This window comes from Paenibacillus sp. FW507-14B1B, assembly GCF_058781425.1.
Genome location: NZ_JBYSWS010000002.1, coordinates 1319239 through 1434581 on the forward strand (window position 1 = coordinate 1319239; position 115343 = coordinate 1434581).

The 115343-nt window shown below is 44.2% G+C and carries 105 protein-coding genes, 2 pseudogenes and 2 riboswitches (2 of these 109 only partly in view); of the genes and pseudogenes, 22 read left to right on the forward strand and 85 right to left on the reverse strand.

All coding sequences use genetic code 11. The annotated features are described in order from the left end of the window. The 4 genes from AC3WJJ_RS14760 to AC3WJJ_RS14775 all read right to left on the reverse strand — a co-directional run. Positions 1 to 244: the 5' end (the start) of an MFS transporter gene (locus AC3WJJ_RS14760; RefSeq protein ID WP_492541695.1), read on the reverse strand. 1055 nt of this gene lie to the left of the window's left edge; only the first 244 of its 1299 coding nucleotides appear in the window; it begins with the start codon at positions 242 to 244; its stop codon lies beyond the left edge, outside the window. Positions 245 to 268: 24 nt separating this feature from the next. Beyond that, positions 269 to 763, reverse strand: coding sequence for a helix-turn-helix domain-containing protein (locus AC3WJJ_RS14765; RefSeq protein WP_492541697.1), 495 nt, complete (start codon positions 761 to 763; stop codon positions 269 to 271). A 209-nt stretch (positions 764 to 972) separates the two neighbouring features. Further along, positions 973 to 1533, reverse strand: coding sequence for a GNAT family N-acetyltransferase (locus AC3WJJ_RS14770; protein ID WP_492541699.1), 561 nt, complete (start codon positions 1531 to 1533; stop codon positions 973 to 975). A gap of 165 nt (positions 1534 to 1698) precedes the next feature. Continuing rightward, entirely contained in the window at positions 1699 to 2265 is a 567-nt protein-coding gene (locus tag AC3WJJ_RS14775) for a GbsR/MarR family transcriptional regulator (protein ID WP_422658130.1), read from the reverse strand. 369 nt (positions 2266 to 2634) lie between these two features. On the opposite strand from AC3WJJ_RS14775, the gene AC3WJJ_RS14780 reads away from it, so the two are divergent. The 3 genes from AC3WJJ_RS14780 to AC3WJJ_RS14790 are packed head-to-tail and all read left to right on the forward strand — an operon-like array spanning position 2635 to position 5567. Beyond that, a complete protein-coding gene (locus AC3WJJ_RS14780; RefSeq protein WP_492541701.1) occupies positions 2635 to 3837 on the forward strand; it encodes a quaternary amine ABC transporter ATP-binding protein in 1203 nt (400 codons plus the stop codon). Then, positions 3830 to 4663, forward strand: coding sequence for an ABC transporter permease (locus tag AC3WJJ_RS14785; RefSeq protein ID WP_492541703.1), 834 nt, complete (start codon positions 3830 to 3832; stop codon positions 4661 to 4663). The genes AC3WJJ_RS14780 and AC3WJJ_RS14785 overlap by 8 nt, the downstream gene beginning before the upstream one ends. A gap of 1 nt (position 4664) precedes the next feature. After that, a complete protein-coding gene (locus AC3WJJ_RS14790) occupies positions 4665 to 5567 on the forward strand; it encodes a glycine betaine ABC transporter substrate-binding protein (protein WP_492541705.1) in 903 nt (300 codons plus the stop codon). 83 nt (positions 5568 to 5650) lie between these two features. Here AC3WJJ_RS14790 and AC3WJJ_RS14795 read toward each other — a convergent pair whose 3' ends face one another. The 22 genes from AC3WJJ_RS14795 to AC3WJJ_RS14900 all read right to left on the reverse strand — a co-directional run bounded on the left by AC3WJJ_RS14795 (position 5651) and on the right by AC3WJJ_RS14900 (position 34821). Further along, positions 5651 to 6379 (reverse strand): DUF6081 family protein, encoded by a 729-nt coding sequence (locus tag AC3WJJ_RS14795; protein WP_492541707.1) that lies wholly within the window; start codon positions 6377 to 6379, stop codon positions 5651 to 5653. A gap of 17 nt (positions 6380 to 6396) precedes the next feature. Continuing rightward, positions 6397 to 7323 carry a prenyltransferase gene (locus AC3WJJ_RS14800; RefSeq protein WP_492541709.1) on the reverse strand — a complete coding sequence of 309 codons (927 nt, stop codon included), beginning with the start codon at positions 7321 to 7323 and terminating at the stop codon, positions 6397 to 6399. Between the two features lie 136 nt (positions 7324 to 7459). Then, on the reverse strand, positions 7460 to 8437 hold the full coding sequence (locus tag AC3WJJ_RS14805; protein ID WP_492541711.1) for a LacI family DNA-binding transcriptional regulator: 978 nt from the start codon (positions 8435 to 8437) through the stop codon (positions 7460 to 7462). Positions 8438 to 8761: 324 nt separating this feature from the next. Next, positions 8762 to 13228 carry a collagen binding domain-containing protein gene (locus AC3WJJ_RS14810; protein WP_492541713.1) on the reverse strand — a complete coding sequence of 1489 codons (4467 nt, stop codon included), beginning with the start codon at positions 13226 to 13228 and terminating at the stop codon, positions 8762 to 8764. Between the two features lie 208 nt (positions 13229 to 13436). Continuing rightward, complete coding sequence (locus AC3WJJ_RS14815; RefSeq protein WP_492541715.1) at positions 13437 to 14102, reverse strand: class D sortase; 666 nt, start codon at positions 14100 to 14102, stop codon at positions 13437 to 13439. A 19-nt stretch (positions 14103 to 14121) separates the two neighbouring features. After that, a complete protein-coding gene (locus AC3WJJ_RS14820; protein WP_492541717.1) occupies positions 14122 to 15303 on the reverse strand; it encodes a response regulator in 1182 nt (393 codons plus the stop codon). Between the two features lie 274 nt (positions 15304 to 15577). Then, on the reverse strand, positions 15578 to 16387 hold the full coding sequence (cobS, locus tag AC3WJJ_RS14825) for an adenosylcobinamide-GDP ribazoletransferase (RefSeq protein ID WP_492541719.1): 810 nt from the start codon (positions 16385 to 16387) through the stop codon (positions 15578 to 15580). Then, positions 16384 to 16956, reverse strand: a complete 573-nt coding sequence (gene cobU / locus AC3WJJ_RS14830; RefSeq protein WP_492541721.1) for a bifunctional adenosylcobinamide kinase/adenosylcobinamide-phosphate guanylyltransferase — start codon at positions 16954 to 16956, stop codon at positions 16384 to 16386. The genes cobS and cobU overlap by 4 nt, the downstream gene beginning before the upstream one ends. Then, entirely contained in the window at positions 16953 to 18023 is a 1071-nt protein-coding gene (gene cobT / locus AC3WJJ_RS14835; protein ID WP_492541723.1) for a nicotinate-nucleotide--dimethylbenzimidazole phosphoribosyltransferase, read from the reverse strand. Before cobT ends, cobU begins: the two co-directional genes overlap by 4 nt. Before the next feature lie 69 nt (positions 18024 to 18092). Further along, complete coding sequence (locus AC3WJJ_RS14840) at positions 18093 to 19094, reverse strand: ABC transporter substrate-binding protein (protein ID WP_492541725.1); 1002 nt, start codon at positions 19092 to 19094, stop codon at positions 18093 to 18095. Between the two features lie 244 nt (positions 19095 to 19338). Then, positions 19339 to 19549: riboswitch (cobalamin riboswitch) on the reverse strand. A gap of 83 nt (positions 19550 to 19632) precedes the next feature. Then, positions 19633 to 20226, reverse strand: a complete 594-nt coding sequence (locus tag AC3WJJ_RS14845) for a histidine phosphatase family protein (protein ID WP_492541727.1) — start codon at positions 20224 to 20226, stop codon at positions 19633 to 19635. Next, the gene (gene cbiB, locus AC3WJJ_RS14850; protein ID WP_492541729.1) at positions 20217 to 21194 is read right to left on the reverse strand and encodes an adenosylcobinamide-phosphate synthase CbiB; all 978 of its coding nucleotides are present in this window, start codon (positions 21192 to 21194) and stop codon (positions 20217 to 20219) included. The genes AC3WJJ_RS14845 and cbiB overlap by 10 nt, the downstream gene beginning before the upstream one ends. Beyond that, entirely contained in the window at positions 21191 to 21913 is a 723-nt protein-coding gene (locus AC3WJJ_RS14855) for an adenosylcobinamide amidohydrolase (RefSeq protein ID WP_492541731.1), read from the reverse strand. The genes cbiB and AC3WJJ_RS14855 overlap by 4 nt, the downstream gene beginning before the upstream one ends. Positions 21914 to 21929: 16 nt before the next feature. Then, the gene (gene cobD / locus AC3WJJ_RS14860) at positions 21930 to 23021 is read right to left on the reverse strand and encodes a threonine-phosphate decarboxylase CobD (protein ID WP_492541733.1); all 1092 of its coding nucleotides are present in this window, start codon (positions 23019 to 23021) and stop codon (positions 21930 to 21932) included. Between the two features lie 193 nt (positions 23022 to 23214). Beyond that, positions 23215 to 23388: a hypothetical protein gene (locus AC3WJJ_RS14865; RefSeq protein WP_492541735.1), complete on the reverse strand. Its 174-nt coding sequence runs from the start codon at positions 23386 to 23388 to the stop codon at positions 23215 to 23217. A gap of 183 nt (positions 23389 to 23571) precedes the next feature. Then, positions 23572 to 25257: a methyl-accepting chemotaxis protein gene (locus AC3WJJ_RS14870; RefSeq protein ID WP_492541737.1), complete on the reverse strand. Its 1686-nt coding sequence runs from the start codon at positions 25255 to 25257 to the stop codon at positions 23572 to 23574. Between the two features lie 298 nt (positions 25258 to 25555). Continuing rightward, a complete protein-coding gene (locus AC3WJJ_RS14875; protein WP_492542067.1) occupies positions 25556 to 27583 on the reverse strand; it encodes a glycosyl hydrolase family 18 protein in 2028 nt (675 codons plus the stop codon). Between the two features lie 316 nt (positions 27584 to 27899). Continuing rightward, the gene (locus AC3WJJ_RS14880) at positions 27900 to 29450 is read right to left on the reverse strand and encodes a hydantoinase/oxoprolinase N-terminal domain-containing protein (protein WP_492541739.1); all 1551 of its coding nucleotides are present in this window, start codon (positions 29448 to 29450) and stop codon (positions 27900 to 27902) included. Continuing rightward, positions 29443 to 30546, reverse strand: coding sequence for an S-methyl thiohydantoin desulfurase family protein (locus AC3WJJ_RS14885; RefSeq protein WP_492541741.1), 1104 nt, complete (start codon positions 30544 to 30546; stop codon positions 29443 to 29445). Before AC3WJJ_RS14885 ends, AC3WJJ_RS14880 begins: the two co-directional genes overlap by 8 nt. After that, complete coding sequence (locus AC3WJJ_RS14890; protein ID WP_492541743.1) at positions 30543 to 31811, reverse strand: cytosine permease; 1269 nt, start codon at positions 31809 to 31811, stop codon at positions 30543 to 30545. The genes AC3WJJ_RS14885 and AC3WJJ_RS14890 overlap by 4 nt, the downstream gene beginning before the upstream one ends. Positions 31812 to 31936: 125 nt before the next feature. Continuing rightward, positions 31937 to 33523, reverse strand: coding sequence for a PucR family transcriptional regulator (locus AC3WJJ_RS14895; protein ID WP_492541745.1), 1587 nt, complete (start codon positions 33521 to 33523; stop codon positions 31937 to 31939). 176 nt (positions 33524 to 33699) lie between these two features. Next, positions 33700 to 34821, reverse strand: coding sequence for an FAD-dependent oxidoreductase (locus AC3WJJ_RS14900; protein WP_492541747.1), 1122 nt, complete (start codon positions 34819 to 34821; stop codon positions 33700 to 33702). 292 nt (positions 34822 to 35113) lie between these two features. Between AC3WJJ_RS14900 and AC3WJJ_RS14905 the strand changes: the two genes are divergently transcribed. Then, the gene (locus tag AC3WJJ_RS14905) at positions 35114 to 36088 is read left to right on the forward strand and encodes a copper amine oxidase N-terminal domain-containing protein (protein ID WP_492541749.1); all 975 of its coding nucleotides are present in this window, start codon (positions 35114 to 35116) and stop codon (positions 36086 to 36088) included. 70 nt (positions 36089 to 36158) lie between these two features. Next, entirely contained in the window at positions 36159 to 36386 is a 228-nt protein-coding gene (locus AC3WJJ_RS14910) for a hypothetical protein (RefSeq protein ID WP_422658156.1), read from the forward strand. Positions 36387 to 36451: 65 nt separating this feature from the next. Here AC3WJJ_RS14910 and AC3WJJ_RS14915 read toward each other — a convergent pair whose 3' ends face one another. Next, positions 36452 to 37432 (reverse strand): GNAT family N-acetyltransferase, encoded by a 981-nt coding sequence (locus AC3WJJ_RS14915; RefSeq protein WP_492541752.1) that lies wholly within the window; start codon positions 37430 to 37432, stop codon positions 36452 to 36454. Between the two features lie 141 nt (positions 37433 to 37573). Here AC3WJJ_RS14915 and AC3WJJ_RS14920 point away from each other — a divergent pair, with 141 nt between their 5' ends. Then, positions 37574 to 38542: a choloylglycine hydrolase family protein gene (locus tag AC3WJJ_RS14920; RefSeq protein WP_492541754.1), complete on the forward strand. Its 969-nt coding sequence runs from the start codon at positions 37574 to 37576 to the stop codon at positions 38540 to 38542. 1188 nt (positions 38543 to 39730) lie between these two features. On the opposite strand, the gene AC3WJJ_RS14925 is transcribed toward AC3WJJ_RS14920, so the two are convergent. The 9 genes from AC3WJJ_RS14925 to AC3WJJ_RS14965 all read right to left on the reverse strand — a co-directional run bounded on the left by AC3WJJ_RS14925 (position 39731) and on the right by AC3WJJ_RS14965 (position 47817). Then, positions 39731 to 40582 carry an RloB domain-containing protein gene (locus AC3WJJ_RS14925; protein WP_492541756.1) on the reverse strand — a complete coding sequence of 284 codons (852 nt, stop codon included), beginning with the start codon at positions 40580 to 40582 and terminating at the stop codon, positions 39731 to 39733. An 18-nt stretch (positions 40583 to 40600) separates the two neighbouring features. Continuing rightward, on the reverse strand, positions 40601 to 41950 hold the full coding sequence (locus AC3WJJ_RS14930; protein WP_492541758.1) for an AAA family ATPase: 1350 nt from the start codon (positions 41948 to 41950) through the stop codon (positions 40601 to 40603). Between the two features lie 550 nt (positions 41951 to 42500). Continuing rightward, complete coding sequence (gene groL / locus AC3WJJ_RS14935) at positions 42501 to 44129, reverse strand: chaperonin GroEL (RefSeq protein WP_422658159.1); 1629 nt, start codon at positions 44127 to 44129, stop codon at positions 42501 to 42503. A 60-nt stretch (positions 44130 to 44189) separates the two neighbouring features. Continuing rightward, positions 44190 to 44471: a co-chaperone GroES gene (gene groES, locus AC3WJJ_RS14940; RefSeq protein WP_054956559.1), complete on the reverse strand. Its 282-nt coding sequence runs from the start codon at positions 44469 to 44471 to the stop codon at positions 44190 to 44192. Positions 44472 to 44786: 315 nt separating this feature from the next. Continuing rightward, a complete protein-coding gene (gene tatC / locus AC3WJJ_RS14945; protein ID WP_422658160.1) occupies positions 44787 to 45557 on the reverse strand; it encodes a twin-arginine translocase subunit TatC in 771 nt (256 codons plus the stop codon). Positions 45558 to 45724: 167 nt separating this feature from the next. Next, entirely contained in the window at positions 45725 to 45952 is a 228-nt protein-coding gene (tatA, locus tag AC3WJJ_RS14950) for a twin-arginine translocase TatA/TatE family subunit (protein WP_422658161.1), read from the reverse strand. 200 nt (positions 45953 to 46152) lie between these two features. Beyond that, complete coding sequence (locus tag AC3WJJ_RS14955; protein WP_379244424.1) at positions 46153 to 46638, reverse strand: MogA/MoaB family molybdenum cofactor biosynthesis protein; 486 nt, start codon at positions 46636 to 46638, stop codon at positions 46153 to 46155. Between the two features lie 73 nt (positions 46639 to 46711). Beyond that, positions 46712 to 47188, reverse strand: a complete 477-nt coding sequence (gene moaC / locus AC3WJJ_RS14960) for a cyclic pyranopterin monophosphate synthase MoaC (protein WP_492541762.1) — start codon at positions 47186 to 47188, stop codon at positions 46712 to 46714. A 14-nt stretch (positions 47189 to 47202) separates the two neighbouring features. Further along, on the reverse strand, positions 47203 to 47817 hold the full coding sequence (locus AC3WJJ_RS14965; protein WP_492542069.1) for a 5-formyltetrahydrofolate cyclo-ligase: 615 nt from the start codon (positions 47815 to 47817) through the stop codon (positions 47203 to 47205). A 186-nt stretch (positions 47818 to 48003) separates the two neighbouring features. On the opposite strand from AC3WJJ_RS14965, the gene AC3WJJ_RS14970 reads away from it, so the two are divergent. After that, a complete protein-coding gene (locus AC3WJJ_RS14970; RefSeq protein WP_492541764.1) occupies positions 48004 to 49956 on the forward strand; it encodes an ABC-F family ATP-binding cassette domain-containing protein in 1953 nt (650 codons plus the stop codon). Between the two features lie 430 nt (positions 49957 to 50386). On the opposite strand, the gene tsaD is transcribed toward AC3WJJ_RS14970, so the two are convergent. The 6 genes from tsaD to AC3WJJ_RS15000 all read right to left on the reverse strand — a co-directional run bounded on the left by tsaD (position 50387) and on the right by AC3WJJ_RS15000 (position 53949). After that, complete coding sequence (gene tsaD, locus AC3WJJ_RS14975; protein WP_492541766.1) at positions 50387 to 51433, reverse strand: tRNA (adenosine(37)-N6)-threonylcarbamoyltransferase complex transferase subunit TsaD; 1047 nt, start codon at positions 51431 to 51433, stop codon at positions 50387 to 50389. Beyond that, entirely contained in the window at positions 51430 to 51954 is a 525-nt protein-coding gene (gene rimI / locus AC3WJJ_RS14980) for a ribosomal protein S18-alanine N-acetyltransferase (protein WP_492541768.1), read from the reverse strand. Before rimI ends, tsaD begins: the two co-directional genes overlap by 4 nt. A 19-nt stretch (positions 51955 to 51973) precedes the next feature. Then, the gene (tsaB, locus tag AC3WJJ_RS14985; RefSeq protein WP_492541770.1) at positions 51974 to 52756 is read right to left on the reverse strand and encodes a tRNA (adenosine(37)-N6)-threonylcarbamoyltransferase complex dimerization subunit type 1 TsaB; all 783 of its coding nucleotides are present in this window, start codon (positions 52754 to 52756) and stop codon (positions 51974 to 51976) included. Next, entirely contained in the window at positions 52749 to 53240 is a 492-nt protein-coding gene (gene tsaE / locus AC3WJJ_RS14990; RefSeq protein WP_492541771.1) for a tRNA (adenosine(37)-N6)-threonylcarbamoyltransferase complex ATPase subunit type 1 TsaE, read from the reverse strand. Before tsaE ends, tsaB begins: the two co-directional genes overlap by 8 nt. A 223-nt stretch (positions 53241 to 53463) precedes the next feature. Then, positions 53464 to 53646: an H-type small acid-soluble spore protein gene (locus tag AC3WJJ_RS14995; RefSeq protein WP_422658169.1), complete on the reverse strand. Its 183-nt coding sequence runs from the start codon at positions 53644 to 53646 to the stop codon at positions 53464 to 53466. Positions 53647 to 53649: 3 nt separating this feature from the next. Next, entirely contained in the window at positions 53650 to 53949 is a 300-nt protein-coding gene (locus AC3WJJ_RS15000) for a hypothetical protein (RefSeq protein ID WP_492541772.1), read from the reverse strand. 148 nt (positions 53950 to 54097) lie between these two features. Between AC3WJJ_RS15000 and ku the strand changes: the two genes are divergently transcribed. From ku to AC3WJJ_RS15020, 4 genes are all read left to right on the forward strand, one after another. Beyond that, positions 54098 to 55027, forward strand: coding sequence for a non-homologous end joining protein Ku (ku, locus tag AC3WJJ_RS15005; protein WP_422658171.1), 930 nt, complete (start codon positions 54098 to 54100; stop codon positions 55025 to 55027). A 2-nt stretch (positions 55028 to 55029) separates the two neighbouring features. After that, a complete protein-coding gene (locus tag AC3WJJ_RS15010; RefSeq protein WP_492541773.1) occupies positions 55030 to 55941 on the forward strand; it encodes an ATP-dependent DNA ligase in 912 nt (303 codons plus the stop codon). Then, entirely contained in the window at positions 55941 to 56840 is a 900-nt protein-coding gene (gene ligD, locus AC3WJJ_RS15015; RefSeq protein WP_492541775.1) for a non-homologous end-joining DNA ligase, read from the forward strand. The genes AC3WJJ_RS15010 and ligD overlap by 1 nt, the downstream gene beginning before the upstream one ends. A 466-nt stretch (positions 56841 to 57306) precedes the next feature. Continuing rightward, complete coding sequence (locus AC3WJJ_RS15020; RefSeq protein ID WP_492541777.1) at positions 57307 to 58203, forward strand: DUF2167 domain-containing protein; 897 nt, start codon at positions 57307 to 57309, stop codon at positions 58201 to 58203. Between the two features lie 91 nt (positions 58204 to 58294). Here AC3WJJ_RS15020 and AC3WJJ_RS15025 read toward each other — a convergent pair whose 3' ends face one another. Together AC3WJJ_RS15025 and cls are read right to left on the reverse strand one after the other, a co-directional pair. After that, positions 58295 to 59185 carry a YitT family protein gene (locus tag AC3WJJ_RS15025; protein WP_422661533.1) on the reverse strand — a complete coding sequence of 297 codons (891 nt, stop codon included), beginning with the start codon at positions 59183 to 59185 and terminating at the stop codon, positions 58295 to 58297. A gap of 161 nt (positions 59186 to 59346) precedes the next feature. Then, positions 59347 to 60777: a cardiolipin synthase gene (gene cls / locus AC3WJJ_RS15030; protein WP_492541779.1), complete on the reverse strand. Its 1431-nt coding sequence runs from the start codon at positions 60775 to 60777 to the stop codon at positions 59347 to 59349. 223 nt (positions 60778 to 61000) lie between these two features. Between cls and AC3WJJ_RS15035 the strand changes: the two genes are divergently transcribed. Beyond that, entirely contained in the window at positions 61001 to 61972 is a 972-nt protein-coding gene (locus AC3WJJ_RS15035; RefSeq protein WP_492541781.1) for a M23 family metallopeptidase, read from the forward strand. A gap of 26 nt (positions 61973 to 61998) precedes the next feature. Continuing rightward, a complete protein-coding gene (locus tag AC3WJJ_RS15040) occupies positions 61999 to 62418 on the forward strand; it encodes a bactofilin family protein (protein WP_492541783.1) in 420 nt (139 codons plus the stop codon). Positions 62419 to 62578: 160 nt separating this feature from the next. Here AC3WJJ_RS15040 and AC3WJJ_RS15045 read toward each other — a convergent pair whose 3' ends face one another. After that, positions 62579 to 63352: an ABC transporter permease gene (locus tag AC3WJJ_RS15045; protein WP_492541785.1), complete on the reverse strand. Its 774-nt coding sequence runs from the start codon at positions 63350 to 63352 to the stop codon at positions 62579 to 62581. Then, positions 63345 to 64256, reverse strand: a complete 912-nt coding sequence (locus AC3WJJ_RS15050; protein WP_492541787.1) for an ABC transporter ATP-binding protein — start codon at positions 64254 to 64256, stop codon at positions 63345 to 63347. The genes AC3WJJ_RS15045 and AC3WJJ_RS15050 overlap by 8 nt, the downstream gene beginning before the upstream one ends. A gap of 562 nt (positions 64257 to 64818) precedes the next feature. On the opposite strand from AC3WJJ_RS15050, the pseudogene AC3WJJ_RS15055 reads away from it, so the two are divergent. Further along, positions 64819 to 65013, forward strand: a pseudogene (locus tag AC3WJJ_RS15055) (helix-turn-helix domain-containing protein); the annotation flags it as partial. Positions 65014 to 65172: 159 nt separating this feature from the next. Here the strand turns inward: AC3WJJ_RS15055 and AC3WJJ_RS15060 are convergent. Both AC3WJJ_RS15060 and AC3WJJ_RS15065 read right to left on the reverse strand, forming a co-directional pair. Beyond that, on the reverse strand, positions 65173 to 66102 hold the full coding sequence (locus tag AC3WJJ_RS15060; protein ID WP_492541789.1) for an LCP family glycopolymer transferase: 930 nt from the start codon (positions 66100 to 66102) through the stop codon (positions 65173 to 65175). Positions 66103 to 66344: 242 nt separating this feature from the next. After that, a complete protein-coding gene (locus AC3WJJ_RS15065) occupies positions 66345 to 66770 on the reverse strand; it encodes a hypothetical protein (RefSeq protein WP_492541791.1) in 426 nt (141 codons plus the stop codon). 208 nt (positions 66771 to 66978) lie between these two features. Here AC3WJJ_RS15065 and AC3WJJ_RS15070 point away from each other — a divergent pair, with 208 nt between their 5' ends. Beyond that, the gene (locus tag AC3WJJ_RS15070; protein WP_422658181.1) at positions 66979 to 67347 is read left to right on the forward strand and encodes a helix-turn-helix domain-containing protein; all 369 of its coding nucleotides are present in this window, start codon (positions 66979 to 66981) and stop codon (positions 67345 to 67347) included. 497 nt (positions 67348 to 67844) lie between these two features. On the opposite strand, the gene gltB is transcribed toward AC3WJJ_RS15070, so the two are convergent. From gltB to AC3WJJ_RS15085, 3 genes are all read right to left on the reverse strand, one after another. Next, positions 67845 to 72446 (reverse strand): glutamate synthase large subunit, encoded by a 4602-nt coding sequence (gene gltB, locus AC3WJJ_RS15075; RefSeq protein WP_492541793.1) that lies wholly within the window; start codon positions 72444 to 72446, stop codon positions 67845 to 67847. Positions 72447 to 72784: 338 nt separating this feature from the next. Continuing rightward, positions 72785 to 75052 (reverse strand): YhgE/Pip family protein, encoded by a 2268-nt coding sequence (locus AC3WJJ_RS15080; RefSeq protein ID WP_492541795.1) that lies wholly within the window; start codon positions 75050 to 75052, stop codon positions 72785 to 72787. A gap of 288 nt (positions 75053 to 75340) precedes the next feature. After that, positions 75341 to 75940 (reverse strand): TetR/AcrR family transcriptional regulator, encoded by a 600-nt coding sequence (locus AC3WJJ_RS15085; protein WP_492541797.1) that lies wholly within the window; start codon positions 75938 to 75940, stop codon positions 75341 to 75343. A 393-nt stretch (positions 75941 to 76333) separates the two neighbouring features. Here AC3WJJ_RS15085 and AC3WJJ_RS15090 point away from each other — a divergent pair, with 393 nt between their 5' ends. Next, positions 76334 to 77500, forward strand: coding sequence for an MGDG synthase family glycosyltransferase (locus AC3WJJ_RS15090; protein WP_492542071.1), 1167 nt, complete (start codon positions 76334 to 76336; stop codon positions 77498 to 77500). A 122-nt stretch (positions 77501 to 77622) separates the two neighbouring features. On the opposite strand, the gene AC3WJJ_RS15095 is transcribed toward AC3WJJ_RS15090, so the two are convergent. The 3 genes from AC3WJJ_RS15095 to thpR all read right to left on the reverse strand — a co-directional run bounded on the left by AC3WJJ_RS15095 (position 77623) and on the right by thpR (position 79908). Continuing rightward, positions 77623 to 78306: a metal-dependent hydrolase gene (locus tag AC3WJJ_RS15095; protein WP_492541799.1), complete on the reverse strand. Its 684-nt coding sequence runs from the start codon at positions 78304 to 78306 to the stop codon at positions 77623 to 77625. 43 nt (positions 78307 to 78349) lie between these two features. Beyond that, positions 78350 to 79240, reverse strand: a complete 891-nt coding sequence (locus AC3WJJ_RS15100; RefSeq protein WP_492541801.1) for a cell wall hydrolase — start codon at positions 79238 to 79240, stop codon at positions 78350 to 78352. 95 nt (positions 79241 to 79335) lie between these two features. Beyond that, positions 79336 to 79908, reverse strand: a complete 573-nt coding sequence (thpR, locus tag AC3WJJ_RS15105) for an RNA 2',3'-cyclic phosphodiesterase (protein WP_492541803.1) — start codon at positions 79906 to 79908, stop codon at positions 79336 to 79338. A 333-nt stretch (positions 79909 to 80241) separates the two neighbouring features. Between thpR and AC3WJJ_RS15110 the strand changes: the two genes are divergently transcribed. After that, a complete protein-coding gene (locus AC3WJJ_RS15110) occupies positions 80242 to 81195 on the forward strand; it encodes a D-2-hydroxyacid dehydrogenase (RefSeq protein ID WP_492541805.1) in 954 nt (317 codons plus the stop codon). A gap of 74 nt (positions 81196 to 81269) precedes the next feature. Here AC3WJJ_RS15110 and AC3WJJ_RS15115 read toward each other — a convergent pair whose 3' ends face one another. The 22 genes and pseudogenes from AC3WJJ_RS15115 to AC3WJJ_RS15220 form a co-directional block, all read right to left on the reverse strand. After that, positions 81270 to 82289, reverse strand: a complete 1020-nt coding sequence (locus tag AC3WJJ_RS15115) for a TRM11 family SAM-dependent methyltransferase (RefSeq protein WP_492541807.1) — start codon at positions 82287 to 82289, stop codon at positions 81270 to 81272. A gap of 84 nt (positions 82290 to 82373) precedes the next feature. Then, positions 82374 to 83324, reverse strand: coding sequence for an LLM class flavin-dependent oxidoreductase (locus AC3WJJ_RS15120; protein ID WP_492541809.1), 951 nt, complete (start codon positions 83322 to 83324; stop codon positions 82374 to 82376). A gap of 33 nt (positions 83325 to 83357) precedes the next feature. Further along, on the reverse strand, positions 83358 to 84782 hold the full coding sequence (locus AC3WJJ_RS15125; RefSeq protein WP_422658191.1) for a deoxyguanosinetriphosphate triphosphohydrolase family protein: 1425 nt from the start codon (positions 84780 to 84782) through the stop codon (positions 83358 to 83360). Between the two features lie 117 nt (positions 84783 to 84899). Beyond that, complete coding sequence (locus tag AC3WJJ_RS15130; protein ID WP_492541811.1) at positions 84900 to 85688, reverse strand: glycoside hydrolase family 73 protein; 789 nt, start codon at positions 85686 to 85688, stop codon at positions 84900 to 84902. Then, positions 85675 to 85836, reverse strand: a pseudogene (locus tag AC3WJJ_RS15135) (phage holin family protein); the annotation flags it as partial. The pseudogene AC3WJJ_RS15135 and the gene AC3WJJ_RS15130, both read right to left, overlap by 14 nt. Before the next feature lie 18 nt (positions 85837 to 85854). Then, on the reverse strand, positions 85855 to 86112 hold the full coding sequence (locus AC3WJJ_RS15140) for a phage holin family protein (protein ID WP_492541813.1): 258 nt from the start codon (positions 86110 to 86112) through the stop codon (positions 85855 to 85857). 35 nt (positions 86113 to 86147) lie between these two features. After that, positions 86148 to 86411, reverse strand: a complete 264-nt coding sequence (locus AC3WJJ_RS15145) for a hypothetical protein (RefSeq protein WP_492541815.1) — start codon at positions 86409 to 86411, stop codon at positions 86148 to 86150. A 416-nt stretch (positions 86412 to 86827) separates the two neighbouring features. Further along, positions 86828 to 87913 (reverse strand): tail fiber protein, encoded by a 1086-nt coding sequence (locus AC3WJJ_RS15150; protein WP_492541817.1) that lies wholly within the window; start codon positions 87911 to 87913, stop codon positions 86828 to 86830. A 1-nt stretch (position 87914) separates the two neighbouring features. Beyond that, positions 87915 to 88481 (reverse strand): YmfQ family protein, encoded by a 567-nt coding sequence (locus AC3WJJ_RS15155; RefSeq protein WP_492541819.1) that lies wholly within the window; start codon positions 88479 to 88481, stop codon positions 87915 to 87917. Next, positions 88474 to 89628 (reverse strand): baseplate J/gp47 family protein, encoded by a 1155-nt coding sequence (locus tag AC3WJJ_RS15160; protein WP_492541821.1) that lies wholly within the window; start codon positions 89626 to 89628, stop codon positions 88474 to 88476. The genes AC3WJJ_RS15155 and AC3WJJ_RS15160 overlap by 8 nt, the downstream gene beginning before the upstream one ends. Then, positions 89629 to 90087 carry a DUF2634 domain-containing protein gene (locus AC3WJJ_RS15165; RefSeq protein ID WP_492541823.1) on the reverse strand — a complete coding sequence of 153 codons (459 nt, stop codon included), beginning with the start codon at positions 90085 to 90087 and terminating at the stop codon, positions 89629 to 89631. It abuts the gene before it with no gap. Further along, the gene (locus AC3WJJ_RS15170; RefSeq protein ID WP_492541825.1) at positions 90080 to 90469 is read right to left on the reverse strand and encodes a hypothetical protein; all 390 of its coding nucleotides are present in this window, start codon (positions 90467 to 90469) and stop codon (positions 90080 to 90082) included. Before AC3WJJ_RS15170 ends, AC3WJJ_RS15165 begins: the two co-directional genes overlap by 8 nt. After that, a complete protein-coding gene (locus tag AC3WJJ_RS15175; RefSeq protein ID WP_492541827.1) occupies positions 90462 to 91439 on the reverse strand; it encodes an XkdQ/YqbQ family protein in 978 nt (325 codons plus the stop codon). The genes AC3WJJ_RS15170 and AC3WJJ_RS15175 overlap by 8 nt, the downstream gene beginning before the upstream one ends. After that, positions 91436 to 92086 (reverse strand): LysM peptidoglycan-binding domain-containing protein, encoded by a 651-nt coding sequence (locus AC3WJJ_RS15180; RefSeq protein WP_492541829.1) that lies wholly within the window; start codon positions 92084 to 92086, stop codon positions 91436 to 91438. The genes AC3WJJ_RS15175 and AC3WJJ_RS15180 overlap by 4 nt, the downstream gene beginning before the upstream one ends. A 62-nt stretch (positions 92087 to 92148) precedes the next feature. Next, positions 92149 to 93882 (reverse strand): hypothetical protein, encoded by a 1734-nt coding sequence (locus AC3WJJ_RS15185; RefSeq protein WP_492541831.1) that lies wholly within the window; start codon positions 93880 to 93882, stop codon positions 92149 to 92151. Positions 93883 to 93908: 26 nt separating this feature from the next. After that, entirely contained in the window at positions 93909 to 94034 is a 126-nt protein-coding gene (locus tag AC3WJJ_RS15190; RefSeq protein ID WP_492541833.1) for a hypothetical protein, read from the reverse strand. A gap of 23 nt (positions 94035 to 94057) precedes the next feature. Continuing rightward, entirely contained in the window at positions 94058 to 94492 is a 435-nt protein-coding gene (locus AC3WJJ_RS15195) for a phage tail assembly chaperone (RefSeq protein WP_492541835.1), read from the reverse strand. 179 nt (positions 94493 to 94671) lie between these two features. Continuing rightward, positions 94672 to 95079, reverse strand: a complete 408-nt coding sequence (locus AC3WJJ_RS15200; RefSeq protein WP_492541837.1) for a phage tail tube protein — start codon at positions 95077 to 95079, stop codon at positions 94672 to 94674. Positions 95080 to 95109: 30 nt separating this feature from the next. Then, positions 95110 to 96579, reverse strand: a complete 1470-nt coding sequence (locus AC3WJJ_RS15205; protein WP_492541839.1) for a phage tail sheath family protein — start codon at positions 96577 to 96579, stop codon at positions 95110 to 95112. Positions 96580 to 96581: 2 nt separating this feature from the next. After that, a complete protein-coding gene (locus tag AC3WJJ_RS15210; RefSeq protein WP_422658207.1) occupies positions 96582 to 96791 on the reverse strand; it encodes a YqzN/YkzM domain-containing protein in 210 nt (69 codons plus the stop codon). Positions 96792 to 96801: 10 nt separating this feature from the next. Further along, positions 96802 to 97635, reverse strand: coding sequence for a hypothetical protein (locus AC3WJJ_RS15215; RefSeq protein WP_492541841.1), 834 nt, complete (start codon positions 97633 to 97635; stop codon positions 96802 to 96804). Between the two features lie 465 nt (positions 97636 to 98100). Then, on the reverse strand, positions 98101 to 98577 hold the full coding sequence (locus AC3WJJ_RS15220) for an ArpU family phage packaging/lysis transcriptional regulator (RefSeq protein WP_492541843.1): 477 nt from the start codon (positions 98575 to 98577) through the stop codon (positions 98101 to 98103). Between the two features lie 306 nt (positions 98578 to 98883). On the opposite strand from AC3WJJ_RS15220, the gene AC3WJJ_RS15225 reads away from it, so the two are divergent. Then, complete coding sequence (locus AC3WJJ_RS15225) at positions 98884 to 99315, forward strand: helix-turn-helix domain-containing protein (RefSeq protein WP_492541845.1); 432 nt, start codon at positions 98884 to 98886, stop codon at positions 99313 to 99315. Between the two features lie 62 nt (positions 99316 to 99377). Further along, positions 99378 to 99803: an ImmA/IrrE family metallo-endopeptidase gene (locus tag AC3WJJ_RS15230; protein ID WP_492541847.1), complete on the forward strand. Its 426-nt coding sequence runs from the start codon at positions 99378 to 99380 to the stop codon at positions 99801 to 99803. A 91-nt stretch (positions 99804 to 99894) separates the two neighbouring features. On the opposite strand, the gene AC3WJJ_RS15235 is transcribed toward AC3WJJ_RS15230, so the two are convergent. The 6 genes from AC3WJJ_RS15235 to AC3WJJ_RS15260 form a co-directional block, all read right to left on the reverse strand. Then, complete coding sequence (locus AC3WJJ_RS15235) at positions 99895 to 101214, reverse strand: APC family permease (protein ID WP_492541849.1); 1320 nt, start codon at positions 101212 to 101214, stop codon at positions 99895 to 99897. A gap of 187 nt (positions 101215 to 101401) precedes the next feature. Next, complete coding sequence (locus AC3WJJ_RS15240) at positions 101402 to 104734, reverse strand: DUF5704 domain-containing protein (protein WP_492541851.1); 3333 nt, start codon at positions 104732 to 104734, stop codon at positions 101402 to 101404. A gap of 10 nt (positions 104735 to 104744) precedes the next feature. Then, on the reverse strand, positions 104745 to 105968 hold the full coding sequence (locus AC3WJJ_RS15245; protein WP_492541853.1) for an S-layer homology domain-containing protein: 1224 nt from the start codon (positions 105966 to 105968) through the stop codon (positions 104745 to 104747). Between the two features lie 300 nt (positions 105969 to 106268). After that, on the reverse strand, positions 106269 to 107075 hold the full coding sequence (locus AC3WJJ_RS15250; protein WP_492541855.1) for an energy-coupling factor transporter transmembrane component T family protein: 807 nt from the start codon (positions 107073 to 107075) through the stop codon (positions 106269 to 106271). Beyond that, positions 107072 to 108745 (reverse strand): ABC transporter ATP-binding protein, encoded by a 1674-nt coding sequence (locus tag AC3WJJ_RS15255; RefSeq protein WP_492542073.1) that lies wholly within the window; start codon positions 108743 to 108745, stop codon positions 107072 to 107074. The genes AC3WJJ_RS15250 and AC3WJJ_RS15255 overlap by 4 nt, the downstream gene beginning before the upstream one ends. Before the next feature lie 40 nt (positions 108746 to 108785). Further along, a complete protein-coding gene (locus tag AC3WJJ_RS15260; protein WP_492541856.1) occupies positions 108786 to 109415 on the reverse strand; it encodes an ECF transporter S component in 630 nt (209 codons plus the stop codon). An 89-nt stretch (positions 109416 to 109504) separates the two neighbouring features. Then, a riboswitch (TPP riboswitch) is annotated at positions 109505 to 109618 on the reverse strand. A 165-nt stretch (positions 109619 to 109783) separates the two neighbouring features. Between AC3WJJ_RS15260 and asd the strand changes: the two genes are divergently transcribed. Further along, positions 109784 to 110584, forward strand: coding sequence for an archaetidylserine decarboxylase (gene asd / locus AC3WJJ_RS15265; protein ID WP_422658216.1), 801 nt, complete (start codon positions 109784 to 109786; stop codon positions 110582 to 110584). A gap of 10 nt (positions 110585 to 110594) precedes the next feature. On the opposite strand, the gene AC3WJJ_RS15270 is transcribed toward asd, so the two are convergent. From AC3WJJ_RS15270 to pdxR, 3 genes are all read right to left on the reverse strand, one after another. After that, entirely contained in the window at positions 110595 to 111452 is an 858-nt protein-coding gene (locus AC3WJJ_RS15270) for an SDR family oxidoreductase (protein ID WP_492541858.1), read from the reverse strand. A gap of 334 nt (positions 111453 to 111786) precedes the next feature. Continuing rightward, the gene (locus AC3WJJ_RS15275) at positions 111787 to 112572 is read right to left on the reverse strand and encodes a helix-turn-helix domain-containing protein (protein WP_422658218.1); all 786 of its coding nucleotides are present in this window, start codon (positions 112570 to 112572) and stop codon (positions 111787 to 111789) included. A 31-nt stretch (positions 112573 to 112603) separates the two neighbouring features. Beyond that, positions 112604 to 114142 carry a MocR-like pyridoxine biosynthesis transcription factor PdxR gene (gene pdxR / locus AC3WJJ_RS15280; protein WP_492541860.1) on the reverse strand — a complete coding sequence of 513 codons (1539 nt, stop codon included), beginning with the start codon at positions 114140 to 114142 and terminating at the stop codon, positions 112604 to 112606. Between the two features lie 116 nt (positions 114143 to 114258). Here pdxR and AC3WJJ_RS15285 point away from each other — a divergent pair, with 116 nt between their 5' ends. Further along, positions 114259 to 114873, forward strand: a complete 615-nt coding sequence (locus AC3WJJ_RS15285) for a pyridoxamine 5'-phosphate oxidase family protein (protein WP_492541862.1) — start codon at positions 114259 to 114261, stop codon at positions 114871 to 114873. A gap of 116 nt (positions 114874 to 114989) precedes the next feature. Then, a protein-coding gene (locus AC3WJJ_RS15290) for an aminotransferase class I/II-fold pyridoxal phosphate-dependent enzyme (protein WP_492541864.1) crosses the window boundary here: on the forward strand, positions 114990 to 115343 show its start. Its footprint extends 945 nt past the window's final position; only the first 354 of its 1299 coding nucleotides appear in the window; it begins with the start codon at positions 114990 to 114992; its stop codon lies beyond the right edge, outside the window.

The window sequence follows — 115343 nt, forward strand, 5'->3', positions numbered from 1 at the left end:
CTTGAAAAAGCTGTGTGTACACCAATATATTTCTGACGGGAATTCGATCAATAAGTGGACCTGACAGAAGCTGAATAATTCTCGGTATGATAGACAAAAAACCTGCCAATCCGGTATATAAGGTAGAGCCGCCTAAATCATATACAAGCCACATTGCTGCAACCGCGTAAAGACTGTCACCAATGTTAGTCAAAATACGGCCTGCAAACATAATCGAGAAGTTTTTGTTTCTGAAAATATCCATCTTCTAATCCCCTTTTTATTCGCTTTAGGAGTCAGATCTCTTCTTCGAAGATATCATCTTAAAGCCGATTGCGAATTCTTCTCCTTCTTCCTTAGAAGTGGAGGTAATGGTTACCCACTTTTCCATTAGTGATTTGAATTCTGCAGCTAATTCGTCTCTCTGGTCTGGTGTTAGATCAAGTCTGAGGCTAATTCTTGTGGCGTCTGAAGATCCATAATCATCTGATAATACAGGATCGAGACTATACTCGTCTGAGTCAAACCACTTGGCTTTGGATTTGTAATACTTCTCAACGATTCCGCCCGTAGTTCTTGTCTCAACCAGATCAATTAAGCCCCCATCATATAGCTTCTGGATATGGTAATGAGTGCTGCCCGGCGACTGTCCAAGCTCATCAGCCACTTGTTTGGACGTTTTAGCTACCTCTACAATGGCACCGATGATCTTTACACGCTGTGCACTGCCTAATAACTTGGATTGTTCCACCGAGATCGGAATGGAATTTTGTTTCTGGTTCATACCGTCATCTCCTTGATTTACATTAGATATACGATCTATTTAAATTAGTCGTTCTGTAAAATTTAGTCGATCTAAATTTTTAGATCGTTTATGTACATCATAATAATCCATCTTTTACCTTCTGTAAATAGTTATTTTTATCAAGCACAAAAAAGCCAGCTTGATCTTAATCAAGCTGGCTTCATATTTATTCTGATCTCAGCAATCTCTTAAAGATGTTTAATCATATGAAAATATACATGCTTATTAATGATAATTTCCTTATCCACCTCATACCCAGTTCTTAGATATAGCGAATAAGCTCTTTTATTATCGGTAACAACGGCTAACGCAATTTTGTTATAACCACGTTCCTTAGCCCGCTTCTCTGCAGCCTGAATAAGTGCTGATCCTATCCCTTGTCCTTTGTATAAAGAAGAAACCGATAAGGTATCAATATAGAATTCATCTTCATCCGCTTCTTTATCAAGTGTAATTGTTGGATCATTCTTGAGTTCTCTTAACCGCTCCACAATGGGACGATCCAGCTCCTTCGCTTCATCACCACCATACGTAACAATCAGTCCTGCGGGTTTACCTTCAACCTCACACACCAATGCTTGGTGGTAACTAAGACGTCCTTCCTCTTGTCCAAAATACTGCTCCAATACGGTAATCGCGTCGTCGTTGCTATCCTGCCCTGTCAATTGATGAGCAATGTCATGCAGCGCATCATAAAGCAGACGGGCTGCTGCTTGTGCATCTTCCTTTACTGCTGGTCTGATGTTCATGGCGTTTACTTAAGTCTCCTCTATGTTGAACTTTTGATTTACATAATCAAGTATAGCCTCATACGAGGCGAGGAACAAATTTGAGTGAGATCCCTTCTGTAAACAACAAAAAGACACACCTAGATTCATGGATCACAGGTGTGTCTTTCTTGAAGCAGCATATGTTTATTCATCTACAGATGGTTCTTTAGGAACCAATGTGAAAATTTCTCCACTGACTAATGTATCAATCAACCGGTCCAACCATTTGTAGTACGCGACGGCTTCCTTCATCTTAGCCTGGTCTTCCTGCAGCACGGTGGTTATCAGTTCATCGTCTTCATGCTGTTTCAACAGCTTATTGGTTTCATCAAGTGCTTTTCCTAAGATGAGAATATTGCTTTCCACCGATTTTCTCCATTTCGTATCGAAGAAATCAGCAAAAGTCTGATACCAATCATATTCCACTTCATACAAATCTTTGCGGGAACCCTTTTCCCATACCTTATTCACCATCTTATAATCCAGCAAAGTTCGCACACCCGTACTCATGCTGGTCTTGCTCATCTTCATTTCCTGACCCATCTCGTCAAGGTTCATCGGCTTGTCCGCAAAAAATAACAGACCGTATAGATGCCCCGTTGACATAGAAATGCCGTATAAATCCATATTACGTCCAATATTCTCAATAACACGTTTACGAATTTTCTGCACGGCGGCCTGCCGTTCTTCATCTAACTGGTACAAGCCCATGCTTGCAGCCTCCTCTTTCTGTAACCATCCTCGCTGTTATAGCTAATCTGCCTAATTACGCGAATTGATGTCATGCTGCTTCAGGAAAAAAACCGCCTAGGTCAATCCTTTACACATTCTCTCGTCTATTGTAGGGAAAGCTATTTTAAAAGTAAAGAACCCCGCTTAGAAGTAATACGGAGCATAAGGGAGCATAAGGAAGTATAAGTTTGTACAGTTTTTACTGTACGTTCTATACGTACAGATACAACGTTTGATACAATACGTATTATATTGTTACAATGTTTCACATGGGTTTAAACAATTGACCACTTAAGCGCTCGGAGAACAATCTTTACTTTACTTCTATATATAAAAGGAGGAATATCTTTGACCATTATGCAAGTCAACAACGTCAGCAAGCTATTCGGCCCCCATGCAGAGCAAGGACTTGAACTTCTTAAACAGGGTTGGAGCAAAGAACGTATCGCAAAAGAAAAAAATATAACTGTTGGGGTTAACCGTGCAACCTTCGATATTCGCCAAGGTGAGATTTTTGTCATCATGGGATTGTCGGGTAGTGGAAAATCCACACTAGTGCGTTTGCTAAATCGCTTGATTGAACCAACGTCTGGAGAAATTCTGATTCACGGCAAGGATCTACGAAAAATGAATAAAGAGCAGCTTCGAAATGTGCGTCGTAAAACGATAAGCATGGTATTTCAGAAATTCGCGCTGTTTCCGCACCGCACTGTTGTCGAGAATGCCGAGTACGGTCTGGAAATTCAAAAGGCTGATAAGAAAGAGCGCCGAGAAGCTGCAATAAAAGCTTTGGAACTTGTTGGTCTTAAAGGCTGGGAGAACAAGATGCCGGATCAACTCAGTGGCGGGATGCAGCAGCGTGTCGGTCTGGCTCGTGCGCTTGCCAATGACCCTGAGATCCTTCTCATGGATGAAGCCTTCAGTGCCCTTGATCCACTGATTCGCCGGGATATGCAGGACGAACTTATTGAGCTTCAAGACAAAATGAAGAAGACCATCATTTTCATAACACATGACTTGGACGAAGCACTTCGAATTGGTGACCGTATCGCGCTGATGAAAGATGGCTCCATCGTTCAGATCGGAACGCCGGAAGAAATATTAACACAGCCGGCTAACGACTATGTTGAACGGTTCGTAGAGGATGTTGATTTATCCAAAGTCTTAACAGCAGCACATGTGATGCGCCGTCCAGAGACGATTACGACGGATCGCGGCCCTCGTGTCGCTCTAGAACTTATGAGAGAGCGCGGTATATCTAACTTGTTCGTCATTGACCGAGGAAAACGTCTTCTCGGTGTCATCACGGCTGAAGATGCCAATGATGCACTTCGAAACAATCGAAAACTTGAAGACATAATTATCAAAGACGGACCACAAGTCGGACCCGATACCCTACTGAATGAATTGTTTGAAATTACAAGTTTATCGAAAGTTCCACTAGCGGTTGTAGATGATACTGGTAAATTGCTTGGTGTAATTGTCCGTGGAGCTGTTCTCGGTGCCCTCGCTGGTGAGAGCAAGAATGAGGAGGTGAAGACAAATGCCTAAGATTCCACTCGCGGATTGGATTGAATCCTTAGTTAGTTGGATGGAAGATTATTTGGCAGGCTTCTTCGATGTCATCGCGGCGGTAATTGAAGGTATAGTTGGTGCCTTTAGTGACTTGTTCCTGCTACCACACCCACTGATCTTTATCGTTATTTTCGGAATCCTCGCCTTCTTGGCAGGACGTCTTCCACTAACCCTCTTCACAGTTATCGGGTTCTTGATTATCGATAACCTGGGATATTGGACACAGACGATTGATACGCTAAGTCTGGTTCTTACTTCAGCGCTCATCTCTGTTCTGCTTGGTGTCCCAATCGGGATATGGTGTGCTTACAGTAGAACCGCTTCGCGGATTATTATTCCTCTGCTTGATTTCATGCAGACAATGCCTGCATTCGTGTACCTACTACCGGCAGTTACTTTCTTCAGTCTAGGTGTGGTACCTGGTGTTATCGCATCTGTAATCTTCGCGATTCCACCTACGATCCGTCTGACTCAGCTCGGTATTAAACAAGTATCCGAGGAACTTACGGAAGCTGCGGATGCCTTCGGTTCCACTTCCGGTCAGAAGCTGTTTAAAGTGCAGCTACCACTTGCTATGCCTACACTTATGGCAGGGGTTAACCAAACCATCATGCTCTCCCTTTCCATGGTCGTTATTGCTTCCATGATCGGTGCGCAAGGCATCGGGGCAGAGGTGTATCGTGCTGTAACTCAGCTGCAGATTGGTAAAGGTTTTGAGGCTGGTTTAGCTGTCGTTATCTTGGCGATCGTGCTTGACCGCTTTACACAAAATATTTTCAAAACGAAAAAAAGGGGTGCGTAAAATGAAGAAGACAAAATTTTGGATGATGCTTAGTCTCGCTTCTGTGCTTGTCTTGTCTGCTTGTGGAAATAGCGGAGACAAAACGAATGGTGAAGCTGCGAACAAAACGGTCGGAGAACAGGTCAACTACCAAATCATCGGTATTGATCCAGGTGCAGGGATTATGAAAGCAGCTGCAAAATCCATTGAAGACTATGGCCTGACCGATTGGAAACTCGTTGAAGGATCCGGTGCAGCCATGACCGCTACCCTTGCGAAAGCCATGAAGAAAGAAGAACCGATTATCATTACCGGCTGGACTCCACACTGGATGTTTGCTAAGTATGATCTTAAATATCTGGAGGATCCAAAGAAATCATTTGGTGAAGCGGAAGAAATCCATACACTGGCTCGTAAAGGCCTGAAGGAAGATCACCCAGAAGCATATCAATTCTTACAGAACTTCAAATGGACATCTGATGAAATGGGCGAAATCATGACTGCCATTCAGGAAGGTACATCTCCTGTAGAAGCAGCAAAAGCATGGGCTGAAAGCCACCCCGATCGTGTCGATGAATGGACAAAAGGTATTGCACCGGTTAGTGGTAAAGAAGTGAAACTTAGCTATGTTGCTTGGGATTCCGAAATTGCAAGTACTCACTTGGTCCAATATGTACTCGAGAACAAACTTGGCTATAAAGTAACTGCTCTCCAAGTAGAGGCTGGTCCAATGTGGACAGGCGTTGCTAATGGTGATGTTGATGCTACCGTTGCTGCTTGGCTTCCATTGACTCACGCAGACTACTGGGACAAGTACAAAGATAAAGTCGAAGACCTTGGTGCCAACATGGAAGGGGTTAAGACCGGACTCGTTGTCCCATCTTATATGAACATTAACTCCATTGAAGATTTGAAGACGAAGTAATTCGAAATTCGAATGAGTTTTGCAGACAAGAAAAGCCTTCCGGCTATGCCGGAAGGCTTTTTGTATAAGAAATTAGGAACTTGTTACTCTTTGATTGTTACCTTAACAGGTGAATATTCGGCAGTTACCGTTTGACCGTGAACAGATACGCTGCCTTCCGGAGACAAATCCTTCTCTGTCATAATACCAAGGGCAATCGTGAATTGATTGAACTTGATCGGTACATTTGTTTCACGCCGTATTTCTTCACCATTCAGATAGAACACAACCTCATCATTAGCACGATTGTACGTAATCTTGTATGTGTTAAACTCACGGGCCTTAAAATTAGTATCTTCTTTAAAAATGCAGAAGTATCGGGTTTTGTTCGATTCTGGAACTTCAACACCCGGGAATGGAAGCACTGCATAGACACTCGCATACTTATCATTTGAAGCAAAAAAATCGAGCGCTGCACCTGTTGTGAAGTCAAGCAGGTTCAAAGACACATAACCGTCGTACAGATCGCCTGGTACCGTTCCTTGGGTTCGTGCACGGATCTGAAGTTCGAAGCTTACCTCGCCCTCTTCAGGAACCAATACATCATCTACAGAATAATACATATGCTTCGCATTATCCAAAATCTGAACTTGGTTATTCTGACGGCTAAGCGGCGCACGCACGTATAAAATCCCGTTACGAACGATGACCACTGCATTCGGCTCACGATATTCCCAGAATGAGCCGTCCGGCATTGGGAATCCACCGATTTTCCAAACTTCACCTTCAGATAATATGGTATGAAAATCTCCAAAAATACGCTCTTGCTCCATGAATAGTACCTTCTTTCTTACATAGTTTGAATAATGCCCTGCACGATAAGCGATACAATTAATACACCGCCACAGCGTAATGCTGTCTTCGTTGACGCTCCCATGAGCGGTAAATACGCTTCGGAACGATTACTATCTTGCAAACGTCCATACACCATGTATAGAGGAATAACTGTAATGAGCGCCAGAAGCGCATAGGATGGAAGTGCTCCTGCGAACACACAGACAATTAGTGATAAGCATGCTAAGAGTAAGAGGATGCGCGAGAATCGAAGTGCTCTTTTTTCACCCCATACAACAACAAGTGTATTCTTACCCGCAAGACGGTCAGCCTGCCAATGTAAAAAATGATGGTTAAACAAAATTAACGTGGTCAGCAGCCCTATAGGCAAAGATAACAGCAAAGCTCGGATATCCATCTGGGAAGTCTGAACATAGTATGCCCCCATAACAGGCAGCACGCCAAAGGATAACAGAATCGCTAGCTCGCTATAGCCTTTACCACGATACCCGAACCGGACTGGCGGAGCAACATAGAAGTAAGCTATTAATCCACCAAGTCCACCGAATACAAATGCCCACCAGCCACTGATTAGACTAAGTATAATCCCACTTAAAGCAGCAATGCCGAATAGCGTCCAAGTGATGATCTCGAATTTCTTTAATGACCATTTACCGTTCGTTAAGAATCCGGAATTGGTTGAAATGGCATCGACATTATTCATTGCCTCATCGTCCGTCCCATTCTTATAATCCCACAGATCATTGACCATATTAGAGAATAAATGAGCTGCTCCTGACCCGATCAAGGTTAAAATAAAAAGAAGCGGATGAAACACACCTGTCCAGACATATGCACCTAGTGCGCCAAGAGCGACTGGGATCAACATGACCGGAATGACCTTCATACGCGAAGCTTTCTTGAATTGTGTCCAAGCATTCATAGGAATTCCCTCCTTTCCGTCATACTAAAGATAACGCCTGCAATAATGATTGCAGACGCGAATTGTGAATCAATGAACTTGCATATTAAGAATATCACACTTGTCGAATTTTGTAATGCATTTCTTCGTGAGAGCATTAGACAGTCGTTCGCTCAATTAATGCAAAATCAACTTCACGCTCCACTGGATTCTGACCCGGCTCTTGAATATGACTGAGTAGGATTCGGAACGCCTCTGCTCCCATATCGCTAAGACGATTATCAATCGTTGTTAAACCAAGCAATTCGCTGATAGGCTGGTTATCAAAACCGATAATCGCCAGTTGTTCCGGCACTGCAATACCAAGCTTACCTGCTTCCCACAGTAATCCTGCAGCAGCATGATCCCCCGTAACAAGCATTGCGCTTGGACGACAGGGCATCTCGGCAAGTCGCTTCATAATTGTAGCCCCGTCCTCCATATTCACACATCCATCCATAATCCATTCATGGCGAAATGGTTCTCCGAGTTCATCAAGTACCTGACGATAAGCATCCATACGTGCCCTCGTACTTGGACTATCCATACGTCCTACTGTAAAACCGATATGGCGGTGTCCTTTCGCTATAAGGCACTCCATCGCAGCTCTGAATGCACGAGATTGATCTATATAAATCGATGAAAAAGCCCGATTTCCTGCTTGTTGGCAACATACAATCGGGCCGTATCCGCAGTATTCTTCAATATGTTCTTCAGGCAGTGCCTTAGATAAAATAATAATTCCATCAATCTCTCGGTTACGCAGCATTTCCAAAACCTCACGTTCTTTATCTGCCTCATAACCCGTCTGACAAAGGATCAACCTATAATGATGATTGAGTGCTTCCCCGCCAATACCTTCCATCAACAGTGAGAAATAAGCATGGTTAATATAGGGTAGCATAATTGCTATACTCTTTGTTTTCCCTGTAATCAGATGTACCGCATTCATATTACGGGCATATTTCAATTGATCTATTGTCTCAAGAACTCGGGACCTCTTCTCCTCACTTACATAAGGATGATCGTTCAGCACACGAGATACTGTAGAGACCGAAACGCCTGCCAGCTTGGCTATCTCCTTAATGTTCGCCATATCCATATGCCTCCCTCTGCGTTTAAAGCCTTAGCTAGAATAGTAGCATGTTTCGAGATGGGATTCATCTTGAGCATGGTTTAGACAGTTCCTTATTGAAAAAGAGCTTGCTCTGGTATGCTTTTCATACTATACAATGGTTTCTGAAGGGCTGAGCCAAGGCTGGCGTTACCGTTAAGGGCGTGACAGGGTGTTCAGCTTTTTTATGTAATCATGTGGAGGAGAGCGAATCAATTACGACGATTTCGTTCAAGTTCTCTTCAAAAGGAAAAAGAAGCTTGCTGTATGTTCAGCAAGCTTCTATCTTATATAAAGTACATGGGACTATTGTTTACGGAACATCGTTTTCTTCCGCAGGATCATCAGTGCCAACCCAAACATAATAAATCCAAAACCAACTAACTGGAATGGTAAATGACTATCTTCGCCTGTCTTAGGGAGCCTGTCACCTGTTGGATTTTGAGCATTGTTTCCATTCGGTGATTGACCCTGGTTGCCATCTACTGACTCAGAACCTCCATTTGGTGTTCCACCCGTATGATCATTTCCCGATGGATCGCCTTTATCACCAGCAGCTGGCGGATTTTCATTTTCCGATGGATTTGAAGGATTTGAAGGATTTGAAGGATCAATCGGTTGACTAGGATCAACCGGTCTCCCTGGCTCCCCAGTGTCACCTGGTACTTCGGGTTCAACGGGATCTACTGGCTGTTCCGGATCAGGATCTACCGGTTCCCCTGGATTCGGAGTAACAGGTGGGAACGGAGTAGTCTCACCACCACCGCCTCCACCGCCATTGGAGTGAATATAAATATTCTCTATAGTCACGAGCGTTTCTTCTCCAATGACTATTTGAATCTCTGTTAGCTTATCCTTCAAAAGGTAGCCATATGGTGCACGAGTCTCCTCAATATAGTACTTACCTGGTCTAAGATCTGGAATTAGCAATTCACCATTCATGTCTGTAGTCAGCTCAGCTAGTTCCTTGCCATCAATATCCTTCACCGGAGCTTTGTTCGCATCCAGAACTCGGAACTGCGCTCCAGGTAACTTCACATTAGGCCGACCTTGTTCGATCTTGGTTATCTTCGCTGAGCCTGTCTTCATGGAGTTCTTAAATGTGATCGATTGTTTACTATCGTCATTGATTTCGAAGGCCAGTGGAATTTCGTTCAGTACGTAATCATCTGGCGCCTTTATCTCTATGAATTGATAGCCGCCTGCTTTGAGCTGATCGACAAACAACTTCCCATCTTGATCTGTCGTAAGTCCGCTCTTCACCACATGGCCTGCTGCATCCCAAAGCTCGAACTCTGCACCTTCAAGTGCATCTCCAGTAACCGCATCTACTTTCAACAATTCTACGGAACCGATATAAATCTCATTGGGTACAATTAGTTGTTTAGGTGCAGTTTGATCCGCATCCACAGTGAATGGAATCGGTGTTCCATTTAGCTTATAACCTTTTGGCGCCTCCGTCTCTACGAACTGATAGCTGCCTGGCTTCAAGTTAGGGAGTTGGATCTTCCCATCTGTATCGGTCGTGAATTCTGCTTGACCAGATACATCAACGAATTCAGTTCCATTATGGATCTGAAGTTTAAAGACTGCACCCGCTAGAACGTGATTCTGGTCATCTTGATCCACTTTCGTTAATTCCACATCCCAATTGCCTTTTACATTCGCTACAGTAAAATCTGTTGCATCCGTCTTAAACTTCAGGATCTTGCCTGTTTTGTACTCTGATCCAATCAAGTAACCTGCTGGAGCTTGTAGTTCTTTGAGCATGTAGTCTTTATACTTGTAGCCCTTAAATTCGGCTACGCCATTCTCATCAGTAACTAATTCTTCGAGCAGATTAACTCCTGTTTTGTCGTAGAGTCCAAAACGGGCTCCAGCTAGAGGTGTCTTGCCATCCGCGGCATCTACCTTAAGTACTTTCAGATTGCCTTTACCTGGGGAATTCGCTCCTCCACCAGCTCCTGAGAACTGTACTTTAATATTTTCTTGTTCGTTTTTATCCACAGCGCCTGAAGATTGCCCTTGGAATGTAACCTTATTATTAATAATCTCATTATGATCTGCATTGATGAAAGATTGATACTCTAACAAGAATGAGCTTTCGATCTCATTAACAAATACAAGTGTAAATGTATTTCCCTGAACATCTAAAGTATATAAAGACGGGTCTACCAAGCTGCCCTTTCTCAAATTCCCTTGTGCATCAACGATATTGTTGTACAACTTAAAGGAATCCTTCACGAGTATTTGGTTCGCTGACAATTCGTCTTTTAGTACAGCACCTTTATCAATATACGACAAGCTGCGGTTAATGTTCACTTCCCAGTATGCAAAGTCTGCGTCCGCACCTGTTCCTTGCTTCCCTTTTTTAATTACATACTCTTCAGGGAATTCCGGATTAACGGTAGCCGATTTCTTAAAGATAAATCCGTTTGTACCCTTTGCATCATGTAATGTCGCTTCATTACTATAATCTTTAATTACAGGGAGACCCTTAAGACTTGTCTTGTAGGTAATTCGATAAGCCGAATCGATTTCACCCAGCTTTAATTCAAAACCATCTTTATCATTCTCTTTCTTGGTTTCAAAGGTGTATCCTTCGAACGCTTCTCCAGACTCTACTCCATCTGAGCCCCCTGTAAGCTTCAGCTTATGCACGGTCAGTGAACCATCTACAAATTTCTGGCCACTGGTATAGAAGTCACGAACCACTGCTTCTTTAATCTTATGAAGGTTGTAGTTCACATCGATCGTCCAGGTAATCTCCTTAGTAATAGCATTGTACTCACCTATCTTACGACCATTGTCTTTCGTGTAAGTATCCGGATCCACTTCTCCTGATTTCGTGATGGATGGTTGCGGAGTACTATTCTCTTCCCAATTCAGTACAGCCTGATTATGATAGGGGTTAGGGTTAACCATTGTTGGATCAAAAGATGTCTTGTAGGTAATATCATGGCCAACCGACGTAGGGTTCTTAAACGAAAGGATGAACCCTTTGTCATAGGTTGGGTCTGGTTTTACGGTATAATCTCCTGTTCCGTCCCCATTATCTAGTTTAAGCCCACTGACATTCAATGAATCTGGAATGAACATCAGGTTTTGACCAGCAAAGCTATCCTTAATCACGATCTTATCCATCGTCTTGTTGTCTTTGTTCAGACTAATCTTCCATTCAATCGTCTTCGCTGCGTAATCCACTTGACCTGCACGCTTCGCGAAGATAACCTGACCAATGTCACGACCTGCCTCTATGTTCGTACCATTCTCAAGCTCCACTTTATTCTTCACGGGCACTTTATCACCATATACGCGATTAATTGCAGAGGTCTTATAAATGATTTCATATGCTGTGCTAATATCATTCTTGAATTGAAGTGTAAATCCATCCGTTGCCGTATTATCTATACTATAATCCGTTCCCTTTACGAGTGCTGTTCCTGTTGGTGTCGCTTTCCCATTATCATCAATCGTCATCTCGTAAACTTGGAAAGAATCCTCAGCAAGCTGTTGATGTGTCTTATCAAAAGTATCCTTGATCCAAGCTTTCGCCTGCGGAACCACTTGCTCATTATAATTGTACTGAATTGACCAGGTAATCGTCTGTGTAGATGATTCGTAACCTGTCGATTTCTTATCAAGCGGCTTACTAAACTTCACGGTTACACGATCCGAACCGACCTGACTAATCGAAGGATCTCCGGTAAGCTTTGCATTATTCGTATAAGTATCATCTGCTGTTGAAGTAATGAATGTTTTATACTTCACTCGATAAGCACTGTTGATGTTATATGTATTATCAGTATTGGGGAACTTTAGCTCGAATACGTTGTTTTCTACCTTTGACTCCAGCTCGGCAGTAGACAACTGCGCTCCCTGCTTTACACTTCCGTCCAACTGAACCTCAAGTACGAACACTTCAATCGAACTCATATCGATAGATAGCCCTGCGGGTAACACATCGGTAAATACAGCATTATTAATCTTCTGCTCACCTTTGTTCATATCAACTACCCAATGGATCTCGCTCGGATTCATTCCTTTATTAGCCGTTCCACTCTTATCGAATTCTTTATCCGATTTACTTTTAAAATGGACTGGGATCGTAATGTCAGCACCTTCGTTAAACTTAAAAATAACATCTTGATGTGTGCCTCCGGAAAATGACTTTTCATCAAATTCTCTCCACACAAAAAAGTATCCTGACAATTGTTCTTGATTGTTAATTTCCTCACTGAAGGTTAATGTAACCTGTCCAAAAGGAGTTACTTCAAATGTTCCTATACCATCCTCCAGATTATCCTGTATGACACGGTCTACCTTGAATTTATCTGGAAGTTGGAAGGTGTATGTAGAACCAGCACTATACCCGTGATTTTCAGGAAGCATCCACTCGAAGTCAATCTGTACACGGGAGCCCTGATCTGGTCGTACCGTATTAATTGGATTTCCATCTTTATCTTTCATTGTTACGGACGTAATCAATTTCTCTGTGATCACTCCTGTGTTCAGTTGCACACTGGATTGATCTTTACCCGATTCATCCACTGTTTCATCCGCAATGATTTCATTCGTGCTACTATCCTTCGTATTGCTATCGTCCGTGGTATTCTCTCCCGCTTCTTCTGAAGCATCCTCATCCACAATCTGATCCGTAGCAACCCCGCTCTCTTCACTCGTAACCGGTTGATCCAATTCATCAGCAGCTATAGCGAATGAAGACGGGATGAATAAATTAATCATGAGAGCTAGGATTAAAAATACGGACATCGACCTTCTAATTTTCTGCACTGCAACGATTCACCTCATATTTCAAATAATAGTTTGTTTGTTACTGGCTGTATCTAGTTGTAGTCGAAGTGACGTAAATCGCTTCCCCTCGGTGTTCACCTAACAATTCACTATTCTACAAAATGATGTTGAATATTTTCTGAATCTGTCGAAACATGATGAAACAACAACAAAAAAGCACCGTTCTCTAATGAGACGATGCTAAGGATGGCTCCATTATTTTTCCTTTCACGATCATTCGATGTGTTGGATTGACCATAGGATGACAAGTAATTAACGTTATTTCCTTATCTACTCCGTTCGGATTCAGCACCTGCACTTCTTCTGGCTTTACATATAACTTCTCTGTCACTGTATATTCAAAAATTTCAGTTCCATTATCCACTTGAATCTTATCGCCAATTACGATTTCATCAAGCCGATTAAAGTTTCTTCCATATGTACGATTACGATGTCCAGCCACGGCGTAGTTTCCAACTTCCCCGACCTTTCCCGTATTCTCAACACTTGCCACAGTTGTATTGAGATGACTAACGGTTGCACCGTGAAGTATAGGCTGCATGAAGTCGATCTTATCAATCATTAATAGTCCCTCAGCTGTTGGATACCCACCTAATATCGAATCTTCATGACTAGTAGAAGCTACATCCCCCTCACCTGTCAGTGTCTTCCCTTCACTCGTCTTGTTCTCCTCTAAGGCGTCTTCACCATTGTTAATATTGTAAATACTATTCTGCCATTCCTTTACGATCTGCTCCTGTTGTTTGTCATGATATTTCTCTGCTATCGTCGGATAGAAAAGAATACCGATGCCAGTGAGAATAAAGAGCAGAGCAACTATCTTTATCTTCATCTACATTCAACCTGTCCTTTTAATGAATTTGTTGCAAGGAGCCACTCCACTGCTCATACCAATTCGTGATTTCGCTACTAGGAGGTAGGTCAAAATCCTCTTTAAATTTGTTCAATAGAAGCCGGTACTGCTTCTGAACCTCAACTTGATAATTCAACATAGCATATATTTTCATTAATCCAAAGTATCCTTCTTCTATATCAGGTATCTTCTCTTTTACTTCTTGATATAGAAGAATGGCTTCGGTGTATTGGCGCTGTATTAGGTAATAATCAGCAATACGCTTCACATGATCCAGCCAGAGCAGACGAATCCTTTCTTGCTCGCACATTGCCCAGGTATAGAGGTGCTCTTCCAAGAAATCTCCAGTGTAGCGCGCTTTTATGGCTAAATGAGTATCCAGTGTGCCTGGAGTAACCTCCCCGGCCTGGCGAAGATCATTCTCCCAATCATCCACATCCAGATTTACAGCTCCCCACACCATTCGGTAGCCCTCATCCTTATATTTTATCTCCAAATCAAGTTCTGCAGCCTGAATCACTTTCCGAATCTGATAGATTGCAGTATATAGCTGAGATGTTGCTCTTTCTACATCATATCCTGGCCACAGTAAATCTATGAGCAATTGTTTGTTAATTGTTTTGTCACGATAATATACCAGATACGCAAACAATTCCGGTGCCTTTAATGTCTTCCAAGAGAAGAACCGCTCATGTCCATCTAAATCGATGTAGTGCAAGTTCTGTAAACAGCAGAGCGTAGCACGGACCGAAGAACTAGAGCTCGCGGTACTCTTCATCATTGTTGTATCTACGGCGCGCTTTAGCGTTGTTGCTAGACGTGAGACACGTACTGGCTTCATTAGATAATCAAGTGCATTCATCTCAAAAGCCTTAATCGCATATTCCTGATAGGAAGTTACAAAAATAATTCGAATATCCGGTTGGATCTGTTGCAGCCTCTCAGCTAGTTCAAATCCATCAATACTCGGCATTTCCATATCCAAAAAAGCCAAATCTACCATTTCACGAGAAATAAATGAGATAGCTTCGTTTGGGTCTTGAAATGCACCCGAAAGCATAATCTTAATTTCATCTCCATATTGGTCTGCTGTCAACAGCTTCTCCATTTTTCTAAGCGTAAGCCTATCATCATCTACAACGATCGCCCTTAAGAACATCGCTTTTAGTTCAACCCCCAATTCGTGTCTACTCTCCTTATTCTATTTCATTTACAGACTAGACATCAAAAAAAGTGTATCCATACAACTTAATCATACGCTACTGAATATTTTTTGAATAGGGCAGTCATCGTTTTTCCACTTTACCTTTTGAGAGAGACGCTACGCTAAAATGATTCTTCTTATGTCTCCCAACACAAGTAAGCCACCCAAGGTTTGAACCCTTGAGCGGCCTTTTCACAAGAATTATTCTTATTATACTTTAAGCATCTAATTAGGCGATAATGCCATCAGATCATAGATGTTTATACAACAGCACAAGTATGAGCAAACCTATCACTTCGAGGAATTCATTAAGAGCCCCGTAAGTGTCACCCGTTAGTCCTCCTAATGCAAGATGCAACTTCCGAGCCAGCCATGTTCCAGCAGCCCCCATACCCAGTGGAAGCAGAATATATCCAAAAATCGATAGAATCATCGAATGGTTATCCATTTGGATCAATGGAGCTATTAAAGCGAATATCCCTGACAACAGCATGGCGATAAGCAGTGTTGCCCGCTGCTGACTTTTGTCTATATCTTTAAACTGTCCTGCTAGGCCACCTTTACCACGAGCTAATGGCCACGCTGACATTGCACGAACCATGAACCATCGGCTCCAAATCAAGGGAAGAATGAATAGCCCCGAATATTGCGTGCCGCCATTAAGCAAGGAGTAGATTAATGAGAGCTTTAACATTAACAGCAGCACACAGGCAATCACACCCATAGCCCCAACGCGGCTATCTTTCATGATGTCTAGCATCTGCTCACGAGATCGATAACTGAGGATCCCGTCTGCCGTATCCATCCAACCATCCAGATGAAGTCCACCTGTGAACCATACCCATAAGATGAGGGTCAATACTGCAGCAGGCATTATAGGCAATAAATACGAAAGTCCTGCACCAGCAGCCCATACCACAAGTCCAATAGCAGCGCCAACCAAAGGATAGAATTTCACACTTTGGCGAAAAAGTGCTGGTGTATAATCCAGATTAGCTCTTACTGGAAAGCGTGATAGAAATTGAAAAGCGGCCGCAGCCGCTTGACCCCATCTCGTCATAATCTGTACTCCCTACTCTTCAACTCTATAGGTATACCCGCTGTTACCAAGAATACCTGTGCACTACTTCGAGATATAGCCTGATTCATGTAACCCGCTAAATCACGATACAATCGACCCAATGGGTATTCTGGTACAATGCCGCTGCCCACTTCATTCGTTACCAGAATTAATTCACCAGAATACCGCTCTGCTTGGTCTACAAGACGAGCAATCTCGGCTTTCACCTTCGCTTGTACATCTTGCTCACCTTCCCATGAGAGAAGAATATTAGATAACCACAGAGTGAGACAATCGACCAACACAGTCGGAGGAGAGTCTACTTCGCCTTGGCATAACTCATGCCAATTACTTAGGAGTTCGACAAGCTGAATAGGCTCTTCTACATTTCGCCAAGCATAGTTCGCTAGACTTCGTTCAAGCTGATGCAGAGCAATACGTTCCCTCATCTCATCATCAAAAGCTTGGGCGGTAGCCACATACACAGCAGACGGGGACTTCGATATACATAGCTTCTCAGCAAAACTGCTCTTTCCGCTTCTTGCACCGCCTGTCACGAGTGTGATCATGAATCCTTCTCCTTGGTTTCACCTGAGATTCCCGCACTTTCAAAGGTTGCCATCTCACGAACAATCCGGCATGCTGCATCGACAAGATGAAGACATAATACACCGCCTGTACCTTCCCCGATTCGAAGATCTAAATCAAGTACGGGCCGAAGATTTAACTCTTCCAGAAGACGCCGATGTCCCTGCTCATGAGAAGCATGAGATACAATCATGTAATCTGCCGCTACTGGGCAGATGGCTTTGGCAAGCAATGCTGCTGCACTCGAGATAAATCCATCAATAATTACAGGGCAGCCATTTACTGCTGCGCCAAGAATAACACCAACCAAACCTCCGATTTCAAGACCGCCTACTTTAGACAGTACATCTACCGGATCATTGGGATCAGGGCTATTCACCTCAAGTGCTCTTTCAACTACGGATATCTTGTGTTGCAAACGAGAGTCATCAATGCCGGTTCCTCGGCCTACAGCATCCCTAACTGAAATGTCAGAGAGTGCACAGATTACCGCTGAGCTGGCCGTCGTATTTCCAATTCCCATTTCACCTGTAATAAACAACTGTACTCCGCGCTTAACCGCATCTTCAACAACCTTAACACCGACCATAATGGACTGCATTGCTTCATCGTAAGACATTGCAGGACCCTGTGCCATATTCGCGGTACCGTACCGGATTTTATGCGACAGAAGATCAGAGTGGGACAGCTCACTATTCACCCCAATATCCACACATACTACTTCTGCACCCGCTTGTCTGGCTAGAACGTTAACCGCTGCACCACCCGCGAGAAAGTTATGAATCATTTGAGGTGTAACTTCCTGTGGAAAAGCACTCACACCCTCATCGCAAACACCATGATCGCCTGCCATGATAATAACTTCTCTTCGGTCAAATGAAGGCTTTATGTTTCCCGTAATACCCGCGAGTTGTATCGCCATTGCCTCCAGTTTGCCTAGGCTGCCGGGTGGGACCGTCAGGTTATTAATATGCTGTTTCGCTAATTCCATGGCGGATTGATCCAACCCTCGAATTTCTCCGATACGTTCCATGACACTTTGTCTCATACATCATTACTCCTTTAATTACGCTTAGATGTAAGCAAGCATCCATTAGATAGTGTCAGCTTACTTCCTTTACTTCTTCATCAGTTCAGGATAAATCGCATTAGCAATTTCCTTAAGTCCTTCCGTTACACGTGGCCCTGGACGACTTACCAGGTTATCATCAAGACCATAAATCGCTTCATTCTTCACAGCTGTAATTTGATCCCAACCACTACGTGCTTTAATGATTTGGTCCAAAGTTTCCTTTGTTTCCTCATTCACAACATTCTTGGAGAACAAGATGACATCCGGATTATCTTTAATGATCTTCTCTTCACTAATTTCGTTCCAGCCCACCGTATCCGCAGCGACGTTAACACCGCCTGCTAAGGTGATCAGCTCATCCATAAACTCTCCACTACCTACTGTCCAGCCTTGGGAGAACTCGATGTACACCTTTTTCTTTTGCTCAGGTGTAAGTGATTTTACAGCTTCCGTTACTTCTTCACGATCCTGCTTGATCTTGTCCACGACTGTCTTAGCTTGTTCTTGATGATCTGTGATCAGACCAAAAGCTTCAATATTTGCAATAACATCATCTACGGTTTTCGGATCTGTCTTGTAAATCGTAATTCCTAGATCACGCAAATGCTGAGCTGCTTCTGCACTCATAGAGATTCCTGTTACTACGAGATCAGGTGAAGCGGCAATAATTGCTTCTTCATTCGGATTATATAGACCACCCATTTTCGGTTTCTTTGTAGCCGCTTCTGGATAATCATCGAAATCCGATACACCAATAACTTCTTCATCAAGTCCGATTGCAAACAATGTTTCGGTCTCCGCAGGCGAGATCGATATAATCTTCTTCGGTGCTTCTTTAAATGTAAGGGACTCTCCTGTAGCATCCTTAACGGTTAAAGGATACTCCGTCTTGAGCGTCGTTCCTTCTTCAGCCGGTGGAGTTACTTGTTCTGTTGATGTGGGGTCCGTTGTTGGTTTCGGCTCCTCATTACTGCCACAAGCCGCGAGCGCTAGTACCATTATGATCGCTAGTGCGCCTGTAGTCCAATTCTTCCATAACTGTTTCATTGTTATTTCTCTCCCCTATCTTCTTTTTAAGTATGGTTTGTGAGACGTGTCTCTTGTGATTTCAATGAACCTTTTTTACGAAGTCTGTGCAACAAAAAAAACCTGATCTTCTTATCATTAAGAAAGAATCAGGGATTACGTCTTAAGGACTTATAGTCAATTGATGACCATCTGTTCCACAGGCATAGTACCGAGTCATACCACAGTACTTCCACAAGCCAAACGTAATCCTTTCCTCGAAGGACTGTCGTACTCTTATAAGGCAGGTCTCCTGACTCACAGGTAATCGATATTCTCACCTTCCCATTCTACTTAGGCGCAGAACAGTGGTACATCGAGAATATCCCTGTTTCACAGTGGCGGGACCGTGTCGGAATTTCACCAACTTCCCTTTTAACTAGGAGCAGAAGCACTTTACTTGGCTCTAATCCTAGACCTTATAAGTTCATATTCATTTAGATACAAGCCTTACCTCTCAACTCATGATTATAGGTTACATATGAGTAGCTTACAACCCTTTGTAACGGATATTGAAGGCTTAACCACGGCTCCCGATCCATGTCTCATCCACATGTTTTAGCTTTAGGATGAGCAGACTTCCAGGCTCAGCTGTAAAATCCCAGAACGATGAACCCGGTATAGTCATCGCTGCAATCTGTCTAATCACGCCTCCATGTGTGACGATAAGTATCCGATTGTTCTCATTATCAATGCCCATATCATGAACTAGACTATCTAAAAATTCTGCTATCCTCTTCTGAAAATGCCCCCAGGATTCACCTCCCGGCGGTGTCACAGACTGAGGATCATCCAGCCAATTCCGATACAGGGGTATATGTTTCAACTGATCGTAGGTCTGACCCTCCCAAGCTCCGAAATCCATTTCTCGTAACCGCTTATCGAAGACTACCTGTTCAGTTGTAGATGTATACACCTGTTCTAATGTTTCCCGGCATCGCTTTAAGTCACTGCACAATATTTGACGAAATGTCATTCCTTCAAGTTCTTCCCTCAATGGTAAAAGCGCAGTCAGCGATTCTTGAAGCAGTCCGATATCGGTGTGACCTAAATAGCGTTTCTCCTTATTCCACTGTGTTACACCGTGCCGAATACATACCAGTTCTAACTCCATAATGCTCCACCTACTAGCCAAAAGATCATTAAACTTAGTAATAGAAATAGTATTGATGCAGTCAACATCAATCGATTGGTTATCAGGATATCATCCTTATTCATTGGACGTGTATACTCGCCCATGTAAGCTCGAAAAGATACGACACCATAATATACATTCTCGCCCCCAAGACGAATTCCTAAAGCTCCGGCTACAGCTGATTCTGGAAATCCACTGTTGGGACTCGGATGAAGACGTGCGTCATGCCTAATCGTTCGGTACGACCGTCTGTAATCAAGGCGGTGCATCCAGCTGCTAACAACGAGCAGTAATGCCGTTATACGTGCTGGAATGAAGTTAGCGATATCATCTAATCGAGCAGAAGCCCAACCCAAATGGATATATTTATCATTCTTGTATCCAACCATAGAATCCAGGGTGTTTACTGCACGATAGGCCATAGCAAGCGGAGCTCCTCCGATCAGTGCGTAAAATAGTGGGGATACGATGGCGTCTACAATATTTTCCGCGACCGTCTCAACGGTTCCCCGAACGATTTCAGGCTCATCCAAGTGTGCTGTATCCCGTCCCACAATCATACCGAGTGCTTGCCGTGCGGCAGGTAAATCCCCCTGTTTCAGATGGTTGTACACGCCCATTCCTGCATCCCGCAGTCCTTTCGTAGCAATTGTTGTTGCAATCAACACAACCTCGGCTAAAATGGCAAGCCACGGATGAATGAAATACAATCCCTTAAGTAGCGCCCAAGTAATAAGCAGCGAACCTCCCACGATCATGACTGGGAACAGGATACCTGCTTTTTTCAGATGGCCTGGTTTAGTGAAGCGACTACGAATCCACTTCTCCAATCGCTTAATTGCATGCCCCATGCCAATCACGGGATGAGGAATCCATCTTGGATCTCCAATGATGAGATCTAACAGGTATGCCGCACAGAGAATGAATGCAAAGGTCCATTCCATCATGATCGCCTCACTCCCGGAGCCTTGAAGCTTTCGATTACGGTTCCATACACCGTGCGTCCGATAGCAGCTCCAAGATCTGTGGCTGTTCCGCAGTATCTATGCTCGGCTGGATAGGCATTCGACTGACTAACTCCTAGCACGATTGAATCTGTCGTTGTCCCTGTCGCAATTAGGCCATTCTCTGCATCACGTATGCCGAGATCTGAAAGGGCAGCCGTCTTCGCTTCAACAGCCGTAATAATGGCATTCACCATCGCTGCTTGAGACATTCTTGCATCAATGACTAACATGATGTTTATCGTTCCAGGCTGATACACCGGGTATGTCGTTCGCGCCGATCCAGCACGTGCACCGTTGGATACTCCAGCTGTCGTACAGCAAAATACGGAAGCATCTTTATCTGTTTCTTCAAGAACAGCTGCATATTCCAAGCGAACGGCTGTCAGTAAGCCTGCCGTTGATTGCAGGGAATAGTCCCATTCATGGAACAGTTTCCTTATATCTTGTTCCGGATTACTGCAGTTGTACAATCGATCCACATATATATTAGCGATCCGATCAATCTTCCCCATACCTCCACCGTGTATGGCACTACTAAGACCATCTAGAAGGGTGGGAGCCTGAAGTTGTAAATGACGTTCATGCTTGGTCAAGATTAACCCGGGAACAGCCACAGATCTATACTCCATTTTGTCATTATTCAAAAAAGGTGTTGTCATGATAAAACTCCTATTCTCAACCTGCATTCTTGAGTACATGCTCTATTTCGGTTAGAAATATTCGATTAGCTTCCGCATCTTTAACAGCGATTCGAACATGGTTATCTCCAAGTCCTGGATACATCGCGCAGCTTCGAATTAATATGCCTCGCCGTCCAAGCTCTTGCTGCATGTCAACTGCCCGCCAAGGGTTAGGCAATTTCAACAATAAGAAATTAGCTTCTCCTGGACTGACCTCACACCCCAGTGCACTTAGCCCTTGGATTAAGCGTGCACGTTGCTCCGTAATGAGCTCCATCGTACCCAGTTCAAATTCCTTATCACAATCCAGTGCCGCCTCACCCGCTAGCAGTGCTAGACCATTCACACTCCATGTTACCTGCTTTCCAGTCATGAATTTAATGACATCAGGATGAGCTAACGTATAGCCTAATCTCAGACCGGGAATCGCATAAAACTTCGTCATCGACCTTACCAGTATCGTTCGCGGGTAGTTATCCAGTTCCGTTAATAAAGACGCCTGTTGCTCTTCTGCAATGAAGTCAATGAAGGCTTCATCGATAACAAGATAGGTATGTGATTGTTCAGCCTGTTCAGCTAACAGACGAAGCTCTTCTAGTCGGTATTGTACGCCGTTTGGATTGTTAGGTTGTCCGAGAAACACCAGATCCACTTGCTGCATAAGCTTCCCAATGTCCTCTACCGTCGCCTTCCAATCCAGTTCAGGTCTACCGCGTACCGATTGTACTTCGATATCAAACTGTTCCGATAGTTGACGATATTCAGAGAAGCAAGGTTCTACAATGCCCACCGTTTGAGGATACAGTCCCAGAAGTATGAGAGACATACACTCAGCTGCACCATTGCCTACACAAATGTGTTCTTCACGAATTCCTAGTTTATGTCCTAGAATCTGCTTAAATTGACGATGTCCGGGATCTGGATAACGAATAATTGAGGATAACGCTTGTCCCAATTGCTCAAGCACTTGTTTAGGTGGCCCAAGCGGATTAATATTGGCACTGAAGTCGAGGAATTGGCCCTCTTCTAATCCATATGTCTCCGCTGCCGTTTCTAAATCTCCCCCGTGACCATAACGTTCTAACATACCGATTACGCTCCTGACTTAATGAATTCAATGATGCTATTATCGCGCTGAAGCTTCGAATGCGTCAATGAGAAGTCAAAAATGACATAGAAAAGAAGCTTCCCTGTTCCTGACTGAACTTATAGGAAGCTTAGTTATATTGTAAACACTTGATTCACTCGCTGAAAGGGTAATCACAGCATTCCTGATTACTCTATCCACTGCTTACAAATTGGACTATTCCGATCGTAACCAATAACAAAAATATAGCTAATACAATGGTAAGCAAGATTTTCAATACATTCATACCATTAGATCGATTCTCAAGTTGCTTCTCAAGCCGCTCTAATCGCTCTTTAAGTTCTTGCACTTCCCTCTCTTGTCCCATGTAATCCTCCTTAGATTCACATTGTTACCTCTTAAGATCCTCCATTTATATGGAGCACACACAACAAATATACCATATATATCCACATATTGAATTCTACTAATGTCTCTATCACATGAATTAAGGATATAAAAGAAGCCTCCCAGCTAAAGCTTATGGGAAGCTTCTAAGTTATGTATGCTACTACAACTTAAATCTACTAATTGTTTCTTGTAACTCAAGAGCCATGCTACTTAGGGACGCTGCTGCTGCGGAAACCTCTTCCATTGAGGCATTTTGCTCTTCGGCGGAGGCTGCAACGTTCTGCGTATTCGCAGCTGACTGTTGCGAGGTATTCGCGATGTCTTCCATCATGCCTACCATACTCTCGGAACTTGTACTCACGCGATCTATGATCTCTGCCACTTCCTGAGATTCTACTGCAATATGTTCTACAGAAAGCGCAATATCACGGAATGTTTCACCCGTTAAATGTACTCTCCTGATCCCTTCATTGACGACAGAGGCTCCTTCCTTCATCGAGACCACTGCGGTGTCCGATATCATCTGAATTTCTTGGATCAACCCCTGAATGTGTTCTGCTGCTTCATTCGAGCTTGAAGCTAGTTTCCTTACCTCTGCTGCGACAACAGCAAAACCTTTCCCCTGTTCTCCAGCCCTCGCCGCTTCAATACCTGCATTGAGCGACAGTAAATTCGTCTGTTTCGCAATATCTGTAATCAAGTTAACGATTTGACCAATCTCTCTTGATTTTTCCCCCAGCTCATTAATAACTCCGGTTGTCCCGTCTACTGCCTGCTGTAAGACATTCATCTGTTCTACAGTATCCTTCACGACTTGATTTCCAGAATTGGCTTTATCATTAGCTGCTGTTGTTAATTGGGTCATCGATCGAATCGACTTCGCCGCTTGATTCATTTTATTTGAAATTTGACCTGCAGCTTCGGCAGCTTCCATCGAGCTCGAAACTTGCTTCTCTGCTCCTGCTGACACTTCCTGAATCGCTATATTAATTTGCTCTGTTGCTTTACTTGTCTCCTCAGCGCCAGCAAATAGTTCCTCAGAGGTTGCTGCGACTTGTGCCGTATTTAATCCCACATGGCCAATCAAGTCTTGTAAATTCTTCTTCATCAGATTGAAGGACTGCGCCAGCTTTCCAATCTCATCGCGGTTTTTCACTTTTATATCCTCTTCATTCAGTACACCTGCTGCAATCGCCTCAGCAGCCTTGGACAACAACCCCATAGGTCTTGATATCATCCTTGAGACGATCACACTAATCACGGTAGCCATGATGAGGGCCGCTACACTTAGACTTATGATCATTCGATTCACCGAATGAACAAGTTTTGAATTCTCTACGCTTCCTTCGTTCATACTTTCGATCTGGGCAGATACCAATTTCTCTGCCATCCCTCGTATTTCCTTCGCCAAAGGTGCTGCCTCTTCTGTTGCTACTCGCATCGCTCCATTAGGGAGGCTATAGATTAAGCCCTCCACTTGTGCAACCTTAGTACTAAACTGCTGATTTAACGTGGTTATCTGTTTCATCATTTCAATATGTTCTGGGAGGTGTATCAAATCATTGGTTTGCTTAATGGACTTCTCCATCTCGGAGGTGGCTTCCTTTAAAGATTCATAAGCCCCTTCTTCCTTCAGTAACATGGCGCGTAGAAAACTAATTTCCTGAGATGCGGAGTTCTGTATATCCTTAGCATAAGACAAAATAAGTGCTCTTCGATTAAGCAAGTCGGAGTAGGAGGAATCAAGCCTATCAATTTGAGAATAAGTGATGTAGCTAACAATCCCTAATATCAAAGAAATACATAAAAACCCCGCTCCTATTTTTTTGCCCACTGAATTAATCACGCTGTCCACTCTCCTGAGATGAAATCAATATTGTAGTTATCCTTAATTAATATCGACATATCATCTTACAAATTTTAGGTCTTCTTAAAGACACTTCAAAATACACTTTATCATTGTGAAAGATCATTATTTTTGGTCGTCAAGCTAGTATCAAGCCGAATTTGTAAGAGCACAGTAAGTCGGTATTAGCCTACTAGATCAACATACAGTAAACGCTTGGACGTATATTAGTCCAAGCGTTTTTTATTGAGCTGACACTCTTTATACATTACATGGCTGCCCAAGCGAATTTATCATCTTAATGTGGTAGGTCTGTATTTACAACGGTTTGTAAGGTTCTGTTTCTATCCGCATTTAATTCCCAGAACATTGCACCGCGTAACCCTTTCGACTTGATAAACTCATTCTTCAGATGAATCGATTCTTCATCATCGTAAGAAATAAAAATTTTGGTAGATGGATTATATAGGAATGGTGTCTTCGTCACACTGTTCCAGTACCGGGTATATCCTTTACCACCCACAGTATACTTACCTGTGGAATCAGCCGATAGCAGACCAGTGTCTTGCATAAAGGCAAAGTCATAGGTCGATCCAGCGGAGCCTCCCGTCGCTTCACCAGTACAACTTTGATACAATCCGTTATTATTAGGACCTGCATTGCACCCTTTCCATCCATAACCATAGAATGGTTCCCCAACAACTATCTTTTGGGCAGGGATACCTTTGTTTAAGTAGTTGGTGACTGTGGAACTAAGGCTGAATTGGCTGTTGCCATTCGGATTAGCTGGGTCATGATAAAGCGGCGCTTCAGCAGCACTCGTTGCATCCCACGGCCCGTAGTAATCGTAGGCCATGATGTTAATCCAGTCTAAATACTGCGAAGCATTCAATAACCAATTATTTGTACCTCCTGCATCCGCAAGAAAACTCGAATTCGCGCTTGAAGCAATCGTAATATAGTATTGTTTACCGTCTTGTTGTCCGGCTGTATCTAGCGCCTGGCGAAGTGTCTGCAGAAGCAGGATATAATTCGCTTTATCAGCGTTACGTTGACATGTTTGACCGGCTGCACAAGGCACACCAATACTGTTCGGATATTCCCAGTCAATATCAATTCCATCGAATTGATATTGGCGCAGGAAATTGACGGCAGAGGTAGCGAAATTACCTCTTGTTACAGGGTCATTGGCCAGATTAGAGAATTGGTTAGACCACGTCCACCCTCCCACAGCAGCGAACAACTTAAGATTAGGATTCGTATTCTTTAGTTGTCTTATCGCAGCCAGTTGGTTATACCCGCCATCTGCTGTACCATCTACATAGGGATCTCCAAGCACGATGGAACCGTTCGGTGCATTACTTGCACTTCCGTCGCCATTTTGACAAGTCCAGGTATTCGGATTCGGTGAGCTTGGGGAAGGATTACCATGTCTGCCGTTCCAGCAAACATCAAGGAATGAGTAGTTAATAGCTGTTACTTTGGTCGTATCGATTTTATCTGCCGTAAAAGAAGGGGAGTCGTAGGTAGTCCAGCTGGGAAAGTAACCAACGATTTCGTATTGGGGGGTGGTTTGGTTTTGGGGATTAGTTGTCACTTGGAGCGCTTGACTAGCTGCTGAAATATTGCCTGCTGCATCTTTGGCTTTCACCGTAAAAGTATAAGTCGTGTTCGCCGTCAATCCTGTGACGGTGTAAGAAGTTGTATTCGATGAACCAGCGAGCGTCGTGTCATTATAGATCTGGTACCCTGTCACGCCGATGTTATCTGTTGAAGCATTCCAGCTTAGAGATATTGAACTTGTAGTTATGGTAGATGCTGTTATATTACCTGGCGCTGTTGGTGGTACTGTATCTGAAGCAACCGCACTAGTCGATACGTTAACTGATGTGCTGGGTGCTGAAACATTGCCAGCGGCATCCCTTGCTTTAATTGTGAAAGTATACAGTGTATTAGCAGTCAAACCTGTTACTGTGTAGGAAGTCGTTGTTGTAGATCCAGCTAATGCGGTACCGTTGTACACATCGTAACCAGTGACACCCACCTGATCTGTTGAGGCGCTCCAAGTTAATGTAACAGAATTACTGGTGACATTGCTTGCATTAACACTGGTTGGAGTCGTTGGTGGCTGTGTATCTGTAGAAGCTGTTTGTTTGCTCCACAGTGCAGGTACGTTTGGTGGTTCCCAGCCAACAAGAGAGGTATGTCCCTGTACACACTGATAGGTATCTGTTCCGTAGGTAACAAGATCGCCTGTTTTATAGGCCGTATTCGGTGCCCAAGGTGCAGCGCCGAAGGCTGTAAGCGGTATGGCTGTGAAGACCATAATCAAGACCAAAAGCAAGATAGCACTAACTTTTTTAACTTTATTAACTTTTTTCAAACTTTACCACACTCCATTCCATTTGGGTTTACGATCCTAAAGGTTACGCTTAGTCACCATCCTTCTCGTATCGCTCTATGTATTTGGCTAGGTGAATTGAAAGCGCCCATAAGATATCAGAGGTTATGATAAAATTTTATATATTATTCAATATTTTACATAAATTGATTAAGCGGTCTAATGCCCTGCTTGTTTAAACGTGAGCATTACAGCAAAAAAGCAACGCTATTTCATTAGCGCTGCTTTTTCACTGGCGTTTCTAACTCATTTTACCTACCACTTTGACTCTTAAGCGTGTTGCATTTTCCGGATGATAAGCTAGCGGCGTCTCTTCGACTTCAACCAATTTAATCGTATTGGGATCAGCGCCCGCCATAACTGCCTGTTTCACCGCTTTTTCCTCAGCATCCTGAAGTGATTGTTCTCTCGGTTCGCGTGAATAAATGTAAATCTGCTCATACTGCCCGCTAATCTGAGAGATTGATGCACCGATGGCATTCGCGACTCCGCCGTTCTCCACTTTCACAATCTCCGTTACCCCGGGAATCTCATCTGGAATAATGACGCTACCCCCGCCGACGAGTACGACCTGTACATCTTCGGAAGAAGTCTTCATTTTATCAACTGCGTTAGACAGGATCGAAGAAATCACTGATTGCACTTGTCTCGCAAAATCTTCATCAATATGGCTTACTAGATTCTTGTCCCCTACTTCAAGTAATCCAAGGCGTACGGCGATGTCCGTCGTAGTAAGGGTATCTCCACCAAAGACGAGTGCCTCTTCTGTGATCTTATAGCCTACGCTATCCGGACCCACTGTAATTTTTCCGTTGTCCACACGTACAATGCTTCCCCCGCCAAGTCCTACGGAGATAATATCCGGCATTCTAAAGTTCGTGCGAATATCTCCAACTTCCACAGCGACAGAGGACTCTCTTGGAAATCCATCTTGCAAAACACCGATATCCGAAGTGGTACCGCCGACATCAATGACCATCGTGTCTTTAATGTTCGCTAAATAGGAAGCACCTCGAATGCTATTCGTCGGCCCACAAGCAATCGTAAGGATCGGGAATTGTTTCGCATATTCAATCGACATGAGCGTACCATCATTTTGACATAAGTACACTTGTGCGTCTTGAATCCCTTCGGCTTCTAGCGCATTCGTAAATCCTGTAGCCGTAGTCTCAATGACTTGGCATAGAGCCGCGTTCAGTATCGTTGCATTCTCCCGTTCAATCAGACCGACAGACCCGATTAAGGAGGAGCAAGAAACCGGATAGTTCTCCCCGTATGCTTCCCAGATCATATCTCGAACCTTAAGTTCTTGGTCATTTTTGATGGATGAGAAAACGCCAATAATCGCAATAGACTCTACCTTTTCACGCCAATCGGCCAAAAGATCTTGAATCTCCTGCTCGCTCAACTCCCCCAGCAATTGACCATCATATTCATATCCACCATGAACTAATGCATAATTTCCTGATAGCTTCTCGACCATGTCTTCAGGCCAAGCTGTATAGGGAAGTACAGAAGCTGTAGCAGGGTACCCTAAGCGAATCACGCCTACTTTCGCTAGTTTTTTTCGTTCCACAATGGCATTCGTACACTGCGTTGTACCGAGCATGGCGTGAGTGATTTTCGTTTTATCAATGTTCGCTTCACTCAATACATTCCGCAGCGATGTCTCAATACCCGTCTTAATATCCAGTGTCGTTGGAGATTTAATGCTATGAATCAGTTGGTTATGCTCGTCCAAAATGATAGCATCTGTATTCGTGCCGCCTACATCGATTCCGATTCTATACATGTTTAGCCACCGCCTTACCTACCAGTTCCTCGATCGGAACGTAATCGTAATCATACCCAAAATACTTCGGCCCTACCGTTTCAATGCCGATGTCAGTTCTCCACTTCGGATGGGCGGGAAGCCCAATGACGCGGACACGTTTACCATATTTCAAACTCTCCGTTGTCACGGGAAGCAAGGTTTCATAATCGACCAGACAGATTAAATCCGGTGTCATTGCGATAACCTGACCATTCTTCTCGGCAAGGAGGTTCTCGTTCTGGAAGTAAACCTTCATCTGTTCTTCTTTATTCGTTTCAATGCCTTCCAAGTTCATTTTTCCGAAATTGAAGCCGCCCTTGGTTTCTCGGATGACATCTGTAATTTTCCCTTGGAACAGCTCATACCCGGATGTCAGATTCAACAACTGCTCAAGCTTGTCTTTGGCATCTCTATTCTTAGATGAAATGATCTCTCCGATCTGCTCAGATAGAGTCACGATGTTGTGAACACCACTCTTCTTAATCTGAGCACCTGTCGTTGGATATAGACTTACTAGCGCACTAGCTCCCATCTCCACCGTTGCTGTACGAGCTAACCGTTCAGTCCACTTATTGTCGATCGTCTCGAAGATACCGATGTTTCCTTTCTCGTCCGAGATGGCAAGCGGTGCTGCCGAAATGCCATCCAGGTTGAAGGTCACCATCTGAAGTTCCGGAAATGCTCTCCCCATCCCATCACAGTCGATAAGCGGTAAATTCAGCTGTGCAGCAACAACGATGGGAATCATCGAATTGACTCCGCCCGCTTCCATCGGAAACGTGCCTGTTATCTTGTCTTTGCCCAAATACTTGGCTAGCATCTGAAACACCTTAACAAACTCGTCCCCTTTCGGGAACTTCTCCACTAATACCGAAGGTGCCCCCATCATGGCAGCAGGAATGAAGAAGTCTTCATCTTCGATCTCATCTACGGTGTATAGTCTAACGGGTCCGTGTTTTTCGATAGCCGAAAGCGCCATGAGTTTACCGATATAAGGATCTCCTCCTCCACCCGTTCCTAAAAATGCAGCACCTACAGCAATATGTTCAATCGATTGTTTATCTAAATATCTCATTGATTTCCCTCCATGATGACAGACTTTGTAGCCGTAATTCTATAACCGACGATATACAGAACAAATGAAATGATGATGCCGAGTAGTGGCTGGTTCGATACTTGTGGCAAGTTTGGGAAAAAGGACAACACAACCGGCATACAAGCGATGATCGAGCCAATCAGCCATGAGAAGACACCCAGGCGATTCATGCCCTCTGTTTCCTTCCAGCTATTCTTATCCCCTTTGTTCATAATCCAGTAGGATGCAATCATAACCCCTGCGACAGGTGGAACCATCGCTGACAAGATCGACATCACCGGTGTGAAGTAATTCAAAATACCGATTACGGCAAGTACCGTCCCGATGAGTCCAGCACCCCCTACAGCCCATTTCTCTTTCTCTTTAGAAATATGAAGGACATTAGTGAGTGCAAATCCACCCGAGATGGCGTTAACCATGTTCGTTTTCCACGTAGCCAGAATCAATACCGTTCCCCCAATAAATGGTGTTGTAATATTGATAAAGACAGCCGCAATATCACTCGTCTGGTAAGCGAAGGATAGTATGGCTCCCACACTAATCATAAGTACGCCGGAAGGAACGATGCCGATCAATGCTGCTTTGAGCACATCCGAGCGCTTTCTAGAGAACTGTGAATAATCGCCTGCAATTACCGCTCCTAAGGCAAATGATCCGATGGTTACGGCTAATCCGTCCATGAATTTCATCTGTTTCTCCGGCTGGTAACTCCAAATGTTCTGGATCGAATCCATTGTGAACGCTTGGACTAAACCATATATACATACAACGATCAGTAAAGGCACTGCTATATAACTAAGTACCCGAAGCACTTTAATACCGTACATCGCTGAGACCACCATGACCAAGCCACTAATGAAAGAAGCAAGGGGCACGGGGATATTCATTCCATAATCCGCTAGCAGATTTGCCAAGGCAGCGCCGCAGACATTAGCCTGAATCCCGAACCAACCGAGGCAAGCAATGGCGAGAATAATGGATAAAATCGTTCGCGAGCCTTTTTTACCAAATACCTGAGCTGCGACTTGAACGGTCGATTTGCCTAGATCCGTACTTTGAATCCCCTGAAGAATCATTAAGGCTACGATAATGGCATATCCCAAAAACGCGATTAACAATGTTTTAGGTAAGCTCATGCCAGATATGAGCGTATTCCCGACCAGCAGACCGGGTATACTGATCACCGCTCCAGCCCACACCATCCCTAAGGTGAACCAAGACTGGTGTTCTCCGTCCTTTCTCATGTCATTTCCGCCTCCTCGAAAAGTAAATTTCACTTAGTATAGATGGAATCATAGGTTTACGTCTTTTTCTTAAACCAAAAAAAAATCCGTAATTTTTGTCTTAACGACAAAAGTTACGGATTACACTAGCTATGAATAAGTCGATAAATCATGCAAGCCATATACACATCGTAGGATTCAGAGTTGACCGTTACATCGTAACCAATTAACTCGCTAATCTTCTTAATGCGATATTTCACCGTGTTTTTATGGACGAATAGCATTTTGCCGCAGACATCGAAATTCCCCTTTGCATCCAGCAAAAAGGTCATTAGAGTCTTAAGCGAATCTTGGTCGCTCATAATTGGCTCCATGACAGCCATCCATTCCTCCAGAGCTTCTTCTCCCTGTACACTCAAATCAATAGCTTGCTTCATTGAACGGATCTCCGCCGCCGTAAATAATTTACGATGCTCATAAATGAGATGGACCTTACGTCCAACACTGTTCACGAGCTGATACATACGCCGCACATCTTGAGTATTTCTCATCCGCGGAGCATAGACCATTTCAGAAATTAGCGCAGATGAATGGGTCGTATCGATATACTCCGCAGCAATTTCATACTCGTTGTACTTGTAAGAGCAATTCCCCATGAGGGCGATGATACAATGGTCGATGGTTTGGATGACTGATGTTTTGTAATACTTGAACAGATGCTCTTCCAGCTCTTCACGAATTCGCTTCTCTTGCGACAAATCATGAATGTACACGAGCCACATCATTTGAATGGAAGAGACATCAATATGGAGCAGATGAGCCAGTCTTCGCATTTTCTCACTTTCATCATTAATGATCGCTTTGACTAAGGCATATTCGCTAACCTCGTTGTGCTTATCCCCCCACAAATTAATCGCCACCTGCACAACCTCGCTGATCTTATCCATGGTCTTCGCAGGCAATTTGGTGTTCTCTTTGATCAAAAATAGATACAGCACTTCCCCGTTCTTCTGATGAATGCTCTTATATTCCACAAAGCCATCTGAAATCGACGATTCTTGTCCTTTCATCCCTTGTAACAAATAGGGTGCATAAGTCTCAATCAGAGGGACCACGTCTAGCGATGAATTACGCGGCCACATCACTTGATTTACAATCTCCATGTGGGTGTTCGTCAGGATGATATTCGCTTTCAGCCGATCAGACAGAATCTTCAGTGTCATTTCTACGCTTCGCGTGTGCTCCGGCAACAGTGATACCTTCTCTAACGCTTCATTGACAAAATTATCATTGATCGTCTGATTGTTCAGAATGATCGATTCCATCACTTCATAGATCACTTCGTTATAACGAAGTGACGAATCATTCTCCGGCATGCAGATGATGATGAAATTTTTGGACTCAGCTAATTTCAGCACCTCTTCAGCCACTTCCGGAAGGATGATTCCAACATAGTAAAGAATTAACCCCACTTCTCCAAGTCCGTGTAAGTATTCAATCGTTTCGCACTGCTTCGCAACGCTATCTTTAATGGAGTAAAAAGAACTGATCACAATCTCTTCTGCATACCATTCTTCTTGGATGGTATGCACGATCCTAGAGGAATACTCTGCATTCGAAACCTCTAATACAGATAAAGAGGATATCGTACGCTGAAGATTATTTTGTCCCGTGAGTACCTTAGCTCCCCGAAAGGAAGGCAGTTGCAGCATATCTTGTACCGTGATCCCCATGTTCATCACCACTTCTTCTGTGTTGTTATCTCATGTTGTTTTTCTTATATCGTTATTACATCATATTCATATTATAACCCTTACACTATAAGCTAGGTATCTTAATCCTGCTCTATAAAATGAAAAGAGGCCTTCCACGAAGTTAAACAACGTAATGGAAGACCTCTTTAAGTAAACTATTCCCTAAACGTCTGGCTGAAAAATTGCCCTGACAGTACCATTTGACGCACTCTCTCTAAACGAAGAGATTCATACTTTCTCAAAGCTTCAATCGCCTTATTGGCATGTATGCCCTTCGAAACACATTCACCTAACACTGCAGCATCTTGTAGCGATTCATTAAATCCGCTGGCCGTAACAGGTGCAGGTACATGAGCCGCATCTCCAACCAAGCCGATTCGTCCTCTAACAAGATTGTCAGGAACATATTCTTTGATCGGTATACCAATGATATTACGCGTCTGAACAGCATGACGCATGACGGATGACCAAGGCTCAGGCCATTTCTCAGAAGCTTGGTCCGCTAACTCTATGAGCGTCTTTTCAGGTATATCTGCGCCATTAAGAGAGTGAACCACAACACTTCCTTCTATACATCCCAAGTGATACAGTAGATCATTGCGGGAATTATCGTACCATGTACATCCAATCCGCCGATTCCCTGAACCAGATGAGCTATCCTCTCGTTCAATAACCGATCCGAATAAAAAACCGTTGCTGCTATCTAGCATCGTAACTGGTGGATGATTTTCCCGTGGGCGATACTTCTCAGGTAAGTCTTCCTCACGCATCGAAGAAATCCATACCATATACCCGGCGAATCTCGCATCTGGTTTATGTGGTGCAACATGACGCCGGACCAAGCTGGAATGTCCATCTGCACCAATCAAGATATCGCCTCGAATAACCTCTCCCGCATCAGTCTCAACCCAAGCGGTATCAGCATCCTGATTGACCGATTGAACACGAGTGTTATACCGTAAGTCGATACTGGGATGACTCAGAACTTCTGCACGGAGACGAGACTCTATCGATGACCACAGCTGTATACAACTCCTCCCTCCTGAGACCAGATTTCTTAAAAATCTCGCGGTTCTGGATTCACCATACTCTCCACCGTCTACCCGAAGACCAGCCCCTGTGCGCTGTCCCTCCCCAACCTTATCAATGATCGTGACATGTATCCCTTCCCTCGAAAGAGCTATGCCAGTCATGAGACCAGAAAGCGACGCCCCTACAATAACAGCAGATCCTTCTCTATCAGCGGTACGGTTATAATGTAGATTAAATATATTCATGCGTATTCCCTCCCGTTGTTATATGCAAAGTTCACTAGTAAATGTGATAGTTGTTTAAAAGCGATTTTCCATCTGAGGAATTAATACTGATACGGAGGATTTTAAAGCAGATGGAGGAGAATTTGGCTGGGAGTGAATGAAAGAGCAATACAGACATAAGGATATGTATCAGAATATCCCAAAAATATAATGGTATATTATCCTTTATATAGTTACAATAACGGTAGCATAAATTACTTACTGTACATGGAATATCTGGTACGACTAATTTCATATGAAGGAGATTCATGAGATGAAGAGAAAAATAGCCATTGCTGCTACAATTCTATTTACTCTGGTAACATCCTCCGTTAGTGCAGACCCAAGTAAAAATGTTGTCATTGACGGACAAACTATTTTATTTGATCAGAAACCTATTGTTACACGAGGTGTAACAATGGTGCAGTTTACACCCATTTTTAACAAACTAGGAATTACCTCCTCTTGGGATCAGAAAAAAAAACAAGTTACAGCTAGAAAAAATGGTACCAAAATCGTATTAACTGTCGGAAGTAAAAATGCTTATATTAACGGAAAACGCATTTCCTTAGAAGTTTCTCCTGTAGTCATCGAGGGAAAAGTTTTCGTGCCACTTAGGCTTATAAGCGAATCCACCGGTGCCAAACTGATCGTTCGAGATCATGGAAACACAATTGAAATAACGAGTACTGTATATAATAGCGAACCAGAAATATCGTCTTCAGTTGTTACTCCTACTCCTACCCCAACTCCGACACAACAGTCTTCAGAAAATCCAACAGCATCTACAGCCACTGATGAACAAATCGAAACCTATCTTAATTCAAAATATTCTAAACTTAGAATTGATGAAGATTCTTATGATGTTAAACTTACCACTCTCACTAGTTCCTCAGGCTTCTCCATTGGTATTCACATGAATGATATGAATCAAATAAGTACAATAATAAAGGCACCGAGAAATAATTTATCATACATATTTAAATTAACTAAAGACCTTGCAAAGGATCTATATGAGAAATATAACAAAGAAGATTTTAGCGTTTATATATATCTCTCTTTTGATGCGCCCATTTATCCGGAGCCATTCAATCCTGAAAATATAACAAGCAATACAGATGGAACTTATCATCTTAAACAGCCTCTTTATCTTGCCCGTTATAACTACCTTGAAGAGGGTGCTTCATTCTACGCGATAGACTTAGATGATAATGATGAGCAAATTTTATTTTATGAAGCTGGGTTATAGAAGCTAACACAAATGCAAATCCTTCTCTGTTCGGTTACAATAAAACAAAACGGAATGTGGAGGCTACATCATGAACATGGAAGAAGAATCAAAACAACAAGCCATACCGGCGGAAGACGATCAGGGAAATTTCAAGCTGCTTGACGTGGAACGCATCCTATCGATCTCGTCCGAAATCGAAGGTGACGAAGATAGTGCGGCGATTTTTCATTATGACGATGGCAAGACGTACAAATACGTACACAGCGAGAAAGCCATGAAGCAGTTCGGCGAATGGATTCAAAAAGGGGAAAAATAAACAATCATAAAAAGCTGCCATAAGGCAGCTTTTGTTGTAATTATAAGAACGTTTTCTTACCTACCTTAAATCTTACATACCATTTTATAGTTCCCTGGAACCGCGTTAAATCCTAGCAGATCACGGTTGATACGAAGCATGGGAGTGTTCATCGAATCGTTATGAGTTCTCAGAGAAGTCGCCCCCTCAGCACACGCAGATTGAATGCCCAGAAGTTTTAACGCGAGACCAATCCGCTTCCCCCGGTATTCCGGTAAGACGCCAGTATATTGATGATACATCGCATTAATTTCTTCGTTCTTCTGCAGTGTCACTACGCCGATGTAACCTTCTCCGTCTTTGGCGATATGTATGTATCTAGGCTCCACGCCAGGCATATCAAGGTTCCACTTCCGCCACTCTTCGAACCAAGGAAAGTCCTCGTTATATCCCGGAATATCCTGATGGGTTATGCGGTACAGGTCATAAAGCTTTCGTTCATTCTCCTCACCAGGCTCATCCGCCAGCGTTACAAACCGAATGCCGGACTGCTCAGCCGCGCCAATGCACTGGAATAAATCTTCATTCGAAAAAGAGGATAGCTCCAGAACGGATTCGAAGGTATGACGCTCCTGCTCATAACCCCGCCGTTGTGCAAAACGGAGTGAAGTCTCATCATCCTCCTTCATGAAGCAAATAAGTCGAGATGCTTTTACCTTTTGAGCCCATAACTTTACTTCATTGTACAAAGCCCTGCCAACTCCATAGCCGCGTTCCTCCGGATGAACGACCAACGTGAGATCCAGATTTCCCGGCTCACCCCAAGGTGCGCGCCAGATGATCGTATATCCAATGACATCCCCCTGCTCGTTCTCTGCCACCCACTTCGGACGATCCCAGCCCATGAGTTCGCCGTCCTCGTTATAATGTAGCTGCCCTGGCGGTATGCTCTCCTCATCCGCCTGCAACTGCTCAGCCGTTATGGGCACCGACCACAAAAAGTTGATCAGCGAGGCTGCTGCTGGATAATCTTCCTTGCGTAGTGGGCGAATCGTAAATTTAGACAAGGTATGCATTCCTCCAAAGATATATTTGGTTTTATTTTCCTTATTATCTCATGTCTTGAGATGATTTTGAAACAAGCAATATATTTCATTCTGGAACATAAATTATATTTAGGGATTTTATAACATCGGAGGTTAAGTGATATGTGTACTGCTATTTCATTACAATCCTTGCAAGGGGAAAACTTCTTTGGAAGAACTATGGATTTTTCCCACCCTATCGAACCTGGACTTTATGTAATACCGAGAAATTATCAATGGCATAGCCTTGCAACAATGAACAAAAATATAAATCACTACAGCTTTATGGCTATCGGTCAAGAAACAGATGGTATGTTAGGTTTTTTTGATGGCGTAAACGAGCGAGGGTTTGCGGCAGCAACGTTATATTTTGAAGGTTATGCTAATTATGAGTTGCCGTTAGGGAACAACGAGTCTGTTGCTTCCTTAGATTTTCTACACTATCTGTTAGGTCGTTGTAGCTCAGTAGATGATTTACAGCCTTTATTAAAAAACGTTCGTATTGTAGGTGTTCCCGATCCTGTTACACAAAAAGCCGCTCCCTTACATTGGATTGCTACAGATCGAAGTGGGAAATGTGTTGTGATTGAGCAGACAAAAACGGGGATTGAAATCTTAGATAATCCGATAGGGGTCATGGCAAATAGCCCTGATTTTCTCTGGCATATGACCAATCTAAGAAATTATATGGATGTATCAACTACGCAAGAAAAGAAAGTGAATTGGGGTAGTGTTCCCCTAACCCCTTTTGGCCAAGGAGCAGGAACAATGCAGCTACCAGGTGGCTTTACATCTCCCGAGCGCTTTGTTCGTACAGCATTTCTAAAAACACATACTCATCTGCCGAGCAGTCAAGGCGGAACAATTATGACATGCTTTCATCTGATGAATAGCGTCTTCATTCCTAAGGGCATTGTTATAACAGATCGAGGAACCTATGATTATACGAAATATATTGCTTTTATGAACACAAATACATGTGAATACTATTTTAAAACCTATGATAATAATCAAATCTTAACGGCATGCCTTTGGAATTATAATACTCATGGCACGCAGCCCATCTATCTTGGAAGAATTGAATTTCCCTAGCACCTATGCGAAACCTCTGAAAATCAAGGATTTCGCTATTGCTTCTGTGGAGTGTTTACCCCTCCACCAATCAACCTACTCAATCCTTGATAACAAAGGAATTCAGAATCCCTCGACCTATTCAGTTAGCTATTCTTCGAATTCACTGGTAGATTTGTAATTATTATCAAATGCGTCTTCTTCATTAAACTTTGTTTATTGGACTACGGATCAAACGGCAAACCTAGAAATTTCATGCTGTGAACCAATCTTGCCTACAGCCATCACATATGATTGATCTCTCGTATCCTTGATATCATAGTTATTGAAGCGTGAACAGAAAGTCGTTTTTTCTATGGATTTGAAGTATCTGGTTGAAATATAAATATAATTATGATTGCTATACTAGACAAAAAATTGCACTAGACAGCATCATTATGGTTAACCTTTTTCTATTTGTCAGTATACTTAGCTCCTACAGTTAATAGTCAATTGATGTTGTAAACTCTTCTATACTTTCAATGTACTGAAACTGATCTTCTTCTTTAGATTCTATTTCTATGGGAACGCTTATAGTAAAAAAGTATGGAACTCAAGCAGTGCTTCTCCTACGTATTTTTCATCATCAATAAATTTTATATTCAATCAATATCCAATTAATATACTGGTCATCCTCATAGCTCATTCAACTTATGCAAGTGTTAAAACTTCTATATCCTTTCTTTTCGGTGATCATATAAGATATTAATTGTGTTTTTTATATGCAAATATTTCATTTCTGTACAAAATACTCACCCCATAAAAGACTACAACTCACTTTTTTTGAATAACAGCTAAAACATCTAAATAATGATATTCATCCCTGGCTAATTGTTGAACTCCATCTCTATATTCCGAAGATGATTCTATAATTTCATCCATAACTTCATCTTCTTCACTGCTTTCCTGCTCTACCGTAGCATATATCGGTAAGTACTTTTAAAATCTATTAAGTTTAATATTCCTCTACTACATACCAACAACTGTTGTAGTACCAATTAATAAGACATCTATTGTATAATTATTAAGTCATTCTCTAATTTAGACGGAATTTTCATTAAAACCTTTTACCGTCCTCATTCGAAGTTAATAGGTAGGTATGAATAATCCTTTAAAACGTCTTCCCCAATTTTCAACTTGTGATCTCTCCCTTTTTTCCTTAATGCCCAATTAAAGAAATAGTTTAATTATTTCATGAACCGAACTTCCGAGTTCATTCTTTAATTTATTATTATCAACTTCATAACCCTCTATATTAACAATATAATCTGAGAATCTATCCACAAAAAATTTCGGATTGAACTTTTTCTTTTTATAAGATTCTTGAAAAGGCCTTAACCCCTCGTTTAGTTCATACTCAACAAACTTCTTTTTATTTGTACGGTTAGGATTTTGCAAGAGTTTTGTCATGTCGTATTGTTTTGCATCGTTAATATGTAAAAGTAAATAAAATTCAAAATTAGGATTAGTTATACCTAACATGAAATTATTTTCCTCACATATTCTTAATACTTCATCATATTGATTATCTTTAAAGCTTCTATAATCTCTGTCTAATATTAAGCAAATTCTATCATAACCTTCTTCATAATTATTCAACTCGTTTAATACTTTTATTTGTTCAATAACATTGTCGTTATAATCAGTAATAAAGAGCTCTTTCATATTCCCTAATATCTGGTCTAGAGATTCCATCAATTCTGTTTCATTTATATCTTCCTCCTCATATTCACCACACAAAACAAAAAGTTTATCTTTGATTTCTTGACTAAGTTCCGAATTTTTTTCTAAGTAATTTTGGATTGAAGACGTTATCTTATATTGATTAGAATGAGTACCTTGAATTCTTTCTAAAATCAATACATCAATTAAGGAATCTTTATTATTTTGCGCTACTTCTCTCATATAAATATGTTCAGTTTTTTCGCCTTCTAAAATAAAGAAAAACTTTTTCTTAGCTTCTTCTTTTTCAGGGATACTTCTAGACTGATTCGGTATTTTTCTTGAAAGTCTAAACGACACAACTAACCCCCACCTTTTTCACTCACTTAATTCTACATCTGTGAATAACTTAAATTTAGGTATACTTCCATACCTGCCATCCAAATATGCTCTTAGTATGTCCTTATCGAATCTTTCTTTAAATTTTTCTAATGAATATAGATTTGATTCTCCATCTTCTTGTTTTTCAACAAACCAAATTTCATCTCTCCGTAACATATCTAAATCTAGCAGGCGATCTTCATGGGTAGTAACAATTAATTGTCCTTTATTCTCTTTTTGTAGATAAGTCTTTATGAAATTATGTGTTAGGTTTGGATGAAGACTTCGATCAATTTCATCGACTACAAATATCTTCTCGCTATCACTTGCTAATATGTCGTAAATCTCCACCAACCTAACTGTCCCATCTGATTCTTCACCCAATGAGTACAGAACTTCTTCCGAAGAATGTTTAAAATATACTATTTTAATTGTCATATTATTATCTTCATTCTCTATTTCGTATATATTATTTGGTGTTTTTAATAATGCATGTCTAGATCCTGAATCATTACCTCTAATTTCTTCAAGTATCTTCTTGACTATTTTTAAAGGTAATTCATTATACATATCTTTTTCGTGTATTTCTTTTGTACCTATTTCTTTTACACCTGTACCAAATGAATCTAGGAAATTGGAAAGTGCAATTCCATTATCTTTTCTTAAATAAGTAATTCCACTTTCTGTTGGAGATTCGTCAGGGGAAATCACTTCTAATTTATCTCGAAACCATAAATAAAGTAAATTGAATAAAGATTCATTATTTTTACTTAAAAAAGGCTTTTTATTTATATTTAATTCTGTGATAAATAAAGAATTTGCCAACAAACTAAAATCTTCTAAATAAAATTGTAATCTCGATCTTTCACTCCCATAAATACCTAACGATTCATAGTTTATTTCATATTTATATTTGCCATTTTCTAATTCTATCACAAATAATTCCTCTTCTTCATTGTTGGAAAGTGAATATAACCATTCTCTATATATCATTTTTTCATACAGGTTGACTGAAAAACCATATGAATATACTGCATCTTCAATCATTATTTCATATTCAAAATGTGTAAGTTCATCTTTATTCCGAGGAAATATCTTACAATATTTGTCAGAGGTAACTATACTATTGAAACCATTAACTACTAAACTTTTTGAAAAACCTATAGCTTTAACCAAGTTAGATTTTCCTGAGGCATTTGCTCCGTATACAGCCGCAAATTTTAATAAGGATACATCTTTAAATTTCATTACATGTTTTGGATGCCTTCTGGTATTTCCATTAACCATTGAAAACTCCGCCAGCTTATTATAGGATAAGTAATTACTAAATCTAAAGTTCACTAACATAAAACCAACTCCTCAAGTGATTTTTTCACTTCTATTACTATTATATACATCAATCAGATAAAATATAAGCTTAAACACTTAAATTTACGTGATTACATCACTTATGTGAGTAAGTCTACATTTATAAACCTCTTCAAAAATAATCAACTACAGCACATCAGGATTTTTGCACATCCCCACTTAAAGATTAATATATAAGGTGATGAAAGAAGCGAACCAAAGTACTTTAAAACTCACTCCTTGTAATTTGTAATTTCTCCTAGTGAATGCTGTAATATCAAAAAAAATATTACACTTGTAATCCCCTTACATTTGTTTCGCAATTTTTTAGGATTTAAATGTCATTAGCCTTGCTCAAATACTTGATAGTACGAGCTTCGTAAAGGATCTATGACAAAAATACCAAAAACATTAAAGAAAGGACCTCTCATAAGTTCAGTGAACTCACGAAAGGCCCTTTATAAAAAATCAATTGAGTAAAATCAGCAAAAAGTTAGCATTACATGAATAACATTCTCAACCCTTATATATCAAGGTTAGTAAGAGTTTATTACATCATGCCGCCCATTCCACCCATGCCGCCCATATCTGGCATAGCTGGTTTTTCTGGTTCTGGCTTGTCAGCGATTACTGCTTCAGTAGTCAAGAACATAGCCGCAACGGAAGCTGCGTGTTGAAGAGCGGAACGAGTTACTTTAGCAGGGTCAACGATACCTGCTTCGAACATGTTCACCCAAGTATCAGCTGCAGCGTTGTAGCCGATGCCGATCTCTTCTTTCTTCAGACGCTCAACGATAACGGAACCTTCTTGACCTGCGTTAGCAGCGATTGTGCGGATAGGCTCTTCAAGAGCACGTAGAACAATGTTCACGCCTGTCTTCTCATCGCCTTCTGCTTCTACTGCTGCAACAGCACCATATACGTTCACGAGTGCAGTACCACCACCGGATACGATACCTTCTTCAACCGCAGCGCGAGTTGCGTTCAGAGCATCTTCGATGCGAAGCTTGCGCTCTTTCAATTCTGTTTCAGTTGCTGCGCCAACTTTAACTACGGCTACGCCGCCAGCAAGTTTAGCAAGACGCTCTTGCAACTTCTCTTTATCGAACTCGGAAGTTGTTTCTTCGAGTTGGTTACGGATTTGCTTAACGCGAGCAGCGATGTCTTCTTTGTTACCAGCGCCGTCCACGATGATTGTGTTCTCTTTAGTTACGCGTACTTGACGAGCAGTACCCAATTGATCGATTGTAGCGGATTTCAGGTCAAGACCGAGTTCCTCAGTGATCACTTGGCCGCCAGTCAATGCAGCAATATCTTGCAGCATTGCTTTACGACGGTCACCAAAGCCAGGAGCTTTAACAGCTACAGCGTTGAATGTTCCGCGCAATTTGTTCACGATCAGCATCGCTTGAGCTTCGCCTTCGATGTCTTCAGCGATCAGAACAAGTGCTTTGCCTTGTTGTACGATCTTCTCAAGGATCGGCAAGATTTCTTGCGTGTTTGTAATTTTCTTATCTGTGATCAGGATGTATGGATTCTCAAGAACAGCTTCCATTTTATCCGTATCTGTAATCATGTATGGGGAGATGTAGCCACGGTCAAATTGCATACCTTCTACAACTTCCAGCTCAGTCAAGAAACCGCGGGATTCTTCAACCGTGATAACACCGTCTTTGCCCACTTTTTCCATAGCTTCAGCAATCAGTTGGCCAACTTCTTCGTCAGCTGCAGAGATCGCAGCAACTTGAGCGATGGATTGTTTGCCTTCAATTGTTTTGGAAATGTTCTTAAGTTCTTCAACAGCTGCACGAACCGCTTTGTCGATACCTTTACGGATAACCATTGGGTTAGCGCCTGCAGTTACGTTCTTCAGACCTTCACGAATCATTGCTTGAGCAAGAACCGTTGCAGTTGTTGTACCGTCACCGGCAACATCATTAGTCTTTGTAGCTACTTCTTTAACAAGCTGAGCACCCATGTTCTCGAATGCATCTTCAAGCTCGATTTCTTTAGCAATCGTTACACCGTCATTCGTGATGAGCGGGCTTCCGAATTTCTTCTCCAATACAACGTTACGGCCTTTCGGACCGAGCGTTACTTTAACTGCGTTTGCCAATGCATCAACACCACGAAGCATTGCGCGGCGGGCGTCTTCACTAAACTTAATATCTTTAGCCATGTTATAACATACCTCCTAATGGATTATGAAAATTTAACATTCTTATATTCAGGTTGTGAATTAACCCAAGATCGCGTGGATGTCGCTTTCTTTCATAATCAAATATTCTTTACCTTCGTATTTGATTTCTGTTCCAGCGTATTTCGAGAAAATAACACGGTCGCCTTCTTTAACTTCCAAAGCTACACGCACACCGTCTTTCAAAGAACCGCTACCTACTGCGATAACTTTACCTTCTTGCGGCTTTTCTTTAGCGGAGTCCGGAAGCACGATCCCGAATGCCGTGGTCTCTTCTTGTTCGATTGGTTCTACCAATACGCGTTCACCTAAAGGTCTGATCATGAAAAAATAGCCTCCTTATAAAAATTATATTGTTGTACTTTCGTTCAAAGCTTTATGTATTAGCACTCAACCATCGTCAGTGCTAACAACCAACTTTATGATACTCAAGTTGCCTGAAGATTTCAAGTCTTTTACGATATTTTTTGATCAATTTTTGATCAAATTATCGAATAGAAGGTTGTCCTCCAGACTCCTCTTTCCATTCTATCCACAGCTTTTTATTTTATGCCTACCGTTAACTTCGGATTACGCAAAAAAAAGAGCATCCCCATTCAGGACACTCTTTCCGCATAAATAAACTAAACTCTTGCGATATTATTCGCCATCTACCCGCGTGTACCGGCTTTCCAGCTCCATATCAGCTTGTAATTGCTTACGATAGATCGTCGCAGAGAGGAACACACTAAACTCATATAGTAGAAGTAACGGAATCGATACTAGAAAATCAGAAATGAAATCCGGTGGAGTGATGATTACTGCTATAAATACAAGCGCGAAGTATGCCAGACGACGCATTTTCTTCAGTCTTAATGGATTCAAAATACGAATTTTCGTTAAGAACATCACAATCAGCGGTAACTCAAATATGAGTGCTAAAGGAAGAACAAGGTTAAACATAAAGTTAAAATAATTCGTAATTCCATACGTTTCTTGCAGGCCCATACTCTGCGTAATAGACGTCGTAAAGTGCAGTGTCATTGGGAAGACGATGTAGTAACCAAACAGTGTTCCCATAATAAAAAGTATAAAGGCATATGGAACATAGCGTATCGCAGCCTTTTGTTCCACTTCGCGCAGGCCGGGCTTAACAAAAGCCCATATTTGATAAAATATAAATGGTACCGATATAACAAGCGAGAATAGTGCCGCGATCTTCATATAGATCCCAATACCATCCCAGAAAGAGAACGCATTCAGTTCAAATCTCTGCGCTTGCTCCGATTCCGTCAAATATCGATAGATCGGCTCCGCTATAAACAGACCAGCAATCAATCCGCCCACAAACACGACAAGTACAATAATAATTCGCTTACGAAGCTCACTCAGATGCTCCACAAGCGCCATCTCTTCCATTTTCTCCGACACGCTAGATATCACCTCATCTGTATCCCGGCAGCACAAGAAGAAACGGCAGTATCCTCACTCTAGGAAGAGTTCCGTTTCTAATAAACTAATTGCACAGTCTTGGATGAAACTTTGTTATTTTAAAATAAAATCCCTCCCGAAGGAGGGGTTCACTTCACGAAAAATACCTATTCGGGAAGGCGTTTATCTTCAGCCTTAGTCTGTGCAGCAACTGGCTGTGGAGTCTCTTGTTTCTTGGAAGCTGGCTCGTCCTCAATAATCTCACGTGCCCCATCCTTAAACTCACGGAATGTTCTACCTACAGCGCGTCCTAGTTCAGGAAGCTTGTTCGGACCGAACAGCAACAATGCTAAGATGACGAGTAAAATAATACCCGGTACACCGATTGGACCCATACCTATTCTCCTCCTTGTCCTATTTGAATGAAGTCTGAATACAATACAATCAGGCAAGATCAAATAGGTTGTAACATCAAAACTTGAAAAATAAGCCAATAAACGTGTATACCGTCATCATACCATAAGAAAAATCACATATATAGTACGGAAAATTGAACATTTTCTGTACATTTATTACTTATAAACATAATTCTTCCTTATTCTCGGTATTGTCCTGTTACCATAAGAAGGGCTTCCGGCAATTGATCCATGACAGCAGCCAAGTTCTCGTGTACTCCTTTTGGAGATCCCGGTAAGTTAAGAACCAAGGTCCGCCCTCGAATTCCGCACACCCCTCGGAATAACATAGCACTTCGATTCTTCTGCATCACAGTAGCTCTCATTGCCTCCACAATACCAGGCACTTCCCGTTCCACAACCCGCATCGTAGCTTCTGGTGTTACATCCCTAACTGCCAATTCCGTTCCTCCAGTTGTAAGCACCAAGTCCACTTGAAAATAATCCGTTAGCTCAATCAACGCTGCAATAATCTCATCTTCTTCATCGGGAACAATCCGATATTCAATAATTTCGCCGCCCAATTCCTCTTCAATCAGTTCCCGGATAACTTGGGCGCTCGTATCCTCGCGTTCCCCCCGCGAGCCTTTATCGCTCGCCGTCAGGATCGCCGTCTTCCATAACATGAGTACCCTCTCCTTCCCCTTCTAACGAATCTCTTCTATATCAATTATAAAAACACGAAAGAATGATTCCCTGCTAGTTACGCTCGCTCAGGTAATCCCCGCTCTTACCACCCGTCTTACGAATTAATTTCGTCGGACCGATCTCCATATCCTTTTGCATTGCCTTGCACATATCGTATACAGTCAAAGCAGCTGCAGACACAGCCGTTAGGGCTTCCATCTCTACCCCCGTCTTTCCTGTTGTTCTCACGGTTGCTTCTATATATAATTCATCCAGGTCGTTATTGCCAAACTCCACATTTACACCCGTAAGGGGAAGTGGATGGCACATCGGGATCCAATCTGATGTCTTCTTGGCTGCCATGATAGCCGCTACTTGCGCTACTGCCAGTACATCACCTTTTTCAATACCGCCCTCTTGAATGCGGCGCAGCGTTTCTGGATACATCTTTATAGTTGTTATTGCAGTGGCGCTCCGGGATGTAATGTCTTTATCACTTACGTCCACCATCTTCGCTCTACCTTGCTCATTAAAATGACTTAGTTCCATTCCATCACCTTCCGCTAGAATCCAGACTTTATGTAACCATTCTCTGTTATAAGCCCATCCAGACGCAAGTCATGACATTCCATCGGCACTTGGTTCGTCAGCTGTGCTTCATACCCGAGGCCGATCCATAAGGGCGGCTTGCACTCTTCGTTCATCTGTGTTGTCAGCAGGATCCGATCCCGAAGACGATCATAATATCCGCCTCCATAACCGAGCCTGCCACCTAATCGATCAAATGCAAGTCCTGGTACCCATATGATTTCTGGAACAACATCCGCTAAACATTGACTTGCATGTGTTGGATCTGGCTCAAGAATACCATATGCCCCTCTAATCAGTTCGTCCTTGCTATGGAGCGTGTACAGCTCCATCATTCTGCTCTCCTTGATACTCCTTGGTACAATGACATCCACACCATTCTCCCACGCCCATGTAATTAGCGGCCATGTATCGAGTTCCGAACGAAACGGAACATATACCAGCATACTCTTCACATGATGTAGCATCAGAAATTCAGCCGCATGACGGCAGACTTGACCCGAAATCTGGTCTCGAAGACTGCTTGTCATAGAATCTCTTAGTGCAATATGATGTGCTCGAAGTTCAATTTTGGATTCAGAAATGTTCAGGGCAAGTCTTTCCTCTCTTGCTTATAATTATGTTTAGTTTACCATTGTTCCTCCCATTCGCCAAGAATGTCGGAAGTCACCTTCAATCGGTCGCTTGTTTACTATTTTTCATGTAAACTTACACTATCATCATCTGAATTTTATCGATGAATTATGAACTATATATAGATGGAGGTTATAACTCTCATGCTGCTGCAAGCCAATGGCATTACGAAATTATATGGAGTCACCCCTGTGCTAGAGGGAATCAATCTGCAGGTTCTGGAACGCGAGCGAATCGGACTTGTTGGGGTCAATGGCGCGGGGAAATCAACACTTCTTCAGATTCTGGCTGGAGAGCTGTCGCATGACGACGGACAAATCTTTAAAGCTAAAGAAACAACAATCGGATATTTAGCTCAAAACAGCGGACTCCACTCAGATCGATCCATCTGGGAAGAAATGCTCGATGTGTTCACACCACTTATCGAGGCCGAACGCGAACTTCGGCTGATGGAGCAGCAAATTGCTGATCCAGCTTCCAGTGAAGATCCTAAACGCTATCAAGACCTGCTTGACCGATATGCTATCCGATCTGACTGGTTTAAAGATCAAGGCGGTTATGAAATGGAAACACGGATCCGCAGTATTCTCCATGGGATGGGTTTTGGTACCTTTTCACCAGATACTCCGATCTCCACTTTAAGTGGCGGTCAGAAGACACGCCTGGCCCTCGCGCGCATCCTGCTTCAAGCCCCTGATCTGCTTATGCTCGATGAGCCTACGAACCATCTGGATATCGCGACATTGACGTGGCTTGAGGATTATCTCCGTGGATATTCAGGTGCGTTACTCGTAGTATCCCATGACCGTTACTTTCTTGACCGCCTCGTTACTACCATCGTGGAAATTGAGCGGCATCAATCAAAACGCTACACCGGAAATTACAGTAAATATATTGAACTGAAAGCCGCTGAATACGAGTCACAACTAAAACAGTACGAGAAGCAACAAGATGAGATCGCGAAAATGGAAACTTTTATTCAGCGTAACCTTGTTCGTGCTTCTACAACAAAACGTGCTCAGAGTCGCCGTAAAGCGCTGGATCGGATGGAGCGCATGGATAGACCCATGGGCGATCTCAAGAAAGCTCACTTCTCCTTTGAGGTTGAGTACATGTCCGGTAAAGAAGTCCTGCAGGTAAAAGATCTATCCGTCTCCTTTAAGCCAGGAGAAGCCTTGTTCCAAAACGTATCTTTCGATCTTCGTCGAGGAGAAACCGTAGCATTGATTGGACCGAACGGAATCGGGAAATCAACGCTGCTTAAATGCCTGATCGACGATATGAAACCTGCCTCCGGTACTTTGCAATGGGGAACAAAGGTTAAGATCGGTTATTACGATCAGGAGCAGTCCGAATTGAACCCGAAAAATACCGTACTTGAAGAACTATGGAGCGCCTATCCTCACATGGAAGAAGCACGTGTGCGCACTGTACTTGGTAATTTTCTATTTAGCGGGGAAGATGTCCTCAAAAAGATTGGTTCTTTAAGTGGTGGTGAAAAGGCACGCGTATCTCTGGCAAAGCTGATGTTATTAGAAGCCAATATGCTCATTCTGGACGAGCCTACCAACCACTTGGATTTGTTCAGTAAGGAAGTTCTCGAATCTGCGCTAATGGATTATGAAGGCACTCTATTCTTTATTTCACATGACCGTTATTTCCTGAATAAGATGGCAGAACGCATCGTTGAGCTTCATCCTGACGGAGTTCAACATTTCCTGGGTAATTACGACGATTATACAGATAAACAGCAAGAAATTGACGAAATGAATAACGAACCTTCCGAACCATTTGCGCGTCCTGGACTTAAGCAGGAGACCACTCAAGAAGCCACTCCTGAGAAACAAGGTGCCTCGTCTTTCGAAGCAGACAAACAAGCCAAGCGTGAAGAAAGAAATAGACAACGAAAGCTCGCTAGCTTGGAGGAACAGATTCATACATTAGAAACTGAAATCGCAAATCTAGAAGCAGAAATGGCTCTGCCTGAAATTTATCAGGACTATATGGCTTTGCAAGAGCGACAACAAGCTGCGGATACAAAGAAATCTTTGCTTGAAGAGATTTTTACAGAATGGGAATCATTGTTGGAGGCATAATAAAGCTATTAAACAAAAAGACAAAAAATGTTCACAAAATAGTTTCAAATCTAACATTAGAGTTATACACAAAGTTATCCCCAGATTAAGTGCATAAGTATGACCGAAAAATGGCCTATTAGGCCATTTTTTTGTTGTTAAATTAGCTTTTGAGTATACATACCCAAGTTTATCCACTAAGTTATACACATTATCCACAATTTTGACAGATGTTTTTGAAACTTTTACTCTCTATTTTCAACGACTTGCAAACCGAGAATTTATCCGCGTTTTTATGATTTGCACACATTTTTGAGGGGACATGTGGATAACCTTGTCCACAACTTGACAGATTATTGATCCATTTATACAGGGCACATCCTTCAATAAAAAAAGCCCGCCCTCTCTTTCATTACAAGAGAAGACAAGCTTAATTTAATCTGGTTAGATCCTATAGCTTATTAGAAGTCCATTCCTCTAATGGCAACTGAGGGTCTGCCTTCATATCAAGTGGCGTCGAAACTCCCTCTTTCCATTTTAGATGTGCCGCGGCACCAATCATAGCTGCATTATCTGTACAGTATTGATGCGGAGGAATGGTTAGGGGAATTCCTTCCGACTCACAGCGTTCCGAGAGAAGACGACGCAGCCCACGGTTCGCAGCAACCCCTCCGCACAGGAGAAGCTGCTTCGCTCCAAAAGCCTTTACGGCACGCACGGCTTTTTCCACCAGTACTTCGATCACCGATTCCTGAAACCCTCTCGCGATGGCCCCAGTTCTTACTTCCTCCCCGCGCATCTTACTCTGATTCACTACATTCAATACAGCCGATTTCAGTCCACTGAAACTAAAGTCATAGGAGTCTGCCTCTAGCCAGACACGTGGAAGCGATACAGCGTCCTCTGCTTCCAATGCCAGCTTGTCTACATGAGGTCCACCAGGATATGGGAATCCCAATGCACGAGCCACTTTATCATACGCTTCGCCGACGGCATCGTCACGTGTACGGCCAATGAGTTCAAAGCTTCCTTCAGACTTCATGTATACAAGTTCTGTGTGTCCTCCAGATACAACAAGTGACATACACGGATATTCAATGGGCCCTACAATCCGGTTAGCATAGATATGTCCTGCAATATGATGAGTTCCAATCAGCGGTTTACCGAGTGCATAGGCCAAGCTTTTGGCCGCTACAACACCAACCAACAAGGCACCAACAAGACCTGGACCTTGCGTTACAGCTACCGCGGACAAATCCTGCATATCAATGCCCGCTTCCTCCACAGCTTCCTCTATGATCATCGTGATACATTCCACATGCTTACGTGATGCTACCTCTGGCACGACCCCACCAAAAGCCTTATGCGTTTCGATCTGACTAGCAATCACACTGGATAATACTTCATGTCCATCTTTTACAATCGCAACCGATGTTTCATCACAACTCGTTTCAATAGCCAAAATCAAGCTATGATTCTCTATGTTCTGTTCATTCATGATAGAACTTCGCTTCCTTCCTCGCCGCCGTCTTCACGGTAGGTGGGCAAATCCGCCCACATAATCAGCGCATCCTCTCCATTATCGGAATAATACCCTTTGCGGATGCCTGCAGGCTTAAACCCTTTTTTAGTATATAAACGTCTAGCAACCTCATTGCTTACTCGAACTTCAAGTGTAATCCGTTCCATTCCGAGAAAGGCTGCGGTCTTCATCAACTCACTGAGGAGCAATTCCCCCCATTTACGACCCCGATATGCACTTAACAATGCAATATTGGTAATATGCGCCTCATCGACAATCGTCCACATTCCCGCATAACCAATAGTCTTGCCTTCATACTCCATTACCATATAACGCGCAAAATGATTCATTTTGAGTTCATTATGAAATGCTTCCTCTGTCCAAGGAAGGGTGAACGCATCCTGCTCAACGACCATAACATCAGGTATGTCTTCGATGGTCATCATGCGGAAAGACAGACCTTGCTCATTGACCTGTGTTCTGTATTCCTGTTCCATGATCGATCCTACGCTCCCTTCATTTCTTGCGCAGCAGGTTCGCTTCCGCTTCCGAAAGCTGTGTATAGTTAGGTATAAGTCCGTGTGTAGCGTCAGAGTCTCCGATTCGTAATCGTTCAGCACCTAAAAGACCAACATAACGGCCTTCTAACTCGTAAGGCAGGATGTGCAGCGGACCTTGGTACACTTCACGAAGACGTTCTGCCGCTTCTGCATGTACTGCAACATCACCCGTAAACCAGATTGAGGTCGGCTGTTCTTCTCTACTAAGAGATTTCAGACGTTCTGATAATATTTCAACCCATGTCGCCATTAAGCGAATCGCATCTTCCTCAAGCCGCTCAGGTATAGTCGCCGCTTCACCAGCGAATAATGCAGTATACACTTGACCTCGTCTTGCATCAAGCAATGGGATAACCCAGTGTCTTTCATGACTTGAAGAAGTTGCTTCAAGTCCTGTTGCCAGTCCTCCCCAAGCGATCGCATGGAGACTCGACACCCCAACTAAGGGAATTTTCTTCGCCCAAGATAACGTCTTAGCTGCTGTAACCGCCATTCGAACCCCTGTATATGAACCTGGTCCCACGCCAACAGCAATGCCATCTATCTCATTCATGGTCAGACCCGCTTCTTCCACTGCACGAGCTATAACCGGGTGCATATGAACGGAGTGATTTCTCTCCCCGTTGGCATTGATTTCTTTCAATAATTCATGATTATCCATCACGGCCACTGCAAGTGTAGCTGTAGACGAATCCAACGCCAAAAACCGCTGCCGCGGCTTCGTATTCTGATTATTCATTGATGCTTACCCCATTTTCATTCAAGTCACGGCACCACTGGCTATAAGGCTCACCATAGCTCTTAATGCCGATTATCCGCTCTGATAAGCCGGTTGTTTCTATTGAAATGTGAAGATAATTTTCTGGCAAAAGTTCTGTTATTAAACTGCTCCATTCCACGAGACAGACGCCTTCACCGAAAAAATATTCGTCTAGACCAAGCTCATCTGCTTCATCCATTGATAATCGGTATACATCCATATGATAAAGAGGCAAACGCCCCTCATACTCTTTAATGATCGTGAATGTAGGACTATTCACCACACCGCTGATCCCGAGGTGTTTAGCAAAACTTTGCGAGAATGCCGTCTTCCCCGCTCCCAAGTCGCCGTCCAGACCAATGACCGTTCCCGGAAGCGAACGCTCAGCCAGCCAAGCTGCTAATTGTTCCGTATCCGCCGGATTTTTGGACATGTAACGGAAGTCATAACCGCTTTCTGTCACGTGTATACCCACCTTTTAGACATAAGAATTCTGCATCATTTCCGTTTATGCAAAATACTTTGATATCCATTGATTATCTGATTTAACTTGTCCTTAATTATATCGGTCTCCTCACCAAGCCGCAAGAGAAGTCAAATTTCGTTTCACGGTATAAAAAAACACCTACTCTCGTAGGACACCACTTGATGGCGTTCCTCCAAAAGCAGATGCTTCCTAGACTCTTCTACTCTCCTTCTTCCAAACGCTCCACACTTACCGTCATCGTATTCGTTGGTCTAGAGCCTACCTGAACGGTTGCCATACCATTCGCTGGATCGATTTGTTCAATCCATACGGGCTCCCCCTCTAATTTCACTTTATACGTATCCTCTGATTTAAAAATCTGAACCGCTCTTTCCATTTCCATACCCTATTCGTCCTCCTCTCGCATGTCTGTATTCCTTGGTGTTTCATCCACTGTTATCATCGTATCGGTTGTTGTGGAACCAATCATTCCATTATGCTCCGTCACATTACCTCCACCGAGCCCTTCATTCACCATCCGATCAATATCAAACATCGTGGACTCACGACTCAGCTCGCTATCCTCTGAAGTTAAGTTATTCCAATCGAGCATTTCTCCATTTACTAGCTCCGTCGTATCTATTGCTCCCGAGTCCAAATCCTTATGCTTCAATTCTTCTTCCTTCTTATCATTCTCACGGGTCATGATTGCACCTCCTTACATCGGGAAAGCCCCTTCGTTCCATCGTCAATATGCCACAAAGTTCTGTCGTTTATACAAAGTCAATGCAGCACACATACTAGAGTCTTTTTTTGGGCAAACTAATTAGAAAAATGATAGGGAGGAATCATAGATGCATACCGTATGGAAAGGCGCAATTAGCTTCGGACTTGTCCACGTTCCCGTCAAAATGTTCTCAGCCACGGAGGATAAGGATATTTCAATGAGATATGTGCATAAGACTTGTGGAAGTCCGCTCTCCTATGTTCGCAAATGTCCCGTTTGTGAGGAAGAAGTAGGCTGGGAAGAGATCAATAAAGGTTACGAGTACGAGAAGGGGAAGTTTGTTCTATTTGAAAAGGAGGAACTAGAGCAACTTTCTGAACAAAATAGTAAAAATATTACCATTTTAGATTTTGTAGATTTAACAGAAATCGATCCAATCTATTTCCAAAAAACCTATTACCTATCTCCTGATCAAGCAGGTGCAAATGCCTATCGACTTCTTCTTGAAGCGATGCGACAATCCGGGAAGATCGGTATTGCCAAAATTGCGATTCGCTCCAAAAGCAGTATGGCTGCGATTCGTGTCATCGAGGAATGTTTAGCCATCGAAACGATATTTTACCCAGATGAGATCCGTCCCATATCACAAGTCCCCAACCTGCCGGAGAATGCTGAAGTAAATGAGAAGGAGCTTACGATGGCACGTATGCTGATTGATCAGCTATCCACGCCGTTCGATCCTAGCAAATATACAGACGATTACCGTGAACGCCTACTTGAGATGATCTCCAGCAAAGTAGCTGGCGAAGAAGTTAAGATTGCCCCTGCCCGTCAAGAGACGAATGTCGTTGATCTCATGGCTGCTCTGCAAGCGAGTATTGAAGCGGTTAAACCGATTCCTACAGATCCTGGTACGACACCGAAACCTAGAAAATCAGCCCGAAAGACCGCTGCTAAAGAGCCTGTAGCCAAAGTGAGCGGAGAAGCACCAGATGCCGGAGGACCGAAGCCGAAACGCCGTACAACGAAATCCAAGAAGACAGATACGGTCTCTTGAGTATGATTGATCTAAAAAGTCTTCTCCCTAGAGAGCCCATGGCACCACTCTCGACGGAATCCATTCCAAGCGGAGCGGAATGGGGGGTTCAATTAAAGTGGGACGGCGTGCGCATACTGGCCCTTCTTGAAGCTGGAGAGGTAACGCTTGTATCCCGTAAACTACTTAACAAGACGGCACTCTATCCCGAAATTGTACAATCCCTGTCGGAGCTTAAAGGCAAGCGACTTCTTATAGATGGAGAAGTAGTATATTTCGATCCTGAACTGGGCCGACCTGTATTTCAAAAAGTTCTGCAGCGGGAACGCTCGCGTGCGATCAGCACGAAAGCTCCACACTTTACGTATGTCCTGTTTGACATTCTGATTGATGATGATCAGGACTTGCGACAGCTTCCATATGTTGAACGTCACCAGCGATTGCAAGAGATCGTAGCGAATAAGCCTGGTCTGCTCGTTGCAGACTTGTTCCGTGATGGACAATCCTTGTGGAACTGGGCCAAAGAGCGAGAATGGGAAGGAATTGTAATCAAGCGGCTATCCTCTCCTTACCGTGAAGGAAAGAAGCATCAGGACTGGTATAAGAAAAAAATAGCTATAAACCTAGCGACAGAAGCAATCGCCATCATCATCCGAGAGGGACGTGTAGCCAGTCTCGTCCTCACAGGAGAAGACGGTTCATACATCGGCAGAGCCTCATTAGGTCTCAATGAGCAGACCAAACGTCAGTTGCTTCAATATGCCGAAAGACATCAGGGGAGTGCAAGGTGGAAAGAACTGCATACCGATCTGAAGAAGGAGAAACTGACGTGGCTCCTTCAGCCGTTAACCGTTCATGTGACCTTCTTGGAGTGGAGTCAGGACGGCATGATGCGTCATCCTAAGCTGCTCCGTATTGAAGGGTTGGATTCCTAATGAGGAAACAAGTTAAAGGAACACTCACCATTGAAGGACAGAACATACAAATTACGAACCCAGATAAGCCCTTATGGCCAGAGGTTGGGATAACCAAAGCGATGTACCTACAAAAACTGGCAGCACTTTCCCCCTTCTTACTTCATTATTGCCGGGGAAGATTGCTGACAACGATTCGATATCCACATGGGGTGCCCGGCGAATTTTTCTATCAGAAAAACGCTCCCGAGCCAACCCCCACCTTTGTCAAAACAGCTCAGCATGAAAATATAAATTACGTCCTGTTAAACGGACTGCCTGAGTTGTTGTGGCTTGGTAATCTAGCTGCACTTGAATTCCATCCCTCACTGCATTTAGCAGGGAGTACACTTCCTTGTGAGTGGATGATCGACCTCGATCCCACCTTACCGGACGAACCACGTATTATGGAAGCCACATCGATTGTTGGCAGCGTATTAAGTTCGCTGGGTATCTCCTCTGTGCCAAAAACATCAGGTGCGACAGGCGTTCAAATCATCGTACCCATTCCAGAAGGAATTACATTTGAGGAGCTTCGGACACTTGGACAATTCGTTGCTCAATATGTGACCGAGAAGCATCCGAAACTGTTCACCATCGAAAGACTCAAGAAAAACCGAGGAGACAAAATATATTTCGATTATCTTCAACACTTCAGTGGGAGAACACTCGCTGCTCCCTATACACCAAGAGCTCGCCCGCTGGCTACCGTGTCCACTCCGTTAACTTGGGATGAAGTGTCTCGGAATGTTTCACCAACCGATTTTCACCTGCTTAATATTGAGAACCGATTGCGAGAAAAGGGTGACTTATTAGCCTCGCTACCTCCTCAGCCTATTGAACCGATTCTTCACCATTTGTCATCCAAAAGGAGAACGTAGGCCCTCCGGGTAACCCTCCCATCCAGAGCTGTATCTTTCGCTTCGTCTGCAAACGCCCAGAGCACTTCACTCACAGGCATCTGGGCTCATATTGCCGAGGATTCCCTCCAGTATCTATTTAACGAAACTACTTACAGAACGGAACTACTGTGCAAAATAGAATCAAAACAGCTGGGATCTTCCGATCATTTTTTACATATCCTGCTTCCCCTTCATGAATCTAACTAGTTGAATTTCAAGTAAAATTAGGAAAGTTTTATCGCACATATGTAAAACAAAACATAATCAATGGGTATTTTCGCGCACAATATTCAATTAGTAAATGAATCTTTATTCCTCATTCCATCAATCGAACAACACATTTGCGAAAAGGAACCAATATATCCATATATAGCCTATTAAGTTAACCTATGATATGATGTGCAGTGTTTTGGCACGACCTAATACATATTTGGAGGCTGTAATTGTGAAACGAGTTTTTGGCTTATGGATTGCTCTAATGCTCGCACTCTCTTCCACCGTGGGAGCAACTGAAAGTGATGGAATTAACTTTGTTGAAGGTGGAGATGGGGTTAAGGTTGATATCGGCACAGTAGGAACATTGGAGCTTAGTGAAGATTTCTACTACCTTAATCAAGAAAACGTTAAGAAATTTTCAGTCATGAATGGCAATACACTGAACGGTCAGGAAGTAGCAGGCATAGGTCCTTTAACAGAGGGGCAAGACTGGTTCGTGTACTTTGATTATTACGATTCTGGACATATTAAAAATGCAGAAAAAGAAAAGATAAAGCCAGACAAAATCCTTAAGGAAATTACTGAGGGCACGGAAGCGGCTAATGATGATAAGCCTGCTAGTGACCATATATTTGTAACTGGATGGGACGTTGAACCATTCTATGATTCCGATACCCATAATCTCACCTGGTCACTCATGCTTGAGGACAATGAACAAAGACCATTTGTTAACTACCAAGTAAAACTGCTTACACGAGAAGGATACCTAAGTGTCATACTCGTAAGTGATAGTGAAAACCGGCAGGAGGCCGCTTCTATTCTGTCCAATGAAATCTTACCTAAGTTTTCAAATGTCCAAGGACAGCGGTATGAGGATTTCGATAATTCTACAGATAAAGTTGCAGAAATGAGCTTAACTGGATTGATTCTAGGTGGAGCAGGTTTAGCTGTTGCCAAGAAAGTTGGGCTCCTGATCCTTCTCAAGAAGTTCTGGTATGTAATTGTCGCTGTTCTCGTTGCAGGATTTAACTGGATCCGTAAGCTTGGTCGTAAGAAAGAGCAGCCCGCGGAGGCTTCTGTGAATTCCCCGGAAACAAATCAAGGACCTGATCATCCTGCCACATAATAGCTAAAACGAAACAGATACAAACAGACCACTCAAAGAATTCCCTTGAGTGGTCTGTTTGTTTTTATTAATTACTTCGGACAACAAAACTTTAGTGAATATCCTTCTTCTTGAAGCGTCCGCCCTTAACGTCATGGATATTACCAACCGCTAGAAACGCCTGAGAGTCCCAATCTTCTACGATTGATTTCAGTTTCGCTTCCTCAAGTCTTGTAATGACTACAAATATAACTTTCTTACTATCTCCAGTATACGCACCTTCGCCGTCCAGATACGTTACACCGCGGCCTAAACGCTGTGTAAGTGCATCCCCAATCTCTTTATATTTCTCGCTAATAATCCAGACCGACTTCGATTGATCAATACCTTCTATTGTAATATCAATCAGCTTGAATGCCAGATAGTAAGCGATAAGAGAGTACATTGCATGGTCCCAACCAAAGATAAACCCTGCACTACCAAGAATAAAGAAATTGATAAACATGACCACTTCACCAACAGAGAATGGTGATTTCTTGTTAATCAGAATGGCAACGATTTCAGTACCGTCAAGCGAACCACCTGAACGAATAACGAGTCCGACACCGATACCGAGTATAACACCACCAAATACAGCAGCAAGAAGCGGATCAATGGTAAGTGGGGACACAGGATGGAGAATATAGGTCCCTACCGACATAACCAAAACGGCGAAAAGAGTGGACAGTGCAAACGTTTTGCCGATTTGCTTATACCCCATAAATAAGAAGGGAAGATTGAAGAGAGTTAAGAACACACCGAGTGGTATATGAGTGATAGATGAAACCATGATCGAAATCCCGGTTATTCCTCCATCAATGATACGGTTTGGCACGAGGAAAATTTCCAAACCAACGGCCATGAGAATAGCTCCAAGCGTTAAAAAAATAAACCGACGGAAAAGCCTTGCTTGGAGAGATCTCGTAGATGGCTTTTCCGGCTGTGGCTGATTTATCTGAGGTATTGGCGGCTGCGGTGTGGGCTGCGGCTGCGATATTACATTCAATTCGCTGGACATAAAATTCCCCCGATCATTTTACAATAAAGCCCCGTAATTACTTCTAAGCTTTATCCCTTAGTTTATTTTACCATAAAATGATGGGCGCGATATAGTAATCCCAGAGATTAAAGTAACGGAGAAAGCATTCGGCATAATATCTCCGAGACCTTTTGCAGCCTTCCTCTTTCATGAAATACATGGGCATCGATCTGATGGCTATTCATCAGGTCTTCTTCAAAATCTATGACCAATCGGTTAATTGGCTCCTGATCGAATAGAACTGCAGTTAGTTCAAAATTACAGAAAAAACTACGCATATCCATATTCGCTGTACCTACTGAGCCGATCAAATCATCTACAATCAGCACTTTTGCATGAATAAACCCTTTACGATATTCGTAAAATTTCACCCCTGCAGTCAACAGATCCTCGACATAAGATAAGGATGCGAGCTTAACTAGACGCGAATCGGCCTTATCCGGAATAATAATTCGCACATCTACTCCACTAACAGCAGCCGTCTTAAGTGCCTCATATAATCCCTCATCAGGAATGAAGTAAGGCGTTGTGATCCAGATCCGCTCTTTCGCTATAGAAATCGATCCGAAGCACATCTCCTGAATAGCATTCCAGTTCATATCTGGACCACTGCTCAGAATTTGTACCTGCTCTCCACCTGTGCATTGATGTTCTGGAAACAGACTGAGATCCACAATCTTTTCTCCTGAAGCAAGCTTCCAGTCTTGAAGAAATACGTTCTGTAGAAAATAAACCGCATCTCCCTCCACTTCTAGATGCGTATCTCTCCAGTATCCCATCTTTGGGTACTTACCCAAATAATCGTCACCAACATTAATCCCGCCTAGAAAACCAACGGTACCGTCAACGACTACGATTTTACGGTGATTCCGATAATTGATCCTGCGATTAAATACCGAAACCATGGCCGGGAGGAAAAAATGAAACTCCACGCCTGCCTCTTTAAATCGGCGAATAAACGAATTCTTAAGCTTATAACTACCTAAACCGTCACAAATAAGCCTTACCTTAACGCCTTCCTTCGCTTTTCGAATCATGACATCTTGAAATTTCGTACCGATGGAATCATGCCGAAAAATATAAAACTCCACATGGATATGGTCCTTCGCATTCTCCATTGCTTTCAACATCGCAGCATACGCCTGTTCACCATCCGTTAACACCTTACTGCTATTACAGCCAGTAATCGGGCTTTCTGAGAGATGATTCAGCAAGTTGAACAATCGCAAATTGTGATGGAAATCAGGATTATGCATATCTGACGCTTGATGCACAACAGCTGCTTCCTTCCATAAATGCTCTCTAATCTCCTGAAATAGACGTGTACCTCGGTTACGAATCTTTAGACGGTGCTGATAGTCTTGTGCGACGAAAAAGTATAACACAAAACCAACTAACGGTAGACAAAATAAAATAAACAACCATGCTACAGCCTTGGACGGATTTCTGAATTCCAGCAACAGCACCGCAGCCATCTGGCATATGAATGCTATAAGCGCAAGCAGAAGCCACATCATAATGGCAGCCCCCTAACTTGAATGAAAAAGATGATAGTTACATCATTGACCATTCATTTATGTATTTATTCAATACATACCCATTCAGATCCACTTATGAACACTACCGCATCTTGTAATATTTTTGACATGTTTCTCACAAAAGTAGAATACATAGAGAATAGAAGCCGTCCAACTCATCATCGTTACCATGTAATACATAGAAAGAATGAAAGGGGATGCCATGAAGAACAAACGAAGGAAACAGCGTTTAACCTTGCTGGTACTCCGTGACGCTCAGCAGTCCGTTAAACAAGTTCATCTGTCCAAGCCTTTGATGATTGCCGTACCTGCGGTCGCCCTCCTATCTATTTCAAGTCTGATCGTTTCTATGCAGATTCACTCTGCTCGCACCATCTCTCAACTCGAACAAGAGTTGACATTAAAGAGTCTAGAGTCGCTGAAGATGGAAGTTACCGTCACCAATAAAGAAGAGGCCATTGAACGGCTCAACAAAGCGATCATTCAATTGTCTAGTGAAGCGGCACAGACCAAGACACAAATGAAGAGAGTTAAAGAGCTTGAGTTAGAGCTTAAACAGTTTATTCAGAAGCATGGCTCCACAGGTGAAGAAATCTCCTCAAGATCTATCGACAGTAACAACCATGTTGGCGGTGAATATATTGCGGTTCACGAGAACGAAATGCTGCATCTAGCAGAGGAAACACAAGATGACTTTGAGGCCATACAGAATCTGATCAAGACCATGGAGAGCCACATTCCAGAAACACTTGATCAAGCAGTGGAGACACAAACCAGAATCGAGGGAAATCCAACACTGTGGCCAACCCACTCCAAACGCCTCACCTCTAGCTTCGGATATCGTAGTGACCCCTTTAATGGCCGCTCCGCTTACCATGCCGGCATTGATATCGCAGGTGAACGTGGTGACCCTATACTAGCAGCGGGCTCAGGCATCGTAACCACCGCTGAACGAAGCAACGTTCGTGGAAACTACATCATCATTCGTCATCCCAATGGACTTGAAACATGGTATATGCATCTGGATAGTCTAGAGGTTACCGTTGGAGATCAAGTGGAACAAGGTGAACAGATAGGTAAGATGGGGACCACAGGACGGAGTACAGGACCACATCTTCACTTCCAGGTCGTCAAGAGCAGCCAAACCGTAAACCCGTTGCTGTACGTTCAATAAATGATCGGTTAAGGGGGAGAATATTCGTGAAAAAAACGAAGAGAAAAAAATTCACATCTGCTGGAACAAGCACACTGATCAGCCAAGGCAGTCAGATTGAAGGCAAGCTAAACTGTGATGCTGATCTACGAATTGATGGGAAGTTCAACGGCTCCATCGAAAGTCAGGGAAATGTAACCATTGGCGAAAGTGCCATTGCGCGTTCCAATATCACAGCTAAAGAAGTGATCATTGCAGGCAAGGTGTTCGGGGATATCTCAGCTGAAGGTAAACTCACGATCACTCCGACGGGACAAATGCATGGGGACGTCATTGCCTCCTCTCTCATCATCATGGAAGGCGGCGTCTTGAATGGAGCGAGTCATATGGAGCATTCGGGCGCTGATCATGATTCCAGTAAAACAACGCTTGAATCCTTCTCTATTCATAGATCTGAGGCGGGGTAAATCACATAATTATGACTTCCTCTATGGTCCGCCAGGGCCTTTCCCATACAAGCACAACAGATTACATCATTACATTACAAGAGCCCCTTCAACAGCGGTTCTGCGCTGTCGAAGGAGCTCTTGTAATTACCCACCCTTACGATGCTGTATCAAGACTTTATCAAGATGCTACATCCCTTTTGGTGAAAGCCCACCATGATACCAAGGCAAAAATCAAACAATAAATTGCAATTAAGATAATAGAGAAACTGAATCCAACTCCACCAGGTCCGACAGAAGAATGAATATAATTTCTTAGATCCATGTGTAGGATCAGAATATACTTCGCCCACTCATACTTATCAGGACTAAATAAGGCGCCGAATAAATTTTTCGTAAAGAGTAGCATCAGAGACAACCCGATCGCAAGAGAAGCAGAACGGAATACCGTAGAAATCATAAATGCGATCAGCGATATGATAAATAATTGAATATAGTCGGTAAGAAGCAATAGCACTATCCCCTCGATCCCCGTCACCTCTGGTCTCAAAGATATTGGTGATATACTCGGGAACAACAGAGCAGATGTTGTAAGTCCCACTATCCCTATAATGCCTGTACCGAACAAGGAGAACAGAATCATCGACAAAAACTTAGACAGTAATATTTTCCCACGGCTCCAAGGTCGTATAAGAAGAAGCTTGATCGTCCCCCAAGTAAACTCCCCTGCCACTAGGTCGGCTGCAATAACAACAGTAAATATGATGTTCAGCATAAAAGTGATATTTTCGATCAACATAAATGCGCTCCAGATGTCCACTCCTATACCGATTAAACTAATAAGCACAGGTAGAAGTACATTAAACACAGCCAGAATCCCAAGCATCACCCATGTACGAACACGGCTATAGATCTTCATATTCTCATTGGCAACCAGTTTCAAAAAGTCAGTCATGGCGTTCACTTCCCGTCATTTCCAAGAATTGATCCTCGAGTGATGTCGTAATCGGCTGAATTCCATACACTTTTACGCCGGCTCGAACGAACTCCGCATTAACCCCTGCAATGAAGTCCCGATCACCGCGAATGATTACCCGATTACCGTGTACTCTGTGCTGGACAGCTTCTAGGAGCTGCACTGCACGTTCAATATCATGAACCTCAAAGGCCGTTTCCTCAAAGGATCTTTCTCCTTCATCGGTCCGCAGCTGTCTTACATCAATCAGTTTGCCCTTCTGAATAATGCCGACCGTATCGCACATAAGCTCCATTTCAGACAGTAGATGGCTAGAAACGAACACAGTTGTGCCCTCTTCACGACTTAACGCACGTAAATAATCGCGAAGTTCCCTAATTCCCTGTGGATCTAGTCCGTTTGTCGGTTCATCTAGAATAAGTAGCTTCGGGCGATGAAGCAAGGCCTGGGCTACACCTAACCTTTGCCGCATCCCAAGTGAATAGGTGCCTACTTTGTCATGAATCCGTTCGGTAAGTCCAACCAATCCAATGACTTCTCGAATTCGCTCTTCCGTTATATCGGGCATCATACGAGCATAGTGTATCAAATTCTTATACCCTGACAAAAACTTATACATCTCTGGGTTCTCAACAATAGCACCAATCTGTGAAGAGGCCTTTTCGTAGTCCTTACGGATACTATATCCCCCGATTAGAATATCCCCTTTAGTAATGGACATCAGTCCAACCATCATCCGAATCGTTGTTGTCTTCCCTGCACCATTGGGTCCCAAGAACCCAAACACTTGGCCTGCTGGAATATCTAGCGTAAGATCCTGAACTAAAGTTTTTGACGAGATCACTTTCGTAACACCCATCAACCTAACAAGTGGTTCTTGCATGCATCTTAACTCCTCTACAACCTGTCTTATGAAAAAACTTCAATATTATCCACTTATCGTATCATAGTTTCAATACTCCGTGTTTCCATTAACGAAGACAGCATTACGACTTAACTTCGAACATGAACAGCAAATTCCAATAGGAATATCATCTCTAAAGAACCCCGTGCGAAATACACGCGCACTTCCCTCCTGGGCAACGAGTTGACAGCAACATATACAGTACATTTTCATTTCCTTCATAACCTGCAACTCCTTCTTCCTGAAGACACTCCTCCTGCGATACAATTCGTATCTTACTTGGAATGTATATAATTCGACGAATGATGTCAACCATTTCGACACGGTTTCAAATCTATTCCATCTCGTATATTTATTTCATTTATATCCAGCTTATTTGTAAACGCAATCATTTTACATGATTTTTTTTGTTTTTTATTAAAAATGTCATAATAAATATTGACGATATTCGTTATATGCGATACATTTTGTATCATGCAGTGTTTACTTCTGGTTACCTGTTTTTCACTGGATTTGGGACATAAGGAGGTGGAGATACACGTTGTATGGACATCGAATAGCAGAAATGAGGGAAGAGAAAGGATGGACCCAAGAAGAACTTTCAGCGGCGATTGGTATAAGCCGAGCCTCGCTTTCACATTATGAAAAAGATCGTAGAAAACCAAATTTAGAAACATTGATGCGGCTGGCCGATATATTCCACGTCTCCATCGATCACATTATTGGAAGAAGGAATCACACCCGCTCCGAATCAGAGAGTACACGCCTGCACCATAAGGATTAAACTGCAGTCTGTTAATCGAATACAACCCAAAACAAGACCCCACCATGGCCTAGCCAATTGGAGGGGTCTTTATTTCAGCTTTTATGTTCGTTAAACAGGTATGTGGGTTATTCATTCCATATGTGCTTTTAACAATGAGCTAATTTCGTCACGCTGCTCGTCACTCACTATATAATACCAGACACCATTTATTTTCTCGCCTCGGCCTTTCACCTCTACCTGTTCGATTCGATTTAGCTTCGTCCGATAATCCAGCATAAACGACTTCATTTCATCAAAACTAATATCTGTTTTCACACTGGTTCCAATTTCATCAAGTATAGACTCCAGTTTAAATACCGTCGAAACATTCAAGGATTTTGAAATTAAATCAAGTAATATCTCTCTTTGCCGTTCATTTCTTCCTAAGTCCCCTCTTGGATCTTCAAAGCGCATACGCGAGAATGCTAATGCTTCAGAGCCATTGAGGTGAATTTCACCTTTAGTAAACTGATACCCTTCATAATCAAAAGAAAAGGGGTTATTTACATCCACTCCCCCTAAGGAGTCTATTATGCGTGAGAATCCTTCCATATTGACCTTTAGGTAGTAATTTATCGGAAATTGAAGAAATTCCTCAACGGTTTGGATCGACATATCAACACCACCGAAAGCAAAAGCATGATTAATCTTATCAACCGTACCATGGCCAACAATCGTTGTACGGGTATCCCTTGGAATATTAAACATCAGAATGGATTCGTTAGCAGGGTTTACCGCTAGCAGAATCATCGAATCAGAACGCCCACGATCATTCGCACGCTCATCCACACCGAGAACAAGAACAGTAAAGGGATCGAGTTTCTCAGGATCTACAGCATTTTTTTTCTTGTCCTTGACACCCGAATTGACGCTTACGGGAATAGACGGTAGTGGTTTCCTTTCTTCATAGATGTGGTGCGCTGTAGATTTAACAGATTGATACACATAAATACCATATCCCGAAACAAGTATCAGAAGGAACGCCACCACAAATGTAGCGTACTTTATCTTTTTAGACATCCTAAACTCCTCCTGTTATTCGTGCGCTTTAAGTACCAATTTTTTCGAGACATTTCATTGAAACATTATGTATCGACAAAAAGGACCTATACCCTCGCTTCTTCTACTTCTCTAGTGGGTATATGCCTATAAATTAATCCAGCGCCTTCTATGAAAAGAGGGCGCCAGGATATAAGGTAAAAGAACTAATGACCAAGCAACGTAAATATAGTAAAATGTTTGTAACTAAAATTTTTGAATAATTATTGAATGATCGTGCTCATTAGACGCCGGCTTGTGCTGACCGTGCCAGTGTTTGTGTAAAATCGAATCGGAGTATCGTTGAAATGGTGAAACATCATCCGATTTAACATACCCGTGATCCGAAGCTTTTCATTCTCTGATACGTCTAATTTAGCGGTATAAAGACTGCTATTTTGCCAAAATTCTCGCGTCAAGGAACGACCAGAAACCAGAATTCGATCATAGGAGTCATCCAATTCATAACAGAGATTTACATTGGACGTTGTCGGAATTTCCCAATCACACAGAAACAGAATTTTCTCTGTGCTGAATTCAAGAGGGGTAACCTGATGCGTGCGTCCATTGATTTTTAGCTTCCCAATCGCCGTTAGACGTACTCCAATGCTTATTTGATGATGTTCTTTTTGGGACATCTGACTATTCATCTAACTCCTTCTTTTCGGCGAATTTCTGGTATGAAACATCCTGCTTTCGGATAGTATGATACTAAACGTTACATCGAGATACATTATGTATCTGTTGATTATTCCCATTTTACGATACATCTTGTATCTAGTCAATATGAAATGCATATGGATATTTTTCATCCAATGCTTCTAAAGAGTATCCCCAGCAATCGGAGGAGGACCATAAATGACTTACGGAAATCGAATAGCAGAACTACGGGAAAAGCAGGGCTGGACCCAAGAGGAACTTGCATCTACTGTTGGGATTACACGAGCTGCTTTATCTCATTACGAAAAGAACCGACGCAAACCAGACTTCGAGACGCTGACACTTCTCGCGGATCGCTTTAACGTTTCTATCGACTATTTAATTGGACGAACGAAGCATGAGAAGATGTCCATGGATACAGAGGTCCGTGATTTTGTGGATGGCTTAGAGCTTTCAGATCAAGATCTTCTAGAGCGCTTCAACCTCACTGTCGATGGTCGAAAATTGACCGAAGAAGAAGCCAAACGTTTCATTGCCTTTGTAAGAATGGAACGAATGATGAAATAATGAAGTCAGCACTTCACAGAAAAATCCCCGGCAGGCTGTAACAAAACAGTCCACCGGGGATTTTTCTCCCTTCAATTCGGGATTACAATTTTCAGCTTTTTCTCTCTTCTTCTAATACCAGCCATTTGTCGGGATGGATACCCATTTGATCTAGGAGCTTATAGATGTCAAGGTCTTGCTTGGTATTCTGTGATTGTCTTTCATTATGCCCTGATCCGGTCTCTTTCTCCACATTCATCTTACACTAACCTCGCTTATTTTCTACTATTTGCTTGGCAATCCATCCCATATGTATATTTCTACGATGATCACTCTTTTTTACTTACTTATCGATATTATACCTAACCCAAGTCTATGATGCTGTCGTCTGTTGGAACCATTGTCCTAGAAGATTGGTTCTAATTTTGTCGAATAAACAAACACCCACAGTGAGTTCATAAAAGAACTCGCTGCGGGTGCATAAAAATCACATATATAGGTCCTTAGTATTGTATCAATTAATTATTGCCACCTGTACGTGCTAACTCACGCATATTGGCTTCAAAGGCAGCTAACAAAGCAGTATCTCCTGTAAACCCTTGTTCTTGTGCTTTCTCGATCTGAAGTATCATTCGCTTATAATCTTTCGGAATCACACGTACGAACTGTCTAATCGATTGATCCCAATTCGCAAGAATTTTCATGGCTAGCATACTGTCTGTATACATGGAATGTCTTTGGATCATGCCAAATACAACTTCTATTTCGTTCGGATCTTCCAAATGCTCCAACAGGACCATTTCTAGATTACTTCGCTGAATCAGAACTCCTTCTGGGTCATATACGTATGCAATACCGCCTGACATCCCTGCTGCAAAGTTACGTCCTGTATCACCGAGTACAACAACCCGTCCTCCTGTCATGTATTCACAGCCATGGTCACCCACGCCTTCTACGACAATATGAGCACCAGAATTACGAACAGCGAAGCGTTCCCCTGCAATACCACGTATATAAGCTTCACCGCCAGTTGCTCCATAAAAAGCGGTATTCCCCGCAATGATATTCTCTTCTGCAGCAAAGGTAGCCTTAGGTGAAGGCTTCACAATGATCTTCCCTCCAGAAAGTCCCTTACCGATGTAGTCATTGCTATCGCCTTCCACAGTAAGCGTCATTCCTTTCGGCACAAACGCACCAAAGCTCTGTCCAGCTGAGCCTTCAAAAACAAACTGTATCGTATCTTCAGGCAAACCTGCTGCTCCATATTTACGCGTGACTTCACTACCCAGAATGGTGCCTACCGCTCGATCCACATTCGTGATGGGGAATCGTCCCTCTACCACTGTCCCTGATTCCAATGCAGGAGCTGCACGATCCAACAGGTAACGCATATCAAGTGTTTCCTCAAGACCATGGTTCTGCCGCTTCGTGCGGAATCTGGAGCTACCTTCTGGAAGATTCGGAGAATGCAGGAGTGCTGAAATGTCGATCCCCTTCTTCTTCCAGTGACTGTCTGCTTGAACTGCATCCAGGCAATCTGTCCGACCTACCATCTCTTCAATCGTACGGAATCCAAGCGAAGCCATTAACTCGCGTACATCCTGAGCAATAAATCTCATAAAGTTAACGACATGTGCAGGATCTCCGGTAAAGTTCTTCCGCAGCTCCGGATTTTGTGTAGCAACACCCACGGGACAAGTATCCATCTGACACACACGCATCATGATACAACCAAGCGCGACGAGTGGAGCTGTAGAGAAGCCGTATTCCTCAGCACCAAGCATTGCAGCCACAATCAGATCACGTCCACTCAGCATCTTCCCATCCGTTTCAAGCACAACACGATCACGCAGATTGTTCAGAATCAACGTCTGGTGTGTTTCGGCAAGTCCAAGCTCCCACGGCATACCTGCGTGGCGAATAGAGCCTTGCGGAGATGCGCCTGTACCACCGTCATAACCACTAACGAGAATAATATCCGCACGTCCTTTGGCTACACCAGCTGCTATTGTACCTACCCCAACTTCAGAAACGAGTTTAACGTTAATGTCTGCCCTCGGATTCGCATTCTTGAGATCATAGATCAGCTCTGCCAAATCCTCAATGGAGTATATATCATGATGTGGAGGAGGTGAGATGAGACCTACGCCCGGGGTTGAACCGCGGACTTCAGCAACCCAAGGGTATACCTTTCGCCCTGGCAATTGTCCACCTTCACCCGGTTTCGCTCCTTGTGCCATCTTAATCTGAATTTCATCGGCATTGACCAGGTAATTCGAAGTTACACCGAAACGTCCGGAAGCCACCTGTTTAATCGCACTCCGGCGTGAATCGCCGTTCGCATCTGGTACGTATCTTGCCGGGTTCTCTCCGCCTTCACCTGTATTACTCTTGCCCCCGATACGGTTCATCGCAATCGCAAGGCTTTCATGGGCTTCCTTACTGATCGACCCAAAGGACATCGCTCCGGTCTTAAACCGTCGTACAATACTCTCTATAGGCTCCACTTCTTCCAGTGGGACTGGCTCACCTGCAGGCTTAATTTTGAGCAATGCTCTTAAGGTCAAGTGCTGCTCACTTTCACCCTGTACCAACTTGGCATACTTCTTATATAAATCATAATCATTCGTGCGGACAGCCTGCTGAAGAAGATGGATCGTTCTCGGGTTAAAGAGATGTTCCTCCCCATCGTTTCTCCACTGATAGTCGCCACCTGAATCCAGTACCTTATCATTGCCATCCTTGTCAGTAAAAGCACGGTCATGATGCGCCAGCGTCTCAGCAGCGACTTCTTCAAGTCCGATACCACCGATTCGGGATGGTGTCCACGTAAAATATTGATCTACAAATTCCGATTTCAGACCGACCGCTTCAAAGATCTGTGCACCACGGTACGATTGGATAGTGGATATCCCCATCTTAGAGAGTACCTTCACAACTCCTTTACTAGCAGCTTTAATGAAGTTCTTTACTGCCTTTTCATGAGAAATACCACGGAGCATTTTCTCCTGAATCATATCATCAAGTGTTTCAAAAGCCAGATACGGGTTCACAGCGCTCACGCCATAACCAAGCAAGAGCGCAAAATGATGAACTTCACGAGGCTCCCCGGATTCGAGCAAAATACTTACTTTGGTCCGCGTGCCTTGACGGATCAGATGGTGATGTAGCGTGGATACGGCAAGCAGTGATGGGATTGCTGCGTTCTCTTTATCCACTCCACGATCGGAGAGAATCAGAATATTATGACCTTTATTGATAACGCGATCTGCCGCTTCACACAATGTCTCCAATGCTTGACGAAGCCCTTCTGCACCATCCGCTGCTGTGAAAAAGATAGGTATCGTCATCGATTTAAAACCTGGACGATGCACATGTCTTATTTTGGCGAAGTCTTCGTTTGATAGAACCGGCGAATCCAACCTTATATGACGACAACTCTCGGGCTCCGGATTCAGCAGATTACGCTCTGGTCCGATCGTTGTAGCTGTAGAGGTAATCAATTCCTCCCGGATGGCATCAATTGGTGGATTCGTAACTTGTGCAAACATCTGTTTGAAATAGTTAAACAAGCGCTGTGGACGCTCAGATAACACGGCCAGTGGGGCATCGTATCCCATAGATGCAAGCCCCTCAGCTCCGGTAAGTGCCATCGGTTCAAGTACCTTACGCAGTTCTTCATACGTGTAACCGAATGACTGCTGTAACTGACGTACATTTTCATGTTTCGGATTTGGAAGCTCTAGTGCTTCTGGAAGATCTTCCAGATTTACGAGATGCTCATCCAGCCAATCACGATAAGGCAGCTCAGAAGCGATACTCGCTTTCACTTCCTCATCAGATATAATACGCCCTTCCTTCGTATCTACAAGGAGCATCCGTCCTGGACGAAGACGATCCTTATAAAGTACATTCTCAGCCGGAATATCCAGAACACCTGCTTCAGAAGAGAGGACAATAAGATCATCTTTTGTAACATAGTAGCGAGATGGACGGAGCCCATTACGATCCAGTGTAGCACCAATCTGAATGCCGTCAGTAAAGGCCATTGCTGCCGGTCCATCCCATGGTTCCATCATCGTGCTGTGATATTCATAAAATGATTTTTTCGTTTCATCCATGCTTTCATGGTTGTTCCACGGTTCTGGAACCATCATCATTGCCACATGCGGTAATGACCGTCCACTTAAATACAAGAACTCAAATGTGTTATCAAACATGCCTGTATCGGAACCGTCTGGATTAATCACCGGTTTTACTTTTTCAAGGTCATTACCGAACAGCTCACTCTGGAACAACGACTGACGCGCATGCATCCAGTTCACATTCCCGCGCAGCGTATTAATCTCTCCATTATGGATCATGAATCGATACGGATGAGCACGCTCCCAGCTTGGAAATGTGTTCGTACTAAAACGAGAGTGAAGCAGCGCTATGGCCGATTCCACTCTAGCATCCTGCAGATCCAGATAGAACTGTCCGACCTGAACAGTGGTTAGCATGCCTTTGTATACGATTTTTCGACATGAAAGACTGGATACATAGAAGGTATCGCCTTCCGGTACACCACTATAACGAATAGCCAACTCCGCTCTTCTGCGGATGATATAGAGCTTCCGTTCAAAGCTGAGGTCGTCCTGTATGTCTTCGCTACGTCCAATAAATACTTGGCGGACATATGGCTTAGCAGCCTTTGCAGATTTGCCGAGCATTTCATCGTTCGTTGGTACGTCACGGAACCCAAGTAATAGCTGTCCTTCCTCAGCAATAATGGAAGCAAGCTGCGCTTCATGGTCTGCGCGTACGTCTGGGTCATGTGAAAGGAACAACATCCCCGCTCCGTAACCGCCTTGCTCTGGTAGTGTAAAACCAAGACGCAGTGCTTCTTGAACAAAAAAGCCATGCGGGATTTGCATCATAATTCCTGCACCATCCCCAGAGTTTGGCTCACTTCCTTGACCTCCACGATGCTCCATGTTGCTAAGCATCGTAAGCGCCTGACTTACAATTTCGTGGGATGGTTTTCCTTTAATATGAGCAACAAACCCCATACCGCAAGCGTCTTTCTCAAACTGCGGATCATAGAGTCCTTGTTTCTGGGGAAATTCAGTATGTTTCATAATATGCAACCTTTCCTGTTACAGATTGATACTGCAAAAACTCAGAAATAATGAAGGATAGATGGGCTGGCTACGCCTGCCGGTTGAGGATACACATGCATTAAGATGCAATAATGTACAAAAAACACAAAGAGGACAAGTTCGAAATTACACGTCAAGTTAGATTAGTGTAATCATTTTAGCACCCCAGTAATATCAGTGCAATTCAAAGTTTTTATGAATACGATAAGAATTGTTTTTGTGACTAGTCTCACAATATTAGAGGAAAAAAGATGTATTATAATGCAAAAAAAAGAACAAAAAAGACATTCCGAATGATTCGGAATGTCTTCATTTTTTTACACGGCAGGAGCCGGCTCTTCTGTTTTCACTTTTTTCTTATAGCGGTGGGTTAAGAAATAAATGGAGGTAATAATGAGGAATACCACCCCGAAGGATGCGAGCACTCCTGCATCTCTCCACATACTGCTTATGTCACCTGTCGATATCACAGACTTGAATCCGGATACGCTGTAAGTCATAGGCAACAATGGGTTAAGTGCCTTCATCCAGTTAGGAATCAGTTCCAGTGGGAACGTACCTGCACTGGTCGTCAACTGAAGAATCAGAATAACGATCGCGACAAAGCGTCCAGGCAGATCAAGCCAAGTTACCAAGACTTGAATCAAGAACATATACGACAAGCTCGTAATGAATGCAAACAGATAGAACATCGGTACATTTTGCACATCAAGCTTCAATCCATATAGCATAAGCACTACGGCGAGCAATGCTTGTATAAGACCCATTCCAGCAAAGGACAATGTCCGGCTCACAAAACGGTTAAATCCGCTAGCGCCTGGAACAGAAGTAGCATAAATCGGCATAACGATTGAAGTGATCAATGCCCCCACAAACAACCCAAGCGACAGGAAGTAAGGAGCAAATCCTGTACCATAGTTAGGCACTTCATTCACTTTATGCTCATCGACTTCGATAGGTTCTGCAAACATGTTGATCGTCTTATCCGTTGCCTTTACTTCACTCGTCTTATCCGCTGCTTCATTCAGCTTCTCCGCGAGTTCACCAGAGCCATCTTTCAGTGTACCCATACCACTTACCAGTTCTCCTGCACCAGCATGCAGCTGTTTCGAACCGTCAGCCAGCGTCGTAACACCGCTGCCTAACTTGTCTGCACCACTTGCAAGTGTCTGAATACCTTTGTTCAATGTGGATGCGCCGCTCGCAAGCTCCTTACTACCTGTAGCTGCTTCACCAAGCTTCGTAGCGAATAGTTTCAGACCTTCAGTAAGCTGACCTTGACCTGCGGTAAGCTGTTTCGCTCCTTGAAGCAGTTGTTCACTACCAGAGGTCAGTTGCTTTCCTCCCGCAGCAAGTTTCTCGGAACCTGCGCTGAGCTTTCCAGCACCTGCGCTGAGCTCAGTCGTTCCTTTCTGTAGCTCAGAAGCACCTGCTGCAAGCTGCTGTTGTCCTGCGTTCAACTCACTGCTTCCGTTAGCAACGGACTGACTCGCAGCAATAAGCTTTTGCACTTCTGGAGAAGCTGCAAGCTCAGGATTGCTTGCCGCCAATTGCTTAAGGCCTTCAGCCACAGCTTTGGATCCTTGCTCAAGTGAAGCCGTTCCTTCAAGCGATTGTTTCAATCCTGCATGTAGGCGTCCAGCACCTTCTGCCGTAGCCTGAGCACCTGCTTTTAACGAAGCAGCGCCACTCTGGTTCGCTTGAAGCCCCTCGGACAACTCACGAGTACCAGAAGCTGCAGATTCAAGTCCAGCTTGAAGTTTCAGCCCACCTTGACGCGCAGCCTCCGCCCCAGTCTGGAGTTGCTTGTGGCCATCTTGCAATTGTACTAAACCTGATGAGAGGCTACCAGCACCTTCATTCAACTTCCCTGCTCCTGCATTCAGATCCTTAACACCTTTGGTTAGAGGTGCAATACCTGATCGCAGTTCTTCGGTACCGCTAACCAGCTTGGACAGGTTCTCCTTCAGTTTCACAGCACCTTCATCCAGCTTTTGAGCACCTTCAGTAATTTTATTCGCTCCATCGCCAGCATCTTGAAGACCACCGGAGATTTTCTCTACTTGATCAAATAATGTTTCGGTATAAGCTTCTGTCACTTTAGCCGATACCTTAGCCTGGATTTGCTTCACGGCAGTTCCACCGATCTGCGAAGCCAGGAAGTTATAACCTTCGTTCGGCTCGAACACAAGCTTAGCCGGTTCCGGCTGGTCATCCATTACGGTTGTTGCCTTCTTCGAGAAGTCTTCAGGAATCATAATGGTCATGTAATATTTATTACTGGCCATTCCCTCTTCCGCAGCAGTCCGGTCAACAAATTCCCAATTAAAATCATCACTCTTCTTAAGCTCATCGACAAGATCAGCACCAGCAGTCAGTGATTTCCCTTCAAATTCTGCTCCCTGGTCATTGTTCACGATAGCAACAGGAAGATCATCCATTTTTCCATATGGATCCCAAAAGGCTCCGAGGAACATGCCGCTGTACATGACCGGGATGAACAGCACCGCAATGAGTGGAATCAGAATCTTTCGATTCCGTGCCGCAGCGGCAATGTCTTTAAAAAATACTGATAATGACTTCATCCAGTCTCTCTCCTTTTTTTATAGATACAGCAGCCTTGTGCCGACATCCTTGTCCTCTAAGGGACTCTTTGTATATAATTTGTGTCTCTTCATAAACCCACTGACCATTTATCTCATTTGGTCATTTTAAGCGAAAAAAAAACGACTTGCTTCATTCATTGTATTTCCCTAATACAGACCCGCACTCGTGCTTAGCGTACACTGCCATAGGAGACAAGAAAGGCTTTCGACACACCGCTGTCGCGCAAGTCTCTCCTGCCCCCTAGACCTCTAACTTCCAGCTTGCTCTTATGAAGTCGGCTTCGCTTCTCGCGTTGCTCTCAACCCATCTGCCAAGAAAAGGAGCATATATTCTTTAATTTGCTCTTTATGAAGCGGCTCTCGCAAATTGTTGAAATCCGCTGTCAATGCTCCATAGAGCTTTAGCATCACAAAGGATACCACCTTCGAGTCACAGGGCTTAATCTCACCATTCTGGATGGACTGATCCACCAATCTCTGCAAGTACCCAACGATCACATTCTCCACCTTAGTCAGACCATCGTTCGCCTTAGGTGTACCTAACTCCCGCTGTTCCTGTGAGAGCTTAATGAACAACGAATGCTCATCTCGGAACTCCAGTAAGGCGTCTAGCACACGATACAGATTATCGAAGAAGTCCCGATCCTCACGCATGATATGCTCAGCTATGCGCTTCATCTCCAATATCGCCGCGTGTAGAATTTCATCAAACAGCTCTTCCTTGTTCGTAAAGAATGTATAGATCGTACCCTTTCCTACATTAGCTATCTTCGCCACCTGATCCATCGTCGTTGCTTTATAGCCAAATAACGCAAACGATTTTGCGGCAGCTTCCAGCACCTGCTTTCGACGATCAACCGCTGGCATGCTTAACCCCTCCTTGAACATATAAAACTGTCTCTCAAAAATGACTAAAATACACTTTTGGTCATTCGGTCAAAAACTACTTTATCAGAATCCTCACAATATTGCAATATTCCTTTTCAAAAAAACAATAATTATCACTGCAGGAGTAATCGTATCCCCCAGCGTTTAATAAATAGAAGAAAATAATTGAAATGCTTCACGAACTTGAGCGTATATTTAATCTAGATAAGTGATTTTCACGATGTGTTTTACAATGGATAAAATTGCATAAGACCAAAGAGCGAATGGATTCGTTAATATATTGTAATTCATTTAGATGTATTTTTTGGTGTTGCTCTTCAAAAAACGATTCCTGTTTTGTAAGATAGAGGGAGAAAGATGTAGGTGAAATTTATGCGAAAAACTAGAGTGCTCCTTTTCTCGGAGGGATTCGGTACAGGTCATACCCAAGCGGCATACGCTTTGGCTGAGGGTCTTCATAGGAAAAACCCCCTCATCCAGTGCCGTGTCATAGAGCTCGGTAATTTCTTGAACCCTACCGTTGGTCCACTAATCTTATCGGCTTACCGTAAAACGGTCAGTGTACGTCCGCGTCTTGTGGGTATGCTCTACCGATCACAATATAAAAAGTCACTGAATCGAATTACACGCCTGGCCCTACACCGGATCTTTTATGCGCAAGCTGCACAGGTCATTAACCAGCTAAAGCCAGATGTTATCATCTGTACACATCCATTTCCTAACGCTGTTGTATCTCGTTTAAAGCGCCAAGGATTAAACGTTCCACTGTTTACACTTATCACAGATTACGATGCTCATGGTACTTGGGTCAACTCAGAGGTAGATGAATATCTTGTCTCTACTCCTCAAGTCAAAAAATTATTGATCAAACGCAACATTTTACCTGAGTACATACATGTTACTGGCATTCCCGTTCATCCAAAATTTTGGGATCAGGAGAACAAAGAACAGCTTCAAGCGGAGTTAGCGCTCAGCGATATGCCCACCGTACTTATTATGGGTGGTGGTTGGGGACTAGTCTTCAACAAAGATCTCCTTTTGAAGCTTGCTTCTAAAGCGAATGACATCCAGCTCGTATTTTGTATGGGACAAAATAAAAAACTCATTACCAGCATGAAGGAAAACCCACTATTCCGTCATCCGAACATTCATATTATGGGTTATCGTAAAGATATTCATAAGCTCATGGCTGTGTCAGACTTACTTATTACGAAGCCAGGAGGAATGACATGTGCTGAAGGAGCCGCCAAGGCAATCCCTATGCTCTTCTATGAGCCCATTCCTGGGCAAGAGGAGGAGAACTGCCTCTTCTTCGTTAATGAAGGCTTCGGAGAGGTTCTTGACTCTCCTGAGGTAATGGACAAATGGCTCGACTTATTATCGAAGCGTTATGATATGGTCTCTGATTACCGCAAGCAACTATTACACCGCAGACTTCCACACCTGGATCCAGATAATTGTGCGATTCAGGTACTCGGTATGCTCTCGCATGATGGGATCGATACGATTCCACCTGTCGTTCATCTGATAGCCGATTAGACATGATTGATCATGAGATAGCAAAAAGACTGTTCCACGAACTAGCATGATGCCTATGCAGTGGAACAGTCTTTTCTATTCTAGTACATGTCTAGTATTTCGTTTCTATTATATAGAAGAAATTAAATTTCAATGCTCTCACCAGGCTTCAGTGGGTAACCCTCCACACCCGTCTGTCTCAACCGGTCGCAGAATAATGAAGAATCCTGCGCAATGTCCGGGAAAGTATCATAATGAACGGGTATCACCCTCTTCGTACGGATCCACTGCGCGGCAAGCAATGCATCATCCGGCCCCATGGTTAGCACATCCCCAATAGGAAGCGCGGCACAATCGATCGTATTCATCTCACCAATCAGGCGCATATCACCGAACAGACTTGTGTCTCCTGCATGGTAGAACGTTTTGTCACCTATGGTCAGTAGAATACCTGCAGGCTGACCACCATAAATCCACGTATCTCCAACGGAGATCGAAGAGGAATGGAACGCTTGGGTGAATTTGACGTTGAATCCATCAAAGGAAAAACGACCACCAATATTCATCCCCTGAGATTTTACGCCTTGGTTAGCACAGTAAACTGCCAGCTCGTATACAGCAATGACAGGACAATCATTCTGCTTAGCAATCTGAATGGTGTCCCCAAAATGATCAGCATGCCCATGGGTAAGAATAACCGCATCCACCTGGATGTCTTCTGGTGAGATCCCTGAATTGGTATTGCCTGATAGAAACGGATCGATAATGACGCGAATTCCATTTTCCTCCACCAACGTACATGAATGGCCGTAATACGTAATTTTCATAGATCGAAAACACCTCCTGATTATAGTTTACCCAAATTCAGGTCTACTTGTAAAAAGAATGGTTCCCTATCTTCTTCGAAAATGTTCTGGAATGATGTACAGTCAGGTCTTCAGCCAGCTTTAAAGACAGGAAGAAATAAGTGTCATCACTAACTGCTTTATGACCATTAAGCGCAGCAGTAACAGCCTTTATCGTCTCCTTGCTAGGTGTAACACGATCCATGCGCCCATTGGCTACCGGACTAAATTGATATTTTTGATATATTACTTTTCTAATGGTATCGGGAAAATTGGCTGACCGCAGCCGGTTTAAGACAACATTGGCAACTGCCACTTTGCCTTCGTACGGTTCGCCCTCTGCTTCTGCCATTACAATCTTTTGGAGTAGAAGCAGTTCTTCAGCCGACAAAGCGTATTCCCAGGTCGCTTTTTCTTTTTCGTCCTGAGTTAATGTCTTTGTTCTCGTGAAGTATAATTTAGCGGGGGGTTGTTGGCTCTTGGCCTGTGATTTTACGACTTTTGTCCCCTCTTGTTTCTTGGGCTTGGTCTGGTTTGCAGGCTCTGACTCAGCCGCAGCCTTGGACTTACTCTTAGAAGTTCGATTTGCGGTGTCGATGGCGAAATGATTTCCCTTCAGCCCTGACTCCGAAAAGGACAAAATAACATCTTTCTCCGGTTTCCAATCCTGGAATTCTTTTGAAGGTAAAAGAGCTGGTAATACCCTATCGTTTTTATCTACAGAGATTCGTCCTGCTGTATTAGGTTCAGCTTCAGGAATAAGGGCGGATGCATCCTTGTGTGAATGTGGCTGCTCCTTCTTCCCTTCGCTTGCACTGGTCTGCATTCCCAGCAGACTTATTAAAGACAAACTCACAAAAAGCACTCCAACAAGCAGAGCAACCCAGCGATTTTGTCGTAATATTTTGCTATTCATAATCTTCCTCCTATATGTCGGCACATTCCTTCACTATGTAACCAGAAATTCAGGAGATGAAAACTTAAAAGTCCTTTGAATTCAAAAAAAGAGACTTAACCTTCGAACTTTATTTCTCCTAAAACCTCGTACATAGGGCTGGAATGCATATTCGTACGGAACAACACCAATCGATCTGCTGTAAAGATTCGCGGCTCTGGCCCGGTGCTTAACAAATCCGTTCGCATGCTACCACCTGTAAACTTTCTAGCTACGGTAATATGCGGGTTGTAAGGCCTGTCCTCTGCTCTAAAACCCAAGGGGGCCATCCCCGTTATTACGCGTTGTTGCAGTTTATCAAGCTTCTCCCTCTCACCTGCAATGCCTGCCCATAAAATGCGAGGTGCGGAAGAAAGGCCGAATATCCCGGCGCCTTGAAGACTTAATTCGATCGGTTGCTGCACTGCAGCTACCGCTTGTAGCGAAGACAAGACGGGCTCCACACTTCCGGCTTGTGTATCTCCTAGAAATTGGACTGTAATATGATAATCCTGCGGGTGTACCCATTTTCGAAAAGACATGTGCTTCTTAAGTTCCTGTGTCCAATTGTTAATGTTCTCTGACACAACTTCCGGCAAAGGTATGGCTATGAATAAACGCATAACCGGTTCCGTTTCGGCAGCATTCATGATATAACCTTCTTTCATTTTCGAAGTGGATTTCATGCCTACAGTCTTACAAATACCCCACTGAGTTTAACATGATACCAATAAAATCGAGAAATGTGAATGCAAGAAAATGACATTGACTAACCAATACATTTATGCTTTCCGCATGAACATTTGCTTTTTTGCACTTTTTATAAATTGATATTTATGAGGTTTAAATCATTTTTTATCGTAAGGATCGACTATTTCCTCTCGTTTCTGAACATGCGCACACGGTGTAATTCTGGTAAGATGGTTTGTGAAAGACTGGTACTTTTTTCAATATGATCTTACAACCACAGGAGGTTTGTTCCCATGCCCACTATTGTAGCTCTGCACGAACTAACGACCGAACAGAAGCAAAAAATAAGAGATGCTGCTCCCGATTATGAATTCATAAACGGGAAGTATAAGGAACTGCCTTCCGGTACCGTGGCAAAGGCGGATATTGTACTTGGATGGTCCAGTGCTGTCAGAGAAGAAGCACTTGGTGGAGATAGCCGAGTCCGCTGGATTCAAGTCTGGTCTGCGGGTGTAGACAAGATGCCGCTACATGAACTACAAGCCAAAGATATTGTGCTGACTAACGCCAGCGGTGTTCACAGCATTCCAATCACGGAGCAAATCTTCTCTATGCTTCTTGCTTATACTCGTAATCTGCATCATGCCATTCGTCAGCAAACGAAGAAGAACTGGGATAAATCAGGTACATTCCATGAACTAGCCGGCAAAACCGCCGTTATTGTTGGTGTAGGGCAGATTGGAAGCAATACAGCAAAAATCGCCAAAGCCTTCGGTATGAGAACCGTGGGTGTACGCAGATCTGGAAAGCCCGATCCGAATATCGATGTCATGTATAAGGTGGATGAATTAGACCAAGCCTTAGCTGAGGGCGATTTTATTATTAACATTTTGCCGCTGACAGATGAAACGAAGGGACTTTATCATGCTGGGCGATTCGAAGCGATGAAAGACGGAGCGTTCTTCGTGAACATGGGACGGGGTCCGAGTGTTGATACGGATGCGTTGTTAGATGCTTTAGAATCAGGTAAACTCGTTGGAGCCGGTCTCGATGTGTATGAACAAGAGCCTCTACCGAGTGATCATCCGCTGTGGGAGATGGAGAATGTCATCATGACACCGCACACGGCAGGTGACACGGTACACTATACGGATCGTGTCATTGATATATTTATCGAGAATTTGAAGGCCTATAGGCAGGGTAAACCTTTACCACGCAATGTAATCGACTATGAGAAGTCGTATTGATTCACATCATTACATCATAAAAGAGCCATCCCCAAAAGAGTGAATTCCAGGGATGGCTCCTTTTTTGATGAACACTATTCGCACAGCCATACCTCTCGGACAAAAGTGCCTTTTCGCGTTGTTATCCGGTCAAGGACCTGCCAGCCCGTATCGGGAAGCAACGCTTCCAGCGGCTCGGTACTTACAATAACCGCACGCCTTGTGAGTCTTCTGAGGCTACTTAACATGCGTCGTTTCTCCTCCTCAGGAAAGACCGAGCAGACGTTATACGGGAGATCCAGAACCGCTGCTTCGTACTCGCCATCCAATTCGTTCATATCGGCAATCTTCACAACGCTGTCGTCATAACCGTAATGCTTCAGGTTCACTCTAGCTCCCCGAATCGCAAGGGGGTTGATGTCGCAGCCTTTTACATCAAATCCCATGGACAGTGCCTCAATCAACACATTCCCCATACCACAACATGGATCAAGTAGATGTATCGTTGGATGATTAAGATTCGTAGGATCTTCATCAGGAACCGCGATATTTACGAGCGCTCGTGCGACCCGGGAGCTTAGCCCCGTAGAGTAGTTTTGCGGCTTTTGCTTATGGTTGAGCCATTTACGCTCCGGCAATGCCAGTCGTCCGAGCATCCAGCGGCCATCAATGGATATTAGGCCAAACGTAATTTCGGGCGCCTTCATCTCAGCTGTCCCCTGAATGCTTCCACCTACCAATCGTTCAAAGTTCCGCATCTCCTCATAAGAGAACGGGTCCCCTGCCTTCAAGCAAGAGACTTTAAAGGTCGAACCCTCAAGCTTGATTCTACTAGCTTGTTCTGCGATCTGATCCATGGTTGTCCCGGTTAACATGACATCCAGTCTAGCAGATATGAATGGGCTACGGTCCGGATCAATGAGCCTCTCTACTTCCATCCAGGATGTACCTTCGGATGGAACTTGTCCTTGTCTAGGTCCTTGTCTAAGACCGAATAGCTCTGTAAGTTCTAGTAAGCACAATTCCTTCTCGGATTCATGACAAGCGAAGGTATAAATATAATTGCTAGGATTCTCCTCCGTCTGCTGCAGGAGGGAATCGGATAAATGGGTCATGATATGCATCATTTCTTTCCTTGGGGATAGATTTGTGGTTCCATCGCTACAACTATAACTCTAACGGAGTCATGCATAGGATCGTTACATCTGAGCTATGGCTTCCGCCAGCAAACGGTAGGAGTTCAGCCGTTCTTCATAGCTTCCTACTGGAGGTGTAAAAATTAAAAACGCCTCACATTCATATTGTTCCGCCATCCGAAGCAAGCGATCTCTGACTTGTTCGGGTGTTCCGCATAGCATTCGAGTAGGCTCTTCACTTGCAGAAGGAGTGGATTCTCCCCGCTCTTGCGGTGGTCCTGGAAGATCAGCTAAGCGGAGCAACCGCTGAGCTTCCTCATGGGTTGCTGCGCAAATGACGCCAACAGCCACCATCATTTTCGGATTTGCAAGTACATCAGAAGGCTGGAAAGCGTATCGGTAGGCAGACAACACGACCGCCCCATTCGTGTCACTCATGAACTGCCCGAATACATACCCCGTTCCGAACTCTGCAGCCATATTAGCACTCTTCACATTCGTACCAAGCATCCACAGCTCAGGAGGTATTCGGGGAACCGGCTTCGCTGTAACGGGTACCTCTTCATAGGTATAGGAATCGTTCAGCAATGCCTTGAGGACTTGTACACGATTGGGCATATCAGCAACATTAGCGAGAAAATTGCCACTTAGCGCCATCGATGTATGTGCTGATCCACCAGGTGCACGGCCGACACCAAGGTCAATCCGCCCTGGATATAGCGCAGATAGCATCCGGAAATTTTCGGCCACCTTGAGCGGACTGTAATGCGGGAGCAGCACGGCACCTGAGCCGAGGCGAATGGTGTCCGTTCGGGCACCAATATGCGACAGCAGTACCTCGGGTGATGCACAAGAAAGATTGTCCATATCATGGTGCTCCGCTGCCCAGTAGCGTGCGTAGCCCCATTTTTCCGCATGAACAGCCAGGTTGACCGCTTGTCCCAGTGCTTCCTCAAAGGAGGCGTCACCCATACGCGGAATCAGATCCAGCACACTTAATGAAATACGACTCATATGGTGAACACCTTCCTCCTTGGAGCCTTGGTCTTAGTCCAGATCATAGATTGATCCGACTTTCAATCCATACAATTCGTTGTAAATCTTCTCAGCAAAGGCATCGGTCATTCCCGCAATATAATCGATCACCATGTGCTCCCACGTCCAAATCGGATGCTCCCGCTTCTGGTCCGCTTCGTACCGGTTCAGCCAGTCGGACGGAATAATTGCTTTCGAAGCGATCGGATCGTTAAAAGCATCCCATAGGCGTTTAATGACCCATTCACTGCGTTTTTGCAGGCGCTGCACTCGTAAGTCCCGGATCATTGTCACCCAGGCAAAGCTCTTCAGCACACTTACCGTGCGCAGCATATCCTCATCTTCTACTCCATCTTTGACAAAGGTGACTTTCTTCCAATCACCGTCAGAAATGACACCCAAGCTGCTAACAAAAAGGCTAACCCAGTAGGCTTTAACCTCTCGTCTTGTACGAGAATAATCATTCTCGCACACCGGCATTTTCTCATTCCAGATGCGGAGGAAATAATCCAACACCTGCACCACCTTAGGCTCGATCTGTTCTTTTGTCCAGCCTTTCCAGACCTCGTCCTCCAAGGTCATAATCTTCTCTACGATTAGCTTGTTCAGATGACTATCGCGCAGAAAATGCTCGTGCACCTCAATCTTACCAGCCTTAATCCCGTCCTCCAGATCATGTGCAGAATACGCGATGTCATCGCAGAGATCCATGAGCTGTGCTTCGAGAGTCCTTTTCGTATCCGGAATTCCCCACTCTTTACGAATCTGAGAGATGTACTCCCATTCGTGACGATACATTCCCTTGGGATTATCCAGACCAGAGAAAGGATATTTGTTAATACCGAGCAGAACTGCATCTGAGAGATTGAGGCCGTTCACGTCTTCCCTTTTCTCCAAAAACATGATCAGGCGAAAGTTATGCGCATTTCCTTCAAAATGTTCATATTTCCGGCGCAAGGTCTGCTGAATGAACATCGCTTGATCCGGTGTCGGCATTCCTGGCAGGTTAATCAGTTCCTCTTCTGTCTTGCGATCAATCACCCGCTTCAGAATGCCTTGCAGCACTTCCTCTCCCTTATGGCCGAACGGAGGATGTCCGAAATCATGAGCAATCGCCGCGCACTCCACCACTTCCGAATCAATGATAAGTCCTGCATTCTGTGCCGCTTCCGGAAGCACCTCTGGATAAGTACGAGCCAAGCTTCGAGCTGCCTCCCGGGCAATCTGTGCAACCTCCAGAGAGTGCGTCAAGCGTGTACGGTAATAATCCCCTGTTCCCGCACCGAATACTTGGGATTTTCCTTGTAAACGACGGAATGTGGGGGAATGAATCAGACGAGAATAATCCCGCTCATATGCAGCTCGGGATGCATCCACCTTGGTCTTCTCCGGGTATTGCCGATGTTCTCTTAGCTCCTTCAATTTGTTAGTTTCCATGCTGCTCCATCTCCTGTTTATCTGTTTCTTGTTTCGTTGTTCCATATTGTTTCATCTATTATATGTCATGGCAGCATGGAAACAAAAACACGAACTTTTAGATGGAATTAATTAACTTCATTTAATGGGCTTCAGTAAGCCAAGACGATAAAGAACCGTCATCATCCGATAGAAATCATAACTGCCTTGCGTATCCTGAATGACACCGGATTTGATGGCAGCTTGTATCGCAGGGTCTGCCCAGCTCGGAAGCATGGTCTGATTATGAAGAGTCTGCAATGATTTCAAAGTCGTCTGCAGCTGGTTGATTTGTGTCTCCTGCTTCGCTATAGTCTGCGATTGAGCCGTTTGGTTCTCAGCTAGCTGACGCACCTGGTCTTGCAGTTTGTTGATCTGGTTAGAAAGCTCTTCTATTTTCACCACATCCTCCTCCTTCACTTGTCCTTCTAGATCGTACTGCTGAAGTCCGTATGTCTCTATTATTGAAATAAGCTTCTGCGGATACTTCGGGTCGGTTGCATACCCACCTTTCCATATCGCGGTAGCGGCTGTTTTGTAATCAGCCCCTAATACACCGTGATAGCGTGCCGGTTGATCCTTGGTTCCATTCAGAATGAGTCGTGTATGGTCTTCTACCGATTCATTCCAAGCGTTATACTTGCGGAACTGCGCGTTCACAGTGTATCGGTCTTGTCCTCTGTACTCCGTAGTAGGCATCGTCACGCTTCCAGCAGGTCCGGTCCCTTTCATACCGAACAAGTTGTTTGCTTGCTTCGTAAGGCTACTCTCGCCCCAGCCCGATTCCAGAATCGCTTGGGCAATCGTCAGCGACGCAGGAACACCATAGCGACGCATGTCCTCTACAGCCACGGGCGCAAGCTTCCCTATAAATTCAAGAGGCTTCATCTTTCTTCTCCTCCTTTCTAGCAGTTTCGTTCTCTTCCTCAGATTTAGATTGGAAGACTCTTACCACATTACGTAACGATTGTGGAATTGGAACCCCCATTCGCCCGACGTTCTCAATAATAGACAGGAGTTCATTAGCTAAGATCTTTACCACCATATCCTGTCTTCATTTATCATTGACTCCAATCCTCGCCTGCTTTACAACCTGATGACCGAATACCGCAAATGCACCTACTAGAATTCCTTGAATCAACGACTCAATGTTCCAGCTTAGTAATCCACCTGTAAGCAACACAGCCAGAACAACAACAAAATACACGATGCTCCAGTCCGGTATCTTAGGTGTTTTCTTCAGTACAATGCCAATTACCCAACAAGTAGAAACAACAACAAACAACCTCGGATCAATAAGTTCAAAAATCATGTTCCATTCCAGATTCATTCATCCTCTCAAAATAATTATTCTTCTATCCGATCAAGCCGCCTATGAGCTTGCTTTGATGATTCCTCGACTCTGATAATGCGTTCTGTCAAACCATCCATTCGTTGCCCCTGAATACGCACGTCCACCTTAATATCATCAATTCCGCGTTTAATGTAAGACACGTCAGTTTGTAATGATCCGTCTACAGTCGCTTCCTGGGCTATTTCAGCTTTAGTTGCTTTAGTTCGCCCTATCCAACCCAACAGCATCCCACTAATGGTTCCTATTAGTGCAATCATACCAACAATGTCCACCTTTAATCCTCCTCTCTTTAAAAATAAAAATGCCCCCGGACCTCTCCAAGGACATAAAAAGTACGCTTTTATGCTGTATCTATTTCGACCTAATTAATCTTGCCTGTTTCTACGTTTTACCCCTTTTCTTCTAGTAATGTCTTTTGGACTTCATTTAACTGAACTTACAGCTACTCTATGACGTTTTTCAGTTGATGATGGAGGTGGCGGTTTCATTACATGTTGGTAATAGATTTCAATCTTGTTCAGGTCAATAAAGGAAAAACAGTCATTCCTTCTGGCATTTCTGGCTTCAGGATTTTCTCACTTTAATTCTTTCCTCTTGTAATTCATCTTTAAACGGATTGAGAGGAATCGCTTTTATACCTTTATGTTTTCCAAATAAAAAAGTACAAGTTTTATCACCCCCAAATTCCAATCATATCTATTGTTTTATAAAAAATCCCTGATACATTTCTCGCATACACTCTAGCTCTAATATATAAATCTCCTGCTCCACCCCAAGAAATAGTTTGTTGAATCCAGTTTCCATTATTAAAAAAAGTTACTCTACCTGTATCGCGGTTAATATAAAACTCTCGGATAAAGAGAGGCCCCGAAGTGTAAAGAATGTTAGAAGTTGATGTCCCCGCAGCATTCTGCAATTGAATATAAAATTCTAACTCACCCTGCCTCGTGTGTAATTGAATAGCGTTTGATTGTGGATATGAACGGTGCTGAATAGCGCCTAACCTTGCTTTTGCTGGTAACCTTAGCATTTCAAATTCATACGATTCCCCTGCGACTAGAGACACTTCTGTGTTGCTATTACCCTCTATTTTTTCAACCCTTCCAGAAACAGAAGGCTCTAATGTACCAACCACGTTGTCAACAATAACACCTAACTTAATATTCTCGGGTTTCTTATTGGGGTCCCCCTTAATGATAATGTTACTCGAATAATAACCCGCACTTTTTATAATGTCGGTTGTTCCAGATGTTACCGTTCCGCCTGCTCCACGGTTTGGCATACTACCAGTAATAGAGCCGTTTGCGTTCGATGCAGTTTTGCCCGCCAGCAAATCCGCCGCCGTTGCGTTACCCGTTGCTCGAATTATTGCCGCCATTTTCGGGACTAGCTGTGACCATGTCTCACTTGTAGTCGCCGTTAACCCAATGGAATTGAGCGCGGCAACCACTTCCGCTTTACGATCAATTCCAGCTTGCTTTCCCGCAAGAGCTTCTTTCATAACATCGGCTAATGCCTTTTCGGTGGGAGCCACATTTTCACGTGTCCCGTTTGTTTCATTGGATAGCTGCACAATACCTGCCTGAGTCAACGATGCTGGCGGTACAACAACATTACCTAAATCTTCCCTAACCTCTCCCACAGCCTCATCAATCTTGTCCCAGTTGTCATTCAGCATCGTCTTAATATTAAAAGTCTCGTTCCCATCCACCATCGGGTCTTTCTTCAACAGTCCTAAATTCGGTGTATTACTAGACAACTCAAACACCTCCTGCAAATTTATTTAATGGTGTTTCTTCCAACTCGTGTAGTGTTATCACGTCATGAATATCGCGTATGAGCAAGTAATTAAACTCATACTCCACAGCTAAATGCGCCGGCTTGATCTCCTCAATCGCTGCCTTCAAATCTTCCAGATTTGGCGGGATGCCAAGAGTATCTACGAACTTGACCGTAAAGCTCCATTGTTCAGGTTGAAAAGAAACCTCAACCGCTCCCCCGTCATATGCTTCCGCAACATTCTTCACCAGCCGCCCGCTAAACGTCCCGGCTCCCCGCAGCTTCGACTCCAGCACCGCACGCCGCTGCTCGATCGGCTTGGTTCTATCCGTTGGAATTCCAAGCTCGGATTCCCAGCGATCCAAGCCCCAGGTAGCCGTGCGAACAAAGAACTGGTCAGCGGATGAATTCAGCGCATCGTAAAACGCATCCAGCTCGCTTCCCTTCGCATCCATATCCGATTGCATCACCCGGGAAGTCTCGTAATAGGCCGGGAGATAAGAAAACAGCTCGCGACCCCGCAAGCTGTTCATCCTCGTATTATTCACTTACGCTCACCTTCCCTAGCACCGCTACCTGACCGGAGCCAATCTCAATATTGTGTTGCTCCGTGCTACCGTTAATCGTCAAATCGGCGTAGTCCACAATAATCGGGATATCCAGTAGCACAGCAGCAATCCGCGTATACCGGACCAAGGGATCTTTTCGGTTGAACGCAATCTGCTTCAAGTATGCGCGGACACCCTCCTCGATCAGCCCACGGATTTCATCTAATGTTGAGGGCTGCTCCAGTGTGCGCTGTACTTTAACGGAGATGTTAATCTCCACTTCCACCGCAGGCATGACGGTGACCACCGGCCCTGCCGGAGCGGCACCTTCTCCTTGTCCATCCTGAGATGGATCAATGTACTGCTGAACCGCCTCCACAATTTCTGGGCTTGCCGCACGCTTGTCCGTATCCAGCAGATATAACCCTACGGTACCAGGTCCTTGCCAGAGCGGAGCAACCTCGACACCTCCAACACCCGCTATATCGCTAGCCCACTGCATGTACTGTGATTTATTCCCACTGGTTCCTTGGCTGCGAACCTTTGCGTAAAAACGCTCCAAGAGTGACTGATCGGTCTCGATATCGCTCCCGCTCCGTGTCGGTTCGGGGTTCGTCACAGACATTATCCCACTGACCGATGTCATCATAAGCTGAATAACACCTGCGGGCACATTACCGTTCTTCCCAGGAGTAACGGCTCGAATCGGCGCAATGCCACTGCCCTGCTCACTTAGCGTGATACCCAATGTGGTTACATACTCTACAGAGGACTCACCGGACCCCTCATCCGCGGGCGTAGCTACATTTGTCCCTGCGGGTACAACGGTGCCGGGTTTCCCTGTAAACAAGGCACTTCCGGACGAAGCAACGGCTTCACGTCTTGCTAAACCATGCTCTGCGACCCTCAGATCCAACTCGGCAGAACGAATATCTGGGATATCACTCGCTGCTGTGCTTGCAAATCCGCGTCGAAGTAATTCCTGTGCCCAGATAGCGGCCTCAGATAACATAAACGCTACCGGCGCCTGCGCATCCCACATAAAAGAACCCTCCGACTTGTCGATGTCGGGAGGAACTTTATTCAGCATTCGGTTCATAATGTTCTCTTCCGTCTGGTCCTGCAGATATAAAGGAAGATTTCCCAACTAAATCACCACACTTTCTATAATCTCCGTCTCATCCCGGACGCTCGTAATTTGGCAGCTGAAGCGGCAAGCTTCCCCTTCCCAAGTGAACAGAAATTGACTCACACTTTCCGTTCGCGCATCTGCCAGCAGCGTCTCCGTCACCATACGCTGAATCTCACTTTCTTGTAAGGCTCGGTCATTCATTTCACCAATCAGTTCCGTTAGCTCACTTCCATAATCACGGGAATAAATCAGGTGATGATAACGCGGCGTACGGATAGCTTTTTCACACCAGATCACCCACGCTTCCTTCTCATCTACCACCGCTATTTTTCGGGTCGGGGACATCACAAACTCACCAGCTTCATAATCAAAACGCCAGCTCCGTCCAAAAACCGCGCCGTCTCCTACAAGCATCTCTGTCTCTGACACCTCACTCCAGACCATATCGTCCGTTTCAGGAAACAAACTAGCCATGGCTGTTCACCACCTTACATACCACCACAACGTCATTGCCACTGTTCACTCGAACAGCCAGCACCCGATCGCCTGGCTTTAAGCCTGTTCCCAGTTCAAGGCACGTATTCTCAACTTCCGTTTCTTCAAGATCCAAAGACATTTCAACCCGCTTCCCTTCCCAGCTCGCACTTCCTTTCATCATGCGCCTCGGTAACGTCAGCAGCCCGGGGATCTCAGCAACCATATAATCCTGCAACTCATACTTGAAATCATCCAGTTTCAGACCTGTTGAGGTGATCGTACCCAGAACCGCGCCCACACCACCAATGGCTTGACGTGTCTGCTTATGAAATGAAGCATATAAAGAGGATGCCAATTGTCCATAGGGGTCCTTATTCAAGATAAAACCTCCTTTTCACATCGTCGTAGCTCCCCAACTCCAGCGCCATGCTCCCGGGATTGCCAAGCTCATGACTAACTGAAATGACAAGTAACTTCATGGAACCCAGCAAAACCGCATCGCCAGCTCGAACCGTGTTAATGTCCGGTGCATTCAAGGAGATCGTCTCCTGAATGCCTCGAAGCTTGCTTTTGGCTAACTCGCTTGCAGCCGCAGTCGATTTCACCTCATCATCTTGAATGATGGCCTGAAGCAGGCCATATTTTGCAATGTCCTTCTTTTCAATGGCCATCACCTTGGATGGAACCTCTTTGCCCGTCTCGCTGGCTGATGTGGCAAGCACCTTAACCTTGGTCGCTGCTCCCTCGAGCGTACGGGTCTGTGTCGTATCCGTGATCGATTCGAGAATATACACATCCTTATTCGTCCCAAGCTCATAAAGCTCAAGTCCAGAGGAGATCATCCGGGGATGATACAGCTTCCCTCCGGCTTTAGCTGTCTCCCGCAGATCAGCGAACATACTGGCATAGATCGATTGTGTTCTGTATACCGACCGGCCTAACTTCTTCTCCGTATCTGGCAAAACAGCAATTTTCAGCTCCCAATCAGCTGCATACTTCTTAAACCGCTGCGTTGCCGTCTGCTTCGCCGGGAATAAATACTCATCCTCCGATTTATCCAGATATACCGTACGGTCATACAGCGTCAGAGTCATCCGCTTTACGCCGTTATTCGAAGTCTCCACTTCCCATACCACAGCTGGATGCAAGATAGGAACGTAATCCTTCTTCCCATAAGGAATGCCGCTAATCCGAATGGACATGCCCGGTGATATCTGCGGCATATCCGGCGTCACGATAAGATTAACTGTCCCCTGATAAGCGACTTGCTCCAATGAATCCCTGAGATGGATGTTCTCAACAAGCGGCGACAAATCATATTTATCCTGCAAAATTACCTTATAACTCATGACAGCACCAGCTTTTGTCCGGGTTTGATAGCGTTAGGATTGTTACCGATGTCCTTCTGGTTCAGCTTGTAAATCTGATTCCATTTTGAGCTGTCTCCCAGCTCCAGCTTGGCGATTTTGGAGAGCGAGTCTCCCGGCTTTACAATATACGTCTTGAGCTTTTCCTTCATATCTTCTCTCTGCTGCTTATTCGTTGCAGACGCACCCGCAGCTCCGCTGCCAGCTATTTTGGCTACCTTCATTTCACTCCAGGATCGAAGCGTGATATCAAAATACACATCTCCCCGCTCCCCGCCGCGGAACGTCGATTGATGAGAGGATACGAACACCGGAACATTCACTGCCGATTCAGTAATAATAAAACGCAGCGGAGTTTTGAGCACCAAAAACTCGTTTAGCTTATTCATATTGGTCTGCGGTTTAAGAAAGCCTTCCTTATCTCCCTTACAGAAAGAATCGTCAAATTCATGCGGAAAGAAAGAAGAGAATGAAAACTCCTTAATCCGGTTTCCTTGCGGAAAATCGAATTCCCCAAAGTTGAGAATCGTAGCTGTATCGAATCCTTTTTGCCGGGAGATGGTGATCTCCTCAGGATTGACCGGGAACAGGAATTTTTCTCCCTTCCCATTTCGCAGAATAAATTTCACAGCGACCTCACTCCTTTCTATTAAATAGTCACTGTTAACTGACACTGCTGAATACTCCCTTACTAAAACGCCATGGGTCCCGGCTTTCGATTCTGCGCGGCTTTACTTAGCTCGGCTCGAAGTCGCTGGCCAACCTGCATAATCAGTCCTTCTACATCCACTGGATGCTCTTCACGAACCGTGACTTGAACCGCTCCTGGGGGAAGATTATAGTTCGTAGTATTCTCCTGTTTAAAGTCTCGAAGCAACCCAGTTAAGGAAGTCATCTGCTCTGGACTGATCTGCACAACCTGTGAAGACAACTTCCCTCCTGCATTCACCGGATTACTCGCTGCCTGTATTCGTGGACCTGAAGTTAATGCCGGGGGTGGGCCGAATGCGTTAGGGGGCACCGCAAAAGATCCGCTAGACGCGCTGTAAGAATGCGAAAATCCAGTTGCATTAGTAGAAGATACAGCGTTTCTTGGCGTAATAGCGGCCGGCTTATTCGCAAGGTCTTCCGCCTTGTTTTTCTTTTTGCCAAAAGAAAACTTACTGGAGAACCAATCCGTAACCTTCGAGGCACTCTCTTGGATTTTGTTGCTTGCATCCGAGATAAGTCCACCGGCTTTCTCTCCGAGCCAACTGCCTGCGGTTCCGCCCAAAGCAGAACCAACCAAGGTTCCTGCCCCTGGAATAATGGATCCAATGAAGCCTCCGATCGCGGCTCCTGCACCTCCACCGACTGCTGAGCCGATCGCTTGAGAGCGCTCTTTTCCCGGTGCTGCCGTTGCAATGGATGCGACATCGGCTGCAAACCCCAACGGCCCTAGCATTCTTTTGCCGAAACCTTTAACTGCGTTTGAAAACAGATTTCCACCACTTTTAGCCATGCTCTTGGTAGCGCTCGACGCTATATCATTACCATTCGTCATACTCTTGGAAGAACTGGACACGATGCCCCCACTAATTGTCATACTCTTGGGAGCACTAGACACGATACCACTACTGCCCTTTTTCCCACCAAAAAGCTTGCCGAAACCTTGAAATCCCCCAATCAAATCTCCACCAGCCGAACCAATGGTTTCAAGTAAGGCCCCTGCTGCACCTGCGGTTTTTCGAAGTCTTCCTCTCTTCCTGCCTCTTGTCTCAATCCTCGAAGGAGTTCTGGAATCGTCACTTGTTACGAACTTTCCCCCTTTACCGCCAGGATTTCCTCCCTTCTTCGAACCTTTAGACGTTCCGCTCGGTTTTCTTCGGGCCATAATACCATTGGAACAACAACATTTCTCTTGCTCTTTGCCCTTCCAAGCATCACCAAGCGCCTTGATCTTCTCCGGTATTTCAGCCGCGCTCTTCACACCACCGCCAATGGATTTTGCAACGCCGAACCCGTCTTTAATTTTGTCCCATATGCTTTTCGGTTTCTCTTCCTTGGCTCCACCAGGCGTGCCCACTTTCCCGATCGACAATGTCAGCTTGTTTATCGTTTTGTTATTCACTTGCAGAGCTTGTGTCATGGGAGAAAATTCTCTCTGGCCACCTATCTGCTTCACCTTCACATTCAAGTTCACATTGGCAGATGCCTGAATGACTTCGGATTTCACTTTGTTGATTTTAGCAAGCAGGCTGTCCAGTCCTTTCGAAGCGCTGTCCTTCAATACAATTTCAGGAGCCATACGGGTCCTTCCGATCTTGAGCACACGTCCCTGAATTCGTTCAAAATATCGCTCCATCGCCCGCAGCTCACGATTTGCCTTGATCACATTTTTCGGATCAATGACAAGATTCATGCGATAATTTATCGCTTCAGCCATTTAGATTCACCTCCCTTGTTCATTTATTACTGATCTACTGCGCTGTCCATTTCCATCTCGGAAAAGGCAAGTAGCAATAGACGTTCACCCCGCGGTAAACGCCAAAAATCTCCGGGACGAAGGTGATGCCGTACCCACAGATGATATAGCATCGTTGTCATTCCCCCGGAGCTGATCAGTTTTTTAGGTCCGTAATTTCAACCCCAAATCCGGACAGCTCCAGCACCTTATCGCCAACCGCATCCAGCTCTCCAGCTAGAAGCATGCGGCGAACAGCCTGCTCCCCGCCCGACACTTTCATGCGGCTCGTAATCCTCGGATCACCCCAACCATTCAGAGCTAGCCCCTTTACAGCTAGGCTGCCTGTCGCTTCGGAGATAAGCAGCGCATTAAACGTTTCGGTATCTACTTTCTCATCTACCGCCCCCTTCACGGTCCGGCGAACAATGCAGCGTTCACGGATGCTATCCACCCTGCTCGAAGTCAGTCCATGCAGAACGATCTGCATGTCCAGACGCTTAATGCGCACCGTTTCCTCTGGCAGCTTCTCCGCCGCCTCAAACAGACTGTCCAGAATTTGTTCTTCGCTTAAGTTCTCGTGCAAGCTCATGTTTTGTCTCCTTTTCATTAAAAAAGTATCCGAATATATTCACTACCAATAACCCGGCAGCCGCAAAATCCCCACATCCGTGGGGATTTATCCATAGCAGCTCCAAATGACGCGTATAGTTACACTCGGTGCAGATGAATCATCCACACGCTAACGAATCATTTTGCAGTATCATCCATTTAATCAGCCTTAATCGGGTCCAGCAGTACGTATCCTTCAAAAGTAAAGGGCGTTTCCTCCTGCACTTCCTCTCCCGCTGTCCAGTTGGCAAGCTGGATCTTGTCCGGCATACAGTTGATCAGTTGAACACGCTCATGACCGTATGACTCGGGATCATCCAGCTTCGAAATGATATTGAATTTCGTAAAGCCGCGGGAGATCATGTCCGAGGTCACCTTGTAACCACTCATCGTACCCGTACCTTTTTTGCTGCCAGTCTTGTGCACGGTCCATTCATTGCCAACTAGCTTTAGCTCCCGCTTCTCCATTTCCACACTGGCTTCCAACTTGTTAATATTCGTCTGCCATTCTCCCTCAATAAACACCTGTCCGTACGTCCCCATAATGACTCTTGAAGCATCTAACATACCTAGTTCCTCCTCGAAATTTCGAATTTATTATTGTACGTAAAAAGTACCAAACAACTGCTCCATCACATCGGTCAACTTCACATTCCATTGCAGGAATACCTGATCTGGCTCTGGCTGTGTGACAGCTGAACTTCCATAATAAGCAGGGTCAAGAATAACATCATAGCCATCCGGCTCAATCACATTACTCAGTGACAATTGGGCAAGATACTCCTTCACGGCTGCGATCAATGCAAGTCGGCCCTCTTCGGTATTGTTCACCTTGCCGATATAAGTCTGCTCTGCTGCTAGCTGTAAGTCTGCATGGATTGCATCCATTACTCGAATGGAGCGAATCTTCTTCCATGCGTTGTTCTGTCCTTCCGCTGGATTGACCAGCGTGTTAATTCCACGGAGTGCCTTCACCTGACGACCATCGAAAAAGAGCAGGAACACACCGCTACGCACAGCTAATTCCTGCTCGGATCGTGTAAAACGACGAGTTACATCTTCAAAAGGCGTCACCGCATAGGTTGCGGACTGATTTAGCCGCTGTCCAGCGATCAGTCCAGCTACATAAGCTGCAGTCTGAGCAGAACTATAGCTCACACCAGATAGACGCACACCAGTACCAACATTGATAATTCCTTCATGGTTCAGTGCTAGTGAGCGGGCTGCAGCTAGATTCGCCGCATCCTTCGATACGTCATCGGCTGCACTGCCACCGAATACAGCCATGACTCCACGACCCTCGTTACGAAGACGCTTCACCCAAGCGGCATAACTTTGCAGAAGAGCCATATCAGCCGCATAGTCGAGGGTTAACAGATCAAACTCTTGACCTTCCACTGCATCCTGCATTTCAATATAATCTGCATTCGTAATACCACTGTTCCCACTCTTACCTCCGGACAGTTCAGCACCACTGATATCGGCCAGAGTACCTCTACCATCGCCAAGCAACTTAGCCGTTACCCAAACATTCTCATGATCGTTGTTAATCTGTTCTACAATGGAAGTTGCCGATCCATCAGCACCTTTATAAGTGCCAAGCAGTTTGGCTCCTTCATAAAGACGAAGCTCCCGAACCGCAGGATCAATCAGTGATGGCTGAACCGTAACCGAGAAACCATTACCACGACTACCTGGATATTTGGCCTGCAATTGAAGTACATCAGATGGTGTATCCTCCGCGTTCTGAAGGGTGACGGAGGCCAAAGCTGCCGTAGTATCAGCCAAACGATAAGCGATTAGCTTTTTCGGACCTCCAAGCAGAGCAAGATATAATGAAGAGTAAGCCGTGGCTCCATCCAAGCTATCCATAGAGAATTTCTCACCAATCGCTTGCTCGCTTCCAATTTCCACAAACTCTCGCACTGGTCCCCAGTTTGCTTTAACAGGGATAATAACCGTGCCGCGGGTACCACCTTGAATTGCTGAAGCAGCTGCCGCTTTGAAATTCATATACAATCCCGGAAGTACCGGCTTATTCGTGCTTTCCCATGTTCCACCTGCCATGATTAATCCACCTTCGCTTTCATAAATTGTTCGACTCTTTGTTTGACCTCAGATACTGTAAACTGCGCTCCGGCTACTCCATACATTGCTCCCACAAGCACTTCGGCCCGAACGCCGAACAGCTCCTTAGCATGAACCTGCAGTTCAGATAGATCATATCGTGGAGCACTGCTGATGCGTGCTTCCGTCTTCAATGTTCTTTTCACAGCCATAAAGGCCACCTCACTTTAAAATAGGATGAATGTTAACGCGCCTAATCAAGGCTGCCTCTTCCACAGAACGCATCTTACGCTGCACGAGCGTTAGTGTAATCTGACCCTCTAGAATGGGATCTGCTTGTAAATTGCTAGAGGCGTCTAGTACGGATAAGTATCTGCGATTGTCTGAATCAAGCAGCTGCAGCTGGCTTCCAAACTCCTCCACAAGCCTTATGGCTGTGAGTTGATCGCTTTCGGAAACCGGGGAAGCAATATGTCCAGTGAAGCTTTTGCGGATTTCGTACATCGAAGCTCCAACCATCTTCGTCTCGCAACCTGTCAGCCGCCATAGCATAGCGTAATCATCCCGATCTACGGGCCACGCCGTATGATATACAGTCCACGGGTTTCCGAGCAGACTACTCGTCCATCCAGCAACAACACTGAGCCATTCGTCCGGTTGTTCGGGCGAGCTTGCCTCTGATGGCTCCGGCACATAAATGCCAAAACGTATCATCCGCATCACTTTGCCTGTTGCGGAATCGAACTTGTCCGCTTCCGGCACACCTAGATAATGAAGCTTGTATGCGTCATTCTTTAAGCCGATCACCCGCTTCCGGTGTAGCCCTTTCATTAGGCTTACAGCCCATGCATCAAGCTTCGATAAATCCGCACTTCCTGCATAAAGCTTCAGGCGTATCACCTGCCGATACCCCGCCCATGACGATTTCCATACATCCTCACCAAGTGTGATGACAGCAAACGAATCATCCATTCCCGCAGGTGGAAACACATCATAAACTCGCCCATCCAGCTCTGGAATGACATCGATAATGCCCTGTCTGACTGCCTTTCTCATGCTTTCTTTTGCCGCAGCGCTTCAATGTTCTCATCATAAGAAGCTGGGCTAACAAGAATAGATAACTTTCGCAATACGACTCCCTCCTTTCTGTATTGATTGTCTAACGGTTTACGGGAATGACTTAAAGGAGTTCAACCGCATTAAAAAACCGGCCCAAATGGCCGGTTCAACATACACTGTGTGCTTTCGGTATGCTCTTTTGCTTCATTCCCGATAATACAATCTTACACCCCTAGAACGTATACGCTGACGGTGATATGGATGAATAGGAAGGTTCTTTAAGCGAATCTGCGGATGAAAAAAGTAAGATCATATGTTTGTGTATTTTAGATAACCTCTAATAAAAGTAAATCACACTTCGACTTTACAATTAAAAAAATGAGTACCGACCTACTCACAACGAAAAACCGGAAGACCTGTTATAAGGTCCCCCGGTTTGAGTGGACGAAGCATTCTCTTTTTTTATCCGGACTTACATTTCGATTTTTTTTCAAGCTCATTCAGCTTTAGTAACCCTCTGTCCGCAAGAGCCAGCGCCATCTTATAAAAAGCACGGGTGCGGATCTTTGTATACGTATCTTTGCTGACCGGTGGTTCAAGGATATGGTTGTACACCTTGTAATCAAATACATCATCTTGTTTCATGTACCGTTCCTTGATCAACTGCTGTTCACGTTCACTTAGCCGCGCCACGATCAGCTCAATCATGTCACAGTACTGTTTCCTTTCCGCAGGAACATCTACATTATATACTGCAACCTTCGCGGTCTGATCTGAAGTCACATTCGTTGGTCCATGGAACCGTTCCGTATATGATGCGGTCGTGCTTACCTCTCTTATTTCAAAAGTTATGGTTCTATAAATTCGATACTTCTCAAGTACCGCCTCAACTGCATATTGGGTCTTTCTGCGATCTAGTTCCGGTAAAAATGGATTCATACCGATTCTCTCCCCTTTGAATGTCATTTGAAAATCCATCTTCTTGCCATTTGGCACCATCCTTAAGCTTCTTCAAACTCGTACATATGTTCGTGTTTTTTTAATAATATACCACTATTTGGTCTGAATCGTAAAATGCTAAAATACCTAATCTACTATCGTCCACAAGTACATATCTTCGCTTTCCTTGCCTTTTGGCAATAATACCTCTTTTTCTTTTACCTGTTGGCAAAAGCATTTAACGTGTTTATACTATATATAAAATAAGAAGCTACATATGGAATTAAGGTAAGGAGTGGCCGGAACGTGGAGCAATCATTTGGTTCGTACTTAAAACAGTTAAGGGAAGAGCGCGGCTGGAGCATGAATCAGCTTGCACAGGCGGCAGAGATCAGCGGATCACAGATATCCCGTATTGAAAGCGGCTTAAGAGGTGTCCCTAAACCGCAAACGATTCGTAAAATTGCCGATGCTTTGAATGGATCATATGAGGAATTAATGAAACAGGCTGGTTATTTAGAAGATGAACATTCCCTTCAACCATCCACAGCAGACATGACTATTCCTGAATGGGCAACAAGCAGAGACAAGCGCGACTTCAAGAAAATGCTGGAGGATGACGGTGAGTTAATGTTTGACGGAATTCCACTGGATCAGGAAGACAAGCAGCGGATCAAAGATGTACTGACGGGATTGTTCTGGGAAGCGAAGCAGATGAATAAACGAGGTAGGAAGTAATAACTTCCATATCAATGAAGGAATCAATGAATCACATACTACTATTTTGCAGGTGAAACGGCATGGATGATCTTGTACAACCCTTAATCCGCAAGCTAATCAGAAAACATCATACCAACTGCCCCTTTCAATTGTCCGAAGCGTTAGGAATTCATGTCCGATATGCCGACCTCGGCAAGACGACTAAAGGACTTTATTTCCGTAAGCTCAAAAGACGGTTTATCGTCATACATGCCCACCTGCCCGCAGAATGGCAGCGTTTTGTATGCGCGCATGAGTTAGGACACGATCGACTACACAAGGGAATCAGCCGCCTCTTTTTAGAAGAGCACTCCTACTTCTGCCCTGGCAAATTAGAGAGGCAAGCCAATCGCTTTGCGGTTGCATTGTTAACAGCTGACTTAAGGCCACTACCTGAGGAAAGTATGCAGGAATATTACCAGCGAGCGGGTATTCCACATGAAATGCTATATTTTTTTGATATCTAATCGAACATACGATCTGTCCAAGCATCTTATTTCCACTTTCAACTAAAAAAGGACCGAGCGTCATGAGCCCAGTCCCTTTCATCATCGATCTTTAGTTTTGTCGAGGATCTTTCTTCTGCAAGTAATAATAAACCGGAAGCCCGATTAAGGTCACTCCAATTGCCCACATACTATCGATTGGTTGTTTAAGCAATGTACTCAGCACGACAAACAAGGAACCTGCAATGGCAGCCAGTGGGATGAAAGGATAGAGCGGAACGCTGTACTCCCGCTTTAAGCTCCCCCGTCGTTTACGCAGAATGAACACCGCCATAAAAGCCATAATGTAGAACAAGTAAATCGCAAAAATCGCAAGCTCCGACAGATAATCCGGATTACTCACGACCATCAGGAATACAGCCAGGATCACCTGCATCACAATAGCAGCCACAGGCGTTCCCCATTTGGGATGCACCTTGCTGATTAGATGGGAGAAGGGTAGCTGACGACGTTCCGCCATGGCAAAAGGCACCCGAGGAAACGTTAATATCTTTCCATTCAGACAGCCGAATATGGAGATCAGAATGCCCACGCTAATGATTTTAGCACCGACTCCCCCCATTAATATTTCAGCAACTTTCCCCGCTGAGGCAGTGCCAAGTAAGACAATTTCATCTGGTGGCAGCACCTTCAACATCGCAACATTAACAAGCATATATACAGCGGTAACGACAGTTAATCCACCCACAATTGCGATTGGCAAATGTTTTGCTGGATTTTTCATCTCACCGGCTACAAAACCGAGCAGCATCCACCCATCATAAGCGAATAACGTCGTAAGTATAGCTGCGCCCATACCTAATTGGTCCATGACAGGGCTACCGCTACTAAATACTTGCTCATTTCCTTTCCAAATTCCTAATACACCAATAAGCAGAATAGGTGCAAACTTTGCAATCGTGGTGATGGTCTGGATCGAGCCGCCATACTTCGTGCCGTAGCTGTTTACTACAGCCAGGAATATAACTGCCCCAATCCCTAGGGGAAGATACCAAGCTTCCGATAAGTAAAATAGATTCGCCAGCAGCAATCCAAAGTACAGTCCGAGCGCTCCAATAATCGCAGGTCCATAAATGATCGTCTGCATCCACCCGCAGAGATAGCCCCAGACCTTTCCATAAACTTCTTCCATATACACATACAGTCCACCGGTCTTCGGAATTTGCACTCCGACTTCTGCAATTGTAAGACCACCTGCAATTGTAATCACTCCACCTAAGAGCCAAGCAATAAGCGCGAGATTAGCACTCCCTGCATATTCAATAACAACCCCAGGCTTCATAAATATCCCCGAACCAATAACGGTACCAATAACAAGAGACATTGCTACCGATAACCCAATATCTTTTTTTAACTGTCCTTCTGTTTCCACATTATTTCCTCCAGCCACATTCTCGTTGTCGAACGTTCATTATATCATTTTTGCACCTTATTCATTGTTCTTATACGAAATTGAATGCAGAACGAGAAAAACAGGCGCCCAAGGCGCCTGCCTGTTAAAGTCATTTACAGTTATTATTTTGAAATCACTAGTTATGACTGATCACGATTAGCCAAACTTAATGCGGCACCTGAGAGGTGAAATCTCGCTTGCTAGACTGATCTGCATGGTAGAACAGCGTATCTCCATCCGTTAGTGTAAACCTGTACCCATACGGGTTGATATATGAATTCGCGTAACCCTCCAGCTTCCACTGATTCATTAGTGGTGCATGGATGTACTGAAGATGTGGCTGAGTTAGATTTCCCGCTTGAATTGTCTCGATATTAAAGTTCACCACAATAAATCCTTTTCTCAGAAAAATTTCTGACTTCTCATCAAGTCCCTTCACGCGTCCGTATGCTGCAAGGTCAGTTCCCTTCTTGACTACATATACGTCTGACGGAATACTATATTCTCCATACCACCGCTGAACCGCAGCATTAGCACGCTCTGCATCTACTGTAGACGGAAGCCCAGACTTCGGACCAATGAATGTACGCACACCTGAGGGAAGGAGCATCCAGTCATAGCGTCCAACCCAAGTCTTATTCTTGGTGATTTTCTCAACGAATTGCTTCATAAACGCTTGGCCTGATATGCCACCGGGAGCTCCACCATGATTGTAGAGATAAGATGCAGTGTCCTGAATTTCACTCTGGGGTACATTTCGCAATCTTTCGTTTAGAATGACATACCGCTTCTCTTGATCCTGCGGTGAACCGATTCGGATAAAGTTTCGCTTATCGCTATGGTAATAAAGATCTACAGCCTGTCTCCCTTTTCCATCTTTATTCACGAAGTAGAAGCTTGGTGTGATCGCAATGCCATCCTTGGTGCTAAACATGTTTCCTTTGGTTTTGAGATCAAATTTAAAATGGTAGCCTGTCTTTACAGATACGTTCTTATATCCTGGATTAGGATGCTTCCCCGGGGCAATCGGGAGTGTATACGGTAGCTGGTTCCCTCTTATTGCTCCATCAATATCCTGCTTGCCCGTCCAATATGAGGTACCGCGTGGAGATGAGCTGCCCTTTTGTGTTCGAAATACCGTCTCCCAGTTATAGTCTGCGATATCTGTAACTCGAAAATCATAGACTCTTCCAATCACCTCAACCTGCTCTATATCTGTTGCGACATGATGCTTCAAGTCCTGATTAGCGCTTGGCTGTGTAGAATAATCCGCAGGAGCATTCTCAGCAATGGTCCGAAAAGAAACGGTATAATCGCCTTCGTCCACCCATACCGGCAGAAAAAAATCTGTATCGATCTGATTCACCGGAATGGTAATCCAGGTATTCTTCGGATAGAATGTCGACCTGTCCCGGCTGTACACATCAAACGGAAAGTAGACCTGTTTGGTCCGTATGTATTTCGCATAATCTCGGTTCCCATATCCCGGGTAATTAACATGCTGACCAGAAGTCGGAATCCGAACGGTGAATGGACGATCCAAAATGAAGGCCGCACGGCCCGTATTCGGCTTAGTCTTCTGATTATGTGCTTGGTCATCTGTGACAGAAGAATAATTAACAACAGGAGTGTGTACCGTTACGGTATTGATCCCATGGATCGGGAACTCCTGCCGACTCCCTCCATTGATGTTACCTGGTAGTAGATCATAAATAATTGTGCCTGCACTTGTTGTATTCGCTCGATTGATCTTGTCCGGACTAATCATATGGTTCGGGCTGTACAGTACGTCTTGTCCAATCTGTGTTGGGGTTGGAATTCTTGCTGGTGTAGGTCCTGTTTCAGGTACGCGAGTTCCGTTGATGATCGTCTGATTATTAAAACTCAAGGAATCATTCGTAACCTCAACTTTTTGGATCGCATTTTCCGCGTAGCTCTTTAAATCATCATTCGGTGGAGTGGGCTTCGTCTTTCCCCCACTTTTACTATCACTTGGCGCAGTGACCGTGCCTGGACTTGTTGGGGGATAATAATTACCTGTTGATTGAGCTGTATAGGAAGGTGCCTGATATCCTTTCGGACGAAGCGTAATCTCCCCACCAGGCAGTGCATAGTTCTTTAAAGTTGCTTGATCAATCTGGTAGACTTCCAAGTTATTGATTACCCAAAAAGAGTACGGACGTTCAACCGTATGTGTCTGGGTAACCGTTTCTTCTTCAGATTGTGGATCTGGCTCCTCTGTTTCCTTTCCATCAGGACCAGTGACCTTTTTACCCGGGTCCCATGTCAGTGACCATGTTTTTTCAACATTCACCGTGAACTTACAAGTACCTTTCATGTTCACAAATTTATTCTGATAGAGATAGTTTCTAGCAGATACATTACCGTAAAGTGATTCAGAGGTCGGAATGCCTCGTAGAACATCGAACGATTCACTTCCACGCTGATCAGCTAGAATTTTGGCAGTAACTATGGGGTCCATGTAGCGACCTTCTGCGGCTGTGCTAGGTGCTGGATCAGTACATTCCACTTTGGGTTCTTCTGGTGGCTTTTCGCAGCCCGGTTCTCCCGGTTTGCAGGGGGGAGGGGTATCGTCACCTACGGTGATGTTCACGTAATCATAAATGTAATAAGGTCCACTCTTCCATTTAGCTGTAATCTTTGCAGTCCCTTTGCCCTCTGCCTTAATCACCCCTGTTTTGGGATCTACCGATACAACGGATTCTTTGTCAGTAATCCATTCGGTCTGATCACGCCTTGTAACGTCTACATAGTCAGTAAAAACATCCATGTCATACTCTTGTGTTCGGACTTCCGCTTTGAGTTGTTTGGTTTGTCCCTTTTTTAGGGTCGCATGATCTGAAACTTTGAGTTCTTTGGTTTCGGTGACGTAACCTTGATAATCTATCTCAAGTGGAATGTAGTAGTGAGCATTAAATTTGGGAGCTCCGTCAGCTCTCTTACCATACTCTACTTTCAGTGAGTAATCTTTAGGCCATCCAGTATAAGTCCATAAATGCGCGAATATATCACCTTTCTCAAAATCAGGTTTATCACCTTCCGGTTCATAAGTATTAGATCTGGTGTACCTAATATCTTCGATTCCAAGTTTCTTAATATAATTTTTCTTAAATGAATTCCCCATTTTATCCTGCATTGTATCTGGGGCATAGTCGAATGTGTTAATTTTATTTTTCACCATTTCCTTGGTTGGTACCGCACTTTCTCCTGAACCATGGGTTCCCGTTGTTACTTGTTCCCCGTTATTACGAGTGGCAACCCATATATCGGTGTCTGTTTGAGTCCAAATGATATTACCACGTGGTTCTGCTTTACCTCTCACTGTTACTTCAATCGTCTGTTTTTTATATGCTGAACCGGTTGGCTTTATTTCAATTCCTTCAGTTGGATATCCTTTTAGAAATTTGGCATATGTTACGTGTTCAATATTTAATAAAAAGACAGCTAAAATCAGAAGTGTCGAAATTGTTTTTCTCATCCAAACGCACCTACTTCTGACTCAGATACACAACTGAACTGTCATCTATATTGATCTGTGCCATGAAATCACCATCCTCCAAATATTTAGTAACCCATACGGTGACACCGTTAGATCGCTTGTTAAAGAATTCTTTTGTGTTCATACGTGGAAGTGTAAAGTACCCAAACTTATTGGGCAGCTCATTCATGATTGGTTCGCCACCTGTAAAGTCAATTATCCCACTATAGTAGTGAGTAACATCGAAATCTTTCGACTTAGGATAAATCGTCATCTGCATAAATACAGGATATAAACCTTTGCTTTTTGTTAAAAATCTTTTGTCAGTATCATCTACAAAGAACGGAGCATAGACACTTTTTTTGTTACTCCAGTCTTGTGTGTCCACAGCAATCAACCTATGAAACACTAGTCTTCCTGCCCCATTCCTAAAGGTCTTTTTCTTCCCTGAAATATTTGCAAACGAAGTGTTTCCCGTAGTAAACGGAGTCACCAACTCCAAATTCGTTTTCTTCGTCCCCACCATTCGCAGTTCGTTCAAATCTGCAAACGAATCAGCGGTTTGGCTGCTTACTTTCTCGAGCCTTAAGAGAATGGCAGATGTCTCCGCTCTAGTTGTCGTATTTTTAAGACCAAAGGAGCCATCCGGATAACCACTCATTAAATTTGTCCCCATTGCCACTGCAATATATGGCACACTTGCCTGGGAAATACCTGGTTTGAATGCTTCTTTTGCAGGGATGAGTGTGGATTTCGTATCCGCTAATGCCTGTTTGAAATCCTTATCAGCCGCTGCTAACCCTGAACTCAGCCATTTAGCCATCTCTGCACGGGTTAATGGAGTGTTCGGTTTAAATCCATTTGGGTAATCACTTGGATTTATAAAACCTAGGGATACTGCACGATCTACTTCTTTTTTACTCCAGTGATTCTTCAAATCCGTAAATACATCTGTCTTCTCTTTATCAGGAACGGCTTTCGACACACGCGCCATCAGTGCTGCAAATTCTGCCCTAGTAACCGTAGCATTAGGCTTAAAGACTCCCTGACCATACCCCTTAAAATACCCCTTCTTCACAGCAGCTTCAATTGAAGAACTAGCCCAATGACTCGCCGGAACGTCCTTAAATTTCGTAGTAGCTGCTGATACAGGCTCAGCTCCTCCAAACCCCAGCACTGCACTACTCGTTACTACAGCAGCAAGAAACCCTTTAACAATCGTTAACAATGTCATCCCACACTCCCTCAAAGTATGATTTCGCATAATTTACGCATCTTCTCTTTTACTGCAATCTAGCTATTTCTAATGCCCCTCCTGCATAAATCCAATAGTCAATTGTAACTAGTTTATCATATATTGGTTTATTTTGGCATAAATACCCAATCCTCCTTCTAGTCAATTAGACATATATTCCTGCGCTATGTGCACCTTTATTACACAAAAAAGCGGAGCCCACCGAAATCTCGGTAAGCTCCGCTTTATACGGTAGCAGGAAAGTATTTACATGCAGTTTAGCATCATCTTCCCCTAAAATCAATTGAATCGCACATCCCCAATACCAAACCATGGATAGTTCATGGCGATGACATACGCTGTGCAGGCCGCACCTGCCAGTAATAGAACGATGAGAACATCGTACACCGTGAAACGAGATTTATAATAGAAGGTTCTAGCCTTTCCGCTCTCCCCACTAAACTGCTTTGCCTCCATGGCAGCCGCAACGCGGTGGGCTCTCCGGATGCTCTGAGCTAAGAGTGGAACGACATACATCCCAGCTCGAGCTACCACACCCTTCACTCCACGAATGGGTCGAAGCCCTCTTACCTTAAGCGCCTGACGGCGCACCAGATATTCCTCCCACACCATTGGCAACAGCCGAATCGAAGCCATGAAGCTATACGCGTACTTAGGTGCAAGTCGAAGTTTTTGCATCAATGCATAGAATAAGTCCACCGAAGAGGTCGTTGTGACGAACAGCAGACCTTCCGCGGCAAACGCAATCCCTTTCAACCCGAGATGCAGTCCCCGATAAAAGCTCTCTTCCGACACACGGAACAAGCCCCATTCCCACCAGATGTTATCCCCGCGGCCAAACAGCATCATCGAAGAGGATGATGAGATGAACGCAATCCCAAACGGCAGACAGAACAGTAACATTTTCCACGGCTTAATGCCACTTAGGAACAACAGACATAGCGTGAAAATAACGGCCTGGTACATCACAAAATCAAGATCATGGGTGAGTACCGTCATTAGAAACAAACCCATGAGAATTCCCAGCTTAACGACTGGATTCGCACGATGCAACCAAGTTAACCTTTGCGGTTTCCAAAAGTTCATCGACTCACCCCCGCAAGACTTAGCTCTTGTTCATCTCGGCTCTCTCTCCTACTACTACCAGGAAAACCAGTTGTCATGCTAGATGAAACCGGATGTGGAACTACACTTCTCTCTCGAACCTCCCATATCTGGGTTGCCGCATACTGTGCAATCTGCATCTCATGAGTCACCATTATAATGGCTGTTCCTGCCTGCCGCAGCTCCTCACACATGTCCAAAATGGCGAACGTATTTCGTGTATCCTGTCCAAATGTAGGCTCATCCAGCAAAAGCGCTTCCGGCTGCCGTGCCATCGCGGTGGCTACGCTTAATCTACGTTTTTGTCCGGTGGATAGCTGGTAAGGATGACGATGCTCAAGACCGCTAAGCCCGAATCTATCCAGCGATTCCCGCGCTGCTTGTTCTGCTTGTGCGAGCGGCATTCCGTCTACTAAAAGCGAGTAGGCTACCTCGTCTAATACTCGCTCTGTGACGAATTGAAGCTCCGGATTTTGGAACACAAAGCCAATTCGGCGTAGCATCTGTTCCCGAAGCTTTCGCTCCTTCCTCTTCTTCCCTAGCACCACTACTTCACCAGAAAGATAATACTCACCTTCCAGTGGAAGTAGGCCCATCAAACCCAGCAACAACGAGCTCTTCCCTGCTCCATTTGGTCCCGTTACAGCTATGAATTCCCCTGGATACACTAAAGCTCGTTCTAGCTGTACGATCGCTTCTTTTTTCCTGAGTACTGTGATATCACGCAATTCCATAACAGGATGAAGGGCTCCACTTCGCGTGATCATATCTATTCCGATCCTGCCGAGATCTTTATTCTCACTTAAGCTATCATAAGGAACCACATCACTAGCTAGCTCCCCATGTCCCATTGTTGCAGAAATATGATCCGTCTTAACCTTTGCTTTTGCCTTCGAATCTGCTCCAGCCTCTGATCGAATGTAGTCATCCCACACCCCGGGGTACCATATTCCGTAATCCTTCAACTCCTGCTGATAAGCTGTAAACACATGCTCTGGTCTACCTTCACCGAGAATCACTCCACTAGACCCAAACAATACTACTCGGTCGACATACTCCACCATCTCCTCAATCCGGTGCTCAACAATAATGAGCGTTCGCCCGTCTGAAACAGATTTCACGGCTTCCCATATCTGTTCTCTTCCCTCTGGGTCCAGCAGCGCAGAAGGCTCATCTAGAAACAGTACATCCGGTTGAAGAAGTAGAGCAGATGCGAGCGCAAGCCGCTGCTTCATTCCCTGAGAGAGATGACTGATAGGCAAATGAAGGTCATCCAACTGCAAGCCGACCTTACCTAGAACCTCATTCATCCGAGAAGCCATATCTTCCTGCGGAACACCGAGATTTTCCAGCACAAAAGCCAATTCCTCGTCCACATACGGCATACAAAATTGTGTATCCGGGTCCTGAAACACATACGCCCACGAAGAGGGAATCTGCTGTCCCGCGCATTTCATAGGCACTTCTATTGCATTCGGAATCATGCCACTAAGCACCTGAAGCAGTGTCGATTTACCACATCCACTCGGTCCTAGGAGAAGCACCTTTTCTCCTTTTTTCGCTGCAAATGATACATCCTTAAACATCAACTCACTCTCGCCCGGAAACTTCAGCCGCAAGTCTTCCACATAAACCGTACAAGGTGCATTCATTAGTTCATCACCCTGTACCAGATGTTGATCAACTGTGTTCTCACACATGCTGAGGATCATCCAAGTCATCGTAATCCTTAGCCGAAGCCGGACGAAGCAGTGAGGTTACTCCTGTGCGTTCCAACGCATTTGCCAAGACATACATGAGATATCCCGCAATCAGGGCCCCACTGATAACACGCATACTGTACTTGGCAATAAATAACCACCAAGCATAGTCATCTGTATACGCTAAATAGAAATCCATAAACATCGAACCAACCGCAGAAACTCCCCCGGCAAGAGCAACGACCCAGACCGAATACTTTTTATAGCGAAAAGCCGCAAATACGAGCTCTGCCCCCAAACCTTGGATTAATCCGTATAACAGCAGGTTAAGACCCCATCCACTTCCGAACAATACCTCCACATGAGCAGCCGCAAGCTCTGCTACAAGCGCTACACCAGGCTTACGAATCAGTAGAAAAGCAAGAGTAGCCGCAGCGAACCACATTCCGTACAGCAACTCATCTGCTTCAAAAAACAACGGTTTAAACAGGTTGTACACCGAGCCCCAGAAGTGGTACACCACACCAATCACAAGCGACACCAGAACGGTAACCAAAATATCACTCAGTCTTAGTCCTTTTCTGACAGGTGCATTCATCTTTTCTTGAGTACTGGATTGCATCTCAACTTCCCCTCTCTTACTTAAGATCTTTATCAGAGCACAACAAAAAACCGTCTGGAAACATGCGCAGACGGAAAGAAGGCCCTATGGATTGAGGGTCGGATATTCTCTACGCTGGCATTACCCAGTTCAGATTAACGGTCAGCAGCGGAATAATGTCTGCAGTCTCAGCCTGATTCACTCAAGCCCCCGTATTCCCTATTCGATTTTAAGCTGACTTAAAAATACACACGATCTCCAAAATTTGCAAGTCCCTTTTTTACAAATTCCCCTTTTTATTGATTTAACCCCTGTTCTATGTCAATATAATTCAGAGTGCGGATGGTTTGATCCGCCCATTGTTAATGCATGAGTAAAAGGAGAATCACATGGCTAAACAATTACTGAGGCTGATGACAGAACTATCTTCCCGTAAGTGGGTATCCCGGATCATGGGAGGCTTTTCCCACAGCAGATTGAGCCGTTATCTGATACCAACGTTTATACGAATATATCAAATCCCCGCACATGAAGCGGAAAAAGAAATTCATGAATACCGTTCACTGAACGAATTCTTCTCCCGTCGATTGAAGATGGGTATGCGTGCAATCGATGAAACGGCCAGTGCAATGACCAGCCCTGTAGATGGAGTCATTACCGGTATGGGTCCTATTCATTCCGGTACCATCCTAAACGTCAAAGGCCAAGATTATACGATCGGCGATCTGCTCGCTAATTCCCCGCGAATGGAGAATTATACGAACGGTTATGTATTCGTGCTATATCTAAGCCCTACCGACTATCACCGAATTCACTCTCCTGTAACCGGGAAAAAGGCGGAAAGTGAGCATCTCCGTGGTAAGGTATACCCGGTGAATGATTTTGCGATGACGAACATCCGCTCCGTCCTTAGCCGTAATGAAAGACTCATAACCTATATCACGCACGAGCATGGCGAAGTCGCTGTTGTTAAAGTCGGTGCGATGAACGTCAGCAGTATTAAATATGCCGATCCATCCGTAAGTGAGTGGCGTAACGGTGACGACCTGGCCTACTTTGAATTTGGTTCTACCGTCGTTCTTCTAACAGAGAATGGTACGTTCACGCCTCGTGGTGACCTAACGGTCGGAGATAAGGTGAAGATGGGCGCACTTTTAGGTCTTCTTCATAAGCCGTCAAAAGAATCATAGAATCGCTTGCCTATTTATTAAGCGTTCTTAGTACGATATGCCGAAACAACCGGTACGGCAGTAACAGCTTAGCTACAATAGTCATCCGTGTTCCGAATGGGACTCTATACCTGAACTTTGGGGAAGCGCTTCGAGCGATTTCCCCAACCAGTCGGGCAACCTCCTGCGGATCACCGCTTTTTTCAGCAGTTGTTCTGGAGAAATCCAGCACATTATTCAGCATTTTCTGGTAAGGAGATCCAGCCTCTGCTTTTATATCGCTAAACCCTTTGCCCCAGATCGGTGTTCCGTAAGCTCCTGGCTCGATCAGCACCACATCCATTCCGAGCGGCTGAAGCTCTAGTGAAAGACATTCAGCCATTCCCTCCACAGCAAACTTCGAAGAAGCGTATGGTCCATATCCAGGGAATCCGATGACTCCACTTATACTACTCATGAAGATAATTCTAGATTTTGGAGTTTTGCGCATGAGTGGCAGTGCTATTTGAGTTACAGAGACGGTTCCGAAGAAGTTCACATCCATCTGTTTCCGCCATGCATCAAGCGATACTTCTTCTACAAATCCACCCACCGCTTCTCCTGCATTATTCACAAGAAGGTCCAGACGCCCCCAACGATTATGAATCTCTGAAACAGCTTGCTCGATCAATTCAGGCTTACACACATCCAGACTGACCACATGAATTCGAGATTCCAATCCCGCTTCAATAGCTGAAGTCATCAGCATCTGCGAAGCCTCTATCCTTCTCATCCCTGCTGCCACCACATACCCCAGTGCTGCAAGCTCCAGACAGATCAAGAGGCCAAATCCACTTGATGCTCCGGTTACAAGCGCTACTTTTCCGGTTAATTCACAAGGCTTTTTCATTCTTTCTCTCCTTTGGGGTTCCGATCATTCATCTATTATAAACGTTAAAAAAGCACCTTTCTATTTCGCCAAGGAATGAGTCCTCCAGGAGAAATAAGACAGGTGCTGTTATGTGTATGATTTATTAGAACCACAAATTCTGCTCAGGACTAGCACTCTTAAACCGACGTAAACGATTTCTAAAAATGCCGCAACCACCACGACTGCATATTAAGCTGCGCATTCTTCTTCTTTGGCTCATTGCCGGCACCCTCCTCTCTGTCTTATCAAGACTTAATTCTAGTCATTACCCATTGTAATGGGAGATGAAACATATCGTTACATCCATATTTTCTTAACGAACCTCAGACGGACTTTTTCCTGTGTACTGCTTAAACTGCCGACTAAAGAAGAAAATATCTCTATAGCCGAGTGCATCAGCCACTTCTGTTACGTTCATACCCTGATGCAGTAGCAGATGCTGCGCCCGCTCAATCCTCATCTTAATAATATAAGATTGAACTGGTGTACCCATAAGCTCCTTGAACTTGATTGAAAAATAGCGGGGAGACAGCCCTGCTCTTGCAGCCAAATCCTCAACCCTGTGTGGTATACCCGGATGCAGACGAACATAATTCGCGATCTCATGAATCGCCTCCGACAGATGGTTGCTCGCTTTCTTACTAACCGGCGTATCCTGATCATCTCTAAGCAAATAAATCATCAGCTGCTTTAGGATCATCTGCCCTTCAATCTCCGCCCCATAAGGCTGGTCTAGATATAGCCGAACGTACTTAGCAAGCAAATATTCGAAATCCATCGTCTCGGTCAGCCTCCGATAAGGAGCAGGCACCTCACTGACAGGATCGGTCACGTCAAAATGCATGTAGGTTAGAACAAGCGGCTTCTGCGGATTGTGTGTGGCACTTGTATGGTCGCCAGGAGAGAATAGAAAACAACTTCCCTTTCCTACCTCATACGCTTCGTCATTGAGTACGACGGTTCCTTCACCACTCCATACATAAAATAAGTCATAATTTTGCATCGGTTTCTCACGCTTCTGCCATTTCCATCCTGGTTCACAGGCGATTTTCGCTAAAGCGGGCTTGATTACAAAAGAAGACGGCGATGCATTTAGCATCACGTCATTCCCCCTTGTCTCTTTCAAAATATTAATTTCTCTCTATCTCCATGATACTCTTTTTTGATAGGTTTTGCATGTCCTCCCATGCTAGAGCCATTCGGCAGACTCCATTCTCAATTTTCTCCCTATCTAGATGAGCGAATGAGAAGCAACCAGCCGAAATACCCGGTGAAAGATGATACAACGCAGCATCCCTAAACTCTACACCTCTATATTGACAAGCCTGTTTAAAAATCTCGTACTGATCTGCTCCATGCAGCCAAGTCGCGTATATATGCAGCCCCGCATCTCCTGGATCTACTAGGAACAAATGGGCTATCTTCTCTTCCATAAGTTTTACCAAGTACGAATGAAGTCCCTTATAAATTCGGGTCATACGACGCAGATGCCTGCCATATTCTCCTCGTGTCATAAAATGCGCCAAAGCTCGCTGCTCCAGTAGCGCAGGTGACACGGGCTCATACAGTGCTTTTGCAGCAACCACCGGATTTACCATCGCCTTAGGAAGGACTGCATATCCAATGCGAAGACCGGGAAACATCGTCTTGGAGAATGAACCGATATAAATGACACGCCCCGTATTATCCAGTGCCTTAAGTGGCTCCATGGGACGACCACCAAAGCGGAACTCGCTATCATAATCATCCTCAATAATAATGGCATGATGAGCATTGGCCCATCTTAACAATTCTCTTCTCCGATCCAGTGACAGTACCGCGCCCGTTGGATATTGCCGACTTGGTGTGACGAACAAGAGCCGAGCATCCCAAGAAGCAGGAATGATACCGAAACGGTCCACCTCCCCCGGTACAACTCTTCCACCACAGGCCTCCACTGCCTTTCGTATTCCAAAGTACCCTGGATTCTCAAGAACCACAGGGTCTCCTTGATTTATCAGCAATTGGGAGAGCAGCACAATGCCTTGCATTGATCCGCTAAAAACCACAATATTTTCTGCCTCAGCCTGTATCCCTCGTGTGAATTTTAGATGTGCAGCGATTGCTTGACGGAGTTCGAAGTGACCTGCCGTAGGTAGCTCTTGATGGTATTCGTTTCTCGGATTGCTTACAGCATAATTGATCGAGCTTCTCCATTCCTTAGAAGGAAAATGCTCAGACGCTGCTATGTCACCGATAAACGATATGCAAGCCTCGGTCTCATTGCTTTCTCTTCCCTCTTGCATTGTCCAAGCATTGGAGTTTGAACCCGGTCGTTCTTCACGAAGGGGCAAGCAATCTATCATCCGTTGTCCCCAGGTGGATAATACAGGATCAGACTGTACATCATCTTCTTCCTTTATCCTTGGTGATATAGACACGCCCTTGGCTACATAAGTTCCACTTCCTATCATCGCCTCTACGTAACCTTCAGCAAAAAGCATATCGTAGCTTTGTGCTACCGATCCCCTGGACATCCCATATAGACGAGCAAGCTCACGAGTCGCAGGAAGCCGTGTCCCCTCAGCGAGCACTCCACTTAATATGGCGTCCCTTAAAGCATGATAAAGAGCTAAGTATTTAAAGCGGTATTTCTCCTGATACGTTTCAACAGATAATCCAAGCTCCATCACTTTCCCTCCAACTCCACATTGGACCATTTAAAACAATGTAAATTGGATCTTTTTTCTTGTCAATTGGAACCTTATGCTGTTTAAAACTGAACTCGAAGGGAATGCGGATTGAAATGAGAAGAAGTGAATTTATGATTGAAGATCCACAGGAAGTGGAGCAGTTTCTAATGGAAATGAGCTTTGGTTTTCTTGGAACGGTTGATGAAGCGGGATGTCCACGGGTCACTCCACTGAATTTTGTGTTTGTTGACGGTGCTTTTTATTTTCATGGAAGCCGTATGGGCGAAAAAATGGACCACCTGTTCCAAAATTCAGCAATCAGCTTCACCGTAGCAGATGAATATGCAGTGATTCCGTCTTACTTTACCGACTCAGCGATGGCCTGTCCGGCTACAGCATTTTTCAAAAGTGTTACCGCAAGCGGAACTGCTGTTGTTGTAGAGAACATTGAAGAAAAGGCACAAGCCCTCAGCCAGTTCATGCTTAAACTTCAACCTGAGGGTGGATATGATCCGATCGATGCCAAGGACCCAAGATATATTCCTCAACTGAAAGGTGTTGCCTTAATTAAGCTTGATCCTACTCATATGTCAGCTAAATTTAAGTTTGGACAAAACCTGAAGAATCGGCGTCTCAATCATGTACTAGACGGACTCAAAAGCCGCAATGAGAACCGGGATGCAGTAACCGTTGAACATATATGTAAGTACCATCCTTCCTCTTCGTAGACGTATGCTTTTTCCGTGACGCTTTCGCAGTCAAGTGTTATAATGTTAGTCAATGAAATCAGAGATGAGAGATACTGCACCTTAACCTAAAGTACTCGGAAGGATGGAATCAACTCATGAACCCATTGGCTGGACAATTGAACGAAAGCATCAAAACAGGAAGTCCTCATGTCTACGACATGTTGTCAAACCTCGGTAAAGAAATTTATTTTCCTAAGGAAGGTATTCTGAGCCAATCAGCGGAAGCAACAAGCCATGCCAAAAAATATAACGCAACCATCGGCATTGCAACAGAAGGCGGAATCCCCATGCATTTGGGTGTCATCCAAGATAAGCTGTCTGCTTACCAGCCGAAGGACCTTTACAGCTATGCTCCTCCTGCTGGTAAACCTGAGCTGCGTTCTGCTTGGCGGAACAAGATGATACAGGAGAACCCTACGCTTGAAGGCAAAAGCTTCAGCAATCCTATC

Bases quoted from the DNA above. Each gene is read 5' to 3' on its own strand.
- AC3WJJ_RS14770 (WP_492541699.1), bottom strand. From the start codon at position 1,533: ATGAACATCAGACCAGCAGTAAAGGAAGATGCACAAGCAGCAGCCCGT.
- AC3WJJ_RS15250 (WP_492541855.1), bottom strand. From the start codon at position 107,075: ATGAACTTTTGGAAACCGCAAAGGTTAACTTGGTTGCATCGTGCGAAT.
- AC3WJJ_RS15270 (WP_492541858.1), bottom strand. From the start codon at position 111,452: ATGAAAAAGCCTTGTGAATTAACCGGAAAAGTAGCGCTTGTAACCGGA.
- AC3WJJ_RS14955 (WP_379244424.1), bottom strand. From the start codon at position 46,638: ATGTTATGGAAGACGGCGATCCTGACGGCGAGCGATAAAGGCTCGCGG.
- AC3WJJ_RS15070 (WP_422658181.1), top strand. From the start codon at position 66,979: ATGACTTACGGAAATCGAATAGCAGAACTACGGGAAAAGCAGGGCTGG.
- AC3WJJ_RS15260 (WP_492541856.1), bottom strand. From the start codon at position 109,415: ATGCAATCCAGTACTCAAGAAAAGATGAATGCACCTGTCAGAAAAGGA.
- cobS (WP_492541719.1), bottom strand. From the start codon at position 16,387: ATGACGAGATGGGGTCAAGCGGCTGCGGCCGCTTTTCAATTTCTATCA.
- AC3WJJ_RS15275 (WP_422658218.1), bottom strand. From the start codon at position 112,572: ATGCTAAATGCATCGCCGTCTTCTTTTGTAATCAAGCCCGCTTTAGCG.
- AC3WJJ_RS14910 (WP_422658156.1), top strand. From the start codon at position 36,159: ATGAACATGGAAGAAGAATCAAAACAACAAGCCATACCGGCGGAAGAC.
- AC3WJJ_RS15130 (WP_492541811.1), bottom strand. From the start codon at position 85,688: ATGAAGCCTCTTGAATTTATAGGGAAGCTTGCGCCCGTGGCTGTAGAG.
- AC3WJJ_RS15035 (WP_492541781.1), top strand. From the start codon at position 61,001: ATGAAGAACAAACGAAGGAAACAGCGTTTAACCTTGCTGGTACTCCGT.
- AC3WJJ_RS14810 (WP_492541713.1), bottom strand. From the start codon at position 13,228: ATGTCCGTATTTTTAATCCTAGCTCTCATGATTAATTTATTCATCCCG.
- groES (WP_054956559.1), bottom strand. From the start codon at position 44,471: ATGATCAGACCTTTAGGTGAACGCGTATTGGTAGAACCAATCGAACAA.
- AC3WJJ_RS15080 (WP_492541795.1), bottom strand. From the start codon at position 75,052: ATGAAGTCATTATCAGTATTTTTTAAAGACATTGCCGCTGCGGCACGG.
- AC3WJJ_RS14805 (WP_492541711.1), bottom strand. From the start codon at position 8,437: ATGGCGAACATTAAGGAGATAGCCAAGCTGGCAGGCGTTTCGGTCTCT.
- AC3WJJ_RS15240 (WP_492541851.1), bottom strand. From the start codon at position 104,734: ATGAGAAAAACAATTTCGACACTTCTGATTTTAGCTGTCTTTTTATTA.
- tsaD (WP_492541766.1), bottom strand. From the start codon at position 51,433: ATGAATGAACAGAACATAGAGAATCATAGCTTGATTTTGGCTATTGAA.
- AC3WJJ_RS15210 (WP_422658207.1), bottom strand. From the start codon at position 96,791: ATGGCTGTGAAAAGAACATTGAAGACGGAAGCACGCATCAGCAGTGCT.
- AC3WJJ_RS14785 (WP_492541703.1), top strand. From the start codon at position 3,830: ATGCCTAAGATTCCACTCGCGGATTGGATTGAATCCTTAGTTAGTTGG.
- AC3WJJ_RS15110 (WP_492541805.1), top strand. From the start codon at position 80,242: ATGCCCACTATTGTAGCTCTGCACGAACTAACGACCGAACAGAAGCAA.
- AC3WJJ_RS15245 (WP_492541853.1), bottom strand. From the start codon at position 105,968: ATGACATTGTTAACGATTGTTAAAGGGTTTCTTGCTGCTGTAGTAACG.
- moaC (WP_492541762.1), bottom strand. From the start codon at position 47,188: ATGGAACTAAGTCATTTTAATGAGCAAGGTAGAGCGAAGATGGTGGAC.
- AC3WJJ_RS14995 (WP_422658169.1), bottom strand. From the start codon at position 53,646: ATGGAAATGGAAAGAGCGGTTCAGATTTTTAAATCAGAGGATACGTAT.
- AC3WJJ_RS15065 (WP_492541791.1), bottom strand. From the start codon at position 66,770: ATGAATAGTCAGATGTCCCAAAAAGAACATCATCAAATAAGCATTGGA.
- AC3WJJ_RS15050 (WP_492541787.1), bottom strand. From the start codon at position 64,256: ATGCAAGAACCACTTGTTAGGTTGATGGGTGTTACGAAAGTGATCTCG.
- AC3WJJ_RS14880 (WP_492541739.1), bottom strand. From the start codon at position 29,450: ATGTATAGAATCGGAATCGATGTAGGCGGCACGAATACAGATGCTATC.
- AC3WJJ_RS15085 (WP_492541797.1), bottom strand. From the start codon at position 75,940: ATGCCAGCGGTTGATCGTCGAAAGCAGGTGCTGGAAGCTGCCGCAAAA.
- AC3WJJ_RS14865 (WP_492541735.1), bottom strand. From the start codon at position 23,388: ATGGGACAAGAGAGGGAAGTGCAAGAACTTAAAGAGCGATTAGAGCGG.
- tsaB (WP_492541770.1), bottom strand. From the start codon at position 52,756: ATGAATAATCAGAATACGAAGCCGCGGCAGCGGTTTTTGGCGTTGGAT.
- AC3WJJ_RS14840 (WP_492541725.1), bottom strand. From the start codon at position 19,094: ATGAAACAGTTATGGAAGAATTGGACTACAGGCGCACTAGCGATCATA.
- cobT (WP_492541723.1), bottom strand. From the start codon at position 18,023: ATGAGACAAAGTGTCATGGAACGTATCGGAGAAATTCGAGGGTTGGAT.
- AC3WJJ_RS15195 (WP_492541835.1), bottom strand. From the start codon at position 94,492: ATGAGCTTGCACGAGAACTTAAGCGAAGAACAAATTCTGGACAGTCTG.
- AC3WJJ_RS15190 (WP_492541833.1), bottom strand. From the start codon at position 94,034: ATGCTATATCATCTGTGGGTACGGCATCACCTTCGTCCCGGAGATTTT.
- AC3WJJ_RS15115 (WP_492541807.1), bottom strand. From the start codon at position 82,289: ATGACCCATTTATCCGATTCCCTCCTGCAGCAGACGGAGGAGAATCCT.
- tatA (WP_422658161.1), bottom strand. From the start codon at position 45,952: ATGGGTCCAATCGGTGTACCGGGTATTATTTTACTCGTCATCTTAGCA.
- pdxR (WP_492541860.1), bottom strand. From the start codon at position 114,142: ATGGAGCTTGGATTATCTGTTGAAACGTATCAGGAGAAATACCGCTTT.
- AC3WJJ_RS15230 (WP_492541847.1), top strand. From the start codon at position 99,378: ATGGATGATCTTGTACAACCCTTAATCCGCAAGCTAATCAGAAAACAT.
- AC3WJJ_RS15215 (WP_492541841.1), bottom strand. From the start codon at position 97,635: ATGAGAAAGGCAGTCAGACAGGGCATTATCGATGTCATTCCAGAGCTG.
- AC3WJJ_RS15285 (WP_492541862.1), top strand. From the start codon at position 114,259: ATGAGAAGAAGTGAATTTATGATTGAAGATCCACAGGAAGTGGAGCAG.
- AC3WJJ_RS15145 (WP_492541815.1), bottom strand. From the start codon at position 86,411: ATGATTGCACTAATAGGAACCATTAGTGGGATGCTGTTGGGTTGGATA.
- cobD (WP_492541733.1), bottom strand. From the start codon at position 23,021: ATGTTAGAACGTTATGGTCACGGGGGAGATTTAGAAACGGCAGCGGAG.
- AC3WJJ_RS14815 (WP_492541715.1), bottom strand. From the start codon at position 14,102: ATGAAGATAAAGATAGTTGCTCTGCTCTTTATTCTCACTGGCATCGGT.
- AC3WJJ_RS14895 (WP_492541745.1), bottom strand. From the start codon at position 33,523: ATGGGGATCACGGTACAAGATATGCTGCAACTGCCTTCCTTTCGGGGA.
- AC3WJJ_RS15060 (WP_492541789.1), bottom strand. From the start codon at position 66,102: ATGTCTAAAAAGATAAAGTACGCTACATTTGTGGTGGCGTTCCTTCTG.
- AC3WJJ_RS14800 (WP_492541709.1), bottom strand. From the start codon at position 7,323: ATGAATGCTTGGACACAATTCAAGAAAGCTTCGCGTATGAAGGTCATT.
- AC3WJJ_RS15165 (WP_492541823.1), bottom strand. From the start codon at position 90,087: ATGGCTAGTTTGTTTCCTGAAACGGACGATATGGTCTGGAGTGAGGTG.
- AC3WJJ_RS15175 (WP_492541827.1), bottom strand. From the start codon at position 91,439: ATGAGTTATAAGGTAATTTTGCAGGATAAATATGATTTGTCGCCGCTT.
- AC3WJJ_RS14920 (WP_492541754.1), top strand. From the start codon at position 37,574: ATGTGTACTGCTATTTCATTACAATCCTTGCAAGGGGAAAACTTCTTT.
- thpR (WP_492541803.1), bottom strand. From the start codon at position 79,908: ATGAATGCTGCCGAAACGGAACCGGTTATGCGTTTATTCATAGCCATA.
- groL (WP_422658159.1), bottom strand. From the start codon at position 44,129: ATGGCTAAAGATATTAAGTTTAGTGAAGACGCCCGCCGCGCAATGCTT.
- AC3WJJ_RS14765 (WP_492541697.1), bottom strand. From the start codon at position 763: ATGAACCAGAAACAAAATTCCATTCCGATCTCGGTGGAACAATCCAAG.
- AC3WJJ_RS15045 (WP_492541785.1), bottom strand. From the start codon at position 63,352: ATGACTGACTTTTTGAAACTGGTTGCCAATGAGAATATGAAGATCTAT.
- AC3WJJ_RS15090 (WP_492542071.1), top strand. From the start codon at position 76,334: ATGCGAAAAACTAGAGTGCTCCTTTTCTCGGAGGGATTCGGTACAGGT.
- AC3WJJ_RS15095 (WP_492541799.1), bottom strand. From the start codon at position 78,306: ATGAAAATTACGTATTACGGCCATTCATGTACGTTGGTGGAGGAAAAT.
- AC3WJJ_RS14900 (WP_492541747.1), bottom strand. From the start codon at position 34,821: ATGAATATATTTAATCTACATTATAACCGTACCGCTGATAGAGAAGGA.
- AC3WJJ_RS14855 (WP_492541731.1), bottom strand. From the start codon at position 21,913: ATGACAACACCTTTTTTGAATAATGACAAAATGGAGTATAGATCTGTG.
- AC3WJJ_RS15255 (WP_492542073.1), bottom strand. From the start codon at position 108,745: ATGAATGCACCTTGTACGGTTTATGTGGAAGACTTGCGGCTGAAGTTT.
- AC3WJJ_RS14885 (WP_492541741.1), bottom strand. From the start codon at position 30,546: ATGAGATATTTAGATAAACAATCGATTGAACATATTGCTGTAGGTGCT.
- AC3WJJ_RS15000 (WP_492541772.1), bottom strand. From the start codon at position 53,949: ATGACCCGTGAGAATGATAAGAAGGAAGAAGAATTGAAGCATAAGGAT.
- AC3WJJ_RS14795 (WP_492541707.1), bottom strand. From the start codon at position 6,379: ATGGAGCAAGAGCGTATTTTTGGAGATTTTCATACCATATTATCTGAA.
- ligD (WP_492541775.1), top strand. From the start codon at position 55,941: ATGAGGAAACAAGTTAAAGGAACACTCACCATTGAAGGACAGAACATA.
- AC3WJJ_RS14775 (WP_422658130.1), bottom strand. From the start codon at position 2,265: ATGGGCTTGTACCAGTTAGATGAAGAACGGCAGGCCGCCGTGCAGAAA.
- AC3WJJ_RS14875 (WP_492542067.1), bottom strand. From the start codon at position 27,583: ATGGTCTTCACAGCCATACCGCTTACAGCCTTCGGCGCTGCACCTTGG.
- AC3WJJ_RS15010 (WP_492541773.1), top strand. From the start codon at position 55,030: ATGATTGATCTAAAAAGTCTTCTCCCTAGAGAGCCCATGGCACCACTC.
- AC3WJJ_RS15185 (WP_492541831.1), bottom strand. From the start codon at position 93,882: ATGGCTGAAGCGATAAATTATCGCATGAATCTTGTCATTGATCCGAAA.
- rimI (WP_492541768.1), bottom strand. From the start codon at position 51,954: ATGGAACAGGAATACAGAACACAGGTCAATGAGCAAGGTCTGTCTTTC.
- AC3WJJ_RS15200 (WP_492541837.1), bottom strand. From the start codon at position 95,079: ATGTTAGATGCTTCAAGAGTCATTATGGGGACGTACGGACAGGTGTTT.
- AC3WJJ_RS14890 (WP_492541743.1), bottom strand. From the start codon at position 31,811: ATGAGAAAGGACGGAGAACACCAGTCTTGGTTCACCTTAGGGATGGTG.
- AC3WJJ_RS15100 (WP_492541801.1), bottom strand. From the start codon at position 79,240: ATGAATAGCAAAATATTACGACAAAATCGCTGGGTTGCTCTGCTTGTT.
- AC3WJJ_RS14970 (WP_492541764.1), top strand. From the start codon at position 48,004: ATGCTGCTGCAAGCCAATGGCATTACGAAATTATATGGAGTCACCCCT.
- cbiB (WP_492541729.1), bottom strand. From the start codon at position 21,194: ATGATGGAATGGACCTTTGCATTCATTCTCTGTGCGGCATACCTGTTA.
- AC3WJJ_RS15125 (WP_422658191.1), bottom strand. From the start codon at position 84,782: ATGGAAACTAACAAATTGAAGGAGCTAAGAGAACATCGGCAATACCCG.
- AC3WJJ_RS15205 (WP_492541839.1), bottom strand. From the start codon at position 96,579: ATGGCAGGTGGAACATGGGAAAGCACGAATAAGCCGGTACTTCCGGGA.
- AC3WJJ_RS15220 (WP_492541843.1), bottom strand. From the start codon at position 98,577: ATGAATCCATTTTTACCGGAACTAGATCGCAGAAAGACCCAATATGCA.
- asd (WP_422658216.1), top strand. From the start codon at position 109,784: ATGGCTAAACAATTACTGAGGCTGATGACAGAACTATCTTCCCGTAAG.
- AC3WJJ_RS15140 (WP_492541813.1), bottom strand. From the start codon at position 86,112: ATGATTTTTGAACTTATTGATCCGAGGTTGTTTGTTGTTGTTTCTACT.
- gltB (WP_492541793.1), bottom strand. From the start codon at position 72,446: ATGAAACATACTGAATTTCCCCAGAAACAAGGACTCTATGATCCGCAG.
- AC3WJJ_RS14790 (WP_492541705.1), top strand. From the start codon at position 4,665: ATGAAGAAGACAAAATTTTGGATGATGCTTAGTCTCGCTTCTGTGCTT.
- AC3WJJ_RS14930 (WP_492541758.1), bottom strand. From the start codon at position 41,950: ATGTTAGTGAACTTTAGATTTAGTAATTACTTATCCTATAATAAGCTG.
- ku (WP_422658171.1), top strand. From the start codon at position 54,098: ATGCATACCGTATGGAAAGGCGCAATTAGCTTCGGACTTGTCCACGTT.
- AC3WJJ_RS15120 (WP_492541809.1), bottom strand. From the start codon at position 83,324: ATGAGTCGTATTTCATTAAGTGTGCTGGATCTGATTCCGCGTATGGGT.
- AC3WJJ_RS14905 (WP_492541749.1), top strand. From the start codon at position 35,114: ATGAAGAGAAAAATAGCCATTGCTGCTACAATTCTATTTACTCTGGTA.
- cls (WP_492541779.1), bottom strand. From the start codon at position 60,777: ATGATGTGGCTTCTGCTTGCGCTTATAGCATTCATATGCCAGATGGCT.
- AC3WJJ_RS14845 (WP_492541727.1), bottom strand. From the start codon at position 20,226: ATGGAGTTAGAACTGGTATGTATTCGGCACGGTGTAACACAGTGGAAT.
- cobU (WP_492541721.1), bottom strand. From the start codon at position 16,956: ATGATCACACTCGTGACAGGCGGTGCAAGAAGCGGAAAGAGCAGTTTT.